The 115,343-nt window shown below is 40.3% G+C and carries 107 protein-coding genes and 3 riboswitches; of the genes, 62 read left to right on the forward strand and 45 right to left on the reverse strand.

What is annotated here, in order from left to right; all coding sequences use genetic code 11:
• The first annotated feature begins 401 nt into the window (after window positions 1–401).
• Both IF202_RS09330 and IF202_RS09335 read left to right on the forward strand, forming a co-directional pair.
• Entirely contained in the window at window positions 402–887 is a 486-nt protein-coding gene (locus IF202_RS09330; protein WP_191594642.1) for a DUF3015 domain-containing protein, read from the forward strand.
• 121 nt (window positions 888–1,008) lie between these two features.
• Window positions 1,009–2,889, forward strand: a complete 1,881-nt coding sequence (locus IF202_RS09335; protein WP_191594643.1) for an Lnb N-terminal periplasmic domain-containing protein — start codon at window positions 1,009–1,011, stop codon at window positions 2,887–2,889.
• Window positions 2,890–3,000: 111 nt separating this feature from the next.
• Here the strand turns inward: IF202_RS09335 and IF202_RS09340 are convergent, their stop codons facing one another.
• Window positions 3,001–3,933 carry a LysR substrate-binding domain-containing protein gene (locus IF202_RS09340; RefSeq protein WP_191594644.1) on the reverse strand — a complete coding sequence of 311 codons (933 nt, stop codon included), beginning with the start codon at window positions 3,931–3,933 and terminating at the stop codon, window positions 3,001–3,003.
• 106 nt (window positions 3,934–4,039) lie between these two features.
• Between IF202_RS09340 and IF202_RS09345 the strand changes: the two genes are divergently transcribed.
• Window positions 4,040–4,948 (forward strand): DMT family transporter, encoded by a 909-nt coding sequence (locus tag IF202_RS09345; protein WP_191594645.1) that lies wholly within the window; start codon window positions 4,040–4,042, stop codon window positions 4,946–4,948.
• Between the two features lie 37 nt (window positions 4,949–4,985).
• Here the strand turns inward: IF202_RS09345 and IF202_RS09350 are convergent, their stop codons facing one another.
• Window positions 4,986–5,513, reverse strand: a complete 528-nt coding sequence (locus tag IF202_RS09350; protein ID WP_191594646.1) for a hypothetical protein — start codon at window positions 5,511–5,513, stop codon at window positions 4,986–4,988.
• A 299-nt stretch (window positions 5,514–5,812) separates the two neighbouring features.
• On the opposite strand from IF202_RS09350, the gene iscR reads away from it, so the two are divergent.
• The 23 genes from iscR to IF202_RS09465 all read left to right on the forward strand — a co-directional run bounded on the left by iscR (window position 5,813) and on the right by IF202_RS09465 (window position 29,167).
• Window positions 5,813–6,301, forward strand: coding sequence for a Fe-S cluster assembly transcriptional regulator IscR (gene iscR / locus IF202_RS09355; protein ID WP_191594647.1), 489 nt, complete (start codon window positions 5,813–5,815; stop codon window positions 6,299–6,301).
• Window positions 6,302–6,375: 74 nt separating this feature from the next.
• A complete protein-coding gene (gene sufB / locus IF202_RS09360) occupies window positions 6,376–7,812 on the forward strand; it encodes a Fe-S cluster assembly protein SufB (protein ID WP_191594648.1) in 1,437 nt (478 codons plus the stop codon).
• Window positions 7,813–7,825: 13 nt separating this feature from the next.
• Complete coding sequence (sufC, locus tag IF202_RS09365; RefSeq protein ID WP_191594649.1) at window positions 7,826–8,611, forward strand: Fe-S cluster assembly ATPase SufC; 786 nt, start codon at window positions 7,826–7,828, stop codon at window positions 8,609–8,611.
• Between the two features lie 3 nt (window positions 8,612–8,614).
• Window positions 8,615–9,874, forward strand: coding sequence for a Fe-S cluster assembly protein SufD (sufD, locus tag IF202_RS09370; RefSeq protein WP_191594650.1), 1,260 nt, complete (start codon window positions 8,615–8,617; stop codon window positions 9,872–9,874).
• Window positions 9,875–9,885: 11 nt separating this feature from the next.
• Complete coding sequence (locus IF202_RS09375) at window positions 9,886–11,103, forward strand: aminotransferase class V-fold PLP-dependent enzyme (RefSeq protein WP_191594651.1); 1,218 nt, start codon at window positions 9,886–9,888, stop codon at window positions 11,101–11,103.
• A 9-nt stretch (window positions 11,104–11,112) separates the two neighbouring features.
• Window positions 11,113–11,463, forward strand: a complete 351-nt coding sequence (locus IF202_RS09380) for a HesB/IscA family protein (RefSeq protein ID WP_191594652.1) — start codon at window positions 11,113–11,115, stop codon at window positions 11,461–11,463.
• 6 nt (window positions 11,464–11,469) lie between these two features.
• Window positions 11,470–12,000: a putative Fe-S cluster assembly protein SufT gene (gene sufT, locus IF202_RS09385; protein WP_191594653.1), complete on the forward strand. Its 531-nt coding sequence runs from the start codon at window positions 11,470–11,472 to the stop codon at window positions 11,998–12,000.
• Window positions 12,001–12,103: 103 nt separating this feature from the next.
• A complete protein-coding gene (locus IF202_RS09390) occupies window positions 12,104–12,529 on the forward strand; it encodes a SufE family protein (protein WP_191594654.1) in 426 nt (141 codons plus the stop codon).
• Between the two features lie 54 nt (window positions 12,530–12,583).
• Complete coding sequence (locus IF202_RS09395; RefSeq protein ID WP_191594655.1) at window positions 12,584–13,732, forward strand: IscS subfamily cysteine desulfurase; 1,149 nt, start codon at window positions 12,584–12,586, stop codon at window positions 13,730–13,732.
• Window positions 13,733–13,968: 236 nt separating this feature from the next.
• A complete protein-coding gene (locus IF202_RS09400; RefSeq protein ID WP_191594656.1) occupies window positions 13,969–14,556 on the forward strand; it encodes a hypothetical protein in 588 nt (195 codons plus the stop codon).
• An 8-nt stretch (window positions 14,557–14,564) separates the two neighbouring features.
• A complete protein-coding gene (locus tag IF202_RS09405; RefSeq protein ID WP_191594657.1) occupies window positions 14,565–16,328 on the forward strand; it encodes an OmpA family protein in 1,764 nt (587 codons plus the stop codon).
• On the forward strand, window positions 16,329–16,829 hold the full coding sequence (locus tag IF202_RS09410) for a Rab family GTPase (RefSeq protein WP_191594658.1): 501 nt from the start codon (window positions 16,329–16,331) through the stop codon (window positions 16,827–16,829).
• A 1-nt stretch (window position 16,830) separates the two neighbouring features.
• Entirely contained in the window at window positions 16,831–18,930 is a 2,100-nt protein-coding gene (locus tag IF202_RS09415) for a putative bifunctional diguanylate cyclase/phosphodiesterase (RefSeq protein ID WP_191594659.1), read from the forward strand.
• A gap of 224 nt (window positions 18,931–19,154) precedes the next feature.
• Window positions 19,155–19,562, forward strand: coding sequence for a nucleoside-diphosphate kinase (gene ndk / locus IF202_RS09420; RefSeq protein ID WP_191594660.1), 408 nt, complete (start codon window positions 19,155–19,157; stop codon window positions 19,560–19,562).
• A 144-nt stretch (window positions 19,563–19,706) separates the two neighbouring features.
• Window positions 19,707–20,822, forward strand: a complete 1,116-nt coding sequence (gene rlmN / locus IF202_RS09425) for a 23S rRNA (adenine(2503)-C(2))-methyltransferase RlmN (protein ID WP_191594661.1) — start codon at window positions 19,707–19,709, stop codon at window positions 20,820–20,822.
• 42 nt (window positions 20,823–20,864) lie between these two features.
• Window positions 20,865–21,590, forward strand: a complete 726-nt coding sequence (locus IF202_RS09430; protein ID WP_191594662.1) for a tetratricopeptide repeat protein — start codon at window positions 20,865–20,867, stop codon at window positions 21,588–21,590.
• Window position 21,591: 1 nt separating this feature from the next.
• Window positions 21,592–22,587 carry a RodZ domain-containing protein gene (locus tag IF202_RS09435; protein WP_235963433.1) on the forward strand — a complete coding sequence of 332 codons (996 nt, stop codon included), beginning with the start codon at window positions 21,592–21,594 and terminating at the stop codon, window positions 22,585–22,587.
• 8 nt (window positions 22,588–22,595) lie between these two features.
• Window positions 22,596–23,708 carry a flavodoxin-dependent (E)-4-hydroxy-3-methylbut-2-enyl-diphosphate synthase gene (gene ispG / locus IF202_RS09440; RefSeq protein ID WP_191594664.1) on the forward strand — a complete coding sequence of 371 codons (1,113 nt, stop codon included), beginning with the start codon at window positions 22,596–22,598 and terminating at the stop codon, window positions 23,706–23,708.
• Window positions 23,709–23,717: 9 nt separating this feature from the next.
• Window positions 23,718–24,995, forward strand: coding sequence for a histidine--tRNA ligase (gene hisS / locus IF202_RS09445; RefSeq protein WP_191594665.1), 1,278 nt, complete (start codon window positions 23,718–23,720; stop codon window positions 24,993–24,995).
• A gap of 62 nt (window positions 24,996–25,057) precedes the next feature.
• Window positions 25,058–25,699: a YfgM family protein gene (locus IF202_RS09450; RefSeq protein ID WP_191594666.1), complete on the forward strand. Its 642-nt coding sequence runs from the start codon at window positions 25,058–25,060 to the stop codon at window positions 25,697–25,699.
• 2 nt (window positions 25,700–25,701) lie between these two features.
• Entirely contained in the window at window positions 25,702–26,835 is a 1,134-nt protein-coding gene (gene bamB / locus IF202_RS09455; protein ID WP_191594667.1) for an outer membrane protein assembly factor BamB, read from the forward strand.
• A gap of 89 nt (window positions 26,836–26,924) precedes the next feature.
• The gene (der, locus tag IF202_RS09460; RefSeq protein WP_191594668.1) at window positions 26,925–28,262 is read left to right on the forward strand and encodes a ribosome biogenesis GTPase Der; all 1,338 of its coding nucleotides are present in this window, start codon (window positions 26,925–26,927) and stop codon (window positions 28,260–28,262) included.
• 281 nt (window positions 28,263–28,543) lie between these two features.
• The gene (locus IF202_RS09465; RefSeq protein ID WP_191594669.1) at window positions 28,544–29,167 is read left to right on the forward strand and encodes a hypothetical protein; all 624 of its coding nucleotides are present in this window, start codon (window positions 28,544–28,546) and stop codon (window positions 29,165–29,167) included.
• Window positions 29,168–29,314: 147 nt separating this feature from the next.
• Here the strand turns inward: IF202_RS09465 and IF202_RS09470 are convergent, their stop codons facing one another.
• Together IF202_RS09470 and IF202_RS09475 are read right to left on the reverse strand one after the other, a co-directional pair.
• Window positions 29,315–31,597 carry a YgiQ family radical SAM protein gene (locus tag IF202_RS09470; RefSeq protein ID WP_191594670.1) on the reverse strand — a complete coding sequence of 761 codons (2,283 nt, stop codon included), beginning with the start codon at window positions 31,595–31,597 and terminating at the stop codon, window positions 29,315–29,317.
• Window positions 31,598–31,757: 160 nt separating this feature from the next.
• The gene (locus IF202_RS09475; RefSeq protein ID WP_191594671.1) at window positions 31,758–32,396 is read right to left on the reverse strand and encodes a class I SAM-dependent methyltransferase; all 639 of its coding nucleotides are present in this window, start codon (window positions 32,394–32,396) and stop codon (window positions 31,758–31,760) included.
• A gap of 143 nt (window positions 32,397–32,539) precedes the next feature.
• Here IF202_RS09475 and IF202_RS09480 point away from each other — a divergent pair, with 143 nt between their 5' ends.
• Complete coding sequence (locus IF202_RS09480) at window positions 32,540–32,689, forward strand: DUF2496 domain-containing protein (protein ID WP_191594672.1); 150 nt, start codon at window positions 32,540–32,542, stop codon at window positions 32,687–32,689.
• Window positions 32,690–32,824: 135 nt separating this feature from the next.
• On the opposite strand, the gene IF202_RS09485 is transcribed toward IF202_RS09480, so the two are convergent.
• The gene (locus IF202_RS09485; protein ID WP_191594673.1) at window positions 32,825–34,321 is read right to left on the reverse strand and encodes a methyl-accepting chemotaxis protein; all 1,497 of its coding nucleotides are present in this window, start codon (window positions 34,319–34,321) and stop codon (window positions 32,825–32,827) included.
• Between the two features lie 470 nt (window positions 34,322–34,791).
• Between IF202_RS09485 and IF202_RS09490 the strand changes: the two genes are divergently transcribed.
• Window positions 34,792–36,045, forward strand: coding sequence for a leucine-rich repeat-containing protein kinase family protein (locus tag IF202_RS09490; protein ID WP_235963435.1), 1,254 nt, complete (start codon window positions 34,792–34,794; stop codon window positions 36,043–36,045).
• Between the two features lie 102 nt (window positions 36,046–36,147).
• Here IF202_RS09490 and IF202_RS09495 read toward each other — a convergent pair whose 3' ends face one another.
• Window positions 36,148–36,636: a 6,7-dimethyl-8-ribityllumazine synthase gene (locus IF202_RS09495; RefSeq protein ID WP_191594674.1), complete on the reverse strand. Its 489-nt coding sequence runs from the start codon at window positions 36,634–36,636 to the stop codon at window positions 36,148–36,150.
• A gap of 119 nt (window positions 36,637–36,755) precedes the next feature.
• Window positions 36,756–36,929, reverse strand: a riboswitch (FMN riboswitch).
• Between the two features lie 294 nt (window positions 36,930–37,223).
• Here IF202_RS09495 and IF202_RS09500 point away from each other — a divergent pair.
• From IF202_RS09500 to IF202_RS09540, 9 genes are all read left to right on the forward strand, one after another.
• On the forward strand, window positions 37,224–37,562 hold the full coding sequence (locus IF202_RS09500; protein ID WP_191594675.1) for an MliC family protein: 339 nt from the start codon (window positions 37,224–37,226) through the stop codon (window positions 37,560–37,562).
• A gap of 157 nt (window positions 37,563–37,719) precedes the next feature.
• Window positions 37,720–38,496 carry a precorrin-3B C(17)-methyltransferase gene (cobJ, locus tag IF202_RS09505; RefSeq protein WP_191594676.1) on the forward strand — a complete coding sequence of 259 codons (777 nt, stop codon included), beginning with the start codon at window positions 37,720–37,722 and terminating at the stop codon, window positions 38,494–38,496.
• A 19-nt stretch (window positions 38,497–38,515) separates the two neighbouring features.
• Window positions 38,516–39,325, forward strand: coding sequence for a precorrin-4 C(11)-methyltransferase (gene cobM, locus IF202_RS09510; protein ID WP_191594677.1), 810 nt, complete (start codon window positions 38,516–38,518; stop codon window positions 39,323–39,325).
• A 2-nt stretch (window positions 39,326–39,327) separates the two neighbouring features.
• A complete protein-coding gene (gene cobW / locus IF202_RS09515; protein WP_191594678.1) occupies window positions 39,328–40,407 on the forward strand; it encodes a cobalamin biosynthesis protein CobW in 1,080 nt (359 codons plus the stop codon).
• A 14-nt stretch (window positions 40,408–40,421) separates the two neighbouring features.
• Complete coding sequence (gene cobN, locus IF202_RS09520) at window positions 40,422–44,318, forward strand: cobaltochelatase subunit CobN (protein ID WP_191594679.1); 3,897 nt, start codon at window positions 40,422–40,424, stop codon at window positions 44,316–44,318.
• Window positions 44,319–44,407: 89 nt separating this feature from the next.
• A complete protein-coding gene (locus IF202_RS09525; RefSeq protein ID WP_191594680.1) occupies window positions 44,408–45,643 on the forward strand; it encodes a sirohydrochlorin chelatase in 1,236 nt (411 codons plus the stop codon).
• Between the two features lie 779 nt (window positions 45,644–46,422).
• On the forward strand, window positions 46,423–46,902 hold the full coding sequence (locus tag IF202_RS09530) for a hypothetical protein (RefSeq protein ID WP_191594681.1): 480 nt from the start codon (window positions 46,423–46,425) through the stop codon (window positions 46,900–46,902).
• 375 nt (window positions 46,903–47,277) lie between these two features.
• On the forward strand, window positions 47,278–47,724 hold the full coding sequence (locus IF202_RS09535; protein WP_191594682.1) for a GNAT family N-acetyltransferase: 447 nt from the start codon (window positions 47,278–47,280) through the stop codon (window positions 47,722–47,724).
• A 129-nt stretch (window positions 47,725–47,853) separates the two neighbouring features.
• Window positions 47,854–48,279: a GNAT family N-acetyltransferase gene (locus tag IF202_RS09540; RefSeq protein ID WP_191594683.1), complete on the forward strand. Its 426-nt coding sequence runs from the start codon at window positions 47,854–47,856 to the stop codon at window positions 48,277–48,279.
• Window positions 48,280–48,386: 107 nt separating this feature from the next.
• Here the strand turns inward: IF202_RS09540 and IF202_RS09545 are convergent, their stop codons facing one another.
• The 6 genes from IF202_RS09545 to IF202_RS09570 all read right to left on the reverse strand — a co-directional run bounded on the left by IF202_RS09545 (window position 48,387) and on the right by IF202_RS09570 (window position 52,820).
• Window positions 48,387–48,683 carry a type II toxin-antitoxin system RelE/ParE family toxin gene (locus tag IF202_RS09545; RefSeq protein ID WP_191594684.1) on the reverse strand — a complete coding sequence of 99 codons (297 nt, stop codon included), beginning with the start codon at window positions 48,681–48,683 and terminating at the stop codon, window positions 48,387–48,389.
• Window positions 48,684–48,692: 9 nt separating this feature from the next.
• Window positions 48,693–48,935, reverse strand: a complete 243-nt coding sequence (locus IF202_RS09550) for a type II toxin-antitoxin system Phd/YefM family antitoxin (RefSeq protein WP_191594685.1) — start codon at window positions 48,933–48,935, stop codon at window positions 48,693–48,695.
• Window positions 48,936–49,124: 189 nt separating this feature from the next.
• Entirely contained in the window at window positions 49,125–49,994 is an 870-nt protein-coding gene (locus IF202_RS09555; RefSeq protein ID WP_191594686.1) for an SDR family NAD(P)-dependent oxidoreductase, read from the reverse strand.
• A gap of 534 nt (window positions 49,995–50,528) precedes the next feature.
• Complete coding sequence (locus IF202_RS09560) at window positions 50,529–51,491, reverse strand: aldo/keto reductase (protein ID WP_191594687.1); 963 nt, start codon at window positions 51,489–51,491, stop codon at window positions 50,529–50,531.
• Window positions 51,492–51,601: 110 nt separating this feature from the next.
• Window positions 51,602–52,000 (reverse strand): VF530 family protein, encoded by a 399-nt coding sequence (locus tag IF202_RS09565; protein WP_191594688.1) that lies wholly within the window; start codon window positions 51,998–52,000, stop codon window positions 51,602–51,604.
• 85 nt (window positions 52,001–52,085) lie between these two features.
• Entirely contained in the window at window positions 52,086–52,820 is a 735-nt protein-coding gene (locus IF202_RS09570; protein WP_191594689.1) for a lipoate--protein ligase family protein, read from the reverse strand.
• Between the two features lie 749 nt (window positions 52,821–53,569).
• Between IF202_RS09570 and IF202_RS09575 the strand changes: the two genes are divergently transcribed.
• The 5 genes from IF202_RS09575 (at window position 53,570) to IF202_RS09595 (ending at window position 58,568) form a co-directional block, all read left to right on the forward strand.
• Complete coding sequence (locus IF202_RS09575) at window positions 53,570–54,700, forward strand: ABC transporter ATP-binding protein (protein WP_191594690.1); 1,131 nt, start codon at window positions 53,570–53,572, stop codon at window positions 54,698–54,700.
• Window positions 54,701–54,702: 2 nt separating this feature from the next.
• On the forward strand, window positions 54,703–55,638 hold the full coding sequence (locus tag IF202_RS09580) for an ABC transporter permease (RefSeq protein WP_191594691.1): 936 nt from the start codon (window positions 54,703–54,705) through the stop codon (window positions 55,636–55,638).
• Entirely contained in the window at window positions 55,631–56,434 is an 804-nt protein-coding gene (locus tag IF202_RS09585; protein WP_191594692.1) for an ABC transporter permease, read from the forward strand. The genes IF202_RS09580 and IF202_RS09585 overlap by 8 nt, the downstream gene beginning before the upstream one ends.
• A 118-nt stretch (window positions 56,435–56,552) precedes the next feature.
• A complete protein-coding gene (locus IF202_RS09590) occupies window positions 56,553–57,590 on the forward strand; it encodes an extracellular solute-binding protein (RefSeq protein ID WP_191594693.1) in 1,038 nt (345 codons plus the stop codon).
• 81 nt (window positions 57,591–57,671) lie between these two features.
• Window positions 57,672–58,568, forward strand: coding sequence for a carbon-nitrogen hydrolase family protein (locus IF202_RS09595; RefSeq protein WP_191594694.1), 897 nt, complete (start codon window positions 57,672–57,674; stop codon window positions 58,566–58,568).
• 132 nt (window positions 58,569–58,700) lie between these two features.
• Here the strand turns inward: IF202_RS09595 and gloA are convergent, their stop codons facing one another.
• From gloA to IF202_RS09660, 13 genes are all read right to left on the reverse strand, one after another.
• Window positions 58,701–59,228, reverse strand: coding sequence for a lactoylglutathione lyase (gloA, locus tag IF202_RS09600; protein ID WP_191594695.1), 528 nt, complete (start codon window positions 59,226–59,228; stop codon window positions 58,701–58,703).
• A gap of 125 nt (window positions 59,229–59,353) precedes the next feature.
• On the reverse strand, window positions 59,354–60,115 hold the full coding sequence (locus IF202_RS09605; RefSeq protein ID WP_191594696.1) for an ABC transporter ATP-binding protein: 762 nt from the start codon (window positions 60,113–60,115) through the stop codon (window positions 59,354–59,356).
• Window positions 60,112–61,218 (reverse strand): FecCD family ABC transporter permease, encoded by a 1,107-nt coding sequence (locus tag IF202_RS09610; RefSeq protein WP_191594697.1) that lies wholly within the window; start codon window positions 61,216–61,218, stop codon window positions 60,112–60,114. The genes IF202_RS09605 and IF202_RS09610 overlap by 4 nt, the downstream gene beginning before the upstream one ends.
• Window positions 61,211–62,389, reverse strand: a complete 1,179-nt coding sequence (locus IF202_RS09615; protein ID WP_191594698.1) for an ABC transporter substrate-binding protein — start codon at window positions 62,387–62,389, stop codon at window positions 61,211–61,213. The genes IF202_RS09610 and IF202_RS09615 overlap by 8 nt, the downstream gene beginning before the upstream one ends.
• A gap of 76 nt (window positions 62,390–62,465) precedes the next feature.
• Window positions 62,466–64,433, reverse strand: a complete 1,968-nt coding sequence (locus IF202_RS09620) for a TonB-dependent receptor domain-containing protein (RefSeq protein WP_191594699.1) — start codon at window positions 64,431–64,433, stop codon at window positions 62,466–62,468.
• 128 nt (window positions 64,434–64,561) lie between these two features.
• A complete protein-coding gene (locus tag IF202_RS09625) occupies window positions 64,562–65,938 on the reverse strand; it encodes a sensor histidine kinase (RefSeq protein ID WP_191594700.1) in 1,377 nt (458 codons plus the stop codon).
• Window positions 65,935–66,621, reverse strand: coding sequence for a response regulator transcription factor (locus tag IF202_RS09630; protein ID WP_191594701.1), 687 nt, complete (start codon window positions 66,619–66,621; stop codon window positions 65,935–65,937). Before IF202_RS09630 ends, IF202_RS09625 begins: the two co-directional genes overlap by 4 nt.
• A 100-nt stretch (window positions 66,622–66,721) precedes the next feature.
• Window positions 66,722–68,836, reverse strand: coding sequence for a glucans biosynthesis glucosyltransferase MdoH (gene mdoH, locus IF202_RS09635; RefSeq protein WP_191594702.1), 2,115 nt, complete (start codon window positions 68,834–68,836; stop codon window positions 66,722–66,724).
• A 2-nt stretch (window positions 68,837–68,838) separates the two neighbouring features.
• Window positions 68,839–70,449, reverse strand: coding sequence for a glucan biosynthesis protein G (locus IF202_RS09640; RefSeq protein ID WP_235963439.1), 1,611 nt, complete (start codon window positions 70,447–70,449; stop codon window positions 68,839–68,841).
• 219 nt (window positions 70,450–70,668) lie between these two features.
• A complete protein-coding gene (locus tag IF202_RS09645; protein ID WP_191594703.1) occupies window positions 70,669–71,454 on the reverse strand; it encodes an SHOCT domain-containing protein in 786 nt (261 codons plus the stop codon).
• 276 nt (window positions 71,455–71,730) lie between these two features.
• Window positions 71,731–72,969: a saccharopine dehydrogenase family protein gene (locus IF202_RS09650; RefSeq protein WP_191594704.1), complete on the reverse strand. Its 1,239-nt coding sequence runs from the start codon at window positions 72,967–72,969 to the stop codon at window positions 71,731–71,733.
• A gap of 36 nt (window positions 72,970–73,005) precedes the next feature.
• Window positions 73,006–74,103, reverse strand: a complete 1,098-nt coding sequence (nspC, locus tag IF202_RS09655; protein WP_191594705.1) for a carboxynorspermidine decarboxylase — start codon at window positions 74,101–74,103, stop codon at window positions 73,006–73,008.
• Window positions 74,104–74,582: 479 nt separating this feature from the next.
• A complete protein-coding gene (locus tag IF202_RS09660) occupies window positions 74,583–76,427 on the reverse strand; it encodes a tetratricopeptide repeat-containing diguanylate cyclase (protein ID WP_191594706.1) in 1,845 nt (614 codons plus the stop codon).
• A 375-nt stretch (window positions 76,428–76,802) separates the two neighbouring features.
• Here IF202_RS09660 and IF202_RS09665 point away from each other — a divergent pair, with 375 nt between their 5' ends.
• Window positions 76,803–77,381, forward strand: coding sequence for an NnrU family protein (locus tag IF202_RS09665; RefSeq protein WP_191594707.1), 579 nt, complete (start codon window positions 76,803–76,805; stop codon window positions 77,379–77,381).
• A gap of 124 nt (window positions 77,382–77,505) precedes the next feature.
• The gene (yegD, locus tag IF202_RS09670; RefSeq protein WP_191594708.1) at window positions 77,506–78,870 is read left to right on the forward strand and encodes a molecular chaperone; all 1,365 of its coding nucleotides are present in this window, start codon (window positions 77,506–77,508) and stop codon (window positions 78,868–78,870) included.
• A gap of 58 nt (window positions 78,871–78,928) precedes the next feature.
• Here the strand turns inward: yegD and IF202_RS09675 are convergent, their stop codons facing one another.
• Window positions 78,929–80,299, reverse strand: coding sequence for an EAL domain-containing protein (locus IF202_RS09675; RefSeq protein WP_191594709.1), 1,371 nt, complete (start codon window positions 80,297–80,299; stop codon window positions 78,929–78,931).
• A gap of 264 nt (window positions 80,300–80,563) precedes the next feature.
• Window positions 80,564–80,727: riboswitch (cobalamin riboswitch) on the forward strand.
• Window positions 80,728–80,804: 77 nt separating this feature from the next.
• On the opposite strand from IF202_RS09675, the gene IF202_RS09680 reads away from it, so the two are divergent.
• Complete coding sequence (locus tag IF202_RS09680; RefSeq protein ID WP_191594710.1) at window positions 80,805–81,476, forward strand: energy-coupling factor ABC transporter permease; 672 nt, start codon at window positions 80,805–80,807, stop codon at window positions 81,474–81,476.
• Between the two features lie 74 nt (window positions 81,477–81,550).
• On the opposite strand, the gene phnP is transcribed toward IF202_RS09680, so the two are convergent.
• Window positions 81,551–82,309, reverse strand: coding sequence for a phosphonate metabolism protein PhnP (gene phnP, locus IF202_RS09685; RefSeq protein ID WP_235963440.1), 759 nt, complete (start codon window positions 82,307–82,309; stop codon window positions 81,551–81,553).
• Between the two features lie 417 nt (window positions 82,310–82,726).
• Between phnP and IF202_RS09690 the strand changes: the two genes are divergently transcribed.
• Genes IF202_RS09690 through IF202_RS09700 form a run of 3 tightly spaced genes read left to right on the forward strand, consistent with a single transcriptional unit; the run spans window position 82,727 to window position 85,629 of the window.
• A complete protein-coding gene (locus tag IF202_RS09690) occupies window positions 82,727–83,752 on the forward strand; it encodes a TRAP transporter substrate-binding protein (protein WP_191594711.1) in 1,026 nt (341 codons plus the stop codon).
• A 53-nt stretch (window positions 83,753–83,805) separates the two neighbouring features.
• On the forward strand, window positions 83,806–84,306 hold the full coding sequence (locus IF202_RS09695; protein WP_191594712.1) for a TRAP transporter small permease: 501 nt from the start codon (window positions 83,806–83,808) through the stop codon (window positions 84,304–84,306).
• 45 nt (window positions 84,307–84,351) lie between these two features.
• Window positions 84,352–85,629: a TRAP transporter large permease gene (locus IF202_RS09700; protein ID WP_191594713.1), complete on the forward strand. Its 1,278-nt coding sequence runs from the start codon at window positions 84,352–84,354 to the stop codon at window positions 85,627–85,629.
• Window positions 85,630–85,673: 44 nt separating this feature from the next.
• On the opposite strand, the gene phnN is transcribed toward IF202_RS09700, so the two are convergent.
• The 13 genes from phnN to IF202_RS09765 form a co-directional block, all read right to left on the reverse strand.
• Window positions 85,674–86,261 carry a ribose 1,5-bisphosphokinase gene (gene phnN, locus IF202_RS09705; protein WP_191594714.1) on the reverse strand — a complete coding sequence of 196 codons (588 nt, stop codon included), beginning with the start codon at window positions 86,259–86,261 and terminating at the stop codon, window positions 85,674–85,676.
• A 14-nt stretch (window positions 86,262–86,275) separates the two neighbouring features.
• Entirely contained in the window at window positions 86,276–87,514 is a 1,239-nt protein-coding gene (phnM, locus tag IF202_RS09710; RefSeq protein WP_328797215.1) for an alpha-D-ribose 1-methylphosphonate 5-triphosphate diphosphatase, read from the reverse strand.
• Window positions 87,429–88,142, reverse strand: a complete 714-nt coding sequence (gene phnL / locus IF202_RS09715; RefSeq protein ID WP_191594715.1) for a phosphonate C-P lyase system protein PhnL — start codon at window positions 88,140–88,142, stop codon at window positions 87,429–87,431. The genes phnM and phnL overlap by 86 nt, the downstream gene beginning before the upstream one ends.
• A 59-nt stretch (window positions 88,143–88,201) precedes the next feature.
• Window positions 88,202–89,023 carry a phosphonate C-P lyase system protein PhnK gene (gene phnK, locus IF202_RS09720; protein WP_235963444.1) on the reverse strand — a complete coding sequence of 274 codons (822 nt, stop codon included), beginning with the start codon at window positions 89,021–89,023 and terminating at the stop codon, window positions 88,202–88,204.
• The gene (locus IF202_RS09725) at window positions 89,016–89,948 is read right to left on the reverse strand and encodes an alpha-D-ribose 1-methylphosphonate 5-phosphate C-P-lyase PhnJ (RefSeq protein ID WP_191594716.1); all 933 of its coding nucleotides are present in this window, start codon (window positions 89,946–89,948) and stop codon (window positions 89,016–89,018) included. Before IF202_RS09725 ends, phnK begins: the two co-directional genes overlap by 8 nt.
• The gene (locus tag IF202_RS09730) at window positions 89,945–91,048 is read right to left on the reverse strand and encodes a carbon-phosphorus lyase complex subunit PhnI (RefSeq protein WP_191594717.1); all 1,104 of its coding nucleotides are present in this window, start codon (window positions 91,046–91,048) and stop codon (window positions 89,945–89,947) included. The genes IF202_RS09725 and IF202_RS09730 overlap by 4 nt, the downstream gene beginning before the upstream one ends.
• A gap of 1 nt (window position 91,049) precedes the next feature.
• Window positions 91,050–91,688, reverse strand: coding sequence for a phosphonate C-P lyase system protein PhnH (gene phnH, locus IF202_RS09735; protein ID WP_191594718.1), 639 nt, complete (start codon window positions 91,686–91,688; stop codon window positions 91,050–91,052).
• A 2-nt stretch (window positions 91,689–91,690) separates the two neighbouring features.
• Window positions 91,691–92,164, reverse strand: a complete 474-nt coding sequence (gene phnG / locus IF202_RS09740; protein WP_206705454.1) for a phosphonate C-P lyase system protein PhnG — start codon at window positions 92,162–92,164, stop codon at window positions 91,691–91,693.
• A 5-nt stretch (window positions 92,165–92,169) separates the two neighbouring features.
• Entirely contained in the window at window positions 92,170–92,862 is a 693-nt protein-coding gene (locus IF202_RS09745) for a GntR family transcriptional regulator (protein ID WP_191594719.1), read from the reverse strand.
• 104 nt (window positions 92,863–92,966) lie between these two features.
• Window positions 92,967–93,755: a phosphonate ABC transporter, permease protein PhnE gene (gene phnE, locus IF202_RS09750; protein WP_191594720.1), complete on the reverse strand. Its 789-nt coding sequence runs from the start codon at window positions 93,753–93,755 to the stop codon at window positions 92,967–92,969.
• Window positions 93,756–93,862: 107 nt separating this feature from the next.
• Window positions 93,863–94,879: a phosphonate ABC transporter substrate-binding protein gene (phnD, locus tag IF202_RS09755; RefSeq protein ID WP_191594721.1), complete on the reverse strand. Its 1,017-nt coding sequence runs from the start codon at window positions 94,877–94,879 to the stop codon at window positions 93,863–93,865.
• Window positions 94,880–94,908: 29 nt separating this feature from the next.
• A complete protein-coding gene (phnC, locus tag IF202_RS09760; RefSeq protein WP_191594722.1) occupies window positions 94,909–95,787 on the reverse strand; it encodes a phosphonate ABC transporter ATP-binding protein in 879 nt (292 codons plus the stop codon).
• A gap of 378 nt (window positions 95,788–96,165) precedes the next feature.
• On the reverse strand, window positions 96,166–97,044 hold the full coding sequence (locus IF202_RS09765) for a LysR family transcriptional regulator (RefSeq protein ID WP_191594723.1): 879 nt from the start codon (window positions 97,042–97,044) through the stop codon (window positions 96,166–96,168).
• Between the two features lie 113 nt (window positions 97,045–97,157).
• Between IF202_RS09765 and IF202_RS09770 the strand changes: the two genes are divergently transcribed.
• From IF202_RS09770 to IF202_RS09780, 3 genes are all read left to right on the forward strand, one after another.
• Window positions 97,158–98,369 carry an MFS transporter gene (locus tag IF202_RS09770; RefSeq protein WP_191595150.1) on the forward strand — a complete coding sequence of 404 codons (1,212 nt, stop codon included), beginning with the start codon at window positions 97,158–97,160 and terminating at the stop codon, window positions 98,367–98,369.
• Between the two features lie 77 nt (window positions 98,370–98,446).
• Window positions 98,447–98,548: riboswitch (TPP riboswitch) on the forward strand.
• A 72-nt stretch (window positions 98,549–98,620) separates the two neighbouring features.
• Window positions 98,621–99,472, forward strand: coding sequence for a bifunctional hydroxymethylpyrimidine kinase/phosphomethylpyrimidine kinase (thiD, locus tag IF202_RS09775; protein ID WP_191594724.1), 852 nt, complete (start codon window positions 98,621–98,623; stop codon window positions 99,470–99,472).
• Between the two features lie 140 nt (window positions 99,473–99,612).
• On the forward strand, window positions 99,613–100,263 hold the full coding sequence (locus tag IF202_RS09780) for a peroxiredoxin-like family protein (protein ID WP_191594725.1): 651 nt from the start codon (window positions 99,613–99,615) through the stop codon (window positions 100,261–100,263).
• A gap of 219 nt (window positions 100,264–100,482) precedes the next feature.
• Here the strand turns inward: IF202_RS09780 and IF202_RS17700 are convergent, their stop codons facing one another.
• The 3 genes from IF202_RS17700 to IF202_RS09795 form a co-directional block, all read right to left on the reverse strand.
• Window positions 100,483–100,692 (reverse strand): hypothetical protein, encoded by a 210-nt coding sequence (locus tag IF202_RS17700; protein WP_328797216.1) that lies wholly within the window; start codon window positions 100,690–100,692, stop codon window positions 100,483–100,485.
• Between the two features lie 105 nt (window positions 100,693–100,797).
• Window positions 100,798–101,463 carry a LysE family translocator gene (locus IF202_RS09790; protein WP_191594726.1) on the reverse strand — a complete coding sequence of 222 codons (666 nt, stop codon included), beginning with the start codon at window positions 101,461–101,463 and terminating at the stop codon, window positions 100,798–100,800.
• 49 nt (window positions 101,464–101,512) lie between these two features.
• The gene (locus tag IF202_RS09795) at window positions 101,513–102,085 is read right to left on the reverse strand and encodes a TetR/AcrR family transcriptional regulator (RefSeq protein ID WP_191594727.1); all 573 of its coding nucleotides are present in this window, start codon (window positions 102,083–102,085) and stop codon (window positions 101,513–101,515) included.
• Window positions 102,086–102,267: 182 nt separating this feature from the next.
• On the opposite strand from IF202_RS09795, the gene IF202_RS09800 reads away from it, so the two are divergent.
• Window positions 102,268–102,912 carry a peroxiredoxin-like family protein gene (locus IF202_RS09800; RefSeq protein WP_191594728.1) on the forward strand — a complete coding sequence of 215 codons (645 nt, stop codon included), beginning with the start codon at window positions 102,268–102,270 and terminating at the stop codon, window positions 102,910–102,912.
• A gap of 209 nt (window positions 102,913–103,121) precedes the next feature.
• Entirely contained in the window at window positions 103,122–103,541 is a 420-nt protein-coding gene (locus IF202_RS09805; RefSeq protein WP_191594729.1) for a tetratricopeptide repeat protein, read from the forward strand.
• Window positions 103,542–103,681: 140 nt separating this feature from the next.
• Here the strand turns inward: IF202_RS09805 and IF202_RS09810 are convergent, their stop codons facing one another.
• Entirely contained in the window at window positions 103,682–104,614 is a 933-nt protein-coding gene (locus IF202_RS09810; RefSeq protein ID WP_235963445.1) for a LysR family transcriptional regulator, read from the reverse strand.
• 107 nt (window positions 104,615–104,721) lie between these two features.
• Here IF202_RS09810 and IF202_RS09815 point away from each other — a divergent pair, with 107 nt between their 5' ends.
• The gene (locus tag IF202_RS09815) at window positions 104,722–105,621 is read left to right on the forward strand and encodes a DMT family transporter (protein WP_191594730.1); all 900 of its coding nucleotides are present in this window, start codon (window positions 104,722–104,724) and stop codon (window positions 105,619–105,621) included.
• Between the two features lie 20 nt (window positions 105,622–105,641).
• On the opposite strand, the gene IF202_RS09820 is transcribed toward IF202_RS09815, so the two are convergent.
• Window positions 105,642–106,547 (reverse strand): pseudouridine synthase, encoded by a 906-nt coding sequence (locus tag IF202_RS09820; protein WP_191594731.1) that lies wholly within the window; start codon window positions 106,545–106,547, stop codon window positions 105,642–105,644.
• Window positions 106,548–106,708: 161 nt separating this feature from the next.
• Between IF202_RS09820 and IF202_RS09825 the strand changes: the two genes are divergently transcribed.
• From IF202_RS09825 to dapF, 8 genes are all read left to right on the forward strand, one after another.
• On the forward strand, window positions 106,709–107,272 hold the full coding sequence (locus IF202_RS09825) for a 3'-5' exonuclease (RefSeq protein ID WP_235963447.1): 564 nt from the start codon (window positions 106,709–106,711) through the stop codon (window positions 107,270–107,272).
• A gap of 95 nt (window positions 107,273–107,367) precedes the next feature.
• Window positions 107,368–108,420 (forward strand): DUF2157 domain-containing protein, encoded by a 1,053-nt coding sequence (locus IF202_RS09830; RefSeq protein WP_191594733.1) that lies wholly within the window; start codon window positions 107,368–107,370, stop codon window positions 108,418–108,420.
• Window positions 108,417–108,731, forward strand: coding sequence for a N(4)-acetylcytidine aminohydrolase (gene yqfB, locus IF202_RS09835; RefSeq protein WP_235963448.1), 315 nt, complete (start codon window positions 108,417–108,419; stop codon window positions 108,729–108,731). The genes IF202_RS09830 and yqfB overlap by 4 nt, the downstream gene beginning before the upstream one ends.
• 157 nt (window positions 108,732–108,888) lie before the next feature.
• Window positions 108,889–110,484 (forward strand): ABC transporter substrate-binding protein, encoded by a 1,596-nt coding sequence (locus IF202_RS09840; RefSeq protein ID WP_191594734.1) that lies wholly within the window; start codon window positions 108,889–108,891, stop codon window positions 110,482–110,484.
• Window positions 110,485–110,674: 190 nt separating this feature from the next.
• Complete coding sequence (locus IF202_RS09845) at window positions 110,675–111,637, forward strand: ABC transporter permease (protein WP_191594735.1); 963 nt, start codon at window positions 110,675–110,677, stop codon at window positions 111,635–111,637.
• A 14-nt stretch (window positions 111,638–111,651) separates the two neighbouring features.
• Window positions 111,652–112,557, forward strand: a complete 906-nt coding sequence (locus IF202_RS09850) for an ABC transporter permease (RefSeq protein ID WP_191594736.1) — start codon at window positions 111,652–111,654, stop codon at window positions 112,555–112,557.
• A complete protein-coding gene (locus tag IF202_RS09855) occupies window positions 112,557–114,266 on the forward strand; it encodes a dipeptide ABC transporter ATP-binding protein (RefSeq protein ID WP_191594737.1) in 1,710 nt (569 codons plus the stop codon). The genes IF202_RS09850 and IF202_RS09855 overlap by 1 nt, the downstream gene beginning before the upstream one ends.
• Window positions 114,267–114,376: 110 nt before the next feature.
• The gene (dapF, locus tag IF202_RS09860; RefSeq protein WP_191594738.1) at window positions 114,377–115,207 is read left to right on the forward strand and encodes a diaminopimelate epimerase; all 831 of its coding nucleotides are present in this window, start codon (window positions 114,377–114,379) and stop codon (window positions 115,205–115,207) included.
• The last annotated feature ends 136 nt before the right edge of the window (window positions 115,208–115,343 follow it).

Below are 115,343 nucleotides of genomic sequence, written 5' to 3' on the forward strand. Positions count from 1 at the left end.
TCGTCGTCAAGCTTGAATTAAGAGAAGCCCCGTTCTGCTATGCAGGACGGGGTTTTTTCGTTCTGGGCTGAACGTAGATGAATTTTTTTGAATTCATTTACTCAAAAATAGAGATGTTTTTTGTCCTTGATTCGATAGGAAATTCACCTTTAAAAGGATCGGTAATTACATAAAATCCAGATGAGTTTTATGTTTTTTTATTTGATGTTTTTTACCGTAAAAAAACCAAAGATTTAGATAAAAATCATTTATTGTAAGGCTCAATAGTTCCGTGAATTTTTGTAAATTTTATCAAAAAAAAATTATTGATCTGTACATGCTTTTTTTCTGTCTCTATAATAAAATTTGTCTTAGTTGAGACAAGGTCACAATGATTTTCAAGTAATATAAGGGAAAAGTATATGAAAAAGTTAGCATTATCTATCGTATTGGCAACTGCCTCTGTTTCTTCTTTCGCTGCTGGCGGCCATAGTTCTGCTGGTTGTGGTCTAGGTACTGAATATGTGTTTCAAGATGCAGATGCTTGGTACGAAAACGTTTTAGCGGCAACAACAAATGCTTCTTCTGGTAGCCAGACCTTCGGTATGACTTCTGGAACTTCTGGTTGTGATGATAGTGCTGGTGAAACTGTAGGATCAGTTGCTGTTTTTATGAACGAAAATCTTGAACCATTAGCTGTTGATATGGCGAAAGGCGAAGGCGAAACACTTAATGCATTAGCTGAATTGATGGGCGTTGAAAATGCTGATAAAGCACTTTTTAACGAACAAATGAAACAAAACTTCGACCAAGTTTTCGCTACAGCTGAAACAACGCCAGTTACTGCTTATGAAGGCGTTATAGGTGTTATGTCAAACAATGCAGAACTTACTAAGTACTTAGGTTAATTTAACCCGTACTAAAAGTTAAATGAGAGTAGTGCTTTTCGAAGTGCTAATCTCATTTTTTTTATCTATAAAAAGGTAGCTTTTTCTATAGTAAGTAGCCTTCCTAAAAAGTAACTTTTTTATGCGTTTATTTTTCTTTTTTTCTTCGATTTTATTTTGTTATTCAGTATCTGGATCTGAAGTTAAAACTATCACTAATATAAGTGATAGTAAGCTATCATATTTAGCACAGGACTCTTCTTGGCTTGACCTGTTGCACTACCATCAAATAGGCATAGTTTCTCCAAATGAAAGTCAGGTTGACGATCCAGAGTTTTTTTTATCCCAAATTGGTAACTCAGACCCTAAGGCTGAGTTGATTGCTACATTAGAAGCATTTAGTTCGCCTTTTTTAGGTGAGGATATAAATAAAGCTCCCCAGTGTGTTTATCCTGCGCGATTTAGTTGGCTGAAAAACAAAAAAGTAGGTGATGATTTTATTGCGCTGGACTGTCCTGAATTTGACGATTGGTCTGGAAAAATAGACGGCGAAAGTGTTTATCTTGTTTTCCCCGCCTCTTATCTAAATAGCCCTTCTTCTATGTACGGGCACACTTTATTGCGAGTTAAAAGAAAAGGTAATGATATTCCTCTTTTAGATTACGCTGTTAATTATGCGGCTAATGCTGATCCAGAAGATAATGGATTAGTATTTAGTTATAAGGGATTAAGTGGGGGGTATCCTGGAGTTGTTTCAGTGACGCCTTATTACGAAAAAGTAAAAGAATATAGTTTTTTAGAGAATCGTGATATTTGGGAGTATAAATTAGATTTATCTCAAGAAGAGGTTGATCAGTTTATTCGTCATGTATGGGAAGTGCGTAATACCTATATGGACTATTACTTTTTTTCGGAAAACTGTTCATATCAACTGTTGGCGATGCTAGATGCTAGTAGTGACCGTTTTCAAACAACCAAAAATTTTAATCTTTGGGCTATTCCAGCAGATACGGTTAGAGAGCTAAAAGATGCTAATTTGTTGTTAGATGTTAGCTATCGACCATCTATTGCTAATCAAGTTGAACAGATGTTGACGGAGCTGAGTGATGAGCAAATAACTCAAGTTAAATTATTAGTAGATCAGGAAGAGTTGGTATTGACTGGGCTCTCTGATTTTACTGATGAGCAGCAAGCTCAAATACTAGAGGTAGCTTACCAATACAGTCGTTATTTATCTGCGAAAAAGAAATCAACGCTGTCTTACTTGAATACACGTTCTATAAAGTTACTTTCACTGCGTAGTAAATATTCAGTGTCAAAAGTGTTTAAGGAGACAAATGTCCCTGAGGTTAGAGATGATGAGGGCCATAAAACCCAACGTATTGCTTTAACCTTGGGTGAAACTGAAAATAAAGCATTTTCATTGTTGGAATATCGTCCTTCCTATCATGATTTACTTGATGCTAAAGGTGGGTACTTAGAAGGTGCAGAACTTTCTATGTTTAGTGGTAGTTTGAGTATTACTGAAGATGAAAGTCTTAAAGTCGAGAATATTACTCTTATAAATATACGCTCTTTGGCTCCGTCTAATGCGCTGGTGACACCTAAATCGTGGCAAATTAATGCATCGTTTATTCGGGACTCTGCAATTGATGATTCATTGGTTTTTCGTCTCAAAGGCGGAGCTGGTATTACTGAAAAACTTGGTAATAATTTATTTTCTATTCTGGTGAATGGGAGTGCTTCTGTTGGTGAAGGTTATGAGGACTTTTATCAAAGAAAATATAAAGTTCAAGTGGGGCCTCAATTGCAATGGCTTTATTCTGGAGAAACTCATCGTTTAATGGCGTCCTATGAATACTTAGATGATATAAATGAAAGTAAGGCTAATTATCAGGTAGCTGAGTTGGAATGGGCGTATTTAATTAATAAAGATTGGCAGGCTCGAGTTAAGGTTGCCCAAGAAAAATTGGATAGTATAGATGAGAATACAGTTCAGTTTAGTTTGCTGCATTACTTTTAGTTATAAGATATTAGAAAATAAAAAACGAGTCTTCTATGACTCGTTTTTTTGTTTTATTAATGTGTCAGAGGAGGTTTTCCGCCAGTTAAAAGGTGGGTATAAATTGGAGTATTACGATAAGGCTTTAGCTTCTTTTCTTAACCAATCTCTTAGAAATTTGATGGCGTCTTCGTTTCGACGGCTTTCTTTATAGGCTAGGTAGAAGTTTTCACCGGTTTTGACTGAATGGCAAGGAAGCTTTACTAAAGGTGTTTCTTCGTCTTTTTCATTTATCATGTAGTCGTTTACTAGTGCGATGCCAAGGGAGTGTTTGGCCGCTTCATAAGCTAACATAAGGTGACTAAAGCGATGGAATTGTATGGAGTCTGGTAGAGGTAGCTTCAAATTTGCAAACCAGCGTTTCCAATCTTCAGTGTGTCGATCATAAATGCTATACGAAGTGATGAGTGAAAAATCAGCGAGTGAACCTGGTTTTGTACTTAATTGATCCGCTAGTTCATTATTAGGTGTTATGTTTAACTCATTTTTAATTGTTTCCAAATAGCTCTGACTACAGACAGGGAAAAGCCGCTCTTGGTAAAGAGGTTCAAATAAGAAACCTCTTTTCTCTTTTTCAACAGTAATGAAAAAATCTGCGGTGCGATCAGAGAGATCAGGAGAGCCATGACTCATTTCAATGCTAAGCTCTAAATTCGGATATAAGCGTTTTAAGTCCGGTAGTCTCGGTATTAGCCAGTACACAGCAAATGAACTGTATACGGCCAGTCTAATACGTGTTGTTTGCTCCCCTTTTATTTGGTTTGTAGCTTGAGCTATCTGTAGTAAAGAGTTACTGATGACATCCAAATAATGGCGACCTTCTTTTGTTAGTTCTACATTACGACCCTGCCTGTAGAATAAACTCTCTCCAAGATGATTTTCCAAAATTTTGATTTGATGGGAAACAGCGCTTTGGCTAACGTTGAGTTCGTTAGCGGCTAATGAAAAACTGCTTAATCTAGCGACAGTTTCAAACACAGGAAGTGATTTTAGTGGTGGCAGCATAAATTATCTATCTAAAAAACTAATGACTTCTCTGAATATATCATTTTATCTAATGGATTTAACTCATTAAACTGCCAATATTAAATGCTATTTTATAGGAGACGTAATGTCTGGACGTACGGTTGCCAGTGCTATTTTTGTTTTAGTTCTGGGAAGTTTTTTTGCTACCTTATGTGATGTGTTTATTAAGTTGGCGGGTTCTGATGTTGCTGTCTTTCAGTTTACGTTTCTTCGTTCTGTTTTTATGTGTCTAATTTTATTTCCAATAGTGTATATAAGGTATTTATATCAACCTCAATCTGTTGTTTTTGTTGGATTAAAGCTTCACTTTATTCGCGGTAACCTGTGGGTGCTAGCTGGGATTCTCCTTACTTTATCTTTATCTGAGCTTTCTTTAGCAACCGCTAATTCTGTATTTTATACGGCGCCAATTTTTATTATGTTATTTGGTGCTTTTTTTTATAAAGAGCGTTTATCGTTTGAGGTTGTTTTTTCTGCTGTGTTTGGCTTTATTGGTATCTTAGTTATTTTAAGGCCTACTGAAATTAGTTCAGGAATGATAAGTGCTATTTTATTCGCTGTCGTATTAGCAACAAACAGCTTGTTGATTAAAAAATTACCACAGAGTCAAGATATGTTTTGTGGTTTATGTATTACTCAGCTTTTCGCTTTGCCTGTGGCTGCTGGGCTGGCGATTTGGGAAGGTGAGGCTTTTCAAGTTGATTTACTACTGTACTCTGCTTTGTCTTCGATCTGCTCTATTCTATATGGTGTATCCTGTTTGATCGGCTATCGATACATTGCGTCTAGTAAGGTGACTAGTGCTGAGTATTCAGGTCTTATTTTTGCCTTTTTAATTGGATGGTTAGTATTTGGAGAAGTGCCAGATTTAGGTTTATTTATTGGTTCTCTCTTTGTTATTTTGCCTTTGCTCTATCTAAGCCATCAAGATGTTAGAAGGTTGCGTAAAGAGCAGTCTCTTAATAATTCACGATCTAGTTTGGGCGCTGGTTAAGTTATTAATGAGAAGACATCTGCTTTTAGAGTCGATCTTATTCATTCCTTGTTTGAATCTTTTCGTTTGGTTCTCCAGTCTTTAATAGCTTCAATAAATCTTCTCTTTTTAGGCTGCCTTTTTGGGCAAGGTCTAATTGATATTGATATTCGTTATTCCAATCTGTTGTTCTTGGAACAATATCTGATAAGTCCTTCATGGCTAATTTCATCACTTTTAGATAAGCCTGAATATTTTGCTCTTGATTGATTAGAATGTTTTTTAATGCGGTAGCGCTACTGTGTCTAAGGTAAAGTTGTAAAACATCGTTCTGATCTTTCATTATTTTGAGTTTTATATCTTGCCTTGTAATAGATTCCTGAAAACTTATTAATAGAGCGTCCTGCTTATTACCTTTATCGACGTTTTGATCTTGTTCAGATGATTTCATAAGAAAGAAAGTAATGCCTGAAGATGCGGCGACACTAAACATAAAACATAAAACAAATGCGATCAAAAGACCCTTAGGTTTTTTCTTTGGAGTGTCTTCTTCAAGTGAATCTTCATTGTTGAAATCAGGCTTCATGTTAGCTCGCATTTATTTTATGTGTGTAACTATTAGTTTGCTTGTTTTTGCTAAAAGGACAAGTTTAGCTTTGTTTTGTTTTTGTGGGTGTTTTGTATTATCCGGTAGGGCGTTTTTTCTGTTCATGATGCTTTATGAAATCACATTCTACGGTTTAGTTTTTCCTTGTGTGCACGTAAAATATGGCCCGGCTATTAAAGAAGGTAATAACCTACTAAAATAGTCAGGTAAATACTTGATCAAAACAGTAGGTTTTGTGTACTATTTACTTTCAAAGAATAATTTTAATTGGATAGCTTATGCGCCTGACAACAAAAGGTCGTTATGCAGTCACTGCCATGCTTGATTTGGCATTGCATTCGGATCAAGGGCCAGTGTCTTTATCAGATATTTCGAACCGACAAGGAATATCACTCTCTTACCTTGAACAGTTGTTTTCTAAGCTTCGCAAGAAATCACTAGTAACTAGTGTGAGAGGGCCGGGTGGAGGATATCGCCTAAGTCGTTCAAATGACGATATTTTTGTTGCGCAGATAGTCGATGCGGTTAATGAGTCCGTCGATGCCACCGGATGTAAAGGTCGTAGTGATTGTCAGGGCGGTAATACTTGCCTGACTCATCATTTGTGGTGTGATTTAAGTGATCAGATACATGACTTCTTAAATAATATTAGTTTAGAGCAATTGGTTCGCCGAGAAGATGTTCGGCAAGTCGCTGAACGACAAAGTTTTGAAGGCCGACAAAGTCAGTTTGAACATGACAAAATTAGTGCGGCTATTGTTGATTAAGTAAAGAATAAATTTAGTAGAACAAATGCTCTGATGCTCAGCGTGTTTGTTCCTATCAAGAGTGGGTTTTTTATATGACTGAGCAGATAGATAAGGCGCTAGCAAGGGAATACGAGGCTGGTTTTGTGTCTGATGTAGAATCAGAGACGTTTGAGCCAGGTTTGGATGAGAGTGTTATCCAACGTATTTCTGAAATGAAAGGCGAACCTGAATGGATGCTTGAATGGCGTTTAAGTGCCTTTCGTGAATGGCTTGAAATGGAAGAGCCAGATTGGGCGTTGGTAGATTATCCTAAGATCGATTTTCAAGCGATTTCCTATTATTCCGCGCCAAAAAGTATGAAGGATAAGCCTAAGTCTTTAGACGAGGTAGATCCCGAGTTACTGCGTACCTATGAAAAGCTTGGTATACCTCTGATAGAGCAACAGATGTTGGCAGGTATTGCTGTTGATGCTGTATTTGATTCTGTTTCTGTTGTAACGACTTTTCGAGATAAGTTAGAAGAAGCTGGTGTTATTTTTTGCCCAATTTCTGAAGCAATAAAAAAACACCCGGAACTTGTTAAAAAGTATCTTGGTAGTGTTGTTGCAAAAAAAGACAATTATTACTCTGCTTTGAACTGTGCGGTATTTACTGATGGTTCATTTGTGTACATTCCAAAAGGCACTCGATGCCCAATGGAGCTGTCTACTTATTTCCGCATTAACGAACAGAATACAGGCCAATTTGAACGTACTCTGATTATTGCCGATGAAGGTAGTCATGTGAGTTATCTTGAAGGTTGTACAGCCCCTCAACGTGATGAAAACCAGTTACACGCAGCGGTTGTTGAATTGGTTGCTATGGATAATGCTGAGATCAAATACTCAACCGTTCAGAACTGGTATCCAGGTGATGAAAACGGTAAAGGCGGTATTTACAACTTTGTAACTAAACGAGGTATTTGTCATACCAGCGCTAAAATATCTTGGACTCAAGTGGAAACGGGTTCTGCAGTAACTTGGAAGTACCCTAGCTGTATTTTGAAAGGTGATAATAGTGTTGGTGAGTTTTATTCTGTTGCTTTGACGCGTGGACGTCAACAAGCTGATACGGGCACTAAGATGATCCACATTGGTAAAAATACTAAGTCGACTATCATCACTAAAGGTATTTCCGCTGGTAAGAGTAATAACAGTTATCGTGGCCTTGTGCGTATGAATCCGGGTGCCGATGGTGCACGTAACTTTACACAATGTGATTCGTTACTTATTGGCGATCAATGTGGTGCTCATACCTTTCCTTATGTAGAAAGCCGTAATCCATCAGCGATTATTGAGCATGAAGCAACAACCTCTAAGGTTAGTGATGAGCAAATGTTCTTATGTCGTCAACGAGGCTTAGACCCTGAAAAGGCCGTCTCGATGATTGTGAATGGCTTCTGTAAAGAAGTATTCAAAGAATTACCAATGGAATTTGCCGTTGAAGCGGGCAAGTTACTAGAAATAAGCCTCGAAGGCTCTGTAGGTTAAGGAAATATTTAAAATGTCGAACGCCAAAAATTTATTGACGATTAAAGATTTACACGCAAGCGTGGAAGAAAAACAGATTATTAAAGGGTTAAACTTAGACATTAAACCTGGTGAAGTACATGCGATTATGGGCCCAAATGGTGCGGGTAAAAGTACTTTGGGCTACGTTTTGTCTGGCCGTGATGGTTATACAGTCGACAGTGGTGCGGTAACACTAGACGGCAAAAATTTGTTTGAAATGGAAACTGAAGAGCGCGCTCGCGCTGGTTTATTTCTTGCTTTTCAATACCCAGTTGAAATCCCTGGTGTAAGTAACTTAGAGTTTCTAAAAGCTTCCGTTGATGCGCAGCGTGAAGCGCGTGGAGAAGACGCGATTACTTCTGCTGATTTTTTGAAAGAAGCAAAAGCAGCTTGTAAGCAAGTGAATTTACCGATTGCTTTTCTGAAGCGTGGTGTCAATGAAGGGTTCTCTGGCGGTGAAAAGAAACGTAATGAGCTCATGCAAATGTTATTGCTAAAGCCGAAGCTTTGCATTCTGGATGAAACTGATTCTGGTTTGGATATTGATGCACTGCAAGTTGTTGCTGAAGGTGTAAATAGCCAAAGGTCAGCTGATCGCAGCTTTATTGTAGTGACCCATTACCAGCGTCTGCTTGATTATATAAAACCAGATTTTGTTCATGTTTTATCTGACGGTAAAATTGTGAAAAGTGGCGATGCTTCTCTTGCTCATGAGTTAGAAGCTCAAGGTTATGCTTGGCTGCAGAAAGAGCCAGCTGAAGACGAACTTGAGGGGTAATGCATGAGCGAATGGTTAGAAAGCGCCATTACTCGAGCGCAAGGCATAAATGATTGGCTCTTGCCAAAGCGTGCCAATGCTATTGAGTTATTATCAAATACAAAATGGCCAACACGTAAAGCAGAAGCGTGGCGTTATACACCACTTCGTTCGGTTGAGCGTTCTGTGGCAAAGGCTATTAACGATGTAGTTGGTTTGTCTCCAGTTGATATTACTGACTTATCGGCAATTGAATTGGTGTTTGTGAACGGTAAGTTTGATGCTACCCAGTTAACTAAAGTATTACCAAAAGGCTTGTCTATTTCTCTTGGTAAAAACTTAGATAGCGCACAACAAAAAGGCGCCTTAGAAACATTTTCAAGTATTAAACCAGAGCGTCATTTATTTGGGTTAGTTAATGATGCACTAGCTCAAGATGTTGTTGTTGTTACTGTTGCTGATGGCGTTGATATCGCAGAGCCTATTCGTATTAGTTCTTTGTTAAGTCAAGGTGGTGAATCTCATACTCGCGTTCAGGTGACGCTTGGTGATGGTTCTCGTTTAGCCGTGATTGAAGATGTACAAGCCCAAGGAGATAGTCTAAATACAGCATTTGTTGAGTACCATGTTGCTTCAAATGCTCAATTAGAGCATTACCGTTTTGCGCTTCAAACGGGTTCGAATATTTCGATTGGCGGAAGTCATTTCAATTTGCTTGATCGTGCAAAAATGCATAGCACAATAGTCGCTTTTGGTAGCGATTTATCTCGTTTGGATACCGATATTATTCATGCTGGTGAATTCGCTGATGCCAAACTTAATGCTATGTACTTGCTTGATGGCAAAGAGTTGTTTGACCTTCATGCAACGGTTGAGCATGCAATGCCAAACGGTACCACAGAAGAAAACGTACGTTGTATTGCTGCAGATCGTTCACGTGCTGTTTTTAACGGGCGAATTCATATACATCGTGACGCACAAAAAACGTTGGCAGAGTTAAATAACCGCAACTTGTTAATGTCAAATACTGCTGAAATTAATACGAAACCTGAACTTGAGATTTATGCTGATGATGTGCGTTGTGCGCATGGTGCGACTGTTGCTCAAATCGATAAGCAAGCATTGTACTATTTGCAAACGCGTGGCATAAGCCGCTCAAAAGCACAGGTTATGCTCAACTTTGGTTTTATAAACGAGTTGATTGATTTAATGCCAAATGCGGCGCTAGCGGAATGGGTTCGTCCTATTATTCGCGAACGTTTTTCGCAAATGGAAGTGAAATAAGCGAGAATCGAATGAGTTTTGATGTGGCAGCTATTCGCGAACAATTTCCAATATTGAAACGTGAAATTGATGGTAATCCACTGGTTTATTTAGATAACGCTGCGACAACTCAAAAGCCGCAATGTGTTATTGATGCTTTGGTTGATTACTATACGACGTGTAACTCGAATGTACATCGTGGTGCGCATCGTCTTGCCGATGAAGCCACTCGCCGTTTTGAAGCGGCGCGCGACATCGTTAAAGAATTTATTAATGCACCAAATCGCGAAGAAGTCATTTGGACAACAGGTACAACAGAAGGCATTAACATTGTTGCCAATGGTTTGCGTTCATTACTGTCGCCTGGCGATGAAGTGATTGCAACAGGCATGGATCATCATGCTAATTTGGTGACATGGCAGCAAGCGTGTAAAGCGTCTGGTGCAACCTTTAAAACGGTTCCAGTGACAGATTCTGGTGAGCTTGACCAAGATGCTTATTCAGCGATGCTGAATGAAAATACCAAGTTTGTGGCTTTCTCTCATGTATCGAATGCATTGGGAACGATTAACCCAATTAAAGAGATGACTGCCAAAGCAAAGCAATTTGGCGCTTGGGTTTTGGTTGATGGCGCACAAGGTGCGGCTCACGGCTGGGCTGATGTGCAAGACATAGGTTGTGATTTTTATGTTTTCTCAGGTCATAAACTTTATGGTCCTATGGGGATTGGTGTTCTTTGGGGCCGTGAATCTGTTCTTGAAAATTGGCCAGTTTGGCGCACTGGTGGAGAGATGATTTCCACTGTTACGTTAGAAGACGCAACTTGGAATGTATTGCCTTATCGTTTTGAAGCTGGCACGCCAAATGTTGGTGATGCTATTGCAATGGGCGAGGCAATTCGTTGGTTTAGTTCATTGGATCAAGAAGCTGTTGCGGCACATGAAAAAGCCTTATTGGATCATGCTACTGAGTTAGCGGAAGCATTTGAAGGCCTGACTATTGTTGGTACAGCGAAAGAAAAAATTGGTGTTTTGAGTTTTGTGATGGATCACGGGCATCCAGCAGATATTGGTTTTCTATTAGACCGTCAGGGTATCGCGGTTCGTACTGGTGATCATTGCGCACAACCTTTGATGGATAGGTTTAACGTGCCAGGTACCGCCCGTGCATCTTTCGCAATTTACAATACTTTAGAAGAAGTTGACGCTTTGTTTGTTGCACTGAAAAAAGTGCGCACAATGTTGGCTTAGGAGGTTTCAATGACAGCAACAACATTTGATCCTGCCTCTAGCGTGTCTTTAACCGCTTCTGCGCAGAAATATTTTGCTTCAAAATTGGTTAAGCAGCCTGAAAAATTAATTCGATTGAGTACTAAGGCAAGTGGTTGTACTGGCTTTGCTTATGTATTGGATATCGTTGATGTGCCATCAGCAGAAGACACTGTGCTGGCGTTTGATGGTGTGACTTTGGCTGTGGATTCTCAGTCGATTGCTATGCTTTCCGGAACAGAGATTGACTTGGTTCGCGAAGGCGTTAATGAAGTCGTTAAGTTTAACAATCCTAACGTTGTGGCCGAATGTGGCTGTGGCGAAAGCTTTAGTGTGAGTTAATCTTTCATGCAAAAAATGGTAGTAACACAGCGTGCTTGTCCAGCACGTCGGGTTCCAAGTGGTGAACCTGTTAGTATTCCTGATGGACAATTTATTACGATTAATCAGAGTCTAGGTGGTAATTATACCGTTACGTGGCAAGGTAATATGTTACGTATAGATGGTACTGATGCAGAAGCTATTGGGCAAAAACCAGAAATTCTTGAATTAGAAGATTTGGGTGGAGAAGATATTAATGAAGATCAGGTGTGGAAGGCCATTGACACGGTTTTTGACCCTGAAATTCCAATCAGTTTAGTGTCTCTTGGCTTGGTGTATAAAGTCGCATTGGATCAAGAAACTAAAACAGTGTTGATTGATATGACACTGACAGCGCCAGGTTGTGGAATGGGCCCTGTTTTGGTGGGAGATGTAAAATACCGTGTGGCGAAAGTGCCGAAGGTTAAAGATGTTAAGGTCGAATTGGTATTTGATCCTCCTTGGTCGCGAGAAATGATGAGTGAAGAAGCTCAATTAGAAGCAGGGCTTTTCTTCTAATATCTTCGATCGTTAAGTAAAATCGAATACAATAAGAAACGGCCTTGGCGATGAGCGAAGAGCCGTTTTTATTTTTTAAAAACAGATGCACAAGAGGAAAGTCATGTCCTTACCTACCACAGAAGATATTGTTGACGATTTATCGTTTTTTGATGATTGGGAAGATAAATACAAATACATTATTGATTTAGGTAAATCTTTACCTGCGTTTGATGATGAGTGGCGTACGCCTGAACGTCTAGTTAAAGGTTGTCAGAGCAGTGTCTGGATTCAACCCGGTAGTCAGCAAGATGCCGTTAAAGGCGAAGTGCTGACTTTCTCGGTAGACAGTGACGCAATCATAGTTAGAGGTTTACTAGGCTTAGTTTTGTCTGCTTTGAACCATAAAACGCCCGAAGAAATACTGCTGTTTGATATCTCAGCATTTTTTGAATCACTAGACCTTGAGCGACACCTAAGTCCTACACGTGGCAATGGTTTACGCTCTATTGTGAATCGTATTAAAAATATTGCGCAGTCAGTTGCTTAATTTTGTGCCGTTGTTAGATGGGCTAAGAATTTTATTTTTTTGTTGGAGCGTTAAATGAACACCCCGGTTTATCTAGATAATTCAGCTACGACACCAGTCGACCCTAGAGTTGCTGAAAAAATGATGGCTTGTCTTACTCAGGATGGTAATTTTGGTAACCCTGCCTCCCGTTCACATCTTTTTGGTTGGCGGGCAGAAGAAGCTGTGGAAGAAGCTAGGTTACAAGTGGCAACTTTGATTGGTGCTGATTCTCGAGAGATTGTGTGGACGTCTGGTGCGACAGAGGCAAATAATTTGGCCTTGAAAGGTATTGCGCATAGTTATCGTCAGAAAGGTCGTCACATTATTACCTCTAAAATTGAACATAAAGCTGTATTAGACCCATGTAAGCAGCTTGAAAAAGAAGGCTTTGAAGTGACTTATCTTCAGCCTGATGTTCATGGTGTTATTTCACCAAGCCAGGTTGAAGGTGCCATTCGTGAAGACACAATCTTAGTATCCTTAATGCATGGTAATAATGAACTGGGTGTTTTGACCGACATTGCTGCGATTGGTGAAATGACCTCTTCACATCGTATTTTATTACATGTTGATGCTGCGCAAACAACCGGTAAAGTGGCTATTGATGTGAACGCTATGAAAGTCGATTTAATGTCTTTAACTGCACACAAAACCTACGGACCAAAAGGCATTGGTGCCTTATATGTTCGACGTTCTCCGAAAATAAAACTAGAAGCGCAAATTCATGGAGGCGGTCACGAACGAGGAATGCGCTCTGGTACTTTACCGACGCATCAAATTGTTGGAATGGGTGAGTCCTTTCGTTTAGCAGGTATAGATATGGCGCAAGATTGCGAAAGAATACAGTCATTGCGTGACCGTTTATGGTCGTCTTTGAATGAACTGTCAGGCGTTCATTTGAATGGTGATTCAAAAGAACGCGTCGCTGGCGTGATTAATGTTGGTTTCGATGATGTGGATGGTGAAGTGCTATTAATGTCTTTGAGTGATGTCGCAGTATCATCTGGGTCTGCTTGTACTTCAGCCAGTCTAGAGCCGTCTTATGTATTAAAAGAAATCGGTTTGGATGATGTTTTGGCTCATGCATCTTTAAGGCTTTCTATTGGTCGTTTTACGACTGAGGAAGAGGTAGATTTTGCTTCAAAAACAATTATTAAGTCGATATCAACCTTACGTATTTAAGTACATAACCGATCAAATAAAGTGGTGTAGCCATTATTATCGCTAATAATGGACCATTGTTAATGGCTTAGGCTTGTTTTTTGTAACGGCTTGTTATGTTAAGTGGTTGTATATTTACTTTCAAATTACTACATATAGTATTGTCTTTAATAATTAAACTATTTTCTAGTGACAAATTAACATTTTGATATTTAACTATCGTATGACTCACTTGGAAGCTTGAAAAGGAAATGAATATGCCTAAGTCTGAAAAGGTTTCTCTAGTTGAGAATGTTGATGCAGAGTTAATAAAGACCGATGAAGTTGATTTAACTAAACATGCTGCCAAAACGCTTAATTCGGAAATGGATCAACTAAGAAACATTGTTTTCGGCTCAGCTAAAGCGGATTTAGATGCGCGGATTTATGAGCTTCAACTTGAAATGCAGGCAGGATTTCAACAAGCTGCAGAAATGTTAAAGCATCAGATGTCGGAAATGCACTTAGCGCTTCAAGAAAGTACAAGCTCTCTTGAAGATCGTATTGGTCAAGTCGATAGTCACTATGACTATAAAACATCTGAAATAGAAAAAAATGCAGATCAACTATCTGAAACCATTGAATTGAATAATGCTAATGGCGGACAAGAAGTGGATGGTCTTAATAAACGTATAGATCGTGAGGTTTTAGATTTAACCGATACATTCACGCAGAAACACGATCAAACTATTGATTTACTTAATCAGATGAAGCGAGAGCTTAATTCATCTAAAACAGATAAAAAGACCTTGGCTAAACTATTGGCTACGGTGGCTAGTAATCTCGAAATTGAAGGCGACAATTGAGTGAAGCTATGAATAGCAACACAGGAAAAAAAGATGTAAAGCCTTCAGACGGCGAGCAAATGCAAGAATTACGAAAGCTAGTCTTAGGTGAAAACAATCAAGTTATCCGAGATGTTGTTGAAGAAGAGGCTCGTAAGTCTGTTGCTAGTGTTTTAACAGAAGCGCTTCATGATAGACAAAAATCGGACGGAAGTGTGTCTGCTGTATTAACGCCTTTAGTTGAAAAGTCAGTAGAGGCATCTGTTGTTGCTCGAAAAGAACAATTTGTAAGTTATTTATATCCGTTAGTTGGTAGTCTGGTTCGTAAATCGGTTAGCTCATTTCTTGCTGAATTAATTGAGCAAACCAACGAAATGCTTGAAAGTAGTTTAACTTATAAAGGCTTACGTTGGCGGTTTGAAGCAAGAAAAGCAGGTATTAGTTACTCTCAATATGTTGTACAGCAAACTTTCGTATTTCGAGTTGAACAAGTTTTATTAATTCATCGAGAAACAGGGCTCTTACTCAGAACAATTGTCTTAGATAAAACGCAAGCAACAGATGGTGACATGTTTTCCGCTATGCTTACGGCCATTAATGACTTCGTCGCGGATTCTTTTTCTAAGCAGCATGAAGGAAGTGAGCAAAGTCTTGATGAAATTAAAACAGATGATTTCACGCTTCTTATTAAACAAGGCCCTAAAGCGTTTTTAGTCGCGGCCATTACAGGTAATCCTCCAGCGAATATCGCTGATAAGTTGCAACAAGCTCTTGAAAATATCCATCAAATATACAATGACGAGCTGAATTCATTTGACGGTGATGCTGTTGTTTTTGAAAACACCGATCAACAACTGAATGGCTGTCTACTTACCCAGCAAAAAGAAGTAGAAGTAACCAAGAAAAAAATACCTTGGTTAACCATTATTCCATTATTAATCAGTATCGTTGTTTTGGGTTATTTTATTACTAAGCATTGGCAGTTAAATAATGTCGTCGAGAATATACAGGCTCTTCCTGATGAGCCTGGTATCGTTTTACTTAATGTAGCGTCTTGTGAGGATAAAATCTGTGTTGATGTATTAAGAGATCCTTTTGCAGAAGATACAATGTCTTGGATAGTGGGAGAGGGCGGTTCTGAGGATCTCATTCAAATTAACGAACGTGCTTATCGATCTCTAGACCCAAAATTGCTAACTAAAAGAATATTTAATTTACAAAAAGACTTTCCTGAACTTAGCTATAACGTAACCGAATCAAAATTTTATGGAGTTGTTAACGTTGAGCAATTTACTATTTTGAAAGCTCGCTTAACATCTATGCCTGATACGATTTCTGTGCAAGACTTGCTAAGTGGAATCACAATATCTCCTCAAGAAGTATCATCTGATTTGCTAAATAGGTTTATGTTAGAGAAAGAACTGACTGCAATAACAAGTACGACTTTAGATTTTAATATTAATGGAAATGAACTGTCAGAATCTGCGTTATCTGTTGTTAAACGGCTAAGTGAAAAAACCATCAAAGCGGCTAATTTTGCGAAAAATCTGAATGAAAAATTTTCACTTGTCATAATGGGTACAAGTACTAAAGGTGGTTCTGAATCTTACAATCAACAACTTAGTTTAGAGCGAGCAGAGACAGTTTACTGGGCGCTCATCAATAATGGTGTCATGCCTGAAATATTAAAAATAACGGGACTTGGTGCTTTAGATTCGAATGATGCTGAACCTCGTGCTATCTTTCATGTAATAAGATTACAGTCTGAAAAAATTAAAAAAGTGCAGAATTAGATGATTCAGAAAAAGATTTGCATGCTAGGCGCATCCGCTGTTGGAAAGACAAGCTTGGTGAAACAATACGTTGAAGGTATTTTTTCAGACCGCTACCTTACTAGTATCGGCGTGAAAATAGATAAAAAAATGGTGGAGGTTGACGCTACATCTGTTCAACTGATGTTATGGGATATTGAAGGCGTAGACCGTTACTGCGGATTCAATGCAAAGTATCTACGTGGTACCGCAGCGGCGATCATTGTCGTTGATCAGACGCGGCCCCAGTCTCTATTAGATGGACTGGAAATATGTAAGATGATTAAAGCTGAAAAAAATATACCTATTACTATAGTGACAAATAAAGGTGATTTGTCGAAAGCAGATGGTTGGGACGATATTTTTGGTGGTGATATACAGACTTTTATTTCTTCAGCATTTCAAACAAGTGCCAAAACTGGGGAAGGCGTAGAGGCTATGTTTACGACTGTCGCTAAGCTAACTTTAAATAAGGCTAATTAATATGAATGCATCGTTTTTTCAGGAGTTAGGGCTCTTTGATTGTGCTGTTTTACAGTGGATCGGAAGCGATAAATTTAAAGTACTCCATGATAACGATACCTGGTTCACTGATTTATTCTCAAATAAAACACAGGGTGATATATGCGTTCTTAATAATGAGCCTTTTTTCCTTGTCGACTTTCTTTATGACGCTAATGAATTTTGGACATTAAAAGCGGATGGTCGCATTAGTTCAGGTATTTGGAGTGAGCAAACAGAAGGCAATCTATTGAGATTAGAAGCCTCTGCTATTTTCAGTAAAGGGAATGCTTACTTAGTTCTTTTTAATATGGAAGGTGAATTTAATAAAAGACAAGGTACTCTTCAATCTGCTCGTGAATTATTACTATCAAACGATAAAGTTTTAGAACAACACGATCTTATTAGGGCTAGAGTTGAGTCATTAACGTCTGGCGCTGAAAGACAAGAGAGTTCACTCTTAAAGTTAAGGAATGTTGCAGATAATGCTGAATTTGGCATTGCAATATTCGATAAGGATATGTGCTCTCTTCATCAAAATCCTGCACTGTATAACCTTTTTGAAATGCAAGCTCCAGAAGAACCCTCTAATTTGCTACTGGATCTTTGTCGTGATCAATTTCCAGAGTTGCAGCGAATACTTCTAACAGGAAGTTTATGGAACGGTGAGCTTTATTGGCTGAAGCCTCCCGCACTTAGTCGTTGGTTGCAATTGACAATATGTCCTCTCAAAAATGAGATGGGCGATAATCTTTTTTGGCTGTTTTTAATAACCGATATCACACGTGAAAAATACCTTAAACAGAGTAATGAGAAATTAACCTATTTTGATTCTCTGACTAATTTACCCAATCGACAATATTTTTGGCAATACCTTGAACGTTTGGTTGGCATCAATCAAGATTTTTACGTGATGATATTGGATGTTAAACACTTAAAGCGTACTAACGAAGCGTTTGGGTTTGCTGCTGGCGATATCGTTCTGAAAGAAATTGTGTCTCGTATTGCACCATTATTAAATACAAATGATATATTTTCACGCATAGGTGGTAATGAGTTTGCTGTGATAATAAGAGATGTAAGTCAGCATAGGTGTAAGCTAATTGCTGATAATATGATATCAGTGGTTAGTGAGCCCTATTATGTTTTAGAGCAATGCCAATGTAATGTTGGCTTAAGTATTGGTGCGGCACATTATCCTGAGGATGGAGTTAGTGCAGAAGATTTAATGAAATATGCTGATTTAGCCTCTTTTTCAGCAAAGCAAAATATAAAGAGCTCTATTCAATTCTACTCAACAGACCTTAAAGATGACGCCCTCAAGCGAATGGATTTGGAGTCGGCTCTGCGTGAAGCAATAGAAAAAGAGCAGTTTGAGCTTTATTTACAGCCTATTCTCGACCTAGCTTCCGGTAGAATAGTGCAAGCTGAAGTCTTGCTTCGCTGGGATCGCCCTGGTGTAGGTATGGTGTCACCAGCAGAATTTATTCCGGTTGCTGAGCAAACTGGCCTTATTGTAACGATAGGGAAATGGGTTATTAAAGAAGCCATTAGTCTATTGATGGATCTCCATCGACAACACAAATATATTAAGCTATCGGTGAATTTGTCTCCTGCCCAAGTTAGTGATAATGGCCTACTGAATTTCATTAAAAAAAGTATTGTTTCTAGTGAAATTGATGCAAGTTATCTTGAGCTTGAATTGACAGAAGGTGTTCTGGTTAATGACTTCGATAGAATAAGCGAATTCCTAGTAGAGTTAAGAGCATTAGGGATTACAATTGCTATTGATGATTTTGGAACCGGGTATAGTTCTTTGTCTTATCTGCAAAAGCTACCGATAGATTTCTTGAAAATTGATCAGTCATTTATTTTTGAGTTAATCGGGAATGACAGCAACCAAGCTATCGTTCAAGCCATTATTGGTATGGCAAAAAGCTTAAAATTGAAAGTGATAGCCGAAGGCGTAGAGACAGAGGCCCAAAGGGACCTTTTGAAGGAGTATTGTTGTCAGTTTGTGCAAGGTTACTTGTTCAGTAAACCTTTAGAATATAAAGCATTTTGTGCATTACTGAATACTTGATTTTAAAATCAAAGGTACGGTTTTATGGTTAAGCATTCCATAATCTTATTTTAAGTGTTCAATGGGCATTTGAGCCACAATTCAAGTCATTCCATAAACAAGTAAAAAAAAACGTTTCGAGCATACAATTTTCATCAATTGATGCGTATAATCCACGCGCTGAACTTTTATGTCCTGGGCCATGCAAAAGCATCGCCTTTTAAAATTAATTTTGGAGTTATATCATGGCGTTAGAACGCACTCTATCTATCATCAAGCCTGATGCTGTTGCGAAAAACGTAATTGGCGAAATTTACACTCGTTTTGAACGTGCTGGTTTTAAAATAGTTGAATCAAAAATGATTCAACTAGACGACGCACTAGCTGGTGGTTTTTATGCTGAGCATAAAGAGCGTCCATTCTACAAAGATTTGGTTGCTTTCATGACGTCTGGTCCTGTTGTTGTTTCTGTTCTTGAAGGTGAAGGCGCTGTCCTTCGTCATCGTGAACTAATGGGTGCAACTAACCCTAAAGAAGCAACTGCTGGTACATTGCGTGCAGACTACGCAACGTCTATTGATGCAAATGCTGTACACGGTTCTGATTCTGTTGAATCTGCAACACGTGAGATTGCTTACTTCTTCGGTAAGTAATTGATCGATAGGACTTATTGTCCGTTCGATATGAAGAAAGCGGGCAATAGTCCGCTTTTTTTACAGAGGCTTCTGAAAAGGCTTTCCTTTTCAGAGGCTTTTTTCGTTTACACTTAATGCTATCCGTAGCAAGCGATTTTTATTATGACAGACATCAAAAAAGTAAACCTATTGGGTTTACCTCCTGAAAAACTGATTGAGTTTTTTGAATCCATTGGCGAAAAGAAATTTCGTGCGACTCAAGTGATGAAGTGGATTCATCAGAAGGGTGCTGAAAGCTTCGAAGAAATGACCGATGTAAGTAAAGCGTTGCGAGCAAAGCTGGAAGGAATTTGTGAAATTCGTGGACCTGAAGTGGTTTCTCAAGAAATATCGACAGATGGTACACGCAAATGGATTATTCGTACTGAAGGCGGTAACAACGACTGCGTAGAAACGGTGTTAATTCCTGATGGGAATCGTGCGACTTTGTGTGTGTCATCACAAGTAGGTTGTTCGTTGGATTGCAGCTTTTGTTCTACAGGTAAGCAAGGCTTTAATCGCAACTTAACCCCAGCAGAGATTATTGGTCAAGTATGGATTGCGATTAAGTCATTTGGTCCAATGGATCCAAATGGCCCTCGTCGGGTGACGAATGTTGTTATGATGGGGATGGGTGAGCCCTTGATGAACTTTGAGCCTGTAGTTGATGCAATGGTCCTTATGATGCATGACCATGCTTATGGTATGTCAAAGCGTCGAGTAACATTGAGTACCTCTGGTGTTGTGCCAAAAATATATGAGTTAGTGAAACGTACCGATGTTTCGTTAGCCATTTCATTACACGCACCAAATGATGCACTTCGAAATGAATTGGTTCCTATCAATAAAAAGTATCCAATTGCAGAGCTACTGGAAGCTTGTCAGCATTACTTGGCTAATTTGCCAGATAAGCGACACATTACTATTGAATACACCATGATGTCAGGTGTGAACGATAATGAAGAGCAGGCACATGAATTAGCGATATTGCTGAAAGATTTAGAATGTAAAATCAATTTGATTCCATTTAATCCTTTCCCAAATTCTGGTTATGAAAAGCCTTCTAATAATCGTACTCGTCGATTCCAAAAAATATTGGCGGATGCCGGTTATACCGTCACGGTTAGAACAACCCGCGGTGATGATATTGATGCGGCATGCGGTCAGTTAGTGGGTGACTTCCAAGATAAAACGCGCCGTAGTCAGAAATACATTGAATTGCGAGAAGTGAAAAGTTAATTTGTGTGATTGATTAATTTTATATAAGACAAGGATGTCTGTATGCAATTATTGCGATTCCCTTTTTTATTGTGCTGTTTGTTTTCTATTTCTTGCGCGTATCAAGTTGTATCTCCTGACCCTTCATTAATATCAGAAAGTAAAAAACTTTCTTTTATTCAGGCGCATCTATTGCTTGGGCAAACCACTCTGGCTAAACAGAAATTAGATCAGATTAGTGAACCTCATCAAGGAAGAGAGTATTGGCGGTTATTGAGCCTTTATTCACTGAGCTTAGATCGTTATGAAGAGGCACTGGCGCTACATGAAAATGCATTATCTAAATACCCAAATGATGGTTTTATTTTAAATAACTATGGCGTTCTCTTAGGGCAAAAAGCGCGTTGGGGTGATGCTTGTCTTGCCTTTAAAAAAGCAGATGAAAGAGACTCGCTAAAACGCCAATCTGTGCAAATTAACCTTGCCAGATGTTCAATACGTCAGGAAGACGTAAATTTAGCTGAAATCTACTTGAAACAGGCAAAAGAAATTGCGGATTTGCCTCTGATTGGTTTGATGACAGAGCTCAATCTTGTTTTAATACAGGGTAGTGATTACAAAGCTCGCATTATTCTTAATAATATCCAGGCTAGTAAAAAAATTGCCCAAGGATCGGTGCATTTTGATGAATACAACTGTCTGTCGCGGCAATTAAATGCACGCGAGACTGACCCTGCACTGTATTTATCTGCGAGTAACTTTACATGTCTGAATGGCTCAAGGTATTAAAATGACAACTGACGTTCGAATGAATGCTCCTGAAAGTGTAAGTAGTAATATCAATATCGGTGGTAGATTAAAGCAAAAGAGATTAGAGCTAGAGTTTGATGAGAGGCACGTTGCTACAGAATTAAAAATCGCCATTGATCAAGTACAGGCACTTGAAGCCAATAATTTTAATTATTTTCGTTCTGTTACTTTCGCTCGTGGTTTTCTTAAAAGCTATTGCCGACTTCTTGATATAGATTACGTTGAAGTACTAGGTGCATTCGAGAGTCAGCGGGCAGACGCAGAGTCGACAATCAAACCCGTCGATAAAATACACAAACAAACACATTTGGGCGATCCTATTGTTATTTTTATTTCAGTAGTAATTGTCGCTATCTTAGTGTTTTTAGTTTTTTGGTGGCCAACCAACTCCACAAACACTTCTTCTGATGATTTGAACGACGATATTAGTGAAAGTGCTGAGGCTCCTCAAGCGCAAGAAGTTAGTGCTCCAGTTGCTATTGCGTCAACTGAAGAGGAGCAGCTTTCAATTATAGAGGAGGAGCCACTTTTGACAGTGGATTCGGACTCTACCTCTACAGCGGTAGAGAGCAATAACTCTGTAGAATCAAACTCAACAGATTCAAATGTTGTTACAGGCTTATCAGCAGAAACTGTCGCTATTTTAAAAGAAGCTGGAGTGAGCCCAGACGAAGTTGTTAAAGCGACAAAAAAAGTTGAAGTGCAAGAGCCTATTGCACCACAAGAAGCGGATTACTTAGATGATATTGTTATCTCCTTTACTTCAGATTGCTGGACTGAGATACGCGATACTAGCGGTACAATTTTGTTTTCTGGTGTGAAGTCTGCAGGCAGTACATTAACATTAACTGGTAATGCACCATATCGAGTGGTTCTGGGTTACGCCAAAGGCGTTTCATCTTTGAAGTACAAAGGCGAAGCGTTTGATTTTTCTTCTTTCACAAACAAAGAACTGGCTCGTTTTGAGCTGAAATAGAGACTCTTATGCATTTTGAATCACCTATTAAACGCCGTCATTCACGCCAAATAATGGTCGGAAATGTACCTGTTGGCGGTGGTGCGCCAATTAGCGTTCAGAGTATGACAAACACAGAGACGTGTGATGTGGATGCAACCGTGGCGCAAATTCGTGCTATCGCAGATGCAGGCGCTGACATTGTTCGTGTTTCTATCCCTTCTATGGATGCTGCTGAAGCTTTTAAGAAAATACGCGAAGAGGTTTCAATTCCCTTGGTAGCAGACATTCATTTTGATTACAAAATCGCCTTAAAAGTAGCTGAATATGGCGTTGATTGTTTAAGGATTAATCCAGGTAATATTGGTAACAAAGATCGTATACGTGCCGTTGTAGATTGCGCTCGTGATAAAAATATTCCAATTCGTATCGGCGTAAATGCAGGCTCTTTAGAAAAAGACCTACAGAAGAAATACGGTGAGCCAACACCTGATGCATTGGTAGAATCGGCATTTCGTCAAATCCAATATTTTGATGAATTAGATTTCCATGAATATAAACTGAGTTTAAAAGCATCCGATATATTCATGACAGTAGAAGCATATCGAAAAATAGCCAGCCAGATTGATAATCCATTACATTTAGGAATTACTGAAGCGGGTGGTTTACGCTCAGGTACGGTAAAATCTTCAATTGGCCTTGGTTTATTGTTGATGGATGGTATTGGCGATACGTTACGAGTGTCACTTGCTGCTGATCCTGTACAAGAAATAAAAGTTGGTTGGGATATGTTGCGCAGTTTAAAATTGCGTAATCGTGGTATTAACTTTATTGCTTGCCCTAGCTGCTCTCGTCAGAATTTTGATGTTATCAAAACGATGAATGAACTAGAGGAACGTCTTGAGGATATCGTCGTTCCGATGGATGTCGCTGTAATAGGTTGTATAGTCAATGGACCAGGAGAAGCCAAAGAGGCAGACATAGGTCTTGCTGGAGGCTCTCCAAATAATTTGATTTATCAAGATGGTAAGCCAAACAGTAAAACGAAAAATGAAACACTTGTTGATGATTTAGAAAAAATGATTCGTGACAAAGCCTCCGTGAAAGAGCGGGAATTGGCCAATATTATTGTGAAAAGTTAAGGATCCATTGTGGCTCGAAAAATTCAAGCGATTAGAGGGATGAATGACATCTTACCTGATCAATCTTCTGTTTGGCTGTATCTTGAAAAAACAGTAGCGGATGTTGTTAAGTCTTATGGGTATCAGCAAATTCGTTTTCCTATTGTTGAAAATACAGATTTGTTTAAACGTGGTGTTGGTGAAACAACTGACATTGTAGAAAAAGAAATGTATACCTTTGAAGACCGTAATGGTGAATCATTAACCTTGCGACCAGAAGGAACGGCAAGCTGTGTACGTGCTGCTGACCAAGCGGGGTTGTTGTTTAACCAAACTCAACGATTATGGTACACCGGGCCAATGTTTCGTTATGAGCGCCCACAAAAAGGTCGCTACCGTCAGTTCCATCAGATAGGTGTGGAATCTTTTGGTATAGCATCTGCAGATATTGATGCTGAATTGATTATTCTGTCTGCTCGTATGTGGCAAAAGCTAGGGCTTTTAGAGCATGTTGAGCTGCAATTAAATACAATTGGTTTAGCGTCTGAACGTGAAGCTTATAAAGCCGCTTTAGTTGACTATTTAGTACAGTTTAAAGATCAACTTGATGAAGATAGTCAGCGTCGGTTAACGACGAATCCGTTGCGTATTTTGGACTCTAAAGACGAATCTACACAAGCAGTTTTGAAAGATGCCCCAAGTCTTGAAGAATTTATTGGCGAAGAGTCGCAAGCTCATTTTGAACGATTACGAGCGATTCTTGAAACCAACAATGTACCTTATGTCATTAATCGTCGTTTAGTGCGTGGATTAGATTACTACGGTAAAACAGTTTTTGAATGGGTTACATCACATCTTGGTTCACAAGCAACGGTTTGTGCTGGTGGACGCTACGATGGCCTTGTTGAGCAATTAGGTGGCAAAGCAACCCCTGGGGTTGGTTTTGCAATGGGTATTGAACGTTTAATTTTATTACTCGAAACCTTAGATCTTGTTCCTGATGCTGCAAAATTCTCTATTGATGTCTTTATTATCAGTATGGGTGACGACGCTGAACTAGCATCTTTCACACTTGCTGAATGCTTGCGAGAGAGTAATTCTGATCTTGTTGTGTTACGACATTGTGGTGGCGGTAACTTTAAAAACCAAATGAAAAAAGCAGATCGCTCAGATGCTCAATTCACAATTATTTTGGGCCAAGACGAAGTAGATCAAGGCATTTGCCAAGTCAAAAATATGTCAACAGGTCAGCAAACATCTTGTTCGCTAGATAACGTGACTGAACACATTATTGATAGAAAACTATAATTCGATTAAATAAAGTACCGTTTTATAAAAAATAAAGCGGCGACTTGGATGAGGAAGTAAAAGTGGCAGAGTTAAAAACTGAAGAAGAACAAATCGAAGCATTTAAAGCTTGGTGGAAGAAAAACGGTGTGATGTTAATTCTTGCCATCGCGGTTTCTGCAGGCGGCTATTTTGGTTTACAAGCATGGCAAACTAGCAAGGCAAACTATACGAGTGAAGCCTCTTCCTTGTATCAAAACCTTGTTCAAGCTGCGGCTGATTTAAGTGATGAAGACAATCAGAAGACAGTTACTTTTATTGCCAATCAACTAACTGATGATTATGGCGATACCGGTTATGCCATGTTTGGGCAATTATTTTTAGCTCGTGTTGATGCTGAGAATGGAAAATATGATGAAGCTATTAAAGCGTTAGATACGGCTATTGGAAAAACAGAAGATGTTGCTTTTGTTGCTATTGCGAACCTTCGAGTAGCACGTTTATTGCTTCAGCAAGAAAACTATGCAGAGGCGATTGTTCGTGCCGAAGACGTAGCAGAAGTTGAATTTATTGCACAGAAACAAGAGCTTCTTGGTGATATTTTCATCTCGCAAGGTAAGCGTGAAGATGCACGTGTTGCTTATGAAAAAGCAAGTGCAGCATTGGGTGCTGGTATTACTCATCCTCTGCTTGATATTAAACTCAGGGATCTGGTGAAGGGCTAACTATGAGTAAGTCTTTTTTTGTCGTTTTATTGTTTGCAGTTTTAAGTATTCAAGGCTGTTCCAATGCTAGACCTCCGCTAGCGGATCTGCCTAGCCTAGATGATAAGGTTAACCTGAAAACATCTTGGCGTACCGGTGTTGATGGTAATTTCGGAGAAACTAGCGAACGCTTTAATCTTGTTGCAGAAAATGATTCTTTATTCTTTGTTACTGATGAAGGCAATGTTTATGAGTTAGAGCAAGAAGATGGAGACAGAAAAAATCTTGTTCCAACAGCGTATAAACCAAGTGCAGGAGTAACTCGTCAGGGTGATGTATTGTACTTTGGAACCTATGATGCTCAACTGGTTGCCGTTTCTTTATCAAGTAAATCTGTCCTATGGGAAAAAACATTAAGTTCAGAAATGTTATCAGAAGTTTCTTATGCTGCTGGTAAGATAGCTGTTCAAACAGCCGATGGATGGTTAAGTCTGTTAGATGCAGAGACAGGTGATACACTTTGGCGTGCCAAAGAAGATTTGCCATCTTTAACTGTACGCGGTACAAGTGCTCCGGTTATCTCTGAAGGTAAAGTGATGGCTGGTTTTGCCAATGGCAAATTGAATGCCTATTCTCTTCAAGAAGGTAAATTACTTTGGTCTTATGAGATAGGTAAAGCAGAAGGGCGTTATGAGATAGAGCGATTAAGTGACTTAGACGGTCGTTTAGTTGTAAGGGATGGCGTTGTATATGCTGTCGCTTACAATGGCACGGTAGCTGCTATTTCTATTAATACAGGGCGTACTGTGTGGCAACGCAGTATTTCTAGTTCTGTGGGAGTTGCTCTTCAGGGAGAGTTACTTGCCGTGGTTGATATGGAGAGCAATGTTATTCTCTTGAATGCCAAAAATGGCACAGAAATATGGCAAAACGTGACCCTTGTTGAACGTGATTTAATTTCACCAGAGTTCTTCCGTGACTATGTTGCAGTCATGGATAGAGGTGGCTATGTTCATTTGCTTGATTTAACAACAGGCGAAGTGGTTGCACAAAAACGAGCGGATAATAATGACCCATCAGGAAGTCGTATGGTGGCGAGTGGCAAAAAATTATTTATTCTTACGCCGGACTCTAACGTGACGGCATTAAGCTATTGAAATCAGTTTTTGATTTCTGCTAGCGATTTTTAAGAGGCTGCCATTCCTTAAAAGGATGGTGGCCGCTTTGTATTTTTATAGGTAAAAAAATGATTCCAGTTATTGCATTGGTTGGTAGACCCAATGTTGGCAAGTCAACGCTTTTTAATCAGTTGACGAAATCCCGTGACGCCTTGGTAGCAGATTACCCAGGCCTTACTCGAGATCGTAAATATGGTGATGGAAAGATTGGTGAGCATGAATTTATTGTTATTGATACTGGTGGTATCAGTGGTGATGAACAGGGTATTGATGAAAAAATGGCGCGCCAATCTATGCTCGCTATTGAAGAAGCAGATGCTGTTTTATTCTTGGTTGATGGTCGTCATGGTCTAAACCCAGCAGACGAAATGATTTCTAATCATTTACGTAAATCTAATAAACCTATTTTTGTTGTTGTAAACAAAACAGACGGTATTAATGAAGACATAGCATTAGCTGATTTCTACTCATTGGGCCTTGGTGCATTGCATCCGATTGCTGCCTCACATGGTAAAGGTGTGCATGTCTTAATTGATGTTGTAATGGTGCCATTTGCAGAAAGAATCGAAGAAGCTAGAAACCAAATCAATTTAGAGTCTCGTGGTATTCGTATAGGAGTTGTCGGGCGTCCAAATGTCGGCAAATCGACCTTAGTGAATCGTATGCTAGGTGAAGATCGAGTCATTGTTTTTGATATGCCGGGAACAACTCGTGACAGTGTTTATATTCCTTATACACGTAACGAAAAAGAATACACTCTTATTGATACAGCGGGTGTTCGTCGTCGTAAGCATGTAAAAGAAGCGGTGGAGAAATTCTCAATCGTTAAAACCTTACAAGCGATTCAAGATGCTAACGTTGTGATTGTGGTTATTGATTCACATGAAGATTTAGTAGAACAAGATCTTCACATGATTGGTTATGTATTAGATGCTGGTCGTGGTGTTGTCTTGGCTATTAATAAATGGGATGGGCTTCAAAAAGATGAGCGCGAGCATATTAAGAGTGAAGTTGAGCGTCGTCTAGGCTTTGTTCCCTATGCGAAGGTCCATTACATCTCTGCATTACACGGTACAGGCGTTGGTGATCTATATGACACTATTGAAAGTACGTATGAATCTTGTTACTCAAAATGGTCTACAAACCGTTTAACGCGCATTCTAGAAGACTCAGTATCAGAGCATCAACCTCCAATGGTGAATAGCCGTCGAATCAAACTTCGATATGCACACCAAGGTGGGTCGAATCCTCCTAGAATCGTAGTTCATGGTAATCAGACAGACTCCATTCCAGGTAGCTATAAACGTTACTTAGAAAATAAATTTAGAACGGTACTTAACATTACTGGTACGCCAATTATTTTTGAGTTTAAGTCATCTGAAAATCCTTATGCACCAAAGAAATAAGCGTAGGTTTTAGTCCTAATTAAAAAATCTCTAAGTGCCTTTTCTATTGAAAATTGCTTAGAGATTTTTTTGTTTAAAACGCATCAAATTATTTTATTCGAACCTCTCTGGGCTCTGTTATAGGCATAATCAACTAACTGGTATGGTCTCTATTGGTAGCACTTTGTTAATAAATCGCATTATATGAGTAGTAAATAAGTAATGACGGTGTCATCTGTTCAGATAACATCGTTTTTTACTTTTTTTTCATTAAAATCCCAACTTCAATAGTTGAGGTTTTTATGTTTTTTCTTCGTAGTTTTATTTATCTTCTTTTTGTCGCAGGGGTTGCCCAGCTTATTTCTCTGGAGGGATTTCAGTTATTGTCTGGTGCTGAATACAGTGAGCATTCTCTTACTGAGTATATGCAAGATACTATGGCCTTTCTTAGCTGTATGTTATTTTTGTATGCAGCGCATTTGGATGAAAAATTAAGAGTTTCTTCGATACTGGCTGCTGCATTATTAGCGATGATGCTTGTTCGTGAGTCTGACTCTTTGTTGGATTTTTATGTGTTCGATGGTGCATGGCAGACGATTGTTGGTTTGATTATTGTGTTTGCTCTAGTATTTCTATGGGGGCGATTTTCTTCAGCTTATGCTTCATTAAAAGCATATTCTTCAGAAGCCAGCTTTGGGACTTTTCTTGCAGGTTTTTTCGCTATATTGGCTTTTTCTCGCTTAATGGGGCGAGGTGCATTTTGGCAAGCAGTAATGGGAGACTCTTACATGCGTATCGTCAAAAATATAGTGGAAGAAGGAATCGAAACCTTTGGTTATACTCTGATCTTTATCTCCGCCCTTGAGTTGGTATTTGTTTGTCTTAGAAGAAATCGACAATCGATTTTTCTAGTTCAACCAGCTTAACCTCAATTAACATTATCGAACGAATAGAGAATTTAAAAAGTGCCTTATGTTTTACCTTTGTATTTCTTTTAAAAAATTACAGAGATAAAACACAGGACGCTTTTTTATTGGTCATTGGGCGGTTTGTATTAATTGGTTGGTTCTTTTCTATTGACGAGATTTGACCTTCGACTTACGGCGTTTGACTTGGCCGCCATTATTCGCTGGTGTACCAGAAGAGCGACCTGTTGGCGTATCAGGTGACGAAGAGCCTTTGTTTACTTGTTTCTTACGTGCTTTATCCGTTGCTGCATTCTTAGCCATAGTCGGTCGATTTGACGTATGAGAGGCGCCTGTACCTTGTCCTGGTTGAGCTTTCTTCGGGCGCCGCGAGATTTGGTTGTCTTTATCCGCAGAAGGCACCAGTTTATTGTCACCATTACCAATAAGATCCGGACGACCCATTTGTATTAGTGTGTTGCGCAGATCTTGCCAGTTACTTGGGTCGTGATAGCGCAAAAAGCCTTTCTGAACAACGCGTTGTTTAGCGTCTTTCGGTGTATAAACGTCTTCGCTTTTATAGGTCACCGGCTTCAACGGGTTCTTACCTGAATGATACATAGCCGTGGCGATTGACATCGGCGATGGGTAAAAGGTTTGTACTTGGTCTGGCTTAAAGTCATTAGTCTTCAGCCAAAGTGCGAGATTCATCATGTCTTCGTCTGAGCTACCAGGGTGAGCAGCAATAAAATAAGGAATCAAATGCTGCTTTTTACCCGCTTCTTTTGAATATTTATCAAACATACGTTTGAAACGGTCATAAGATCCCATGCCTGGCTTCATCATTTTAGACAATGTGTCTGTCTCTGAGTGCTCAGGTGCGATTTTTAATAGGCCGCCAACATGGTGGGTAACAAGTTCTCGAACGTACTCAGGATCTTCTACCGCTAGGTCATAACGTAAACCTGATGCAATCGATACCGTATGAATTCCTTCAATCGCTCGAGTTTTACGATACAAGGATGTGGTCGGGCTGTGATCTGTGTTTAAGTTTGAACAGATGACAGGATAGACACAAGACAGTTTTCGACAGGATGCTTGAACTTCATCGTCATTACAATTCAAGGTGTACATATTGGAGGTTGGGCCACCAAGGTCTGAAATATGACCTGTAAATCCAGGTACTTTGGCCTTGATGTCTTCAATTTCGTTCAGAATTGATTCATGAGACCGAGATTGAATCACTCGGCCTTCATGCTCTGTTATTGAACAGAATGTACAGCCTCCAAAGCAGCCACGCATAATATTGATCGATGTTTTGATCATGTCATAAGCAGGAATACGTGCTTTTTGGTATTTAGGGTGGGGCACGCGAGCATAAGGTAAATCAAATACGCCATCCATTTCTGGTGTTTCTAATGGAATTGGTGGTGGATTTACCCAAATTTCTTTTTTGCCATGTTTTTGTATCAAGGCACGAGCATTATGTGGATTTGATTCAAGGTGTAAAATACGTGACGTGTGGGCGTATAAAACAGGGTCTTTAGAGACTTTTTCAAAAGAAGGAAGGCGAATGTAGGTCTTCTCAGGATCAAGCTTTTCGCCACGGCGCAATGGCGCTGGTATAACACGAATAGGCATGACATCTGGGTCTTCATCCTTAGTCTGACACTTGCCTTCAGGAATGTATTCGTATGGGCTGTAAACCTGATCAATCTTCCCCGGCCAATCTACACGAGTAGAGTCAATTTCTGTATAGCCACCCGGTGGTGTGTCACGAACAATAGTCGTACCACGAATGTTGGTTAGCTCATTAATGCTTTTACCTTGAGACATTTCATTTGTGACATCAATAATGGCACGTTCTGCGTTGCCATAAAGCAAAATGTCAGCAGTGGAATCAATTAAGACTGAACGACGAACTTCGTTGCTCCAATAATCATATTGAGCAATGCGGCGCAGGCTGGCTTCAATTCCACCAACCATAACAGGGACGTCTTGGAAGGCTTCTTTACAGCGCTGTGAATACACAATGACGGCGCGATCGGGGCGTTTTCCGCCAACACCGTAAGGTGTATAGGCATCATCATTACGTACTTTCAAATCAGCGGTGTAACGGTTTATTAAAGAATCCATGTTTCCGGCAGTAACGCCAAAATATAAGTTGGGGCGACCAAGGCGCATAAAGTCATTTGTGTTACGCCAATCTGGCTGATCAATAATACCAACACGATAGCCCTGAGCTTCCAATAAGCGTCCTAGTACTGCCATACCAAAGCTTGGGTGATCTACATACGCGTCGCCCGTCACAATAATGACATCACAACTGTCCCAGCCGAGAGCGTCCATCTCTTCACGAGTCGTAGGAAGAAAAGGTGAAACGCCGTAACACTCAGCCCAATATAATGGGTAAGAAAATAAGTGCTTGGCTGTTTTATGTCGTTTGATCATTATTTGCTCTTGGTATCGGTATAATATCAGCGTTAGTAAGCTTTTATTATGAGAATACATCGGTTAACGGTGAAAAATGGTGCCGTATTATCCCAGAAAAAGACAAGGGTAGACAGATCTTAATTTTGAGAGAAAATGAGATATACATTCGTTTTTGTTTTCATGCTTGTATGTGCCACACACTTTCTTCAAAAAAAGTATAGCCTCGTTCTTTGTATTGTGGGTTTGTTTGTACCAGATTTTCAGAGGCAATTTTTTGAATTTGATTTCCCCATAATGAAATTACAGAAGAATCTTCGAGTGAGAATGGAGGGCCACTATTTTCACCATCATATTTTAGAGAAATGACCAGAGCGAATGCACTAGAGGATAAACGATCAAGCGTGTGAGTGACATAACTTTGACGTTTGGAATCTGGCATAGCCACCATAGCGGCTCTGTCATAACAAGCATCAAAATTCTTTTCTTGGAAAGTAAAATAGTCGCCTTCTACAATACGTAAAGGTAACTCTTTTACCGTATGAACTTTAAGCTCACCTTCGTGATATGTTTCGTAAGATAATTCGTTGTCGCCTAAAAATTGCACGACAGCAAGGGGAGATAATTCAATACCGGTTACTTGATAGCCTTGTTCTGCTAGCCAAATCATGTCATTGGATTTGCCACATAAAGGAACTAATACACGACTGTTTTTTGGTAGTGTAGGCCAAAATTCAATGAGTTTAGGATCTATTCCTTCTTGATGGAATCCAATGCGTCCGTCTTTCCAACGGTCTAACCAAAAGTCATTTGTAATCACAGTAACCTCTATTAAAAAATACTAGATTGAATAAAGAGTATTCGAAGAAATTTTATCTCAGTATAGACTTAGATAACTATTTCTAAGATAGTTCAGAGACTATTTTTACACATCAATTGCTTCATTTTAAGTACGGAAATATTATGTCTTTAGATAATGCACCTAAGCACGTTCAGCTCGCAGTCGATCTTATTGAATTACTAGAAACGAATAATGTAAAGAGTCAAGTTGCCGTAGCTGCTTTAGAGTTAGTATTAGCAGATTTTCAGGCTAAGCTTAAAGCAGAGGAATAACGTGAAGATCTAAATTTAGATATATCAATAAAAAATCGACCATATTCCAAACTGATTATTGGAATATGGTCGACTATCTGTTTAAGCGTAACGCCTTAAGAGCTATGCGTTAGTTTTAAAGCAACGAAAGGGGCATTATATTTTGAAGGATGCTGCTTTTTCTTCGTACTCTTGAGTTACCTTGTAAATACTGTCACTGCTTTGCATTAGCTCTTCCATTAACTCAGACAAAAGCTGAATGGCTTGAGCATTGTCGCTTACTTTTTCACTTATTAAGGCAATGACTTTATCCTGTTCTAAAGTACTTTCAGCAACCGTTTGACTCGTTATTGCAATGTTGCCAACGTCTTCTGCTCTTTTACGTAAGCCATTAGAAATACTTAGTGTATGCTCAACATTCAAACTTGTTCTTTTCTGACCAGATTCCATTGAACTCACTGTTTTATCAACACTGATGTTTAGTCTTTCAAGCACTTTTTCAATGTCATCAGTGGATTCGCTAGAGCGTTGTGCAAGTGTTCTTACTTCATCAGCCACAACGGCAAAACCTCGTCCAGTTTCTCCAGCTCTTGCTGCTTCAATGGCCGCGTTTAAAGCAAGTAAATTTGTTTGCTCAGAAATACTGCGTATAGCTTGTAGCAGTTGAGTGATAGCGTCAACTTCAGATGTTAAGGCTTGAAGAGAATCAGATATAGAGGTGGTATCTTGTTCCAATAACTCCATATCTTGCATGATAGTAAGTGCCTGCTGCCTATCATTTATCGTATCTTTTTCTAACTCGCGGACAATGTGGGCCGATTGTGAGCTACTTTCTGATACTGATTTCATTGATTGTGACACTTCTTCAGTAGCCGATGCCGTATCTAAAGAACGATGTTTACTTTCTTCTACACTGGTACAAGCTTTATCTGTAATGCTGTTGATTTTATTGCTTGAACTTACAAGAACTTTTGCAATTTTTTGGTAATCACTAAACAAAGAAGACAGTTTCTCTAGTAAGTTATTTAATGAAACTTCAGCATTTGAAGATGGATTCTCAACGCGAATAGACAAATCATTTTTATTGGAGATTTGTTCGATTGCAGCGGCAATTTTTATGTTAGCTGAAGACTCTTTTGTCATCAGGTGAGCCATGTATATAAGTATACCGGCTTCCGCAATGGCGAATGCGCAATGGACAATCATAATAGCCATATTATGGTGTCCGGAAAATATCATAATCGGCATATCACCTATATGAACACCAGCCATTTGAACATACATGAAACCAACATGATAAAGTGCAGTGGTTACAAGTGCTGCAATAATAGGTTGCCACTTTTGATAGATAAGAAGAACAACCATCGAAGCAAATATATGGAAATGCATCTCAACGAGCCCTAATTGGCTTTGAATTAGGAAGGAAGAAACAAGCATCATTAAAATACCGGCAAAGATAGAAAATGCCAGTTGACCTTTAAATAAGCTGTAAACGGTTTGAGTTGCGACAATCAAAATTACGGCGGCAATTAAGGTAAAAGAAAAAAGTGCTTCTCCTATAAGGCCACTGAGTAGCAATACTGGCGCTTGAGCCATTAAAGCTTTGTATACAAATAAATCGTTTTTTAAAGTACGTTGTTTCGACGGTGTCATTATTATTTCCATTTTTATGGCCTTATAAAATTAATTGAAAATTTATAAGCTCACTTTTAATTTAAAGTTTATTAGATTAGCTAGAACCTTTTCATTCATAAGTATTGGTTAATTGAAGTAATTTTATTAACTAATTGGTTACTAGCCAAGATATTTCTTTTTTCTATATCCTATAAAAAATAAGGGTATTACTCTGAATGCTTCTAAGTAATTGACCAATCAGTTGAAAATATAGAATAAGAACTTTTTATTAATATAAGAGAATTCTGTTTTTTTTTGATTTGATAATGTAATAGATTGTGGAACCTGTTGGACTGATTCTCATTTGTATTACCTTGTCTTGTCTAGAGTTCTTATTAACGATTGCTCAATCGTATGGATAGTTAGGAAACAATAAAGAGTCTGAAAAATAACCGGTCGATTTATTCTTGATTGGACTGAATAAGGTATAATAATGAACTCTTGATACTATGAGCTTTATTTTGCAGACACTAGAAAAACTTAAAAAAGGAGAGCTACAAGGCATCACTCGCCTGCAGTTGTCCGAAAATCTAACCAACTTCCCTGACGCTATTTTTGACCTTGCTGATAGTTTAGAAATCTTGGATTTATCTAATAATCATCTAAGCCAATTGCCGGATGATCTTCATAGATTAACAGAGCTTCGTATCCTATTTTGTTCAAACAACCGTTTTACTGAATTACCAAGTATTTTAGGGCAATGTAAAAAACTCGAAATGATAGGCTTTAAAACCAATCAAATTAGGCATGTTTCATCAGCATCACTTCCAGACCAAACTCGGTGGTTGATTTTGACCGATAATCAAATTGAAGCATTGCCTGATGACTGTGGTCGATTAACCCGTTTGCAAAAGTTAGCATTGGCTGGAAACCGTTTGGTCTCTCTTCCTATGTCGATGGTTAATTGCCAGAAGCTAGAATTGATACGACTCTCTGCCAATCAATTTGCTGCGTTCCCAGACCAACTATTAAATCTACCTCGTTTAGCTTGGTTAGCGTTTTCGGGCAATCCATTTTGTATCAACCGTGATCCACATAATGAATTTAAAACCGTGTCATTCTGTGACCTCGCTTTGCATCAAGTATTAGGGCAGGGCGCATCCGGTGTTATTTCTCTAGCAACTTGGGAGCGTAATGCGTTCAACTTTCCTGAAGAGGTTGCTGTAAAGGTTTTCAAAGGCGAAGTCACCAGTGACGGTTATCCAGAGGATGAATTGGATGCTTGTCTAGCGGTTGGTCACCATGACAATTTAGTAAAGCCATTAGCAAAAGTGGTGGAGACAGATCGTTCTGCTTTGGTGATGGGGTTAATTCCAGCCCATTATACTAATCTAGGAATGCCGCCAAGTTTGGTGTCTTGCACACGAGATACTTTTTCAACGGAGCTGTTTTTTTCGATTGAAAAAATTGCCCATATTATTGAGCAAGTTGATAATTTGGTCGCGCATTTTTGTCTGCGAAAAGTCAGTCACGGTGATCTGTATGCACACAATATCTTGATTAGTGAAGAAGGCCGCGTTTTGTTCGGTGACTTTGGTGCTGCATCAAAATACGGAAATCTGTCGTTAGAACAACAGCAAGGTATTGAGAAGATAGAGCAACGAGCATTGGGGTTCTTTATCGATGACATGCTGAGTTTGTGCGTAGAAAAAGATAAAGTGAGCCCTGCTTATAAAGCCTTAGAGTCTCGTCGTCTAAGTTAAAAGTCAGTTGAAAAACGGTTAAAAGCTAGTCAAAAAAAATGCCCGTTCTTCGAAAGAGGAACGGGCATTTTTATTTCAAAACGCATTATCAAAAGATAAGGTTTACAACGCTTTTGCGCTTTCAGTCAAACGAATAGCTTGATCGCAGGCGTTTGCAAGTTCAGCACCTTTTTTAATGAAGTGGCGGCTAAAGTAATCTTTATGCTCATCATGTTCATGGAAATTATGTGGCGTCAGTACAGCAGTTAAAACTGGTACTTCCGTTTCCAATTGAACTTGCATGATTGCATTGCAGACAGTTTGAGCAACAAAATCATGACGATAAATACCGCCATCCACAACTAACGCGCTGCCAGCAATGGCAGAATACTTGCCACTTTTTGCTAATAGTTTTGCTTGTAGTGGAATTTCATAAGCGCCAGGTACAGGAATGATATCAATTAACGATGCATCGTAACCGCGAGAAATCAATTCGTTTTTAAAACTGTTAACACAATTTAATACAATCTCTTCATGCCACGTTGCGTGAAGAATCGCGATGCGTTTTGTTGCTGGTGTGAAATCAATGTGATTCGTTGAGCTCTGATTCATTTTAAAATCCTATAAATATAAGGTGAATCAGGGCGAACGGACAGGCAAATACGCCATATTTATATGGCATACCATGATACGGCGCCGTAAGAATACGACTCCGCTATAGGTCTTGTCTGACACGCTCTCTATCATCCGGACTGTAACCGTCGGCTCTGGAGTTACACCAGATCTGCTGACCCTAAAAGCACTTTAATATAAAAATGCTTAAAGGCGCTCGCGGGCTTAGACGTTACTTAATAAGTGCAGTCTTTACCGCCGGTGGGGAATTTCACCCCGCCCCGAGAACGAAATCGAAAAATTCGATGGGGCAAATATACTTTTTTTTACAGCCCGCTGTCAAAGCGTGTTTGGCATTCAAATGTGTCTATAATTAGGAAAGATGTAAAGAGTCAAAAAAAGTCGAAAAATGTGAGCAAATATAAGATGAAAATCATAACGAAAACTTTACGATTAGCAGGGCGTTTATAAAGGTTTGGTCGATATATAATAGAGCCCAAACCATTGGTGTATTTTGATACTGACCAGTGCTGAATATACAAATTTATTGCAATCAATCGTCTAATGTTTAAACGGAGCTTTACGTAATGAAAATGACGCCTTTACAACATGCAATTCTTGTTTTCGCTGTTGTTGGATTGACGGCGTGTAGTTCATTTAATAACGACGGTTTAACTGAAAGCAATATACAAACAAATGCTGCTGTATATTCCTGTAATGGGAAACCTTTAAGTGTTTTGTTTCATGCTGAGCAGGCCCAAGTTACTTGGGAGGGTAAAGAGTATTTACTTAATCATATCGTCAGTGCATCTGGTTCTTCTTACTTAGCAGATGACGCGTCTTTTTGGGTTCACCAAAAGGAAGCAAAATTAATTCTAGATGATATGGATGTGATCCAGTGTGACTTAGTGCGTATCGACGCTTAAAATACATATTAAACGTTTCTTATTTTGAATAGATTTACCTGAAGAATGCTCATCTTTAAAATTGGCGTTTTCATCACGTCAAATACCCAAACCGTGTACAATACTGCCATTCGCGTCAAAGACGCTCGACTTTATACAGACAGAAAATAGAGACAGAATGAGCAAGTTATTTGTAATGGGCATGGGTCCAGGTGATTTAGGTTTGGTTGCACCGAATGCAACACATGCGTTAGACGCTTGTACTGATTGGGTCGCCTACGGCTATTATTTAGATTTATTAGGTGAGTTGAGTGAAGGAAAAACTTTTCATGATTTACCGTTAGGAGAAGAGATAGGCCGCGCTCGTTTAGCGCTGTCTCTTGCTGCTGAAGGCAAAGCCACCGCGCTAATCTCCAGTGGAGACATCGGTATTTACGCCATGGCAACCTTAGTTTTCGAACTTTTAGATTTGCAGCTGCAAGGTAAAGAAAACCACCCAGAATGGCTTGATGTAGAAATTGAAGTAATCCCAGGTATTTCTGCGATGCAAGCAGGAGCAAGCCGCGTTGGTGCTATGTTAGGCCACGACTTCTGCACTATTTCATTATCCGATTTATTAACGCCTTGGGAAACTATCGACAAACGTTTACACGCCTGTGGCGCAGGCGACTTTGTGGTGTCTTTCTACAACCCCGTATCCAAAAAGCGTGATTGGCAATTGAATCACGCTCGTGATGTTTTATTACAATATCGCCCTGCAACTACCCCCGTTATGATAGGTCGACAATTAACGCGACCAGAAGAAGACATAACCTTCACAACGCTTGGCGAATTAGACGCAAAAGACGTGGACATGTTTACTATGGTAAGTGTGGGTAATTCCGATACCAAGCACATAGTAAATGGTGATAAACATTGGATTTATACGCCACGCGGTTATTCAAAGAAACTTTAATCATTAAGGGTGTGATCACATGACAGTTTATTTTATTGGTGCAGGCCCCGGCGATCCAGATTTGATGACCGTAAAAGCGGTCAAAATCATGGCGCGTTGTCCTGTTATTTTGTATGCAGGTTCTTTGATTCCAACACAAGTGATCGACAGCGTGCGTGATACCGCAGAAGCCATTTACGATACGGCCGAAATGAATCTAGACGAAACCACCGCCGTCATTGAAAAAGCCGCAAAAGAAGGCAAAGACGTGGCACGTTTGCAATGTGGTGACCCTGCATTGTACGGCGCAATTGGCGAACAAATTCGTCGCTTAGAAGCATTCGATATTGATTATGAAGTGATTCCTGGCGTCAGTGCCGTTGCTGCATCCGCAGCCATGTTGAAGAAAGAACTTACGCTGTCTGGCGTGTCACAAACAGTCATCATGACGCGCTACGAAGGTAAAACACCTTTCCCAGAGCGTGAGCGTTTGCCTGCGTTGGCACAAAGTGGCGCGACCTTAGCCATTCATCTTGGTATCACACGTATTCATAAGATAGTAGAAGAGCTATTGCCACATTATGGTGAAGATTGCCCTATAGCGGTTTGTTATCGAACCAGCTGGCCAGATCAAGACTATGTGATCGGTACCTTATCGGATATAGTCGCAAAAGTTAGGGAAAAAAAATTCACTCGCACCTGTTTAATATTGGTCGGGAAAGTTCTGGATACAGAAGATTTTGCGGATTCTTATTTATACGACAAAAGCCAAGCGCATATCTTTCGTCCAATACATAAACTGAAACAAGAGCATAAATCTAAAAACAAAAAGCCTACAGAGCAGGATTAATCATGCAACTTAATAAGATACCAACAACAATAGTAACGGGATTCTTAGGTAGTGGTAAAACCACTTTATTGTCTAATGTATTAAAACAAGCCGCAGGTAAACGCATTGCGGTTATTGTTAATGAATTTGGTGAGCTCGACATAGATTCTGATTTATTACGTTCTTGCCCATTGGACTGTCCAGAAGGCGAAGAAAGTAGTCAACGTAGTGACGATGGTTTCTACGAGCTAGCGAATGGTTGTATTTGCTGCACAGTAGAAGAAGAGTTTTTGCCTGTAATGGAACAATTGGTTGCGCGTCGTGCTGACATTGATCATATCTTGATTGAAACCAGCGGATTAGCGTTACCAAAGCCTTTAGTTCAAGCCTTTAACTGGCCAGGAATCAAAGAGTATTGCACGGTTGATGCGGTAATTACGGTTGTCGACGGCGAAGCTGTTGCAGCAGGACGCTTTGCCCATGACGAAGACCAAGTACAAGCACAACGCCAAGCAGATGAAAGTCTTGATCACGACCCAAGCTTACAAGAATTATTGGATGATCAATTAAGTGCGGCTGACTTAGTCGTCGTCAGCAAAAATGACTTATTAGATGAAGATGCTCGTGCTCGCGTTCAAAAAATCATTGCCCATGAAGTGCCAAATACAGTGAAAACCGTTTATATCGAGAATGGTGAGGCTGCATTAGATGTTTTATTAGGCATTGACGCTGCGACAGAAAGTCGTATTGATCATGTACATAATCATCACGATCATCACCACGCATACGGCGCACATCATGATCATGCACACGATCACTTTGATTCTTTTGTAGTGACCTTAGGCGAAGTGCAATCAGACCTTCTTCAAGAAACGTTAACTCAATTAGTAGAAGAACATAACATCTTCCGAGTAAAAGGTTTTGCTGCGGTTCATGGCAAACCAATGCGCCAAGTGTTTCAAGTGGTTGGAACGCGATTAGACCGTTACTTTGACCGTCTATGGGAAGCGGATGAAATTCGTCAAACTCAATTGGTCTTCATTGGTAAAGGCATCAAAAAAGAAGAAATTGAAAATATTTTGCATGATGCGTTAAGCGCCTAAGCGAGTAGAAAAAAGTGCATTTATTAGCGGCCAAACCGGGCGGATTCGTAGACGATGAAGGCATTGTCGATCTCGGACAATCACCAGCGGATTTGGTGATATTGGCCGCAGCGGATTCTGTATTGGGTGCACTCGGCAGTGCGCTTGATCAGGTCGGCTCTTTAAATAGTTCCTATGATGGATTGGAGGCATGCAGATTACCGAGTGTTCGTCTCGCCAATTGGATGCAGCTTGTTAAACCCGCTGCGTATGATTTGTATGAACACAAAGTTCTAGAACACGCAAAGGTCGTCGTGGTGTCCTTGTTGGGTGGCGAGCATTATTGGTCGTACGGTTTCCAACAGCTACAAATCTGGGCGAAAGCCAAACCAAACCGCACCTTGATTCTGGTGCCGGGTGACGACACGCCAGACCCTGCCTTGATGCAAGTGTCAACATGTTCAATGGAAGATGCTCATCGAGTGTGGCGTTATTTACGTGAAAGTGGGCAGAGCAACAGCGAGCAATTTTTCCATTTCCTAGCGGCACAGTATTTTGATGTTGTAACTCAATGGTTAGAGCCTGCGCCTTTACCCTCCGCCTTAATTTATCATAACGGCAAAGCGTCCAGCTTGATTGAGTGGCAAAGCCATTACACAGCATCTTTAGCAAACAAACCCGTGGCGCTGGTGGTATTTTATCGCTCCCATCTGCAAAGCGGTAACACGTCAATGTTTGATGACTTGTTGGCAATTATTGAGCAAGAAGGCCTCGTGCCGTTGGCGATTGCCGTCAGTTCGTTAAAAGACCAAGTATCGGTCGAACTGGTCGAAACTCTGGCAGAACAAACTCAAGCCAAAGTCATTTTGAACACCACAGGCTTTGCAGCGAACAGAGTCGGCAGTCCAGATTTGGCGTCTGAACCAACCGATTTTCAATCGGCGTTCACTTCTCCTATCCCTGTTTTACAACTTATTTTATCTGGTAGCACGCAAGAAGACTGGGAAGGTCAAATTCAAGGTTTACGCAGTCGTGATGTTGCCATGCAAGTCGTGTTGCCTGAAATGGACGGGCGCATCATTACCCGAGCGATGAGCTTTAAAGCTTTGAGTCATTACAACGACGCCGCACAAATAGACTTGATTCGTTACGAGCTTCATCCAGAGCGGGCGTGCTTTGTCGCTCAACTGGCAACGCGTTATGCGAATCTAGCCAACAAACCAAACGCCGAAAAACGCATTGCCTTTATATTGGCAAACTACCCAACCAAAGACGGGCGAATTGGCAACGGTGTGGGATTAGATACCCCCGCGTCGACCATTAATTTGCTGAATGCATTAGAAGACGCAGGTTATCCCATTGCGGATATTCCAGAACATGGCAACGCCTTGATAGAAGAATTGCTTGGCGCGGTAACAAACAACCCTAATACACTTCATGAACGTGGTTGCTGGCAGAGTTTGTCTTTAGAAGACTACTTAACTTACTTTTATCAGTTACCGTTAGAAAGCCAAAACGCAGTTTGGGATCGTTGGGGACCACCAGAAGAAGACCATAAATGCCGAGAACAAAACGGTGAACGACGACTCATGTTGGCGGGCATTCGGCTTGGTGAAACCTTTGTTGGCATTCAGCCAGCGCGAGGCTTTAATCTTGATTTATTAGCGAATTATCACGATCCAGACTTAATTCCACCTCACAGCTATTTGGCCTTTTATTTTTGGTTACGTCATGTGTATAAAGTGGACGCTTTTGTGCATGTCGGAAAACACGGCAACTTGGAATGGTTACCGGGAAAAGGTACTGCTTTGTCTGACATGTGCTGGCCAGATATTGCACTTGGGCCAATGCCAAATTTTTACCCTTTTATCGTGAATGATCCGGGCGAGGGCGCTCAAGCCAAACGTCGAACACAAGCCACCATTATTGACCATCTCATGCCGCCGATGACGCGCGCCGAAACCTACGGTGAAATGGCAGAATTAGAAAATCTTGTGGACGAATATTACCAAGCCATGGGCATGGATATTCGCCGAGAAACTTGGTTACGCGAACAGATTCTTAAAAAAGTCCAAGAAACGCATTTATTGGAAGAGCTGGCCATTACTCAAAATACGAATGATGACATCAGTAATGACGATTCGGTTTTGGAAGGCTTAGACACCTATCTATGTGAGATAAAAGAAGCGCAAATTCGCCACGGTTTGCATCGTCTTGGTGAATTACCAGAAGACGATAAACTCGCTGATACGCTGGTGGCGTTATTGCGTTTGCCTCGCGGTAGTGACATCACCAGCCAAGGGTTTCTTCATGCGCTCGTAAAAGACTTTGGTTTTAACCAAGACGAATTTGACCCAATGCAAAGCCTAAGTACGCCTTGGCTTGGGAACAAACCAGATGATTTATTAAACATCAGTAATGATGTTTGGCGAACGCACGCAGACACCAAAGAACGACTTGAATTATTTGCTAAAAAATTGGCACTCACTTACTTGATTGAAAACAATTCTACTGTGGACTTAATGCGCTCTTATCCACAAACAGCGCAACTTTTATCACACAGTAAAAAAACCTTAATGCTCGCCTTAGAAAAGAGTGCACAAGACGAAATTGCCGCTTTGATCACAGGTTTGGCGGGTGGCTTTATTCCACCGGGCCCAAGTGGTGCGCCAACAAGAGGGCGACTAGACACTTTACCGACAGGGCGTAATTTTTTCTCTGTGGACAATCGCGCGATTCCATCGCCAGCCGCGTGGGCAATTGGTCAGCAATCCGCAGAAGCCTTGGTTCAACGACACTTACAAGAACATGGCGATTACCCGAAAGACTTAGGCTTGTCCGTTTGGGGAACCGCAACCATGCGAACGGGCGGGGATGATATCGCACAGGCGTTTGCTCTGATGGGCGTTCGTCCTATTTGGGCGGCAGGGTCGAATCGTGTCACCGATTTTGAAATACTGTCTTGTATGCAATTAGGCCGTCCAAGAGTCGATGTCACCTTACGAGTATCAGGTTTTTTTCGCGATGCGTTTGCTAACGTGATGCGACTTTATGATGCGGCGGTACAAGCCATTGCAGACTATCCAGAACCGGGCACAGGCAATACGATTCGAGCCAATGTTCAAGCGCGAAAACAAACCCTACTTGACCAAGGAATGGACGAAGAACTGGCAAATCGCCAAGCGTCTTACCGAGTATTTGGCAGCAAACCGGGCGCGTATGGTGCAGGCTTACAGGGTTTAATAGACGAACGCTGTTGGGACACCAAAGCCGATTTAGCAGAAGCCTATGTAAACTGGGGCGGTTACGCTTATGACGGAAATACCTGCAATGGCAAGCAAGATGGTGTTGAAGCCAAATCCGCCTTTGTGGAACGTTTGTCACAGCTAGACACCGTGGTGCAAAACCAAGATAACCGCGAACACGATATTTTAGATTCAGACGATTACTATCAGTTCCAAGGTGGTATGACGAACGCGGTGACAGCGTTCGGCGGTCAAGCGCCAAGCGTGTATCACAATGATCATTCTAATCCGAGCTCGCCTAAAATTAGAACCTTGCAAGAAGAGTTAAATCGAGTGGTTCGATCACGGGTCTTGAATCCGAAATGGATCGAAGCCATGCAAACCCATGGCTACAAAGGCGCGTTTGAAATGACCGCCACGGTAGACTATTTATTTGCCTATGACGCGACCACAGATTTGGTGTCAGATTATCAATACGAAATGGTCACGGATCGTTTGTTACTCGACCCAGACAACCAAGCGTTTATGCGCGATAATAACCCGCATGCGTTAGAAGAAATGGGCGAACGCCTACTCGAAGCGATTCAGCGTGGCATGTGGCAAAATGCGGAACAACATCGCGAACAAATTCAATCTCTGTTGCTTGACCTAGATCAGCAACAGGAACAAGAAGATAAACGCCAGTAACCTTGGGCAGAGGCTTACTGGTAACCTTATGAGCATTCCATATTTGAACGCCATCAGAGTCGACAAAGAGAGAGGCAATGAGCAAGATAATGAGCAAGACAGAATCAGTCAAAAAACAAGGCATTATGATTTGTGGTCACGGCAGCCGTGATAAAGACGCAGAACGTGAATTCGGTTTAGTCGCCAAAGGACTAAAAGAACGTTTTCCACATTTGCCTGTTGAATACGGTTTTTTAGAGTTTTCCGCACCAAACATTCACATGGGACTCGACAGCTTATTGTCTCAAGGCGTGGAAGAAATTTACGCAGTGCCGGGCATGTTATTTGCCGCCACCCATGCGAAAAACGACATTCCATCTGTATTGACCACGTATGAAGAAAAGAACTCAGGTTTACAAGTCACTTATGGTCGTGAACTTGGCTTACAAGACGACATGATTGAGGCCTTCCAAGCGCGTATTTATGAGTCGCTTGGGCTTGATCCACAGAACCCACCAGAGAACCTATACGACACATTATTGGTCGTCGTCGGTCGTGGAACATCTGATACTTCCGCCAATGCGGAAGCCGCAAAACTGACTCGTATCGTTAATGAAAATATGGGCTTTGGTTGGTCAGACACGGTTTATTCTGGTGTGACTTATCCGTCTGTTGGTGTGGGTTTAGAAAACTTAATGAAGTTGGGTTATAAGCGTATCGTGGTCGCGCCTTACTTTTTATTCACAGGTCGATTGATCAAGCGTATTCAAGGTTATGTGGATAAAGTGGCACAAGCGAATCCAACGATCGAGTTTATCCAAACGCCTTATCTGAGCGACCACCCACGTGTTATCGATGCGTTTCAACACCGCGTAGAAGAAATCATGCAAGACACATTGCCAGCAGGTGAAGAAACCTTGATGAATTCCTTCAAGCGTCGCTTAGCGGCTGGCGAAGTAGATGTTCACCATCATCATGCTGAATTTGTTGATCCTCAAGATGACACGCAAGGCTTGTCTGATTTTGACGTGAAACACGCGCCTTTGTTGTCAGCGACTGAAGCGCATTCTTCAGTCTTAACAGCACACGCGCATTCACATGATCATAGCCACAGCCACGATCATTCACATGGGCATTCACACGATCACAGTCATGGACACTCGCATGGTCACGGCCATTCCCATGGCGTGTACAAACACATTGGTCACCCAATGGGGCCAAGAACCATGATAGGCGAAGGGATTTGTTGTTGTTTCATGGGACAGTTTACGGATGAGATCTTGGAAGAAGAGAAACACAAGATAGAAGGCGACTGTACTAAGACTGCGTTTGCTCATAAGAAGTAATTGGTTTGTTTTTAATTGAAATGCCCAGCAGATGTTGGGCATTTTGGTTTGTTCTTGTTCCTTCCCCTTTCTTCAAGGGGAAGGCTAGGATGGGGTTGTTTCTGTTTTGTTAGTTTCCATTCAAATGCTTTGTAGTTGGGTGCATTTTTCCGCCCTGCTGGGCGGGTAACTTTTTGCTAGCGCCCAAAAAGTAACCAAAAATTCGCTTGGTCAGAATCTTAACGCCTCGTTTTCTATTGTTATTTGTGTATCTCCTACGTGGTCTTTTACGTAAGGTATGTAGAACTTATGTGGATAGGTTAGGGTATATCGAACACGGTCACCCGACCATCGAGCTGTCGTGCAATGGCTTGCATCGAATCATTTTTTCAGTGACCTAAATTCAGATAATAAGTGTCATAAGTCCTTGTAAGAAGGGTTGTGAATAAGTCTTATCTTTTATGGTGATATATACAGTTTATTTTTTAAGTAGCCAAATTTTTGCGCGTTTTGTCTAAGAAATAATCATTGTTTTGCGCGTTTGTACTGGTAGATGAATAAAAAGTCTTTTAGTATCAATGGATAAGTATCTTCAGCGTAAGTATTTTTAGGAACGAACGCGCTGGGCTTTCCTAATAAAGAGATGTAATAACGCGCATGCGCGTTTATCTATTTTCTAATTTTTTGAATAGCTTTATAAAATACTGAAAATTCAGTTAGTTATAGGGATATTTAGACAGTTTTTAAAATATGTAAACGCGCATGCGTACTATTAAGCTGTTAGTTGCTTTGGAGTATCGATGAGTATTGAAGAGTCAATTATATTAGGTGTAGTGTCAGGTGTTCTAACTGCTACTTTTATTTTCTTACTAAAAGAGTTTTGGCTTAAAGTCTTACTACCATGGTATCAAGGGTTTAGGTATCAAGGTGCTGATATATCAGGAAGTTGGTTTGCAAACTATGACGATAAAGATGAATTAAACTCGAAATCAACTCATTCAGTCGTTTTAAAACAAACTGCTCATAGAGTATCTGGTTCAATGCAAGTCACTTTCACCTCAGACCAGAAAAAATTTAATATAGATTATGATTTAGTTGGTGAATATTGGGAAGGTTATCTAAATCTAACTTGTCGCAGTAAAGACCGAAAAATGTACGCTCATGGCTCCATGTTTTTAAAGTTAATAAATAATGGTAGTGGCTTGTTAGGGCAATTTAATTTTAGGCATGCTTCTGATGATGAGGTTGTTACAGTCCCATTAGGTATAGATCGCAACTAACAAGTCACTCAAAAGGACAAATAATAGTTGGTTTTTGCTCCTGCGTCGCTTATTTTAACCAACTATTATTTGCCTCTTAGTGAGTCGTTGAAACTGTAGAATTTCTCCAAAAAAACATTTTCATGTTCTTTTTTAATGCTATGTTATCTAATCTCTATTATTTGCTACAGTTGAACGTGATAGCTAATTACAAACCTGACTTATCCTGCCAGAATAAATTCATTCCGATTGATTTCGCACAACAAATTATCCCCAGTACATTTGAGTACGCGCTTTCCCACATAAAATTTGTGATTCATAAAGTTTGGGGTCAGATCAAAAACGATTCTTTCAAATGCACTTTTCTGACTCCAACTTTGAGGCATTCGCAATAACATGGAAATCCAAAAAGTAATCCCAACGGATTTAGATACGGTGACGGCTCTTGTGAAAGAGGTGTCAGAAGTCGATGTGCTTCCTTGGTTCAATTCACAAGGTCAGGAAGAATACAAAGGGCGAGTTTTACCTGATTTGGCGACGACGTTTGATGAGGGTAGATTCTTATCCATTAAGGCGGTTTCTGACGGTAAGTTGCTTGGTTTTGCAGCACTACGAGACGGAAATTATCTAACGCATTTGTTTGTTTCTCAGTCGTCGCAAGGTGTAGGGTTAGGTCGTGAGTTACTGCGCTTTTTATTGAACGCTACGGAGGCAAAGGAAGTCAGTTTACGTTCCTCTATTAATGCCGTGGGTTTCTACGAACGTAATGGTTTCATGGCGACAGGCGAAGAAGCTGAGTTTAATGGCATTCGGTTTGTGCCCATGACGTTAGTGCAAAGTTAGTCATTTAAATAATGGGTATCAGAGTTAAATTTTCTTAAAAAACCTTGTAAGATCAATGAATATAAAGACTCAGTAAGAAAAATGCACATGTGTGTTTTTCAATTTTTATGTTTATGAAAGGAGTGGGTTTTGATTTCAGGTTATAAGGTCAGTTCTGACACAAGTGATATGGATTTTTCGGTTATCCATGAATATGTTTCTCGATCTTATTGGGCTAAGAATATCCCATTAAGTACGATGGAAACGGCGATTAATAATTCACTGTGTTTTGGTGTGTTTACTGATGCAGGGAATCAGGTGGCGTTTGCTCGAATGATTACAGATACGGCGACGTTTGCGTATTTAGCGGATGTTTTTGTTCTAGAGGAGCATCGTGGTAAAGGCATTAGTAAGTTGATAATGGAAAACATTATGGCGCACCCTAAGCTGCAAGGTCTTCGCCGTATGGCGCTGGCGACCAGTGATGCCCATGGCCTTTATGAGCAGTTTGGTTTTAAAGCGTTAGCGTCACCAGAGTCATTCATGGAATTACATCAGCCAGCAGTCTATGAGTAAGTATAAAAAGAAAGCGAGTTTGGGGTCAGATCAAACACAATTTTTCAAGTGTAGAAATGCTTGAAAGGATAACTTCTTTTTCAACCTCCTAAGTAAATCGAGATCTATTACAAGTGCTTCTGTAGTAGTTGCGCTTGCCCTAGAACGGCAACAACTAGGATGAAGTCATTTTCTTTGGTGTAATACGCAGTGTGTTTGCCAATAGGGAAGTAAAAACCACCTAGGTATATTTCGTTGCAGTCTTTACCTAGTTTTGGGTTGTCCGCAAGCATTTGAAACCCTGATAAAAGTGTTTCTTTGTAGTTTCGCCATTGTTGCTCAGAAAAGTTGTCAATGGTGTAACGTTTGATTTTATGTAAGTGCTGCTGAGACAATGAACTCAGTTTGTATGATTTTTTCTGCATATCGGCATGCTACAACGAATTCAAAAAGCTTTGACCGTCCACCACATCATCTTTGGCTAGGTCTTTTTTAGCTGAGTCGAAACAGTGTTTTAGGTATTCTGTTTTCATTACTTCAAGTTCTTCGTAGTCTTTGATCGACATCACAACGACGGCGTCTTTGTTATTTTTGCTGATTTTCACAGGCTCTCGTTGAGCGTTCATCAATAATTCGCCGAAATTTCGTTTGGCATCATTCGCTGTAAGTGTGTTCATCTTTAAGATCCTATAGTTGAAAGCAATATAGATGTCGAATTATAGTGTTTCGTGTGAATAGATCAATACGATTAAATCGTGCGATTTTTATTGAGTGAAGCCAGAGTTAAATCAAACCAACTCTGTTCCCAAACTTCACCTAAAACAAGTCACTATGTGATCCAACAAATATTCTAAAGAATAGCCGCATTATTTACCCCATTTATCGATGTTGGGTAGGCAGCGATACAAGATCCAATGGTAGATTCGTTGTGGAACGAATGTTTTCATCAATTTAAAGAAAACCGCGTCTATGGTACCAGCCACTCGTAATGGTGGATTGTTGGCTTTCATCACTTTTAATACTTTACGGGCGACGGTATGGGAGGTTGATGGGGTTAGCCTCATGATTTTTTCAATGAAGTTTTCCATGTTAACGTAATGCTGGTAGTAGGGAGACTGTGTTTCTTCAGATGAAAGTTTGCTTAATTCTGTCTTTTTGACTTTTTCGAATCCTTTTGAATTGATAAAGCCTGGTTGAACCAATGTGACTTTAATGTTCCACGGTTTTAGTTCATACCACAAACTTTCTGTCGCGCCTTCAAGTGCATATTTAGACGCGCTGTAGACGGCCATTGTGGGCATGGCCATTTGCCCCCCCATTGACGATATATTAATAATTTTCCCTTTTCTTTTGTGTCTCATACTGGGTAAACACAATCTGGTTAGTTCCATAGGTGATCTGAAATTGGTGTTCATTTGCATTAGTCGATCTTCTTCTGAAACATCTTCGACGACGGCTCTAAATGTGAAACCTGCATTATTAATAAGAATATCTACGCCATCGTGATGTTCATTAATTTCGTTTATCAATTCGCATCGCATATCTGCAGAGGTGATATCAAGCGGGCGGAGTAAAATATCATCACTTTCAACAATGCCTTCGTCAGCAAAACGTTCTATTGAGTTCGGCCTTGCCGTTAACACCACACAGTATTTCTTACTCGCTATGACTTTTCGGGCAATCTCAAGGCCTAGGCCAGCCGAAGCACCTGTAATCAATACAACGTCTTTTTTCATTTTACTTTTCTACTCTCTAATACAATGCATCTAAAGAGTGTACACACATCAAATACCTAGTTCTAGGATCAAGGAATGAACAGGGCTGTCACGTTAAAAATTCAAGGTGAATTGGGCAGAGTCAAATTACTCTAAGTGGCGGATTGGGTTGAATAGGAATATGCTAAAAGCTCAGTGAACACTGGGCTTTTTTGTGCTTAAGCTGTGGTTAATAAAATCACTCTTTTCTGAGTGTTTTCTTATTTTAATTAACCTTTTTTGACCCACTCGATCTGGATGAATTAAGAGGTTGTACTGACATCTTTTTTGAGATGAGAGGGCTTATTATGAAGGCCTTGCTTGTTCTCTAGGTCTAATTCTATCCGCACTTAACTGTCTGAAACTGGTAATTGGCTTACTAGAGCTTTGTTCAATACAGACTGTCGCTAAGTGCAGAAAACCTGTTTTTTCCTGATGTTTCCATCGATCAAGAACAGGCTATTTATGTCAATAGACCTTGTAAAACCAGACCCTGTAGTGGACTGCTTTCGTAACTTACTCGTAAATTGGATGGAAGGTATTGAAGGCGGCTTCGCAGAAGTGACCAGGGTCATTAAAGCGGCGATTTATGTTCAACGCGCTGATGTTAGTCATTTCTTCATCATTCAATTCAAAGTCGAACAAGGCTGCGTTTTCAATCATTCTGTGAGACTTGGTTGTCTTAGGAATAATGGCTGTGCCGCGTTGCACTCCCCATCTTAGTACAACTTGTGCTGGCGTTTTACCGAGTCGTTCCGCAGCCGCTTTAACAACAGCTTGTTCCAAAACAGACTCTTCTTGTTGTGCCATGTCTAATTCTAAGTAAGACAATGCGCCAAGAGGCGAAAAGGCTGTCACTGGAATATCATTCATCTTACACAAGCGAATCAATCGTTCTTGAGTTAAATAAGGGTGTGATTCAATTTGTAACATCGCTGGTTTGATGCGTGCGTAACTTAATAAGTCATGCATTAGGCCTGTGTTGTAGTTGCATATGCCAATACGATGAACCAGTTTTTTATCAACCAATGATTCCATTGCTTTCCAGGTTTCGATGAGTGGCACTTTTGCTAGTTCCAAGCCTGGCTTCGCAGCATCTGGGTCAGCAAACCAACCTGCTGGGTAGCGTTCTTCAATTGGGACGTACTTCATGGCGATTGGAAAATGGATCAAGTACAGATCTAAGTAATCTAGCTGTAGGTCTTTTAAGGTTTTCTCTAACGCCAGCTGTACATGTTCTGCTGCGTGATGTGTGTTCCAAAGCTTCGATGTAACCCAAAGGTCTTCACGTTTGCAAAGCCTTGCATCAAATGCTTTTTTGAAGCCATGACCCACTTCAACTTCATTGCCATAGTCACTGGCACTATCGAAATGGCGATACCCAAGTTCAATTGCTTCATATACGCGGTCTGCGCAGTCTTCTTGTGCAATTTTCCATAGGCCAAAACCAACAGGAGGGATTTTATTTGCTTCGAACATATTTTTATTATCCTTGTAGTAGGTGTCTTTTTTTAGATTAATCCGCTGCTTGCTCATTCTAGATGTCTTATTACTTTCTGAAATACTCTCTACATTGACCGTCGGACTTACTATCTTCGATAGTTTTTCGTTTTGCCATATTCAGCCGCTTTTAACGCTTGTTTCTCTCGAACACGTTCAGCATCTTCCAGACTGAGTTCTGCTGGTTCGCGTGGCGTAAGGCCTTCAGGAATAATTCGGTATCGAGGTGACAGGGCAAACTGCTCAGATGAAGGTCTAGGTAAATTTTTAAATTTATACAGATAGAAAACTTCAACTTTTTCCCGCGCCCAGTCATTTTTCTTGAGAAATTTCACACTGGATTCAATGCTGGGATTCGTCTTGAAACAGTTGACGTTTAGGTAGGCGAAAAGGATGTCAAAGCCGTAATGGTCAACTATTTGTGTCAACAGATCTTGTAAACCCAGGCCGTGTAGTGGGTTGCTTTCGTAATTGATCTCATCCGTCATCGTCGCGTCCGTAAAAATCTAATAGGGTTTATGATGCGCTATCATACCTGTCACTGCACATACAAAATATAAATATCACTCACCTTTATTGTTTTGTTGCCTGTTCTGTTATTCGACTTTGATAGTCCATAAAGGCTTTTACTAATCCGCTATAAAGCTCTTCTGTTGTTGGCACTATTTTAAGGTGTTGCGCTAGGCAGGTGTGCACTTCTGGTTTTATGCGTCCATCATTCTGGTTTAATTCATAACATACATTAATAGGGTAAATGAGCTCTTCTATTACTACGTCAATTAATATACAGGCTTGGACTAAGACAATTTTTGTTTTGGATTGGGTGGTGAGTATCCGTTGTGCTGTCCCAATGATTTTTTTGCCTTGGATATTGACGTTGTAGCTCCCATCGCAATAGGAATAAGGCGTGGCGTGTATGTCGGCTGCTATGTTTAGTTGTTTAAAAAATAAAGTCAGGACATTACATAAGTCTTCATAACCCTGTTTTATGAGGTCTGGAGATTGCTGATCACAAAGATAAATGTGAGAGATATTAATTACGCCAGAGGTTTGTGGAACCGGTGCGCCGCCTGTTCGTCTGGGTAGAATTTTCCAACCATCTTTTTGTAGTTGAGCGACTAGTTCTGGATTGGCTTGCCACTTTTTACTAGCAGGTAATACGATGGTTTTGCCTTCGGCTTGCCAGAGCAGTAAGGCTTGTTTTAGGTTTCCTGTTTGAACTTGGTTGAGTAACTCTGCTTCTTTTTCGAAGGCGTTGCTTACTGTGGTATCAGTAAGACGTACTATCTTGTATTTGTTGGTTTGCATTACGACTCCGTCAAAGAAGAATAGGGCAAGATTGAGTCTACCTTGCTTCAATAAGCCTAATTTCAAAAATATTAATTGTCCCAATTAAGAGATTGAACTGTTTCAAAATTTCTTTACAGATAATACGTAAAGTAGGTGCAATCTGTCTGTGTTTTTCTGTCATTCATTATATCGTCCTCACAATGTTTTTCTCTCATAGTTTTGGCAAGAGTATTTAGACTTGATAGATACCTCTCCATTACTTGAAGTAAGTTTTGGAATGAACTTTTAGGTAGTATGATTTATTGTTTTGATCAAAATAATTTCAAATTCAACTAAATTCATAAAGCCAAAGTAATTTCAAAAAAATCAAGTTTCATCTATTGCTGTAAAAATGAAAAAAAATACTAAGATCTGATGCTAGATAAGGCCGTGTTTTATTGCGCATAATTATTTATGTTTTCGACTCTCTAGTATCTTCCTTTCTGATTTGTTTTAGGGTCTTTAAGCTATATGTGGCGTAGCTAATGAATCGAAAGCAGTCCAATAGTAACGTGCTTATTTTAGTTGGTTTTGGTTAATAAATAGAGTCACTAATCAGGGAGCGAAAAGAGGCTAATAGAAAGCAAAAAATGCTATTTCATCATAACAACTCATCTTTCACATTTCTTGAAATAAGTCTTGAAATAAGTATTTGGATAACATAAATTACAATTTGATCAAAAAAAATTAGATCGAAAAAATTTAAACAAATAAAGGAGTTTAGGAGAGTGCAGAGCCCGTCCATCGCTGTAGAGGCGAAAAATATAACCAAGGTTTTTGGTCATGGTAAACAACATTTTAGAGCGTTAAATGATGTATCTGTCTCCATCCGTGAAAACGAATTTTTCACTTTACTCGGGCCATCAGGCTGTGGCAAAACAACTCTTTTACGTATGTTTGCTGGTTTTGAACATCCAACTCAAGGTGCAATATTATTACATGGTAAAGACATTGCTCACCTTCCTCCATTCCAACGCCCGATAAATACCGTCTTCCAGAATTATGCTCTTTTTCCTCATATGACAGTGGCGAAAAATATTGCCTTTGGTCTAGAAATGCTCGGCAAGCCAAAAGCAGAAATCGAAGAAACTGTTGATCGCATGCTTGATCTAGTACAAATGCAAGCCATGCGTGATCGTGTTACCAGCCAAATTTCAGGTGGACAACAGCAAAGGGTAGCTTTGGCTCGCGCTCTTGCTCCTTCACCAAAGGTTCTTTTGCTGGATGAGCCATTATCTGCATTGGATTATAAGCTACGTAAGGAAATGCAGATTGAGCTGAAACGTTTACAGCATGAGACTGGTATCACCTTTATTTTCGTCACCCATGACCAAGAAGAAGCGCTTACCATGTCAGATCGTATCGCTGTTATGTCTGGCGGACGTATTTTACAAGTTGGTTCACCTCACGATATTTACGAACGCCCAGCAGAACGATTTGTGGCAGATTTCATTGGTGAAACAAACTTTTTGGAAGGTAAAGTTAGCGTATTGGAAGAAGGTGACCGACTTAGTGTCACATTGGATGCTGGTACCGAAGGAAAACAAATACAGGTAGCATTTGATCCACAGAACTCACCGGAAACGGTACAAGCTGGGCAACGCATTACGTTGACAGTTCGTCCAGAACACGCCCAAGTCTTTCCAATAGGGTCAACATCTGATGACCCAATCATATCTGGTAAATTAGAGAACATTGTTTACTTCGGGACTGATACGCATTATCACGTCAAATTAAGCGATAACAGTATATTTATTGTACGCCAGCAGAATAGCCAGATCCGTGGCGACGTACTGGTCCAAAATGAAATGGTTAATATTCATTTCTCAATGGATTCAGCACGAACTTTATGGGATTAGTTATGACGACCAAAACTGATGTTACTAATAATGAACTGCCACCTTATCGTAAGCGTGAAGCTTTAAATCGCTGGATAATATCACTTCCAGCTCTCAGTATTATTATGCTGGCGGCTATTGGTCCTATACTTATTATGCTGTTGTATTCATTCATGGTTAAAGGTGATTATGGCGGTGTGAAGTTATGGGAGTTTTCATTTGATGGCTGGATAAACGTCTTTTTTCAGCGAGATATCTTTGATGAAACTCTCGGCCTTGCCGATGCTCACCTTACTATTTTTTGGCGCTCACTTAAGCTTTCTATACTCACCACCTTAGCTGCTTTAGCCTTCGGACTTCCTACGGCTTATTTCATTGCTACTCGTCCTAAACATACGCGTGAAATTTGGGTGTTTCTGATTACCATTCCATTTTGGGCAAACCTTCTGATCCGTACTTTTGCAATTCAAGAAGTTATCCGTAATGAAGGTATTATCAATAATACATTACTAGCTATTGGTATTATTGATTCGCCTATTCAGATGCTATACACAGATGGTGCGATTTTGTTTGGCATGGTTTACGTCTATTTACCTCTCATGGTGTTGCCATTGTATGCCAGTATAGAAAAGCTTGATTTTCGTTTGGTTGAAGCAGGTTACGATTTATATGCGACACGTTTGAAAGTATTGAGGCGCATTATTCTACCTATGATAAAACCAGGCATGATCGCAGGCTGCATATTGGTATTTATTCCTTCATTAGGCGCCTATGTGACACCACGTTTATTAGGTGGTGGTAAAAATATGATGTTGGGTAATTTAATTGAATCGCAATTTGGTGCAGGGCGAAACTGGCCTTTAGGCTCAGCCATTTCAATAACGCTGATGCTGTTGGTTATGTTTGCCTTAATCTTCTATGTTCGAAATGCAACACGATCAGGAGCCAATCATGGGTAGTCGTCACTTTAATGTTCGTACCTTACCCGGCTTTGGGTTCATTGCTTTATTAACCTTTTTTCTGTTGTACCTGCCGATTTGTATGCTGGTGTTTTATGCTTTTAACAGTGGTGACTCTATCGTGCAATGGGAGGGGTTTTCATTACGTTGGTTTGAGGTCGCACTCAAAAATGATGCCGTACAGGAAGCAGCGGGACGCTCTATATTAATTGCAGTAATCGCTGCAACTGTTGCGACCATTTGCGCGACTATGGCAGCACTTGCTACGACCCGTGTAAAACCTTATCCAGGCTTAGTCTTTAAATACGCAGTGATTAATCAGCCGCTGATGGTTCCTGAAATTGTGACCGCTGTTGCGTTATTGATTGTGTTTTCAAAAATTAAAGTTTGGACTGGTTATTCTGGACTGACTTACTTGATACTGGCACATACTGCATTCTGTATTCCATTTGCCTATCTGCCGATTCGTGCTCGACTAGAGAGTATGGATTCCGGTCTCGAAGTTGCTGCTGGTGATCTATATGCCACGCCATGGAAAACGTTTCGTTTGATTACCTTGCCTTTATTACGTCCCGGTATTATTGCTGGATTTATGCTGGCCTTCGTTATTTCTCTGGATGATGTGGTGATTACTGAATTTGTTAAATCGGGTGGGCAAGAAACCTTACCAACTTATATGTTGGGGCAATTACGTCGAAGCATAACTCCGGAAGTTAATGCGATAGCTACCGTGTTTTTGGCGTTTTCTGTGTTACTTGTCACAGCCTTCTTCTTCTCCAGTCGTAAAAAGACCTGAATTAAGAATGAGTTAAATATCACATGTTCCTAACGGCTCTCATCCGTTATAGAAAAAACTGAGTTGTAAAATGTAAGATAACTTTTGTATGCGTACTTTTAATTTTTAAGGGGATACTATGAAAAAATGTAAGTTATTAACTACGGCAGTTGCTCTAGCTTTGTCTACAGGTATAAGTACTGCTCATGCCGAAGGTGAGCTAAATATTTTCAACTGGGGTGATTACACCAGTCCAGAAATGATTGAAAAATTTGAGAAAGCTTATGATGTGAAAGTCACAATCACAGATTTTGACTCAAATGACACTGCATTAACCAAGATCAAAGCGGGTGGTCATGGCTTTGACATCGTAGTCCCATCCGCCAATTATGTGCCGATTTTTGTTAAAGAAGGTTTGCTGTTAGAAGCACGTCCTGATCTGATGGAAAATTTTAAAAATGTTGATGAGCAATGGGTTAACGTACCTTGGGATCAAGGTCGTAAATATACTGTTCCTTGGTTATGGGGTTTGACAGGCGTTGTGGTTGATACGTCTGTTTATGATGGCGATATTAATACATCTTCGATTTTTCTTGATCCTCCTAAAGAACTAATAGGTAAAGTGAATGTTGCACCAGAAAAAAATGATGTGATGTATGCTGCTATTCGCTATATGGGTGGAGAGTGGTGTACCACTGATAAAGAAGTACTGAAAAAAGTACGTGACAAATTAGTTGAAGCGAAAGAAAAATGGATTGCGATGGATTACGGGACTATCGAAAAATTCGCCAGCCGTGATTATGCAGCCGCTTATTACTGGAACGGTGCAGCAATGCGCGCACGCGAGAAAAATGTAGATGTACGCCTTGGCTACCCAAAAGAAGGTTTTCCATTTTTTATGGATAGTGTAGGTATTATTAAGGATGCAAAAAACGTCGAAAATGCCAAATTATTTATGAACTTTATAATGGATCCAGAAAACGCAGCGATGATTTCTGAGTTCGCTAAGTATTCTAATGGTATTAAAGGTTCTGAAAAATTCATGTCGGAAGAGTTAAGAAACGCACCTGAATTGAGTGTTCCTGATGAATACAAAGCAGCAGGTGGCTTCCTTGATTCATGTTCACCAGAAACCAGTAATTTATACACACGTATCTGGACTGATATTAATAAATAATTAAATTAATAAAGGTACAGCAGGAGGTAAGGTTTGCATCTTTACCTCCTGTTTTTTTATAAGCTAAGGAGATATATCACAATGGCTACACCGCTTTCCACTCCCGATCAATGTCGGGTTGCAGTTGCCCAATATGCGGTAAGTTACTTTAACAATACAGCAGGTTTTATCGATAACCTACAAAGCTGGGTAAGCGACGCTGTTGCTAATGATGCACAACTTCTATTATTCCCAGAATACGCTGCGTTGGAATTATGTTCTTTGATGGATAAGCCTCTGCAAAGCGACATACACGGCCAATTACATGCTATACAGGAATATTTACCGCTGTTTCTTGAGGCTCACCAAAAACTGGCGCAGCAGCATCAGGTCACTATTGTGGCAGGTAGTTTTCCAGTGAAAATCACTCAAGCGGGTGAGGAAGTATTTGTAAACCGCAGCTATGTTTTCCATCCTAATGGTCTGTCTGATTTTCAAGATAAGCACATCATGACACGTGTCGAAGCAGAAGATTGGGACATACGTCCAAGCACTGAAATTAAAATCATAGACACTGCCATCGGAAAAATTGGTATTAGTATTTGCTATGATTCAGAATTTCCATTAATTGCCCGTCGACAAGTTGAAATGGGTGCTGACTTGATTCTAGTTCCCAGCGTCACAGAAACATTAGCTGGCTATCATCGAGTGCGTACTGGTAGTCAGGCTAGGGCAATGGAAAATCAATGCTATGTATTGCATGCTCCTTTGGTAGGTGAAGCTGCATGGTCACCAGCCATTGATATTAGTATTGGTTGTGCGGGTGTGTATACGCCAATGGATGAAGGTTTTCCTGCAAATGGGATTCTGGCTCAGGGTGAAATGAATCAATCTGCATGGGTCTATGCAACGTTAGATTTCGTGAAAATGCGTGCATTGCGGACTAATGGTGGCGTGCTAAATTATAAGGACTGGGACGCGCAATTAAAATTATTGTAGTGGTATTAACACTGTTTTGAATACTCAGTTTGATGCCAGAATCTGAATAAACACTGTGTTAATAAATAATACCAAGTGTCTTTCTCAAGGAAGAAAAATACACTTGGTATCAATCGCTTATTTTTTTTGATTTTACTGCGAAAGAATAATTTCAGTGATTCCTTCTGCAGAAAGTATTTCAATCCAATAGCCGTCTGGGTCTTTGATAAAGGCTAAACCTTTCATTGAGCCGTCATCTGGGTTTTTCACAAACTCCACATCGAATTTTGCGAATCGTTCACTGGCAGCATAGACGTCTGGAACACTGATGCCGATGTGACCAAACCCGCGTGGATCTTCATTGCCACTGTGGTAGCCTGCGAAGCTTTCATCTTTTTCACTGCCCCAGTTATGAGTCAACTCAATTAAGGCTGGGCGACGAAATACCCATTCTGTTTTGGTTTTATCATCGCCTTCAGGAATTTCTTGCTCGTAGCCAAGGAAGTAAAGAGTAAATTCCATTCCAGGGAAGTCGTATTTACCCAGTAGCTTCATGCCTAATACGTTTTGATAAAAGTCTAAAGATGGCTTTGGGTCTTTAATTCGCAACATCGTTTGTTGCATGACATAACCTTCTGTAGCTTTGGCAATTTTTTCTGGTGACTCGTTATAACTAGACATTCGATAGTCCTTAATGAAAATGATCAAAAACTAAGAGTAAAACACATCTGTGAATTTTTTAAGAAGAGCTATTGTTCATGAAATAGCATCAAATAGAAAGGTTTCAACGTATCTTTCAACTCAGTTTATAACGCGTTATCAATAAGAATTATTGGGTGCCCTTTTGAGCACGATTCTATTCTGGCATTGACGTTATACGCTTGAGCTAAATGGTCGACGGTTAAACTTTCTTTAGGCGGTCCTTCGGCTAAAATTTGACCTTGATTGAGTAGAACGACTTGATCGCTATAGCGCAGCGCTAAATTGATATCATGGCTTATTAATATTGCAATGGCATTCTGAGAGCTTACTTCTTCACGAATGGCTTTTAATACCTGCATCTGCCAATTGAGATCCAGTGCGCTGGTGGGTTCATCAAGTAAATACAGCTTGGGTTTACGTACAATGGCCTGAGCCAAACTGATCATTTGCCTTTGTCCACCTGATAGCTTATGCATAGGCCAAAGGGCTAAATGGGATATTTTCAACCGTTCAAATACGTCTTCTATGGTTTGTTCTTTAAACGTACTTTCTCCTTGTAGCGTGACAACACTTTTGACGACTTCATAAGCGAGTAGGCTACTCCCTTGCGGTAGTGTTTGTGGTACATAGCCGATGCTTTTCAATCGTTGATGCTGTGTCATATTTGCTAACTCAACACCATCTAAAGACGCTTCACCTTGATATGATTTAAGGCCAGCAAGCCCCTTGATTAGAGTCGATTTCCCCGCGCCATTTTTTCCTAATAACGCGACTAAAGTTCCTGGTTTAATCGCGTCTAAAGTAATGTCGGATAGGATCTTTTTGCTGCCATAAGCGATGCTGATATTTTGAAGAGTAAGGCTCATAATGAATGTCGCTTTTGATGTTGATAAATAAGAGTGATGAAGAAAGGGATACCAACAAGAGAAGTAACCATTCCAATAGGCAATACCAAGCCTGGGATGACGCTTTTACTCACAATGGACGCGAGCGACAACAATAATGCCCCGCACAAGGTACTACCAATCAAAAAAAAGCGATGGCTTTCACCAATCATCATGCGTGCAATGTGCGGAGCAACCAAACCAATGAAGCCAATTTCGCCAACAAAAGCCAGTGCGACAGCCGTGACTAGGCTAACTCGAACAAGTGTAGTCACTCTCAAACGTTTCACGTTAATCCCCATGCTTTGGGCTTGTTCTTCTCCGCTGCGAAGTAGGGTCATCGACCAAGAATTACGTAGACTGACGATCAAACACAGAATGAAAACCACAGCGACTATGGTGGCTTTTTCCAAATCTGCTCGCGCAAGGCTGCCCATGGTCCAAAAAACAATTTGCTGTAATTGACCTTCGTCCGCTACGAATTGAATCACGCCGACCATAGCGTTTAAACCAAACATTAACGCGATACCAAATAACAATACGCTTTGAATACTGCCTCCTAAACTGTTTGCGACACCAAGAATGATCAGTGATGTGAGGCAGGCAAAGGCAAAGGCAAAGATAGGCAGTAAATAGGTTTGGGTTATTCCAAATGAACTAAAGTCGAAGACGATTGCCAATGACGCGCCAAAGGTGGCTGCAGATCCTACGCCTAAGGTAAATGGGCTGGCCAATGGGTTGTTAAGCGCAGTTTGCATTTCAGCACCTGCCAAGCCAAGAGATGCACCGACAAGAATCGCCATGAGTGCGTAAGGTAGACGAATATCCCAAATGATAACTTGCTGAGAAATTGGCAAAGATGACGGCGACCAAAGGCCTTTTAGTAAATCACCATAACTCAAAGAGGAAGGGCCTTCAGACAAGTCATACAAGAGTGTGAATAAAATTACCATGGCCAAGACGGTCAAGAAAATAAACCGAGTGCTCATGTATTGGCGATATTGATCAGCCAAAGAATTGGCCGATCCTATCTGTGTTTTGTTACCTTGAAAAACACGGTGAAGTGATGAACATAGCTTACTCATATACTTCCTTAGAAAGCTGGGTCCAATAAACACCTGTGAGTGGAATCGCTTGGAAATTCTCGAAGAAATAATCCAATGTTGCTTCTGGATTTAATGTTTTAAATTCTTCTGGATACAACCATTTCGCAACTACTTGAACGGCTATCACATTAAGGGGGGAGTTATAGAAGCCATGCCATAATGCGTAGGCTTGATGGTTTTGAACCGCATTCAGTGAACTCAGATTAGAGCGAGCCAGAGCTTGATATAAAGACTTTTCTGCGAATTCATTTGGTACGCCAGCACCTAACATGACATAAGGAAGGACATCGTCTGGATTTTCTTTTGGCATGCCTTTAGAGCCAACGGCGGTGGCAATATAAGTGTCAGGTTGCTGTTCTAGTAAGTATTCTGGATTCATCATACCTGCAGCACCGGGAACGACGGATAACGCAATGTTATCACCACCTGCCGCGTCAATAAGATCCGCGATCATGCCTCGTGCCATTGCTTCACAACAGGCGCTAGAAACACCGACACGGCTATGGATGAACACGCGCTTTTTCTGTTCAGCAGACAGTCCGGTTATCTTAATCGTTACTTTTTCCAATTGTTCTTGGTAGAAATCTAAAAAGCGTTTTGCTTGCTGTTCTTTGCCTAAGATTTTGCCCAATAGTGTTAAGCTTTTTGATGTGTTGTTTAAAGGGTCTTTTCGAAAGTCTACAAACACAACATTAATGCCTGCTTTTTCAAGAATTTTAATAATATTGCTATGGCGAGCATTTGGGCCATGGCCATCTAAGCTAAAAATTGCCAAATCAGCGTTTAATTCAATGGCACTTTCGATGCTAAAACTGTCCGCAGAAGTTCGGCCAATAACAGGGATGTCAGCAATGCTTGGGTAAAGCTTTTGATACTCGATAAAGCTGCCGTAATCTACCCATTGTAGTTTTGACAACATAGCGGCCACGGATTTAATCGGGTCATCTTGGTTCAAGATAGAAAGAGCGTGTATATAGCGGCTGTCACCTAAAATAATGCGTTTTGGTTGCTCAGAGAAGGTGACCTTACGATCTGCAAGATCAGTGACGGTAAAAGACGTTTGAGCAGCTTGAATGGTAAAACTCATAGAGCCGAAAATTACGAACGCAAGACTTAACATTAGGCTTTTAAGAGAAGAAAAAGTATTCATAAAAAGCTTCCTTTTAATAACAAAAGCGCCAGTTCCTATAAAAATAAGAACTGGCGTAAAGGGGAATTGGTTATTGTTAGAATTTATAAGCGGCGCTTAAGCGAATGTCTCGACCCGCTTCATAAGAGCCGATAATTGCTTCATAGCCTGTATGATCAGTGTAGTCAGCAACACTGGCATGGCTTAAGTATTCCTTATCAAAAAGGTTATTTACCGTTAAGGTTAAGGTTAATGAATCGTCTTTTAAAGGAACCCATTGAGCATATATATCGTGTGTCGTATAGCCTGGTTTATCAATGTTGAGTTCCGTTCCACCAACGTCTAAGTCTATATCATGTATGCCTTTCACCATTTCAGCTGACCAACCTACTTTAAATTTTTTATTGAATTCATAATCCAGGCTTAGCGCTAAGGTATCACCGATCGAATTAGCCGTTGATCCATAGACATAGCGAGTAACAATGTCATCACCAGATACAGTATCTGCACTATGAAAATGAAGGCCAGCGATTAGACTATTTAAGCGATAAGTTACATCTAAGTAGTAGCCGTTTGTTTCAATAGGATCCTCTAAATTTGTATAAACTTTACCCCATGGTAAGGTAAGGCCAATAACGTCATTGATAGTGGATTGATAAACACCAAATCCAACTTCTAATCGGTTTGTATTGTAATTTATACCTAGCTCAATATTTTCCGATGTTTCTGCTGTTAAGTCACTTGAGTTGCTAGAGCTATCGAGTTTGAATGCATCTTTCGCTTCAGCACCTCTTAAGGCTTGTGCATAATTTGCCGTTACGTTTAACGTGTCATTGATATGGTATGTTGTGCCAATATTAGGAGACAAGCCACCGTCAGAAAGTTCTTGCCCGTTTACATCTGTTAACTCATATTGGTCATAGCGTAAACCTGTGGATAAAATAAGCTTATCTGATAAGTCTATTGTGTCTTGTATATAGAGCCCTGCGACATTACCTGTTTCAGAAAGGTCACTATTAATGTAGTAACTTGTGTCGTCTCTATAGTTAAGGCCATAGGTAAGTTGGTGGCTACTAATTAAGCTAGTATTTTCTAGCGTCAAACCTAAAGTTTCAAAGTAGCCGCTATAGCTTGTGCCACTGTATTCTCTTTCTTGTTGGTTTTTTGTTCGATAAACTGTGATGCTTGTATCAATTAGATCATTATCACGATTAGTAAAATCATAATTTAAAGTAGTCGTTTCACGATCAGCGGTGGTTGGCTCTGTAACATTTTTAGTGCTATGTGTTGCCCATTCTGGCTTATAGTTGACATCACCTTCTTCCGTTAAATTCTCGTGAGAAATAGACAAAGTTTGTTCGTCGGTTAGATGGGTTTTAACTTTTAGGAACCCCAATTCTTCTTCAGACTCACTACCACCGATCTCGTCACTATTACCATCTTCGTAATTATCATGTTGGCCACTTATGATACTTAACATGGCTTGCGTATTGCCAGAAGAGGTACGACCATAAATCGTGGCGCTGTTTTTTAGGCTGTTCCCATTGGTGCTATAAGTGGATTTAAGTAAGGCTCCGATGTTTTGATTGTCTTTTAATAAATCACTTGCGTCTTTAGTGATAAACCGAACAGAGCCGCCTAATGCACCAGGGCCTGCGGTTGCGTTGGCTGCACCGGCTTCAATCTCTACTCGTTTTAATAGCTCAGGTTCAACGGAAAGACGTCCCGCGTGATGAAATATAGCTCCTGCTTGTTCTGCGCCATCGACAGTAATGTTTAAAGAGTCTTCACCGATATTTCGAACATAGATCTTTTGACCCATTTTTACTGGGCCTCCGGCAGACACTTCGCTTTTGTTTTTGAATAATTCGGATAAGGTTGTTGCTTGGCTTTGGGATATTTCTGTATCGGATACTGCTTGGTCAAGTTCGGTAATAGCTCGACCTTCGATTTTTATTTCGTCAATAAGTACCGTAGTGTCTTCTGCAATAGCAACGCCTGAAAGTACTGTTTGAGAAATGGCAATCGCTAAAATAGATTTTGAAAATAAACGATAGGAAAGCATAAATACCTCTATAAATGAGAATTGTTTACATTTGATAGCGGCTATTATCTTGTTTATGTAAAGAAAGTGAATGACTTTTACATTTGTTACATTTCACCGATGTGAAAGTTATGTATTGATGTGCGTAATTACACAGGGTCATAAGGTAAGTGAATAGAAACAAGTAAGCCTGTTACGGGATTGTTGTCAATATTCTCTGAATGAATGCTGCCACCAAGTGCAGTGATTTGGCGCATCGCTAATGCGAGTCCTAATCCATAACCGCTTTTTTTGGAGCTGACACTGCGATCGTTGTTGTGATTACTTTGTTTTATACGGAAGAAAGGTTTAAAAATGTCTTCTAAATATTCGCTTGGTACACCGCACCCTTGATCTTTTATGTCGATCAGAAGGTTATGGTTTTCTTGTTTGAGTTCAATGGTTAATGTCTTGCCTTCTGGTGTATGAAAAAGTCCGTTTCGGATGATGTTTTCTAAAGCGGCGCTTAATGCTTGATGGGCACTGTTGATGACAATAACGTGGTCTGGTTGAAGTAAGGTGATTATGTGATGAGGGAATTCATATTGAGCATCGTCTACGATAACTTGTAGTAACGTCGTAATATCCAGCTTTTCTAGAGCCAGTTTGGGGGATTCTGTGTTAAACCAAGCCAGCGTCAATGCATCGTCTATCAAACCTTGCATATTGGAAGATTCATAACGCAGCCTTTCTAATGCATCTTGCGAATCTAAATCTTGCTCGACACAATCCACTGCGATATTAAGCCGTGTTAATGGTGTTCTTAATTCATGAGATAAGTCGGCCAATAGTTGTCGTTGATCTATGATCAATGTACTTATACGGTCAGCCATATGATCAAAGGTCGAAGACAATCGTGTTAATTCATCTTTACGCTGTGTTAATACTTCACTTGCACGAACATTAAAATCACCTTCACTAAAACGTCTAGTTGCTTTTTCTAACTTTTTTAATGGTTTCATCATGTAGCGATATAAAATATAGGTGATGAGACACAAAATAAGAAAGGGCAAAGCAATTTGTAACAATAAGTCGATAATGAATAAGTTAGCACCGGGTCTCATACGTTGAGGGAGCTGTATTAAAAAGTGAGTGATGCCGTCTTCAAATCGAATTTCCATCGTCGGGTTATGGACAAAATATAAATGTATTTTCCATTCTAAACTTCGACCTAGCCCAAAAGTGCTTAAGTAAGCATCGGAAAGTTGAGTGTCTGCGAGGTTTTGAATCTTCGGGCGCGATATGGCTATCCAAGTGTTTTCTTTTTCTTCTATTTCCTTAACCCATTTAGAAAGAGCACTTTCACCTTCTTTATAGAGGATACGTTCCGCTTCTTTTGCATAGGCTTGTAATTCGGCTCGATAATCTTGGTCAATGTAGCTCATGCTTTCTTCTGTATGACTGGCGACTAAATCGATCAACCAGAAAAACACCACGGTGCCAACGGCAATAATAAAAAACAATTTCCACAATAAGCTATTTTTCATCGGTAACAATAACCCTTTCCGTGAACAGTGGTGAGATATTCACTCGGCATGCCTGCTGCAATCAGAGTTTTTCTAATTCGACTGACGTGCATATCAAGGCTTCTATCGTATTGGTTGAAGGGTTTACCTAATGCCATTTGCGATAAAAATGCCTTGCTTAAGACACCGTTTTGATTTTCTATCAAGAGCCACAAAATGCGAAACTGGATCGAAGATAAATGTAGGGGGTGATGATTGTAATGCGCGTGTTGCTCTAAACGAGACAATACTAAGTGATCGTCTTTTAGGTTTAAGGCATTTTTTGATTCTTTATTTTGTGAGGAACGGCGAAGTAATGCGTCCACTCGCAACGCCATTTCGGTAAAATTAAAAGGCTTTGGTAAATAATCATCTGCACCAATACTGAGCCCTTTGATTCTGTCTTCTTCTGCGCCTAGGGCAGAAATCATCATGACGGGTGTTTGACGCTCTTTACGTAAAAGGTCTAATATTTTTAATCCGCCAATACTCGGCAGCATAATATCTAATAAAATCAAATCAAAAGACGACTTTAAAGCGGCAAGTAAGCCTGTTTCACCGTCATGAAATACTTCCGTGTTAAACCCTTTAGATTCCAAGAGCTGAGACATTTTTTGTCCTAAAAAAACGTCGTCTTCAATAATTAAAATTTTAGAGTTGATCATAATATAATAAGAATCGTTAATTGATAATGATTCTTATTATGCTTGTTTGGTTACATAAAGTCACTTAATGATAGGCAGTGGCTTTATTTATTCTTAAGAATTAAACCTTCACAACGTATTTCTCCATTGCTTCAAGCAGTGAGCGGTGTTGCAAAATACTCAAACACTCATCTTCTTGTAAGTGATTTAACAAACCTTGAATCTCTTGGTTATGGATAATTTGCCACTCTGCACAAATCCATGTTCTGCAGAACTCTTTTTGTGATTCTTCTGTTGCTGAATCGGCTAATTGAGCGAGGTGCCAATAAAACAGATCTGGATTAGAAGTCAGTCTTACTAAAGACGATATTTCTTCGTCTGAATGAAGCGGTTTTAGTTCAGCGTCGTATTTGTTAAGTGCGGTAATAATGGCATTAGTACGCTTTTCTTCAGGGGCCCGTAGTAAGCCAAGATGGCGAATAATGTTGCCCCTGTTTTTACCACCGCTCAACCAAGACAAAGGAATAGAAAAAGTTAAGCCAAAAGTAATGGGTAGAGACCAATAGAATAGTTCAGGACTCAGAAACAAAGCGCCACCAGCTAAGGCCAATCCTAATGCGGTATGGCTAAAATGAGCTCGGCAGACGACTTTCCAAGAGTTGGCGCCATCGTCACGTGGCTGAGGCTTCCAACCACTGTCTCGACCGCGCAGAATGTCATATACCACTTGGAACTGAGAAAGCATAAGAATCGGAGCGTATAACGCAGATAAAAGTGTTTCGACAATAATGCTTAGTGTCAGCAATATGGGACCACCAAACCCCAAGCAACGGCGGATATTCAATAGAGCCGCTAACCAGCCATAGATTTTTGGTGCTAATACCAACGACATAGATAAGACGAATAAAGAACGTGCTTTTTCGAAATCAAATACAGGCCAAGTTGGAAAAAGAGAAGGGTTGGCGAAATACTCAGGACGAACAAAATAGGCCTGTACAGCCAAAGCAAAACCGACAGCAATTAACAGAAGCCAAAATATTGCGCTTAGATAAGACATGATTCCAGTGACTAAATGCAATCTAGTGGCAAAGTGAAAACCTTTGGCGAAGACAAAGGCTTTATGTTGTAAGTTGCCCTGACACCAACGACGATCACGTACAATTACATCGATAAGTGATGGTGGTGCTTCTTCATAAGAAGCTTGTAAATCGGTATCAAATCGAACGCCCCAACCAGCACGACGTAACAATGCCGCTTCCATAAAATCATGGCTCATTACATGACCGCCGAAAGGTGCTTTTCCTTCAAGAATCGGTAAGCCAGAAGCTTGAGCAAATGCCTTGGTACGAATAATGGCGTTGTGTCCCCAAAAGTTAGACGCATTACCATGCCATGCGGCTAAACCAGAGGCGTAAACAGGGCCAAAACAGTGGTTCGCAAATTGTTGAATACGACCGTACAAAGTATTGGCTCGAATTAGTGTCGGCAAGGTTTGAATGAGGCCAAGAGATGCTTCTGCGCTCATTCTTCGAGTTAAACTTTGGAAGCAATCTGCACTCATCAAACTGTCTGCATCAAGAACAATCATGCATTCATACGCGCCACCAAATCGAGTCACCCAATCTGCTATGTTGCCTGCTTTACGTTCTTTGTTATTGTGACGACGGCGATAATAAATAGGGCAAATAGATTGGTTGTGATTTAGTAGTGGACTAAACGCTTCTTCTTCTTCGATCCAAGCGTCTGCTTTGTTGGTATCACTGAGAATGAAGAAGGCAAACTTCCCTGGCGCTTTTTTTGCAATGTCTTCATGCATTGCCTGAATGCTGGCGCGAATACGAAGAGGATCTTCATTATAAACGGGTAATAAAATGGCTGTAACAGCCTCTACTTCTTGCTCTTTTCGACGACGAGAGAAAGGAGATAGTTGACTAAATGACCCTAACGTCGCTTGGGAAAAAGCGAATGAAATCCAACTAAAGTTAATGCAAAACAGTAATAGAAATAACCACTGCAGTCCTGCGATACCATTGATGCTAAGTACTAAATACATCTCAGTTGCGCCATACCAAGATAGCGTGACCGTCATAAGAACAACAAAAAAGCGTGCTAAAAAGGTAGTCACGGCAAAGGTTTGAAACATTTTCCCTAGAGGTTTACTTGCCTCGTTAACAGAGTGACGAGGCATATCAAGAGGAGATTCTATTGGTAATGCAAGTTTGGCTTTAGTTAGCATCGTTATTCCTCTAACCAACGATACAACCAAGTCGGTGTGGCGGCTCCATCACCTTTTTTAAGCTGCACTCTGAGTTCAGATACGTTGGCGCCTTTAGGATCAAAAGTAAGGTACACACGAACCCCTTTGTTGTATGGATGCTTAACGATCAATGCTTCTAAGATCTCTCCTTCGCTGATGTTGGCATCGACACTTAAGTCGTCAACATTCACGTCTGTCATCTTATTAAAGTCAATTACCACTTCTGGATGCTGACCAAAGAGTTTCGTACCTTTTGCGCTGCGTATCGTACGAGGAGAGTCTAATGAAACAGGGGTGTCGTTTGACCATGTCATCAAGTATTGGAATGTATAAGATGAATCTTTTTTCAGACCACCTTTAGGCTGCCAATAAGTAACTATATTGTCATTTGATTCTGCATCAGAGGGAATCTCTACTAACTCAACCTGTCCATCACCCCAATCGTTCATGGGCTTTATCCAAGCAGAAGGACGAGTTTGATAATTAGCTTCTAGGTCTTCATAATCATCAAAAGCTCGACTACGTTGAATTAAGCCAAACCCTTTTGGAGATTGATCAGAAAATGCGCTTACCTGCAGGTTCTTAGGGTTATTCAAAGGGCGCCATAGCATTTCGCCTTTCCCCGTTAAAATCTGTAAGCCCTCTGAGTCATGCACGGCAGGTCGGTAATCTGGAATGTCTGATGCATCAAGCGAATTGTTGTGCATAAACATGGATGTCAAAGGAGCAATTCCAACGTGTTGTAAATCGACACGAGGAAATAGGGTTGATTTCACTTCAACACGAGTTGGTTTGCCTGGGTAAATCCCAAAACGATAGGCTCCTGTAATACTTTTACTGTCTAGTAAAGTGTGAACTACAATAGCGTCTTGGCTTGATGCTGGACGCTCAATCCAAAACTTAGTAAACATAGGGAACTCTTCTCCCTTTGGCTGCGCTACGTCAACGGCAAGGCCGCGAGCTGACAAACCGTATGTTTGACCTTTTGAAACTGCTCTAAAATAACTCGCACCTTGGAAAACGATAAACTCATCATTGTAATCTTCACGGTTAATCGGGTAATGCAAACGTAGTCCTGCGTACTTTCCTACCTCAGAAATCAATTTTCCAATCTCATCATTCGGAGTGGAAAATGAATCAGGTGACATGGTTAAAGGGAAGGAACGACCGTTCTCAACTACATCAATGGACACTAAATCTTTAAACAAAAAGCCAGGTGCGAACAATTGAACAGAAAACTTAGTGGGTGTATTACCCCAAACTGCTTGATTCTGCTGAAAGTTGATTTGACGATAGGTACTGTAATCCATATCTATCAAAGCCTGTGGTGCCTTTTCAATTGGTTGCATAGGTGATTGCGACAACTTTTTAGCCAGCTCAATCACAGTTTGATGTGAAAAGGGTGTCCCTATATTTTGTGACTCTTTCGCCGGTTTTGTATTCTCTGCTGGCTGAGTATTTGTTGATACATCAGAGTTGGATGATTTTGCATGGATTGATGTGCTGATCATGAAGAATGTAAGTACAGAAAAGCTCACAAAAAATAGTGACTTAATGGGATGACAGCTAGGTGGTGTAAGAAATAATTTCAAGATGAAGCCCTCTTCTTCCGTGTTTGATCTTCGCCCTTTTATTAGGCTACTTAATTGAAAGTTATCATATCTTAGCTATCTGTAAGGTTGGAGGCGGGGAGCTTCAGTTAATTGTAAAGAGTGAGCGTCTATGATGTATTTCTTGCTGTAGAGCTTAAAAAGCCCATGTTATCAAACAGATAACATAGGCTTTTTAAATAAGGTTACGGTTTTCTATGGTTAAATTCGGCTAAGTAATTCGGTTTTTTTCGTGTTGTATTCGTTTTCAGATATTGCCCCAGCATCCTTTAACTTAGACAGCTTTTCTATTAATTGAATCGTTTCATTAATAGAAGATGAATTAGGAATATGACTGTTTGTTTGTTGAGTATTATTGTTTTGCTGAGCTATATTGCTTCTCTCTGGAATAAAAGTATTTTGCACTGGTTCAGCGAAATTACGTTGTAGCTCAGGTGCAACGCCAGGCCCTGAGATAATAGGTAAACTACTTACTGCGATAGTACCGTATTGACTACTGAAGGTCAGTGATGTGTCGCCACCTTGCTGCTGGCTGACACCGCCAATATTGTTGTCTAGGGTATTATAAACCGTTACTTGACCATTAAGTTCAACCGCCAAGCGATTTGGAAACACAGCGTAGCGAATATTATTTTGTGCGCCACTGCTGAATGGTTGTCCTAGGTTTCCTGGCCACCATAGACTGCTACCTGGCGTTCCTTGCGGAATAGGAACGAATATTTCAAGGTTAGCAAGGCCGTTTGCTAAGTCGTTGCAAAGGTTGTCTACGGTATTTTTTAAACCATTATTAAACATATCGCCAACCATGGTCATCCCACTACGCATCCATTGACCACCACCACCTAATTCTTGGCAGTTAAATTGCGCCATGCTACCAGATCCGTTATTCACTGCGATTAGCATGTGCACGACAGCATCGTAACTAAGATTGTATTTGCAACAAAGGCTATTAACCAATTGTTGGCCGCTTTGAGTAAGGTTTTGCATACATTTCTCCCTAAATAAGTTAATTAACGGAGAGCTGTTCAGCTTCGTGTGTTGGCAGGTTCCGTGGTGTGTGCAGTCTATCATAATGATGATGAACTAAATGCGACTTAATTGTTTATTTTTCGAACAATCTAAATTGACTCTATAATCTCTAAATTAGAAGGGAATATGATGTTTATAAACATGAAAGAGAAGCGGACGGATAAAAAATAACCCCGGCACCTTTAGCTGGTGACGAGGCTATTTATTTGTCATTATCTTACTGTAAATAAAAACTTAAAGAGTGAAAAGGCGGTCGCCGTCTTCATCTTTAATACGAGTCGGTAGACCCATTTCGTTCAACAAACCTAAGAAAGGTTTTGGATCTAGTTGCTCTACGTTACGCATTTCTTTTGCGTCCCAAGTGCCATTAGCAACAAGGATTGCTGCTGCAACAGGTGGCACGCCAGCAGTATAAGAAATACCTTGGCTGCCCACTTCGTTATAAGCGTCTTTATGATCTGCCACGTTGTAGATAAATACTTCTTTGTCTTTGCCGTCTTTTTTACCTTTAACCACATCACCAATACAGGTTTTACCTGTGTAATTTGGTGCAAGTGAAGAAGGATCAGGAAGAACCGCTTTAACCACTTTCAATGGAATAACTTCTAAACCTTCAGCTGTTTTAACCGGTTGCTCAGATAGCAAACCTAGGCTTTTCAATACAGTGAAAACATTAATGTAATGTTCACCAAAGCCCATCCAGAAACGTACATTTGGCACATCTAAGTTCTGAGACAAAGAATGTACTTCGTCATGGCCAGTCATGTAAGTTGTTTGCGATCCGACAACAGGCAGTTCGTCTGTACGGCTAACTTCAAACATTTTATTTTCTTGCCATGCACTTTTTTGCCAAGAGTAAACGCGACCGGTGAATTCACGGAAGTTAATCTCTGGGTCAAAGTTAGTGGCGAAGTATTTACCATGGCTACCAGCGTTCACGTCGATAATGTCGATAGAATCAACGGAGTCTAAATAGTGGTTGTAAGCCAATGCTGCATAGGCATTTACAACGCCCGGATCAAAGCCCACACCTAATATAGCGGTAATGCCTTTTTCTTTGCAGGCGTCACGGCGTTTCCACTCATAGTTAGCGTACCACGGTGGGGTTTCGCAAATTTTGTTTGGATCTTCATGAATAGCGGTATCCAAATAAGCCGCACCTGTTTCCATACAGGCTTCTAATACAGACATGTTAACGAAGGCTGAACCGACGTTGATCACGATTTCTGACTCTGTTTCTTTAATCAATTTAATGGTTGCTGGCACATCAAGAGCGTTGAGGGAGAATGCCTGAATGCGTCCCTCAATTTTCATGCTGCCTTTGTCGAGGACACTGGCTACAATATCGTCGCATTTCGCTACGCTACGTGAAGCAATTGCAATATTGCCCAGTGTGTCGTTGTGTTGGGCGCATTTGTGGGCTACAACACGAGCCACGCCTCCGCCGCCAATGATTAATACATTTTTTTTCATCGTTAGGTTATCTCCAAAGTTTTAGTATGAGCAAAATCATGAAAGATTCTGCTCAAAGTCGTTATAATCAAATTCCCTTACAAGTTCAATATCGCCATTCAATTGGCGAACCGCAATAGACGGCATTTTCACACCGTTAAACCAGTTCTTTTTCACCATGGTGTAACCCGCTGCGTCCTGAAAAGACAAACGGTCACCCACTTTTAATGCTTTATCAAATTTAAACTCGCCAAAAATATCGCCAGCCAAACACGATTTACCACATACCATGTATTCATGGTCACCGTTAGACGGCAGCATTTTTGCATTTTCACGATAAATTAATAAATCTAACATGTGTGCTTCAATAGAGCTGTCTACCACGGCCAAGTTTTTACCGTTAAATAACGTGTCTAATACCGTTACTTCCAGAGTAGTACTGTTGGTGATCGACGCTTCACCTGGTTCTAAATACACCTGTATATCGTACTTTTCAGCGAAGGCTTTGAGGCGTTGGCAAAATTGATCAATAGGGTAGTCATCACCTGTAAAGTGAATACCACCACCAAGACTGATCCATTTTACTTGTTGAATAAGGTGGCCAAAGCGTTCCTCTATTAAGGTTAGCATCTCATCAAAACGATCAAAGTCACCATTTTCACAATTATTGTGAAACATGAAACCTGAAATATCATGGATGATGGTTGCTATTTTTTCTGGGTCCCATTCACCAAGGCGGCTAAAAGGACGCGCAGGATCGGCAATCAGAAATTCAGACGTACTCACTTGAGGGTTTACACGTAAGCCACGAGCTTTTCCTTCGCTAGTATTTTTAAAGCGAGTGAGCTGACCAATCGAGTTGAAAATGATTTTGTCGGAATGTTCTAGTACTTCCGCTATTTCATCATCCGAATAAGCTACACTGTACGCGTGAGTTTCTCCTTGGAACTTGGTTTTGCCTAGTTTTACTTCATACAAAGAAGAGGACGTTGTTCCGTCCATGTATTCCTGCATAAGGTCAAACACAGACCAAGTCGCAAAGCATTTAAGAGCGAGCAAAGACTTAGCGCCAGATTGTTCGCGTACATACGCAATCTTCTTTAAGTTCTTTAAAAGAGCTGCTTTGTCGATGAGATAATAAGGAGTCTTAATCATGGCAATTTGCCCGCTAGTGAAAACGCGTATTCTAGAGCAAAGAAGGGTGTTTTTTCTAGCTAAAATAAAGCCAGAACAGAAGAAACTGAACAACTTTACGACACTCGTAATAAGTTGACGTTTTGTTGATATCCTAATCCATGACTTTTAAGTCAATCGGTTATGGGTATATTGAATAAATTATGTATTTTAATAATGAGTCTTTTTGTATCTATAAATGGATTAGCGAAAGAAGCTCGCATATATGATGGAGAGTACTTATTCAAGCATCGCTTCGCAGAACAACCAAACATGGAGAATATTAACCTGATAGCGATTCTTTCAGAAATCACCTTTTTAAGCATTCCGATCATTTTTTATAAAGCTTTAAACCGTAAAAATAAAAAGTAGTCCGTTGCTAGAAAGTAACTTTTTTTGAATGCCTTAATCATTAGGTAGAAAATGAGTATTTCTAATAAAATGCACCATACAGCTATTTTTCAAGTGTTGCTTTTATTTGATTTTTTCATCTCATACATGCGCTGGTCTGCTACAGATATCCAGTCATAGTCAGTGCTGATTTCACTTCGTTTTGCGATACCGTAACTAGCGCCAATCTTACTAAAACCTTCATTTTTTGTTTGCTGTATGGCGTTATGCATCCATTGTTCTATTGTGTCTATTGGTACATCATGATCAATTAAAATAGCAAATTCATCACCGCCAATTCTAAACAGTTCTGCTTGCTGTGTGGATAATACGTTTTTCATTTGTTCGGCATAGTTTTTTATCAGTTCATCGCCTTTCTGATGTCCATAGTGGTCATTGTAGTGCTTTAAACTGTCTATATCGGCAATGATCAATAGAGTGTATGACGGATTATTCAATGCTTGTAAAAATGCATGACGATTGCCTAATTTTGTTAGTTGGTCACTAACGGCCATCTCGTGTAATTGATGACTTCTCCGGCGCAATTGCAAGAGCATGATAAAAATAGTCGTCACTATGATAAGCAGAATAAGAGCGGCCCACATAAAGACATGATTTTTTAGTTGTGTTCGGTTTTCGTTCGCTTTTGCTAAAGCCAGTTGTGCTTTGGACAAAATTTGCTGTTGTTCGAGTCGTAGATTTTCTTGGTGGAGCTCTAAATTAGCGATAGTAATTTGGTTGATCCGTTCATGCTCTTCAATATAAGCATTATGGTATAGGCGGAAATAATTGAGAGCAACTTGGTGCTTACCTAATTGTTCGAGTACTTCAGTATAATCCAAATAAGCATTTATAGGAGCTCCTTGGCGAATGTCTGAAGGAGAGTCCATAGCTTTTCTTAAGAGTGTTTCTGCACTTTCCATATTTCCAAAGTAAGCTTGTAAAAAACCAAGGTGTCGAGAAGCATCTTTTAAGTAATCTTTATTACCAATCTCTTGGGCGAGTGTGTAGGTGTCTTTTGCTAAGGTAAGAGCTTCTTTCAGTTTTCCTAAATCACGTAACACTTCAATGTGCACAAGGCAGAAGTATAAAAAATAGTCTTGTCTGGGGTCTACAGGATTTGCTAAATAGTTGGAAATTACTTTCATGGCGTCTTCTGGTCGCTGTTGCTGTTCTAGCGCAGATGCCAATATCGCGTTTAGGTAACTAATGGCGTCAACTCGCCCCTCAGGTATGGTATTAAGGGCTTTGTAAGCGTATTGCTCTGCTTTTACATAATCTCTAGCATGTAAAAAAGCTTCGCCTAAAATAATATTTATGACAAAAATAGAAGGATGGTTTTCATCTACTTCTTTGAACCATTTTTCTGCCTGATAAAAGTATGGTAAGGCTTCTGCCACAAGTTTTTGGCGTACTAATAGTTGACCATAAATGTGGTAAAGATTGGCTTGAGTTACTTTGCTGTCATTAGTCGTAGGTGTCCAAGTTTTTATTGCTTCGAGCTCTTGCTCGAGCATATTTTTTGCTATTAAAAATTCGGTAAAAAACATCAGGTCATAGCTTATGATCATCATCCATCTAAAGCGCACGTTTTTTTGCATGGCCTTAGCTACATCGCTGTTGAGCCACTTGGCCACATTTTGTGTCGCTGTTGTTTGTTTCGTTTCTCGTAATAATAGGCTGATTTTGGCACTGATCGGAGTGTAATCCGCTTCTGATAACGAGTCTGTATTCGCAATAAAAATAGATAACTTATTATTAATAGAGACGTTATCACCTGAATAGAGTGCCTCTTTAATGTGCTCAATAGACGGTTCTAAGCTCTCTGCATTTGCAATGGATGTAAAATGCCACAGCAAAAAAATGAAGCTGTAGCTTATAATGAATTTTGGCTTTTTTCTTTTAGTTGAGAGCATAAAGATAGAGTCACCTGAGAGTGATTTAATTTATTATGTACTTTAAGTAAACGTGTTTGAAAACGTATATAAATATTCTTGTATGCATTGGATTTGACTCTAACAAGCCAATATTAAAATACCCTAATAAATAAACCCTGTAAGATCAATGATCTTATTGTAAACAGTCTTAACCTATGTTCCATTTGAGCAATGTTGTTCTTCTCAATCGATTTTTTAGAACCTGTTTCAACTTATATGGTCATATAGAGAGATTTGCCATTATAGAAAAAGCGGAATAGGTTAACCTCTCGTCTGTTTCATTCTATAATCCGCGGCAATTACACAGCCCTTTTGGCTGTGAGTAGCTTTTTTAGATACAAGGAAAATCTTTGCATGTTGATTTTGGTAGTAGGGTTAGCTATTTTTTTTGCCGTACATTGTGTTCGCTTATTTATTCCTGACTGGCGGAAAATGGTAGTAACAAAAGCAGGTTTGATGAGTTGGCGTGTCCGTTTTGGCATGTTGTCTCTACTGTCTATTGGTTTTATTTTTATGGGCTACGGCCAAGCTCGGTTAGCGCCTGTTTGGTTGTGGTTTCCGCCTGTGTTTATGCCACATATCACCAGCTTAATTATGTTCGTTGCCTTATTTTTCTTTTGCTCAGCTGTGGTACCAAAAACTACATTAAGAAGAGTGACAGGTTATCCTTTATATCTTGCGGTTAAGTTGTGGGCTTTTGCCCATTTACTGAGTAACGGTAATTTAGCTGACGTACTTTTATTTGGTAGTTTCTTAATTTGGGCAATTGCTAGTTATGCTGTTTTTCGCCGCCGTGACAGAAAAGCAGGCGTGAAAGCCGAAGAATCTAATATTCGATTTGACCTTATCGCTCTTGGATTCACTTTCGTGTCTTGGTTTGCCATTGTTTTGTTTTTCCATAAAGCAGTGATTGGTGTGTCCCCTTTAGTTTAAGTATTAGAGTTGCTCTTTTTATAGCTTACATAACTGTTTGATACTGTTGGCTGACAGCAATATAAGTGGTGCGTTATTGCCCGTGCCCTTTGTTTATAAATTATTAATATAGGTACAGGATAAAATGATTTGCGGTTTCGATTATGGGACATCCAACTGTGCACTTGGTTTGTCACAAGGTGCTGATGTTCGCCTTATTCCCTTGGAAGGGCAGCATACTTTTTTACCTTCCACTTTATACGCGCTAGATCGAGATCTGATCACCGAATTCGTTGGTAAAAACATCGCAGTAGGAGACACGCGTCAAGCTTTTGTATCCTCTCGTCAGAATGTACTGGCTCGTGCACAGAGAGCACGAAGAGAAGAAGATATTGACGACAATGACCAAACGTTGTTTTTTGGACGGGCTGCGTTTGAAGAATACTTTCAATGGCCTGAAGATGGCTATTTCGTCAAATCCCCAAAATCCTTTTTAGGTGCAACAGGGCTCCGTGCAGAGCACATCAATTTCTTTGAAGATCTTGTCGCTGCGATGATGCAAAACATCAAACAGAGAGCAGAAAACCAGCTTGGAGTGGAAGTCACACACACTGTCATTGGTCGACCTGTGAACTTTCAAGGAATTGATTCAGAAACCAGTAATCGTCAAGCATTAGACATATTAACGGCGGCGGGTAAGCGTGCGGGCTTCAAAGAGATTGAATTTTTATACGAACCTATTGCTGCTGGTTTGGATTTTGAGACAAAGCTAACAGAAGATAAAACGGTATTGGTAGTTGATATCGGTGGTGGTACAACCGACTGCGCCATGGTACGAATGGGTCCAGATTACGTAGGTAAAGAAGATCGCTATGCGGACTTTTTAGGACACACAGGTGAGCGAGTCGGTGGTAATGATCTGGACATTCGTATTGCTGGTAAACACTTAATGCCTTTGTTCGGTATGGATGCATTGCTCAAAAATGGATTGCCAATGCCTACGCAAATGTATTGGAATGCTATTACCACAAATGATGTCTCGGCTATCGCTACGTTTAATGGAATGGAAACTAAGCGTCAGATAGATCAATTACGTTTGGACGCCGCTGAGCCCAAATTAGTCGACCGTTTTTTACGTATGCGCGCAGAAAAACATAACTATCATATTGTGCGAAATGCGGAAGAAGCTAAAATTGCCTTGTCAGATACCCTAAACCATAAAGTATTAATGGATTACATCGAAGCGGGGTTATCGCAAGATATTAGTCGTGACGGCCTAGCAAAATCTATCGAACCACCGTTGGAAAAAATGCTGAAATTAATGATGGATGCTATTGAGCAGGCAGGAGAGCAACCAGACTTAATTTACATGACCGGTGGTTCAGCAAAATCTCCAGTAATTCGTGATGCGATTCAAAAACGTATTGGTGATGTGCCAGTATTAGATGGAGACCATTTTGGAAGCGTAGCAGCAGGCTTGACCGTTTGGGCTGAGCGTATTTTTAGATAAATCGTTGTGCAAATACCTTATTTTATTGAATAAGGTACTTTGTTCAAAAATTGATAATTTATTCTGAAGGTGCTTTTTTAGGTTTTCCGTATAGCCAACCTTGGTGATACTGTATTTCGGTTTTATCCAATTTTAACTTATCAGCGTCATCTTCTACACCTTCTATAATGCAAGGTGTTTCTAACGTATTAAAAATCTTCACAAATGATTGAAAGAAGGCGTCATTTTTAAACCGTAAAACACTTTTATCAATTTTAATAAAATCAAACTCAAATTCAAAAATATAAGAAAAATTTGAAAAACCAGAACCAAAATCATCAAGTGCGAAACGATACTCAAGATTTCTTAACTGTCGTATAGAATCCTTTACTTTTTCTCGGTGTTTGAAGAGATCTTCATCTTCAGTAATTTCGATAATAATTTCTCTTCTAGATACGATCGCTATTTTAGATAAATAAGTGACCATTCTGTCATCTGTAAGATGTCTTGCAGATAAATTCACTTGAAAGTTTTGACAGTCGAAACGTTCTTTTTCTTCTTCTAATTTTTCAAATTGTCTTAATGTATGTTCAACATGAAGATTATAACGTTTTATGTCTTTTATGATGTTAATTGCGTTATCTTGTCCTTTGCACCGTGTGAAAATTTCGTATGAAAAAATAGTATTTTTTTCTGTGTCTATGATGGGTTGATACACATTGAAAAAAACATCCGTCAGTATTTTTCTTTTAAGACTTGCTTTGTTGAAGGAAAACACTAAATAAGGAATGATAATAAAATAGAATAGCGAAAAAGAAAGTAAGAAAATTGAGAAGTAAAAAAGGTTAGAAGCCTTGATGTATTCTTGAGATTGATAAGTATAAAAAATATTGGATACAAACTTTGATTGTATCTCGTTTTCATATGGTTTCAGTTTACCTTCACTTTTTGGCGAAGATGAAATCTGGATGTTTTGTAAAAGGTTTCTGACAGAAGATTGTTTGATTAACATGTTGAATTCGTAATCATCTGTCGTTTTCTTAATGACAGATATTCTTTCACCGTAGAAATTCGATGTGTGTGGCCCTGAGAGTAAAAAACCTTCATGAGACACTGGTTTTTTAACACTAAAATTCTTTTTCCCCCAAGAGGTACAAATGGCGTTTCCATTACGATCAATAATGCCTATCTCTATTGCACCATCAGTATTGAAGATCGACTTTCGCATAAAATTAAGCAGGGCATTTGAACATTTTCCATCATATAAAAAAGAGGTTTGTTCAAGAATTAAAGTCATGGAAGCAAACACATTTTCTATGAAAAAAAACTGTTTGTTATTTTGTTCTATTAACTGTTCTGATCTTTGATGTGATAGCCGGCCGCTCTCCGTTTCCCCTAGTAAAAAAGAAAATAAAAAAGCGCCTAATAGGCTTACAATAAAAACTTTCATTTTTCTAAAGAACATCATTCAATCCATAAGGAAAAGGCCTAGAAATTCTATACTAATAACAACTAAATAAAATTTTCTGTTTGTAAGAAAATGTATTTACGTAAAGGCATTTTTTTAAAGTAGACTAAATACATGGATCTATTATGCTTTTCTCAATTATATGAACTTAACTTATTAGCAGCACATGTCTAATACATCTTAGTTGCTTAAATATGGCTTTAAACGTACGATTCTACATTCTAATAATGGCGTATAACAATGCTGCTATTGAGTTCTTGTAAAGGTGCCAGTTTGACTGGTGAAACTGGGAAATAGGTGAGTTTTTAAAAATCGTAACAAAGCCTATGCTGCCCCCGCAACGGTGAATAAATGTGTCTATTAGCAGCATATTTATAAGTCCGGAGACCGGCCTTTATTAATCACGATTCTTCGTTACTAAACTAGGTAGAAGAACCGCTAATTTGAATCATACGGGTGAGTATGAATCCTATTTTGGAGATACATTATGCATATTGAACCAGGCCTCGTTGATGGCGCAAAAATTGTTTTGAGTTATGCAACAGCTTTAGGGGCTTTAGGGTTATCAGCAAAAGCGTCTATCGGTATGATCAAAAAAGACGGTTTACTGTCTTTAATCGGACGTAGCTCGTTAACTACCTTGTTGGTGTTTATTTTCTTTCAAGTGATGCCTCATCATGCTGTTGGCGTGTCGGAAGTTCACTTTATTCTAGGTTCAACTCTATTTCTAATGTTTGGGCCAGCCGCAGCTTCCATTGGTTTAATATCAGGGTTACTAATTCAAGGTGTGCTGTTTGCACCAATTGACCTTCCTCAATATGGTATGAACGTCACAACCTTACTATTACCTTTGTTTGCGATGTCAGCTTTGTCTCGCCGTATCATTGCGGAAAACACTGCCTATGTGGATATTACGTATCAGCAAGCATTAAAACTGTCTTTGACTTACCAAGGCGGAATTATTGCTTGGGTGGCGTTTTGGGTATTTTACGGACAAGGTTTCGGCGCCGAAAATATGAGCTCTGTTGCTACCTTTGGTTTGGCTTACTTGAGCGTTGTATTGATTGAGCCAGTTTTGGATCTTGCAGTGCTTGCCGGGGCAAAAAGCTTGAATCGTTTTAAGCATTCTTCATTACTTGAAACACGCTTATTTAATTGATCTAAAAATACGTTTTACTTTGTTTTATATGTTTAAAAAAACGGCAGAGTGGTTTGACCGCTTGGCCGTTTTTTTTATGCTACAGACATGCCATCTCTGGCAATGATAATACCATCAGGGAGGCTTGCTTCGTTTTCTATTAACCAACAATCCAGCCTGTGGCTAATGTGAGTCAGTATCATGCTTTTCGGTTTTAATGTGTTGTAGACCCATAAAGCGAGGTTGATGTCATTATGGTTTCTTGGCGCGGATGGCATAGGTGGTTCTGAGCAATCCAATATCAAACAGTCTAAGGCTCTGTTGGCTAAAAAAGTATGGGTGGTATCGGGCAATCCCACTGTGTCCGTGAGGTACGCCAAAGTGAAGTTGTTTTTTTCAATTAAGTAGCCTAACGTGATTTTGGAATGGAAAAGCGGCAATGGTGTAATCGAAAAATCGTCAAATTCAACCTTATTGAAAGGCACAAACGGTGTTTGAAAATCGAGCACGCCTGAATGCTTATAAAGATCATCTGTTCCTTTTTCGTCATCAGGGCGAAATACAGGGATCTTCTCTGGTCGTTCTGACCATCGTAAATGAAACAAGCCTTGAACGTGATCCATGTGAAAGTGAGTTAAAACAATACGTTGAATTTCATCAAACTCATAACGTTCTGCCAAGTCAGTAAAACCCGCATCGATGAGTGTCACACCTCGCTCCGTTCGAATTTCAAGACTGCAAGGTCCACGTCGAAATGACACATCTTGCTTTGCACGTTCACAAGCCACGCAATGGCAACCCCAAACAGGCACTTGTCCTGCGTTACCAGAGCCTAGAATTCGAATGTCCAACATATATTTGCCTTTTTATTAGATTGTCAATGGACGAATTAGAGCGTGGGATGAACATTTTAGAATGGCAGATTACATTATTATTATGACAGTTATTGTGTATTAAAATTCCCTTCTTATGCACCGTAATGGAAGAGTGCTTCTTTTTTGAGCTTTATATACTGAAATATAAACAGAATATACTTTCACCGATTATGCTTTATGTATTAAGAGGCACTGTAGTGCAGTAGTGTTTCCCCTTCATTTTCTAATAAATCTCTTTATTTATATAAACCTCATTATTTGATTTTATTGGCATCCATATTGCTATGACTCTTACTCTTAATGGCTCAAGGCGAAGAGTTGCAAGGTTGTTTACGGCCTGTAAATCTGATTTTGTATTTTCATGGTGTGTTTTAGTTAACGAAGAGGTGATCAGTAATGAATAACAGGGTATCTGGTGTATTTAAAAAGAGTGCTGCTTTGGCGATGCTTAGCTTTGGTTTATTTCCTTATCAAGCTTTCTCAGCTGAATTTGAAGCTCGTATAGGGCACTTAGAATCTGCTCAGCAACCTCGTCACCAAGCTCTATTAAAAGTGGCGTCTCTTGTTAGCGAAAGAACGTCTGGCGCTGTAGATCTAACCTTTTTTCCATCATCTCAATTAGGCACACAAAGGCAAATGACTGAGGGTACACAGTTGGGTGTTATTCAAGGTACTGTTTCACCTGCTGCTTTTTTAGGCGGGTTTAACAAAGTGGTATCTGTACTGGATATTCCTTATTTATATCCAACGAATCGAGAGCTTAGTACAAAAATACGCAGTAGTGAATTTGGCCAAGCGATTTTAGAAAGCTTTGAAGGAACTGGTACTAAAGCCATCGCACTATGGCCTAATGGACGTAAAAACTTCACTTCGAATGAGCCTTTAGAAAATGCAAAAGATTTTAATGATCAGCGCTTTAGAGTAATGAATTCAAAGGTACTGATTGCTCAGTTTAATGCGTTGGGCTCATCTGCTTTACCGCTCCCTTTTGGTGAGCTGTATACATCACTTCAAACGGGTGTTGTGGATGGTGAAGAAAATCCTTTAGATACTATTTTCCGAATGAAATTTCATGAAGTTCAAAAGTATTTAGTCATTTCAGAACATGGAGCAATGGAGGATATCGTTTTATTTAATAGCATGTGGTGGAATTCCTTACCTAAAAAATATCAAGAGGCCATTACCACAGCATTCAACGAAGTCATTCCTGAATTAGAGCGTAATAAAGATAGTTCAGTTGAAAATGCATTAGCGGAAATTAAAAAATCCGATATATCAATTAAGACGCTTAACGAAGCTGAACGTACTGAATTACGTGATATTATGTATCCAAAAGCGAAAGCGGCTTACCTATCTTTTGCAGGTGAAAAAGGTGAGGAACTATTAACACTTTATGAGAAGGCTTATCAATCTTATAAATAAATAATTTAAGAATGGCTTCAGTTTTTGAGGTCATTCTTAATCTTGGTGTAAGTATGGAAAATATCTCCATGATGATAGTGGATAAAGCAAAGAAAATAGAAAAATTTATAATAGTGTCGGTTTTTTTATTAATGATTTTTTTGTTTTCTTTCGGTGTTTTAGTAAGAGAGTTTCCAATTCAGGTAGTAAATTATTTTTCTTGGATTGAAGAGATAGTAAAAATAATGAATATTTTTCTTGTTTTTATTACTTTGGGTTTAGCGTTAGAAAAAGGAAAGCACGTTAAAATCCCTATTTTACTTAATAAGCTTAGTTTTAGAACCAGATTTATATTGATGAAAGTAATCGATTTTTCTGGCTTTTCTTTTACTCTATATTTGTTTTTTTTGAGTATAGAGCTAATGTCTTTGGTTTTAAAAAGTGGTCAGGTAAGTCCTGTACTTAATGTCTCTATGTCGATTATATATTTAGCTCCTACCATTGGTTTTCTTTCAATTTCCATTCGATATTTTATGAGTTTTTTTGGCTATTTAGATCGTTTTTCTAATAAGTAGATCTAGTTTGAAAAATAAAATTTCTGTTCTTAAAAAGGCTTATTCATGATTTTTTTAATCATTCTAGTTTCTGCTTTATTGATGATATTCAGCTTTGAAATGCTTTTAGTATTGGGTATACCTACTTTCTTAGCCAAAGAGGCTTTTTTTGGTGGTGTTCCAGATATTGCTCTTATTCAAAAATTAGTGGCTGGTATTGATCATACAACGTTATTGGCAATCCCATTTTTTATCTTTGCTGCTCACATTATGTCGTCAGGGAAAATAGCCTCAAAGCTTACGACTCTGGTGAAGCTTATCTTTGGTCATCGTCATGGAGGCATGGGACTCACGGCCGTTGGTAGCTCAATGGCTTTTGGGTCTGTTTCCGGCTCGGCTCCCGCAACCGTTGCGGCTCTTGGGAAATTGCTGTACCCAGAGTTACTTAAAGCGGGCTATCGCAAATCATTTAGCCTCGGGTTAATTGTTTCCAGTTCTGAAACAGCATTATTAATTCCACCTAGCATTACGCTCATCATTTACGGCTGGATGACGGGGACGTCTGTAACTGGACTGTTTGTTGGTGGTTTGTCTGTTGGTGTGGTGTTGGGTTTAGCTTTTGCACTTCTCGTTTTTTGGGAAGCGAAAGTGTCTAAAATAGTTAAACCACCAAAACCAGATCTTAGTGTTGTTCTTAATGAGCTCAAAGGTTCTATATGGGCTCTTGGTATGCCTGTGTTAATTTTAGGCGGTATTTACTCTGGCCTTTTTACGGCTACAGAAGCAGCCGCTGTTAGCGTTATTTATGCGATTTTTGTAGAAGGTGTTATATATCGTGGACTTACTTTTAAAAAGCTGTACGACATTGCTGAGCAGAGTGCGATAGCCACATCTATTATTTTTATTCTTTTAGCCTTCGGTGGAATGCTTTCTTTCTTTGTTACGCTTGCGCAAGTGCCCGATACCATTAGTCATTGGGTTGTCGATTTTGGCGCTGGTCCCATATTATTTTTGTTCATCGTGAATATTGTATTTCTTATTGCGGGAATGTTTATTGATCCTAATTCGGCATTACTGATTTTAGTCCCTCCGCTTTACCCTGTTGCTGTCGGTTTAGGCATTGACCCTATTCATTTTGGTTTAATCGTAACGTTAAATATTTGTATTGGAATGATCACTCCGCCATTTGGCTTAGATATATTTGTTGCTTCTTCTACTTTAGATGTTCCTGTTACTGACATTATTAAAGGTATCTGGCCTTTTATAGCGATTAATTTAGCGGTTTTGGCTCTGATTACTTATGTATCAGAGATTTCTATTTTTCTTCCCAATTTAATTTTGTAATGGTAATTGCTTGTCAGTTTTATGAGCAATCGTATTGCGAAGTCTTAATCTTTTTTACGCTTAACCAGTGAATTAATGAAGACAATAAGCTGTTGAATCACGTCATCAATTTGAGCGTTATTATGAATAACATGGCATTGATTCAATATAACGCTATTTGTGGTCAGGGAATCTCTAGTTCGTGCTAATCGTGCTTCAATATCAGCCAACGATTCACGACCTCTAGCGATCAGTCGCTGACGAAGTGTCACTTCATCAACATGGATCAAAACAGGCACCAAATTTTTACCGTAAAGGCTCATGGCTATCGGCAAATATTCTCGTGATCCATTAATGATGATGTTTTGACCTTCAGCGAGCCAAAGGTCTATTTCTCGGCCTATACCATAATACAAACCATTGGCTTGCCAATGTAGGGCAAATAGACCAATTTGTTGGCGATGCAGAAATTCCCCTTTGCTTAGTTCAATATGGTTTTCGTTGCCAGATTGCCAATCGCGACAGATATAGCGATGAGCAATTATAATGTCAGTCGACAATGACGATTCCGTATTTAGCCACAGGCGCAGACCTGACAAGATGGAATCCTTGCCACTGCCAGATGCGCCGATGAGATAAATGATTTTACCCATAGTATTTTCCTTAACTAGAATGCTCGTTGACCGTTTTTCCATACTTGCTCTATGTGAACATGGTCTTCTTCCAAGGTACTCCAAATTAAGTCAGCTTTTTTACCGACCGCTATTTCCCCACGATCATTTAAACCAACGGCTTTGGCTGGATTTAAGCTAACCAGCGCCATGGCTTTAGGAATATCGTAGTCGTTGCTTTCTAGTTGAGCGATTTTAAACGCAGCTTCTAATAAGCTAGCAGGGTAGTAATCACTGGATAATATGTCTAATACACCCGCCGCCGCTAATTCGTGTGCTGCAATGTTGCCTGAGTGAGAACCGCCGCGAACGACATTTGGCGCGCCCATTAATACGCTCATGCCTTTGCTATGTGCTGCGATTGCGGCTTCAGCTGTCGTTGGGAACTCTGCGATCACCATGCTGAAGTCATGAGATTCTTCCACATGCGCTAAAGTGGCATCATCATGGCTTGCCAATGGAATGTTTAATTTGTGGCAAGTATTGCTGATGGCTTCTCGAAAGGGGGCGCTGTAGAGCGCACTGGCGTCAGTTTGGCGAGTTATAAAAGCTTCCATTTCGTCATGAGAGAGTTTGTATTTACCTTGGTAATACTCGCGGTATTTGTCTATTTTTGCGAACTGACGTTGGCCTGGTGAGTGATCCATAATAGACACAAGTTGTACCGATGTTTGCTCAAGCAGTGAATGGAAGTTATTCAATGTGTCTTTGTGGCTTACTTCACAACGCAAATGCAAATAGTGATCGGCACGGGTTAAACCTCGGTCACGGGAATCATTTAATGCGTCAACCATGCGGCTTAAATTATTCAGGCGTTCGCTGCCTTCCACTACATCACCTACTGAAATAGCATCAAAAACAGACGTAATGCCCGCGCTGACCATTTGTGCATCATGGACTTTAAATGCCTGAATAGCAGGCCAAGTGACGCCAGGTCTTGGGGTGAAATGTTTTTCCATATTATCGGTATGAAGCTCTATCATACCCGCTGTGATATAGCCGTTTTGGCAATCAATGGCATTCGCTAAAGACACATTGCCATGGTCGATCTTTTCGATAACACCGTCCTTGATAACGAGAGTACCTTTGATTATTTCATCGGCTAAGACGATTTGTGCATTGGTTAAAATCATTACTACTTCCTCAAGCTTAGTTGATTGATGATGTTGGGTTGTTGGCAGTGGTATTAACAGAGAAAACATGGTCCGCGACGGCTTTACGGACTTGGGCATCATGGAAAATCCCTACAATAGCGGTGCCTTTTGCAAGCGCATCTTTGATGAGTTGAACAACCACGTCAGTGTTTTTTTGATCCAAAGAAGCCGTTGGCTCATCCAGTAGAAGAATTGGGTAATCTTGTATAAAACCACGGGCAATATTCACCCTTTGTTGTTCGCCACCGGAAAACGTACTTGGCGGTAATGACCACAAACGTTCTGGAATGTTGAGTTGTTGTAGTAAATGCGTTGCTTTTTCTGTAGCTACATCATCTGACACGCCACGTTCCTTCAGTGGTTGTTTCACCACGTCTAAAGTAGACACTCTTGGAATAACGCGTAGAAATTGGCTAACGTAGCCAATAGTGTGACGTCTTACATCGAGCAGCTGGTGACTGCTTGCTGTGGCTAAATCCAGCATGTTGTTTTGGTGATGAACATAAATCGAACCAGAACTTGGTAGATAGTTGGCGTATAAAGAACGTAATAACGTGCTTTTTCCTGAGCCGCTTTCACCGTGTAGAACTGTACATTGTCCGGCGAAAATTTTAAGATCAATCTTATTTAAAATAGGCAGCTGTATGCCTCCCTGATTGTGCAGGGTGAAGGTCTTACTCAGCTGTTCAACATGAATCATGGTAGTCATATTTCAATACCTTACTGTTTTGGTGGCCAACACATTACGAAAGCCAATTAGGTCGTAAATTAAGGTGTTAACACGGAAGACACGAGTAGCTGAGTGTAGGCGTGTTGAGGGTCATCGAGGACTTGGTCTGTTAAGCCTGTTTCGACGATTCTGCCGTGTCGCATGACAATTAAGCGTTGAGCCAGTAAGCGAGCCACAGCAAGGTCATGGGTGACGATGACCACAGCCAGATTCATCTCAGTAACCAAGGTTCGTAACAAATCTAACAAGCGCGCTTGAACCGATACATCTAATCCGCCTGTTGGTTCATCCATGAATACCACGCGCGGATGAGTCACCAAGTTACGGGCTATTTGTAGGCGTTGTTGCATACCACCGGAATAGGTAGAAGGTTTGTCATCAATGCGGCTAACGTCCAGTTCTACGTCTTCCATCCACTTCAAACCTTTATCGCGAATCTTGCCGTAATGACGTTCGCCAACAGCCATTAAACGTTCGCCAATATTGGCACCAGCAGATACACCCATACGTAAACCGTCGCGGGCGTGTTGATGCACAACCCCCCATTCGGTTCGAAGTAAATAACGACGTTCTGTTTCAGACAATTGGTAAAGGTTGAGCCAGTTATTTTCACGATTCAGGTATAGAATCTCGCCAGCATTCGGAGCGAGACGCGCAGATAAACTGGTCAATAATGTCGATTTACCAGACCCAGATTCACCCACAATACCTAAGACTTCACCTGGATAAAGTTCAAAGCTGATGTCTTCACAGCCTTTGCCGGGCGCGTACAGTTTTGTCAGCTTATTTACCTTTAATAGCGGTTCGTTTGAGTCCGTGTGATTTGACGGTTTGTGTTCAGACATTTTTTGATTAAGCATGAGGAACTCCTCCCGCTTGGGCTTCGTTTTTAGCAACCTGCTGTTGGCAGTAATCCGTATCAGAGCAGAGGTAACTGCGCGTGCCTTGGTCATCGATAATGACTTCATCTAAGAAACTATGGCGGGAACCACAAATGGCACAGCTTTCTTCCCATGTTTGAATTTCGAAAGGGTGATCTTCAAAGTCCAAGCTTTCTACTTTTGTAAAAGGTGGAATTGCATAGATACGTTTTTCTCGTCCTGCGCCAAACAGTTGTAGCGCAGGCATTTGATGCATTTTGGGATTGTCGAATTTAGGAATCGGTGACGGGTCCATAATGTATCTATCGTTAACACGAACAGGGTAAGCGTAGGTGGTCGCGATGTGGCCAAAATGGGCGATGTCTTCATAGAGTTTGACGTGCATGACACCATAATCTTCTAATGCGTGCATTTTTCGCGTTTCAACTTCGCTTGGTTCAATGAAGCGTAGAGGTTCAGGAATGGGCACCTGATAAATCAATATTTGATCGGCTTTTAACGCGGTTTCAGGAATACGGTGACGGGTTTGGATTAGGCTGGCTTCTACGGTTTTTTCCGTTGTTTGTACGCCAGTTAATTCTTTGAAAAACGCCCGAATGCTAACCGCGTTGGTGGTATCGTCTGCACCTTGATCAATGACTTTAAGCACATCACTTTCACCGATTACGGCTGCTGTGAGCTGAATGCCGCCCGTTCCCCAACCGTATGGCATGGGCATTTCGCGTCCACCAAAAGGCACTTGATAGCCCGGAATAGCGACGGCTTTGAGCAAGGCTCGACGAATCATGCGTTTGGTTTGTTCATCAAGATAAGCGAAGTTGTAACCGTCTTTGATTGGATCAAGTGTGGTTTCGTTTTTGATGCCTTGTGTTGTCTTAGTATTTTTTACAGAGAATAGGCTCATGCTTGCTCTCCTGATGTGTTTTGCTGTTCGGCTTGTTCTTTGCGAAGGCGACGTAAAAGCTCCAGTTCAGACTGGAAATCCACGTAATGGGGAAGTTTAAGATGAGACACAAAGCCAGCGGCTTCAACATTGTCACAATGGGAAAGAATAAATTCTTCTTGTTGAGCCGGTGATACCCGATCTTCGTCATATTTTTCCGCTTGCAAGGCTCGGTCGATTAGCGCCATCGACAAGGTTTTGCGCTCGTTCTGACCAAAGGCGAGACCATAACCGCGAGTAAACTTGATGTCATTATCTTCAAGCTTGCTGAAGCCGTTTATCATCTCGCACTCTGTGACTTGAATGGCGCCAATGTCGACACTGAAACCAAGCTCATCAGGCGTGATACTGACATCCACTTCGCCAGTACGAATTTCACCAGCGAAAGGGTGGTTACGACCGTAGCCACGTTGAGTTGAATAGCCCAGCGCCAGTAAAAAACCTTCATCGCCTCGTACTAAGGCTTGTAGGCGTGCACTGCGATTGCATGGATAGGAAGGCGCTTCCTGAGTGATATCGGCAGGTGTTGTTAAATCATCCGCTTCTTCAACCATGAGCTTTTCTCGTTCTAACATTTGCAGGACACGGGGCATGTGTTCTTCGTCTTGTTCCTCACTTGAACTGATTTTTTCAAGTTCAGCAGGTGTTCTGCCATCGGCTAACAAGGTGAAGTCCAACAAGCGATGAGTGTAGTCAAAGGTGGAACCTAAAAGCTGTCCACCGGGAAGATCTTTGAAGGTCGCTGAGATACGACGTTCGACTTGCATCTTTGTAGTATCGATTGGTTCACTGCTGTAAAAACGGCTTAACGTTGTGCGATAAGCCCTTAACAAAAAGATGGCTTCAACTAGATCGCCAGCAGATTGTTTGATTGCCAACGCGGCCAATTCAGGATCGTAAATAGAGCCCTCGGTCATTACTCGCGCAACCGCTAAAGGCAATTGTTCGCTGACTTGTGGAACAGAAAGTTCTGGAATCTGTAAATCACCACGTCGTGTTTTATCGAGTAACTTGTGTGCATTCTTGATGGCGGTTTCGCCGCCTTTTACTGCAACATACATCTTAAAGCACCTCTACTTGAGTGGTTCTTGGTAAACAAATTAACTGGTTTTGATCTATAAAAATAAAATCTAAACCCAATGGAAAAGACGTATTGCGCTCGCCTGTAGCGTTCGATAAATAATCAAGTAACGACGGAGAAAGGTCGCTAATAGAAACCAAATGTTCTTCTTCAATTCCAGGGCCGGTTAGGCGCAAATTGATGTCATCGGAGAGAAGGCTTTTGATGCTGTTTACTTGGATAATCAGGGTGCAGCCTGTTTCTGGGTATTCGTCCGTACCTTGAAAAAAGCCTTGAAAAAAGTCTTGAGAGACGGTTTGAAACAAACCTGTTTCCCTTGCATCCATAACAGCGAATAGGGCGTCTTTTGATTGTTCAACAACGGGCACACCAGTATGGAAATGGAGGTTGTGTTTGATGTTTTTTGTATCAAGTTGAGGCGATAACCAGACTGGCGTTTGTTGATCCATTAAGGCTTGGCAGACAGCAAAAGTACTCGCGTAGAGCGTTTCAATGGATTCTGGAGACGTAACAGAAACCAATGTGCCGGGTTCGCTCATGGCTTTGAGTAATTGACGAAAAATGCCTTGGCTATCATGGGTAGGGTTTTGAAATCCTGTGATTAAAGTTGGTGTGGTCATGATTAATCTTCCCCTCTGACTAGGGTGAAAAAGTTCACCTTGGTTTGCGCCACTGTGTCAGCTTTTTGCACCTTTTTGATTGCTAGGTCTTGTGCTAAAGGTTGAATGATTTTTTCCATCAAGAGGCTTTGATGAATTTGATCTTGAAGCATGGCGTCTAGCGTTGCTGCTCTAGTGGCGTGATCTTTGTTACGCCCCATAATGTAACTGTGGCCGTAATGGCCTTCAGGAGAACGAACCACACAGCGAGTGATGGTCATGTCGCCCACGTTGAACTGAGACCCCGTTCCACCCATACGGCCGCGTACTTGAGTAAGGCCGACTTCAGCGGCTCGGATGGTTTCAAAAGGATGTGAATTAACATACTTGTCCGATAAGGCTATTAGCGTTTCTGCGCTCGATTTTGCCATTACGGACATCCAATGTTGCCTTGTTGTTTGGTTTAGTATTTGGTCTTTGGTTTGATGCTGAGTCATGGTTTTTAAGGCTCCACGCTGTATTCAAAAATATCGCTACGGCTGACACTAATGGAGTACTCCATTAGTTCTCCGCTTTCGACTAGGTAATATTTGGAATGGATTTCCATTACGGGAATACCACGGCCTATTTTAAGTTGCTGGCATTCGTCAAAGGTTGGCATGCGAGCCTTGAGTCGGGTTTTTCCTCGTGTTGCTTGGAACTGATAACGTTCCTGCAAAAAGGTATGTAATGAACCTGACTGGTAGTCGCGCATGGTAGTTTTTGTGACACCAAATACATGATGTTTAATTAAGGTTGTGGCTTCTTCATTAATTGAACGACAGGTTTTAATGACGACGATTTTCTTGTCACAAGGAAACTTAAGTCGTTGAGCCAGCTCTTGAGGCAAGGTGTTTTCACAACAGCCGATGACCTTAGTTTCCAGTGTCATACCTGCTTTCGATAAGTTATAGGTAAAGCAAGATTGATTATCGAGAGAATAATCAATGGCTGGTTGTGTGACCTGATTGCCAAGACCTTGAAAACGTTTTATCAAACCGTCTTGTACTAGTTCATCAATGGCACGACGGACCGTGTGGCGATTTACCTGAAAACGGCTTGCAAGTTTTTGTTCCGCAGGCAAAAAATCTCCAGACTCGTATTGCTGGTGGATATCGTCTTTTAACTGTTGAGCAATTTTCAAATAAATGGCCATAGGTCTCAGATCTCTTTTTTTGTTTACTTTGTCTTTTGTTACTTATCTTTTTATTGATCTGTTGTTAGACAGTTTGTCTAGACAAGTTTTCAAGGCAAAAAAAATCAAATAAACGCTTTACGTAAACGCTGGGAAATCAAATCAATGATGGTGACGCAAACAATGATGACGATCATCACAGCAGAGGTTTGCTGGAAACTAAAACCACGCATGCTTTCCCAAAGAATCACACCAATACCACCCGCACCAACCATGCCGACTACCGTTGCAGAGCGTACATTGGATTCGAATCTATAGAGGGAATAGGAAATCCAAAGGGGTAAAACTTGTGGAATCACACCGTATAGAATTTCTTCTAATTTGTTTGCGCCTGTTGCTCTAACCGCTTCGGCTGGACGCGGATCGATGGCTTCAACCGCTTCAGAGAAAAGCTTAGCCAATACGCCTGTGGTATGAATAAACAACGCCATGACGCCGGCAAAAGGACCTAAGCCAACAGCAACGACAAACAGCATGGCGAAGACCATTTCGTTAATAGCACGTGATGCATCCATCAAGCGACGAACAGGTTGATAAAGCCAAGCGGGAGCCATGTTTTCTGCACTCATCAAACCAAAAGGAATGGCGAAAATAATCGCAAGAGCGGTTCCCCAAAGAGCGATGTGCAAGGTAATGATCATTTCGTCTACGTAGTAGGAAAAATCACGAAAATCTGGTGGAAAAAAATCGCCCGCAAACTCAATCATATTGCCGCTGTCTTTGATGAGAATAAGCGGGTTCATTTCTGTTGCACTCCAACCCCAGCTAAGCAGCATAAAAAGTACGGCCCAACTGATAGCAGAAACCCAATTAAATGGTTTTTTGATAAGCTGATTTGCTGTGATATCGCTCATATTCTTTCTCAACTTTTTATCTGAAAGTGAAGGTAAAGGCGTTAATAGAGGACGCCTTTACCTTTACGCTGCTTTTTTAATGCTTTTCGATAATAGATATCGAAGTATTAGTTTGTTTTTGCAGCTGAAATGGCATCCATAGCACGGTTTAAGACAGCCAATTGATCGTCAATTGTTTGAATTTTTTCCGCTTTTTCTTTGCTAGACATCTTTGAATCGTTGCTTAAGGTAATACGCTCTTTAAACAAAACAAGCTGACGAATAGGTAGTAATTGGTCATCGCTAGAGGCTTTGAATGGTGCCCACTGTAATTCTTCTAGCACTGCAAGCTCATGGGTGTCGTTAGTTTTACCGTAGCTCATCATGAAGTTGTAAACTTTGCCTTTAACGCTTTCAGGTAAGTTTTTACGCCATACAATTGGATCAGAAGGAATCAAAGGTGATTTCCAGATTATTTTTACTTTGTCATATTTGTCTGGGTGAGTGACCTTGATGCGAGCGACGTTTTCAGTGTTGTTTGTTGCTACATCAACTTGTCCAGAAGCAACCGCCAGGAAGTTACTTTCATGACCCGCATTCGTCATGCGTTTGAAAATTTTCTTTGGGTCTACTGCGTTTTTGGCAAATACGTAGTAACTAGGTACTAAGAAGCCAGAGGTGGAATTTGGATCACCATTACCAAAGGTTAATTCCTTGCTGTATTTCAGCATGTCATCAATAGAATTGATTTTGGTGTTATTTTTATTGACCAATAATAGGCTCCAATAACCTGGGTTGCCTGTTACATCTACAGTTTGTGCAAAGATCTCACCGCCAGAACGATCTACGGCTTCTAAAGCTGACTTATTTCCTAACCAAGCGATGTCTACTTTATCGAAGCGCATTGCTTGGATAATGCCCGCATAATCAGATGCAAAGAAGGGTTTCACTTCCATGCCTAATTTTTTAGACATGTCATCTAAAAATGGTACCCAAACGGTTTTCAAGTTCTGCGACGATTCAGTAGAAATGATACCGAAGTTCAAAGACTTCATATCCTCTGCTTGTGCTGTGAATGGGACAGACAGGAGTGTCGCGAACATAGTTGCAGACACTATTTTTGTGAATAACCTTTTCAATTTCATAACGTAAACTCCAACAATTAATTGATTATTTAGTGATGCATTGCATGATTTTCTTCGGTGGTTTTCAGTTTGTTTCTTGAGTGCTGTAATTCAGTTAGTCCAGTGTTATTTGAATCTTTTGTTTCAAAATCACTGATAGGTGACGGTCCTTGTTGAACGCCATAAAGTGCGGCAAGCTGCTCTTCGTCTAAGTGTTGTATTTTTTGATCAAAAAAGACTTCGCCATTTTGTAACGCTACGGCGCGTTGACAGTATTTTTGTGCGTAGTCCACTTGATGTAAGGTGACTACAACGGTTATGCCGTCTTTTTCGTTAATGTCTTTAAGAAGCTGCATAACGATACGAGAGGATTCAGGATCGAGAGAGGCGATAGGTTCGTCGGCTAAAATGACTTTTGCTTTCTGCATTAAGGCACGAGCAATGGCGACGCGTTGCTGTTGGCCGCCAGATAATTCTGAGGCACGTTGCAGAGCAACATTTTTCAGCCCTACTCGTTCAAGCGCTTCAAGGGCCATGTGCTTCTCTTCAGCTGTAAACCAACCTAATAAGCTGCGGTAGGTGGGAATACGGCTAAGTCCGCCAATCATCACATTGGTCAATACGCTTAAACGACTAACCAAGTTAAATTGCTGAAAGACATTGCCTATTTGAGCGCGAGAAGTACGAATATTTGAATCCAGCTTTCCTTTCTGCTGAATAGTATTGCCGAGCACCTTAATGCTTGAATCGCTGTGCTTGTCTGCAAGCGTTAACCCTGAAATGTGTCTCATTAGGGTCGACTTTCCAGAACCTGATGGACCAATAAGAGCGATCATCTCACCTTGTTCAACTGATAAGTCCACATGCTTTAATGCATGAATGTCTTTAGTGAAATGTTTTTTCACACCAGTGATTTCTATGATGCTCATTTAATAACCTCGAATTAATTGGATACGCGATAAAGCGTTTCTGATGAGGCGATATTAGGTAGGTTTTGTGACAGTTTCGTTATCTAGATAAGTCTAAAAAATGACCATTTTATGACGAAGTGATGACTTCTGGTGTACGGTGAAAAACGATTGAGATTTTGTTTCTAACTTGTCTAGTTAAGAGGTTGAAAGTAAAAAGCAGTGAGGGTAGCCGCTTAGCTTTTTAAAATGACTTCCTGTCTAGTGGTATGAGAGGCAATGTTTTTTGATAGATGGCATGAGCTTTAGAAAAATAAACGTCTTGAATTAACATAAATAATATTCAATTTATTTTAATTTAGTCAAAATGAGTTAGGAAAAATGAACAAAAGAACGTTTTTAACGGTTTTGTCCATGCTCGCTCACGAACTCTAAAAAGGCTTGGTTGGCTTTCGACAGGTAACTGTCTTTGCGCCATGCAATACACAGATCTAACCAGATAGGTGGATCAAAAGAGCGAGTAATAAGCTGGTCGTCTTCTTCTATGACCATAGCCAGCAGAGTAGAAATGCCGAAACCTTGTCGGATGATTGATTTAATTAAAGGGATGAGATTCGTTTCGAACCCTATTTTAGGTGTCATATTCGCTTCTTTTGCTAATTTATCCACAATGCGACGATGGAAGTAACCCTCTTTAAACATCACCAGTTCTTCTTCAAAAAACGCCTTAGGCGGAATTTTATCTAGTTCACTAAAGGGGTGATCATTGGCGATGGTTACTAACATTTCACCACGTACTAGAGTTTGAGTTTCTAAACTGTCTGGTAAGGTTTCAGCAACAATAACACTGAGGTCTAGCTCACCATTTTCGAGCATTTTTTGCAGCTCCCAAGTGCCACCTTCAATTACTTTTAAGGTAATGCTTGGGTAGTGATGTCGAAACGCCATTAATATGGATGGAAAGTAATAAGAGCCCAACATGCTGGAAATGCCTATGCGTACCTCACCTTGGTTTAGACCTTGTAATTCCATCATTTCTAACAAGGCTTCGTCGGTTGCTTGGATGATTTTTTCAGCGTGAATAAGGAGTTTTTTACCTTCATCTGTCAGGCCAACATTTCTATCCGCGCGATGAATTAAGATTAAGCCTAAATCGGTTTCCAGTTTTTTGATCGCCATACTAACAGCTGGTTGAGCAACGCCCAGTTGCTGAGCGGCCTTGGTAAAACTCTCTGTTTTTGCAATGGCGATAAAATAACGCAGTGGTTTAATATCCATCAATAATCCTTATGGATTGTATAAGCTAGATATATTTTATTGATAATTTAGCTCGGCGTATAGTAGGCGAATTATATTAGTTTGTTTTGGGTTTTATCCCTGTGGAGTTGACGTTGATAGAAGCTGGTAGTTCAGTATTTTGGCGAGGTACTTTTGCGTTAGTGATTGGCTCGTTTATGGTATTTGCTAATGTTTATGTGACGCAACCTTTATTGCCAATGATAGCGAATGAGTTTTCGATTAGTCCGCTTCAGGCCAGCGCCAGTTTTACGATCACGACATTAACCTTAGGTATTTCTCTGCTTTTCTATGGGCCAATCTCAGATGCCATTGGCCGCAAAGGCATTATGGTGATGACCATGGTCGGAATTACCATTACTACTTTTTGTCTTTCCTTGGTACAAAGTTATGAATTCTTGTTGGCATTGCGCGCCTTACAAGGTTTCTTCTTAGCTGGATTGCCTGCGATTGCTGTGGCTTACTTGGGGGATGAATACACGCCAGAAGCCTTAATGATGGCAGTTGGTTTGTATATTAGTGGTAACAGCCTAGGCGGCATCGGCGGTCGTCTGATTGGCGGTTTTGTTGGTGAATGGCTAGGACGGTCAGCCACTTTTGCTGTGATGAGCGGTATCAGCTTGATTTGTCTCTTAGTGTTTTTTTTCTTATTACCCGCTTCCCGCCATTTTGAACCCAAGCCGTTACGAGTCGGGCATATTTTAAACAATATGAAAGGCCACTTACGTAATCGTCGATTGCTGACCAGTTATCTGATTGGTGGTTTCAGTTTCTTTATTTTCGTCAATCAATACAGCTACATTACGTTTGTGTTGGAAGCCGCGCCTTATAATCTTTCTGCAAAGTACGTGGGTTTGCTCTTTTTGACTTATTTATCCGGCACACTGGGTTCGGCTATTTCTGGAAAATTAGCCAAACGTTGGGATCAGCCTAACATCATGGTATTGGGAACCTGTATTTTAATGGTTGGTTCATTTGTGACACTTGGCGACTCATTATTTGCCATCATAACGGGTTTATTGATCAACAGTTTTGGTTTCTTTTTAGGGCATTCTACAGCCAGCAGTTTTGTTAGCCGAAATGCAAAATACGCTAAAGCCAGCGCGTCGTCCTTGTATCTGATGTTTTACTACCTTGGTGCAAGTCTTGGTGGGTTTTATCTTGATCCATTTTGGCAAGCGGGTGGTTGGACTGGCGTGATCATTGGTTCTTGGTTGGTATTGATTCTAGTGGCTTTGGCTGGTGTGAGTTTGATTAAAGATAATAAGCGAATTTCACAGGTCGAAATGACCAGTGAAAGATTCTAGACGGTTAAATTTACCAAGCTGAGTATTTAACAGGAAACATCCTTTGTTGCTCTTTCGATCAATCTTGTTACTATTGGCGCATATAGTCGGGGGGCCGTAAGGCTGAGAGTGCATTTTTTTGCAGACCCGTTGAACCTGATTCAGTTAACACTGGCGTAGGGAACTATAAATCTTGTTATTGATGATTTGTGATCCTATTCCTATCTTAATGTAACTCGATCTAGTTCCAGAACGTCCGTTTTGGAGCTTTTATGTCGAGTCATACTGCAACCCCTTCTGCTACGTTTGTATCTACTCCCGTTGTTCTGACGATTGCAGGTTCCGATAGTGGCGGTGGCGCTGGCATTCAAGCCGATATCAAAGCCATGTCTGCAACGGGAAGTTATGCTTGTTCAGTCATTACGGCAATTACTGCCCAAAATACCCTTGGCGTTTCCGCCATTTTTCCAATTCCCTTAGAGCATGTCGAAAAACAGCTCGACGCTGTTTTCACGGATTTAAATGTCGTAGCCGTTAAAGTCGGGATGTTGGCCGACAGTGAGACGATCAAATTAGTGGCGGCTAAGCTCAAACAATATCATCCTGAATTTTTGGTTGTTGATCCTGTGATGGTCGCAACCAGTGGGGATTTGTTACTAAAAACATCTGCCATCGACACGTTGAAATCCGAACTTTTACCTCTCGCTGACTTAATTACACCCAACCTTCCAGAATCCGCGGCTTTGACAAATTCTCCGCTACCAACTGATGACTTATCAATGCGCGCTATGGTCGAGAAATTGCGTCAGCTTAATTTGAAAGCAGTGCTGCTTAAAGGTGGGCATTTAGAAAAAGAAGACAACAGCACGGATCTTCTTATCTTTGATGATCGAATCGAAGAATTTACAGCCAAGCGCATTCAGACTCTCAATACACATGGCACAGGTTGTACTTTATCTTCCGCTATTGCTTCCTATTTAGCGCAAGGGAATGACTTGTTGCGAGCGGTTAAGTTAGGCAAAAACTACATTTCACATGCCATTGCTCATGCTGATGAATTGCAGATAGGCCAAGGCTATGGTCCAGTTAATCACTTTTTTAAAGGTCATCGGGATATTGTTTGAAAAAAGGCTTAGAGTGGCAATCTTAATCCCTTCCTCATTCTTATCTCGTTTCTCGTTGGTATCCGCTGAAATTTGGCAGTACTGTATCTAGCAAGATAGCGCTATTGCTAGATATTATTGTATTGGTTGAGAGGAAAAGCATGAGAAGTCTAAAAGAACAAACGGATGCGAAAGTAGCAGAAGGTCGCGCCGCCAAACCAGACTTTATGAAAGGCGTAGATGACGTCATCGAGCAAGCCAAACGCTTTGAGCAAGGCGCTGATGCTATTGCATTAGGTGATCAAGCGCCAAATTTTGAACTGCCCAATCAAGAAAACCAAGCAACGTCTTTGGCGGATTTATTAGAAAAAGGCCCAGTGGTTGTCACTTTTTACCGTGGTAGCTGGTGTCCATACTGCAACCTACAGCTTAGAGCCTTACAAGCACGTTTAAATGACATCCATGACTTGGGTGCCGAACTTATTGCCATCAGTCCACAAGTACCAGATGACTCATTAAGCAAAGACGAAATCAGCCAAATGGGCTTTCAAGTATTGTCAGATCAAAGTGCAAGAGTTTCTGTGGGGTACGGCGTGGCATGGGAAGTACCTGAGTTTCTACTAGAACATATGCGAGTGGATCGTGGTCTTGATCTTGAAACAGTTAATAATGGCAACGGTAATGTGTTACCTATTCCTGCAACCTTTGTTATCGGCCAAGATGGAACGGTGGTGTGGCGTTTTGTCGATGTGGATTATCGTACTCGTTCAGAGCCAAGTGATATCATCGAAGCATTGCAGAAACTTGTTTAAATTTCTTTAGTAACTTCGATATACTAGGCTGGTTGCATGGCATCAAAATCTATTCTTATATTTGATGTCAAGTAACTGGCTGAATCCCATACTGCCATTTTTTCTTCTGATCGCCTGAACAATACCCAGTGCCAGAAATTCTTTCCACCTTCTTGATGGTGCTTAATCGATAGCAAAGCTAAATTGGGTAAGATAGACCATGATTCAAAAGGTATTTCATCAGGAGAAGTTTGATACTGCGAAAGCAGATAAAAGCTTTCTCACATAGCGCGTATCAGACCAAAGAGACTCATCAGACGCATAAATTCCCATATTGTTAGCAATGGTTTTCATTTCGGAGTAGTTTTTTCCAACAATGTTAGCCACGGATGCAATACCACAGCCAGTGGTTTCTTCTTGAATAACTGGTTTTGAAATATACCTTTCCATCTTTCATTCATCTTGTGTTGAAGTTTGAATCTTATTGCATTCTAAAACCAACAACCATGTTGATTTTATTAGATAAAAAACGGTGAGACTAGAATGATTAAGGCTTTAGTTAGAGCTTTTCATAAAGAATATGCTGGTTCCCATACCGACGAACAGCCCACCACTAATACGAGTAAACCATTTAATGTTGCTTGGCTTAGACAGGCTTCCTTTAGCTTTTCTAGCTAGAAAACCATAAGTGGTAAGAGATAAGAATGAAAACGCCATAAAGATGAAAGTCATCACAATAAATTGAAGTGAGATCGGTTGGCCAGTGTCTAAAAACTGTGGGAATAGAGCGGTAAAAAATAAGATAGGTTTAGGGTTAGTCGACGCAATAAAAAGACCTTCCTTAAAAAACGGAAAAAGCTTTAGAGGTTCTTTTGAATGAGGGCTTTCTGATTGATTGCCTTTAGATTCAGAAGTCGAAGGAAATAAAGAACTTCGAGAGTGACTACGAAACTGTTTTATTCCTAAATAGATTAAATAACACGCCCCAGTAATTTTTAACCCAGTAAACAAGGTTGAAGAAGCTAATAAAATAGCGCTTAAACCACTAATAGAAACAGTAGATAGAAAAAGCAGTCCAAGGCTGTTTCCTACAGCAGATACCATTACTGGTTTTATGCCATTAAGTGCTCCATTGTATATTGCCAAAAATACTGCTGGTCCTGGGCTAATAATGTAGAAAAAAGCCACAACAATATAGAGGGCCAACATATCGTAATTCATTTTTTCTATCCTTATTATGAAAAAAAGTAGTAGAAGGTTAATTTATTTTCTAATGATTAATAGGCCAAGACAACCAAGGTAAACCGAGGTGAAGGGCATCAATTAATTGATCTTTGGAATGGCTATGGTAGCCGTAAACACGTACGCCAAATATATGTAACATGATGCTGGCAGCTTTAGCTTTCGCTACATTTTCAGTGTTGTTCTTTAGAAAACTTGCAAAATAGAGCGATTCAACTTTCCGTAAGCGCTGCGAGACATGGTCTTTTAATTCCGTTTGCTGTTCACTTAACTCAAGTTGGCTTTTGACTAAAAAACAGCTGCAGTATTCAGACTGACAAGACTCTTCAACAAACGTCATTAGAATATGAGGCAGGGCCTCTTCTGCTGATTGGTACTTATCAAGGGTGGCTTCTAAGTTGTCTAAAGATTGCTGAGCATAATAATCCAATGATTCTTTGAATAAGCCTTCTTTGTTGCCAAATGCCAAATAAATACTGCCAGGCTTTAGACCCGTTAGTTCAACAAGAGTTTGCATAGATGTAGCAGTGTAACCCAAGTGCCAAAAAGCATTGGTCGCACTTTCTAATACCTTTTCCTTGTCAAATCGTACTCTAGCCATAAAAGTTTACTCTGCCGATTCTGTCATTTAATGCAAATTTTGTGAGTTTTTATGCAGTATAGCGGCTCGATTAAGGTATCTGCAACTTCTTGAATGAATGCTCAAAAAAGTACTTGAATCATTATTTCATAACTGTTTGAATGATCATTCAAGTTAATTCTATCGATTCATGAGGTTTTACCATGTCATTACAAGATAATATTGCAGAATACAAAGCAGCGTTTGTTCAGAAAGCGCCACAAAATGTTCAAGAGCTTATGAAGCAGGTAACACAAGAACTAGCAGATACTGGCATTGTTGATAAAGCGCCAAAAGTATCAGATAAAATTCTGCCATTTTCTCTATCAAATCAGCATGGCGAAACGGTTAACTTAGAAGCGCTATTGGCAAAAGGCCCAGTGGTTCTAACTTTCTACCGTGGTGGATGGTGCCCTTATTGCAATCTAGAACTAAAAGCTTTTCAAGATCAGTTAGCGAACATCAAAGGAGAAAACGGCACCTTGGTTGCTATTACACCTGAACTTCCTGACTCATCATTATCTACTGCAGAGAAAAATGCCTTAGAGTTTGAAGTATTGTCAGACGTGAATTCAGACTATGCGAGAAGCCTTGGTCTTGTATTCTCTCTTGCTGAAGAACTACGTCCAATCTATCTATCTTTCGGCATCGAAGTTGAAAAACACAATGGCGAAGGTCAGTTTGATCTACCGTTAGCGGCAACATTTGTGATTGCGCAAGATGGCACTGTTGCTAGTTCTTTTGTAACGGCTGACTACACTGCTCGACAAGAGCCAGCTGAGGTTGTTGCTGTCCTAAAAACGCTTTAATTAAGATAGCGCTTTTTTAAACATTAACTTTCATGGGTTTGAAAAACCAAGACAGTTCAAAAGCCAGTGTGGATAAGTTCCACATTGGCTTTTTTGTTATTTGTAATGATGTTTTTATACGGAGGGCAAGGTAAATGCTGTCATAAATGGTTTATTAAAATTAACATAGGCGGCATGAAACATAGAAACGTTTTAAAGTAGAGTAAATTATGAATACAAAAATCTATAAAGAAGTCCTTTTTTTAGCAAAAGAGCTAATGAGTTGTGCTCATAAAAAAGACCAAGTAAATTTCGATACTTATTATGAAGAATTAAAGCAAATTTGTGACGAGAATGACGGTACAGATAAAGATCACCCAGTACAGTGGGAAACACTTGCAGATTTTACCGATGACATAGAACTCGCCATTAGTATTTACGACACAGCTTTTAAAAAAGCGGAAGCAGTTAACTCAAAAGATTATTTGTCATCTATTTGCTTTTCAGCGGCACTATTGAAAATAGAGTTTGGAGATAGAGCAGGGGCTATTGAGTCTTTGGAAAAAGCCAAAATCCACAGTAATAAAATCATTGATAAAGAGCTAAAAGCTGAAATTCATGATTTGTTAAAAGAGCTGCAAGAATCGTAAGGTTTCACACTTTCTTTAAAACGCTATTTAGAGTGTGGCTTTAAGCAAAAAAACTTACAAGACAACTAGAATGTGATGTGGAAACTCGTAAAACAGCATGTTTTTTCTTTTCTAGTTGTTGGTTGCTGTGTGTGAAAGGGTTAAACGGTAAACCACTCTGCCAATCGTCTTGATACCAGTCTAGCAGCGGAAGAGTCCGCTTCAGACTCACGGATTAAGGCTGACCAACCTAGATCAAGCTTTTCTTCTCCTAAACTAATAGCCGATACGGTCTTATTTTTAATAGCTGATTGAACCGCCCATCGAGATAAGATACTGATACCAAAGTTTGATGCGATAAGTTCGATAACGGCATCAGTGACTTCCACGACAGTGACCATGTGAGGAACAACACCAGAAGGACGAATGAAGCGCTCGTATTCAAACCCAGGCTGTGCTGATTTACTGTAGGTCAAATAGTCTTCACTTTCTAAATCGATGGCTTCAATAAAAGGCTTGTTGGCTAGTTTGTGCTTAGGGTGCGTGATTAAAACAAGTTCATCCTGAAAAACAGGAATAGAGTCGATGCCGATAGTTGCCATATGCCCAGGTGCTAAAATTACATCTACATCGCTGTGTTGAAGGCTTTTAAGTGGATTTTGTGTAGCGGACGCGACCAATTCCAACTGAATATGAGGTTCTTTTTTTGACATGACGTTTAAAAAAGAGGGTAACCAGTGATAGCAGCTATAAGCTGCGATACCAAAACGCACCACGGTGGTTTTGTTATTTGTCATTTGTTGGAAATCAAATTCAGCTCGCTGTAACGCAGGAATAATCTGATTTGCTGTCTGTGTCATGGCACGGCCTGAGGGTGTTTTCCTAAGCCGACGGCCTTCGCGTTCAAACAGAAAACCTCCCAAGCGTCTTTCTGCTTCGGCAAGTCTATGACTTAATGCAGATTGAGTTATACCTAGAACATCCGCTGCCTGTCTTAAGGTTCCTGTTCTGTCTATCGCATTGAGCATTTCCCAATGTTTGATGTCTAGCCTCATAAATTTTGCCTTATCTTTAACTATTTTTGAGTTTTTCATTTGCCGTCTATATATGCATAGTATTAATCAATAAAGTTTATTATTCATTATTTTTTTAATCAGTGGTGCGTTACTGTTTTGTTTCAAATTAATGGAATGATATCGAGATGATTCGTAAATCTACACTGGACGGACAGTATTTGGTTTTAATGGCTGCTTGCTTTTATGGATTAAACCCGTTTTTTGCTCAACAGTTATTTAAAGACGGTTTAGGTGCTGAAATGGTCAGCCTGTATCGTTTTATTTTACCAGCGATGTTCTTCATTTTTTGTTTACGTGTGCCGAGAGCAAATAGAGCGGAAGTTTCTAGAAGTTTATTGTTAGGGTTGGCGAGTGGTGTTTCTATTTTTGGGTATTTTCATGCATTGGACACCATTCCTGCAGCGACTGCGATTCTTATTTATTACAGTTACCCCTTTTTTAGTGTCTTGATTGGTTGGCTGATTTTCAAAAGGACACCGTCGCAAAATACCTTGGTATCCGCAGCGCTAGTGCTTATTGCTGTGTCTTTAACGATACGACCTGAATCCTTACCTGAAGAGGCCTTATTCGCGGTTGTTGCTTGTTTTCTAGCACCTTTGGCGGTTGCGACCCAGGTCCAATACTTATCTAACCCCAAACAAAAAATACCAACTCGTAGCAGAATGGCATGGATTACCATTGGTCATGTTCTGGTGTTATTGCCGATTGCACTCTGGATTGGTCCCGTACAAATATTGCCAGTCTCTTTTGTAGGTATGCTTTCTGTATTAGGCATTGCTTTGTTAGCGGCTGTGATTCCTCAGTTGTTATTTATGTTGGGAGCGCCAAAATCATGTGCGGATAGGAATGCCTTAACGGGGTCTCTAGAGTTGGTAGTTGCATTAATAACGGGTGCTGTTTTATTGGGTGATCACTTAGACAGACTTGAAATGACGGCTATGGTATTAATTGTGTTGGCATTATTTATTAAACAAGTGAAAAGTAAGCCTATTGTAGAAACTGCGTTACGAAGCGGACATCAATAATTTCCAATAAGAAGCTATTGTCACAACGTAAGGTTGTTGTCACAACTGAAATGCTTTGGCTGTTGAGTAATTGGGTCTATAAATGACAGTTCTTTTGCCAGCAACTGCAACGGAGCTTCATAATTGTCTACTGACTCTGGCTGTAACTCGGCTCCTAGTGGTAAGTAGTATTTGTCATTTAATATAGGCCAGCCCAGTGTTTGCATATGGAGGCGCAGTTGGTGTGTTTTACCTGTTACTGGGAATAACGTAAATAGAGCTTTTTGATCTGTGTGTTGTTCACATCGAATTACCGAATGACTGTTGGCTTCCCCTTCTATCACTTTCATTAGAAAGCGTGGTTCAGATTGTACAATACGATTCTTAACCTCCCACTCTTTACTTACCAAATCCTTTTTTAAACTGTCGTCGATGCCCGCAATCGCTTGATACTTTTTGTGTATTTGTCGAGTCTCAAACAAATGATGATAATCATGGCGGGTGTCTAGATTAGTAGAGAACATAACTAAGCCTGCAGTCACTCTGTCTAAGCGATGCAAAGCTTGTAGGTTCTCGATACCAGTGTGGCGACGTAAACGGTTTTGCAGGCATTCATTCACATACATTCCACCAGGTGTAACAGGGAGGAAGTGAGGTTTATACGCCACTAAAATATGTTCATCCTGAAACAATACGATTTCTTCAAAAGGAATAAGAGGTTCATTTTGAACCTCTCTGTAATAATAGACACGTTGCTGAGGCTGAAAGAGGGTTTGTGCCGTTATTAATGAACCATCGTGCCAATGTACCTTACCGTCAGTCATGCGTTGCTGCCAAACCTGAATATCAATGTAGGGGAATTTAATGATCAGGTATTCCAGCACTGTGGCGACGCCGGGGTTCGTCTGAGGTAAACTTAACTTTGATGGTTTTTCTGACATTACCATGTAGCGACCCAAACCTTCGTCTATAACGTGTGATTAATGGTGACTATACCATGAGCTTGATTGTACGAGCTTGTGATAAGTGTTTCATGAAGAACTAAGTGTGTTTAATCAAGAGCCAAAATATGCAGCGTCCTACTAAGGAACAGATAAGAGAGTTACCCATGTATACGGGACTTGATCTATTAGATATTAAGATCATTGAAAATGAACAGGATGCTGCCGAGGCATTAAAAGCGTTAGAAAACGAAGTGTGTTTAGGGTTCGATACCGAAAGTAAACCAATTTTTCGCAAAGGCGAAGTGAGCCCAGGACCATCGTTAATTCAACTGGCGACCCAATCTAAGGCGTATTTATTCCCCACTCGATTTCCTGCCGCTGTAAATGCTGTCCGAGCCTTATTAAGCAATTCAAACATCAAAAAATTTGGTTTTGGACTGAAAGGCGACAATAAAGAACTGCGCAATAAGTTAGATATAGAAATAAACAATACGGAAGATTTATCTGTCACATTAAAAAATTTAGTAGATGAAAAAAATAGCATAGGGGCAAGAGCAGCTGTCGCTATGGTATTAAATACACGATTAGGGAAGGGCGCTCAAAAATCTAATTGGGGTGCGTATCCACTTAAAAATCATCAGGTTTTGTATGCAGCAAATGACGCTCACTGTGCGATTTGTATTGTCGCTGAGTTAAGAGCGAAAGGTCTTATTGTAAAAAATGATTAAGACGAATATTACATAGGATTTTATAATCCTTCGACACTAACAGATCATTTTTTAGTGTCTGATTGGTATATCAAAAAGATAAGGAAAAGAAGTTTATGCAAGTGTCGAAAAAGGAAGGCAAGGTTCTTGATGGCGCAATTAAAAACTGGCTTGAAACAGACATTATTTCTGAATCAGAAAGTGAGAAACTTCAATCTTCTTATGATGTCATCCCATTTGACTGGAAGCGAGTCGCCAAGTATTCATTTTGGGTTGCGATCATTTGTATTGTTATTTCTGTTGCCTCTGTTCTTGCTAATGAGTGGGTTATTGATTTGTTTATGTCTTTATTTGATATGAATGATTTTGTCAAAAGTCTCTTGTTTTTTGCTCTTTCTGGAGGCTTATATTTTCTTGGTATCAAAAGAAAATATAAATACCCTGAGAAAATTTACAGTAATGAAGCCATTTTCTTTTTAGGTATCCTTACGACAGCTGGCTCTATTGCTTTGCTAGGCAATGCAATGGACACAGGAACAGGTCATTTCTCTCTTCTTCTTTTGCTTGCCGCTCTTGTTTATGGGTTGTTAGGTTTGTGGTTTCCTTCAAAGCTGGTTTGGCTATTTTCGTTAATATCACTGGGCAGTTGGTTTGGTGCTGAGACAGGCTACTATTCTGGTTGGGGGGCTTATTATCTTGGAATGAATTATCCCCTGAGATTTATTCTTGTTGGTTTGGTGTTGATTTTTTGTGGCTCGTACATATTTAACCACTGGCAGAGTAGATGTGAATTTGTAAGACCAACAAGAGCGATTGGTTTGCTCTATTTGTTTATTGCGCTTTGGATTTTGTCTTTGTTTGGTAACACTGCATCATTTTGGCATAGAGCAGAGCATTTTGAGTTATTTGGTTGGTCACTCTTATTTGCTGTGGCGGCTTGTGCCTCTATTTATCATGGTGTGAAACATGACGATGGTATGACCAGAGGGTTTGGTTTGACCTTTCTCTTTATAAACCTCTATACCAAGTTCTTTGAATATTTTTGGGAAGACACTGATAAGGCGATATTCTTTACTATTTTGGCTTTAAGTTTCTGGTATTTAGGAGCAAGAGCAGAAAAAATATGGCAAATGAATGCGGTCAAAAGCAAAGTAAGGAAGGCACTTTGAGCCAGTCTAAAATAACATTTTTTGAACGTTTCGAAGCCGATATTATGTCTGGCAAAAAAACGATTACTATTCGAGATGAATCAGAAAAAGACTATGCACCAAACAGCATAGTGCAAGTCTCTACGTATGAAGATGATCGTTGGTTTTGCGAGCTAAAAATACAATCGGTTGAAACCGTAAATTTTAATGAATTGTCGGACTTTCATGCTAAACAAGAAAACATGACACTTCTCGAATTGAAAAACGTTATTCAAGAAATTTACCCAAATATAGAAAGGCTTTATGTGATTTCCTATGAACTGATTCGGTAGCTTCTTTTGCATTATTTCATTTGAAAGTTTTTTAAGTGTGGCTTTGAGGAATTTTACTTTTTATTTCAGTCTCTTGGGCATGGAATCTGCATATAGACTTTGTCAAAGAAGATGTTTATTCTCAATTTATTCGAAAATTGTTTTATAGGAAAATACTATGAAAAAACGTAGTTTACGCCATTCGGCTTTACTCTCCAGTGTTTTAGTTTCACTGGCAGCAGGAGTGTCTGCAACAGGTGCATCAGCAGAGACATTCCGTTGGGCTTCCAATACTGACCCACAAACTATGGACCCACACGCTGTAAACTCCGCCCCCGTATTGTCCTTTTTGAACAATGTCTATGAAGGTTTGGTACGACGTGGCGAAGCGATGGCCATAGAGCCATCATTAGCAACGTCTTGGGAACCGCTAGTTGGTCAAAATGGCTGGCGCTTTCATTTACGTGAAAATGTTACCTTTCAAAATGGTGCTGCTTTTACTGCGGAAGACGTATTATTTTCCTATCAACGCGCTTCTAGTGAAGCGGCTGACGTTCGTTCATGGTTTGCACCCGTTGCTGACGTCACAGTTGTTGACGACTACACGATTGATTTTGTGACGACGGCTCCGAATCCACTTTTCCCAGATTCTATCGCTAACTTTATGATATTGGATAAAGGTTGGGCTGAGAAAAACAACGCCGTTTTGCCAGCAAGTGATGCTGAAAACTTCGCTACTATGAATGTGAACGGCACAGGGCCTTTTGTTTTATCAAGCCGTGATCCAGGCGTTAAAACCGTTCTAAAACCGTATTCTGGCTGGTGGGACACTGCGACACATAATGTGACGGAAGCGGTCTTTACACCAATCGGTAATCCTGCAACAGGGATTGCAGCTTTACTTTCAGGCGAAATCGACTTTATCCAGCCAATTCCATTGCAAGACGCTAAACAAGTTGAAAGCCGTAAAGGCTTTAAAATCTTAGAAGGTGAAGAAACCCGTGTCATTATGTTTGGTTTCGGCCATGAACACGAAAAACTGCTTTATTCTTCTGATGTGAAAGACGCGAATCCATTTAAAGATCCTCGCGTTCGTTTAGCTGCATCTCATGCGATTAACATGGCTTCGATTGATCGAGTCTTGTTCCGTGGCAAAATTGAAGCGGCATCTCAATTGGTACCAGCTGGTATCTCAGGCTATTCTGAGAAAAACGCCGCTCGCCATGAATACGATCCAAAACGTGCGAAAGAGTTGCTAGCAGAAGCGGGTTACCCGAATGGCTTTAGCTTTGGCTTAAAATGTACGAATGACCGTTACATCAACGATGAAGCTTTATGTCGTGCCGCAGCGTCTATGCTGAGTGCCGTTGGTCTAAAAGCGAAATTAAGCACGGGCCCAGTTCGTGATTATTGGACTCAGTTACGCGCTGATGATTTCGATATGTACTTGCTAGGTTGGTCACCAGGTACCTTTGATATGGAACACCCAATTCGTTTCTTGTTGCATAGCCAAGACGATGCGAAAAAATTGGGTTCTTGGAACTTTGGTAATTACTCAAATGCACGTGTTGATGAGTTACTTCCATTGATTCAGCAAGAAATCAATCCTACCAATCGTCAGAACTTGATCGATGAAGTAGTGTCTATTACGCAGAAAGACGCTGCGTATATCCCGCTTTATACTCAACCATTAATTTGGGCAACAAAAGAAAATGTTGATATGACGCAACGTGCGGATAACTTCTTCTTATTGCGTTGGGTTACTGTGAATTAGTGAAGAAGCCTTTATAAGGTTAGGGTACGAGCTAATACCTTGTTGAGGATAGGTGTATTTCCTTCTTCAGTAGGGTATTAGCTTTACTTTTTTAGACGGCATTGTTTTTTAGACGCTATTAGTTTCGTTTGCTCTGTCATCTAAAACACCTTCTAACATAAAAAATTAACGGTTTAAAAGTTGAACATTGATGTTTTATTTTATTTATAAGCGACTCATACAATCTGTGTTTGTGATGCTCGCGGTGGCTTTTTTAGCCTTCTCTTTGTTCCGCTTTGTTGGGGACCCGATTACGCAAATGACGGGCGTAGAAACCTCCGTTGTCGATCAAGAAAGACTGCGTGAAGAATTGGGACTGAACGATCCCTTCATTAGCCAATTTGGCCGATTTACTGTCGATATGCTACAAGGCGACTTTGGTTACTCGTTTCGTACTCGTCAACCTGTTGCTGAAATGATCGCCAGTCGTATTCCTGCGACGCTTGAATTAGGTGTTGTTGCATTACTCATTTCACTGGTAGTTGGTATTCCCGCCGGTGTTTATACCGCGTTACGGCCAAGGGGCGTTATTACTCAAACCATTCTAATAACCACGCTTATTGGTATTTCTATACCGACCTTTGTTATCGGCATCATGCTTATTTTCTTATTTGGAGTACAGCTAGGGTGGTTGCCTACTTTTGGTCGAGGGGAAACCGTCAATATCGGTTTCTGGGAAAGTTCTTTCTTTTCTATTGATGGTTGGCGAGCGCTTATCTTACCTGCGGTTACTCTTGGTGTTTATCAACTGACATTGACGATGCGTTTGGTGCGAGCACAAATGATGGATGTGATGCGATCTGATTATATTCGTTTCGCCACTGCTCGCGGTGTACCCATGAGACAGCTTTATTTCCGACATGCGCTGGCGAATACCATGGTGCCTGTTATTACCATTATTGGTTTGCAGTTCGGCGGTGTTATCGCGTTTTCAATTGTCACCGAAAGTGTTTTCCAATGGCCGGGAATGGGCTTGTTGTTTCTGGAATCCATCCGCTTTGTTGATATCCCTGTGATGGGGGTTTATTTGGTTGTCATCGCTTTTTTCTTTGTGGTGGTGAACTTGCTTGTTGATCTTTTGTATGTGGCCATTGATCCACGTCTTCGAGTGTAGGTAGGGAGATGAATATGAAAGAATTTATTAAGCGTTCAGAAGGTCTTTGGCTGTTTACTCGTAGCCCTGCGGTTATGATTGCGGCGGTTATCGCTATTTTAATTTTCATTGGTGCCGCGTTTGCGCCTTGGATTGCGTCTGTTAATCCTTACGATTTAGGTTCGTTTAGCTTAATGGACGGATTACTTCCGCCTATTTGGCAAGAAGGCGGCATCTCACAATTTATGTTGGGTACCGATGATCAAGGACGAGACATGATCTCGTCGATTTTATACGGTGCACGTTTGTCTTTGCTGATTGGCTTGTCTGCCATGGCGATTGCTACTGTTCTTGGCGTTGGGCTTGGTCTTGCAGCAGGATTTTATGGTGGTCGTTTCGATGCCATCATTATGCGAATTGCTGATATTCAGCTCGCTTTGCCTGCCATCTTAACGGCTTTATTGATTGATGGTATTGCTCGCGGAATCTTACCGCCAGAGGTACAGCAAGATTTGCGTGTTGTGGTTTTAACCCTTGCGATTGCTTTATCCCTTTGGGTGAATTTTGCTCGTACTGCCCGTGCTTCTACTTTTGTGGAGATGAACAAAGAATACGTGCAAGCGGCCATCATCATGGGGCAAGGTCCCATTCGCATTATGTTTATTCATATCTTGCCGAATATTTTGGGGCCACTTTTGGTCATCATGACGGTTGATCTTGCTTCCGCGATTTTGCTCGAAGCGACCTTGTCATTCTTGGGCATTGGCCTTGCAGCGGACAGTCCATCATTAGGCACACTTATTCGTATTGGCATGCAGTTTATGTTGTCAGGTGAGTGGTGGATCTTGTGGATACCGACTTTATTTCTTGTGGCATTAGTTGTCTCTATTAATACGCTTGGTGATTTCATGCGTGATGTTTTTAATCCGGGGTTACGCTAATGCTCACAGTAGAAAACTTAACCGTACGTTTTCCCACTCGATTTGGTGATACGACGGCCATCGAGAATATTAATATAAATGTCCAAGCGGGTGAGATCCACGGTCTTGTTGGTGAAAGTGGTGCAGGGAAATCCACCGTTGGTGCCGCTGTTATCGGTTTGCTGCAAACACCGGGTTATATCGCTGAAGGCAGCATCATGTTGGGCGATACGGATTTGCGCGCCTTGGGTGTGAATCAAGCCCATGCGTTGCGTGGCAAACGTATTTCGATGATTTTCCAAGATCCTCAAACCAGTCTTAATCCTTTGATGACGGTTGAAGACCAGTTGGTTGAAACCATCTTGGCCCATGAAAAAATGTCAGCGGACGAGGCTCGTACTCGCGCCATCGACCTACTTGAAGAAATCGGTATTAAGAATGCAGCAGAGCGCATCAAATCTTGGCCGCATCAGTTTTCTGGTGGTATGCGTCAACGTGTGGTGATTGCATTGGCGCTTTGTACTAACCCTGAACTTATTATTGCTGACGAACCTACGACAGCACTGGACGTTGCTGTACAAAGCCAAGTGCTGGACTTAATTCGCTCATTGGCAGACAAACGCAAAATTGGTTTTATCCTGATCACTCATGATATTGGTGTTATTGCACAAATCGCAGATCGCGTGACTGTGATGCGCAATGGTCATGTCGTTGAGTCGGGCGAAACTGCACAAGTATTGGGTCGTCCTAAGCATGCTTATACACGAGCTTTAATGAGTGCTGTACCGCCAATGGATCATAAAATCGATCGATTCAGTGTACCGACTACAGAAGGTATTGAAGGTACTAGTGTTTCTACCGGTGATCTTGCTGAGCAATGGTTACTTGAAGAAAAAGGCTTGTCTGAAGGTGAGCAGAAAGAACTTTCAATCGGTTTATCAATTGAAGCACTAGACGTTCGTTTTTCTGGAACACGTAAATCATTGTGGCGTAAACCAGAGGACTTCATTGCACTCGATAAAATCAGCTTTAACGTCAAACCTGGCAGCATTATGGGGTTGGTTGGTGAAAGTGGTTCAGGTAAGTCTACTGTCGCTAAAACCATCACAGGACTGATTACACCTAACAGTGGCACCATGATGCTTGGTAATGAAGTATTACCAGCAGGAAAGTCTCGTAGCCGTAAACATCCTTCTCGTCGAATCATTCAAATGGTCTTTCAAGATCCTTACTCAAGTTTAAATTCGCGTCATAAGATTGGCTCGATTTTGACCGAACCGCTTTGGTTTTATGGTTTAGAAAAAGACCCAGCGAAACGTCAAGAGCTCGCGGCTTCTATGCTTGCTTTGGTTGGTATGGCACCAGATGCGATTGATAAATACCCACATCAATTTTCTGGTGGACAACGTCAACGTATTGCCGTGGCACGCGCGTTATTGGCTCGACCGCGATTCTTGATATGTGATGAACCGACTTCCGCATTGGATGTATCTATTCAAGCAGAGATTCTCAATCTTTTGAAAGATCTGCAATCGAAGTTTGGACTGACCATTCTATTTATTAGTCACAACCTCTCAGTGGTGCGACAAATGGCCGATGACATGGTTGTACTGCGTAATGGCGTGATCGAAGAAGCGGGTAAAACCGAAGATCTGTTTGAACGTCCACAAGCGGAATACACCAAAAAACTGCTGTCCTTGACGCCTGTGATGCCGAAAGATTGGGCATGATGGTTTCTCTGTTTTATTCTTTAAAAAGAAGGTAAGAAGCATACAGGAAGTTTGGGGTTTGGTGGAAAGCGCTGCAGATCAACCAGAAATTCGAACATCAGAGTAAATATATGAAATTCAGCAAATATCATGCTTTAGGCAATGATTACATAGTCATCGACCCTAAAGACCTGAATGAAAAATTATCAGAAGATAAGATCAAAGTAATATGTGATCGTCATTTTGGCATCGGTTCTGACGGTATTCTTTATGGGCCTGAAGAAAGTAAAAGCTGTGATTTTTCTCTCAGAATATTTAATCCCGATTCAAGCGAAGCAGAAAAAAGCGGTAATGGCTTACGGATTTTCTCAAGATATCTTTGGGACCAATCTCTCGTTTCTTATGATGAATTTACGATTCAAACAAAAGGCGGTGTTGTCACTTCCACCATTGGTGAAAAAGGTCTTTCAGTATCAGTAGGGATGGGAAAAGTACGTTTTACTCATGAGTCAATGGGAGAGCCTGAAGTTACATCAGCAATAATGAATGTGAAAGGCCTAGAGTTCACCTATTATTTGGCCAATGTTGGTAACCCTCATTGTGTTATTTTACTTGATGATATTAACCCAAATTTTGCAAAAGAATTCGGCAGTATTATTGAAAATGATTCTAGGTTTATTAACCGAACTAACATTCAATTTGTACAAATCATTGATAAATCATCAATTCAAATAGAAATATGGGAACGCGGTGCTGGTTATACTCTTGCTTCTGGTTCGAGTAGCACTGCTGCCGCTTCCGTTGCGTATGCTTTAGGGCTGTGTCATTCCAACATTAATGTTTATATGCCCGGTGGAATGATCAATATAAAACTGGATAAACAGTTCTTCGCAACTATGACTGGAGATGTTCGCAAAATTTGTGATGGGGAAATATCTAGAGAGGCACTTGTTTCATTTTAACAATGCATTCCTATAAGGTTCATGACCTTGTTAGTTATTTACTTTGTTTGATCTTTTTATCAACCATTATGGGGACTCTTCTTTAAGGTTCTGATGGGATTTTAGTTTAGTCGATTGCTAATGGCATTATAGGTTT

It is taken from the genome of Marinomonas colpomeniae, assembly GCF_014803385.1.
Taxonomy (GTDB): Bacteria; Pseudomonadota; Gammaproteobacteria; order Pseudomonadales; family Marinomonadaceae; genus Marinomonas; species Marinomonas colpomeniae.

Excerpts from the sequence above, each read along its gene's own strand:
- sufB (WP_191594648.1), top strand. The coding sequence starts at position 6,376 with ATGACTGAGCAGATAGATAAGGCGCTAGCAAGGGAATACGAGGCTGGT.
- IF202_RS09535 (WP_191594682.1), top strand. The coding sequence starts at position 47,278 with ATGGAAATCCAAAAAGTAATCCCAACGGATTTAGATACGGTGACGGCT.
- IF202_RS09840 (WP_191594734.1), top strand. The coding sequence starts at position 108,889 with ATGAAAAAACGTAGTTTACGCCATTCGGCTTTACTCTCCAGTGTTTTA.
- IF202_RS09700 (WP_191594713.1), top strand. The coding sequence starts at position 84,352 with ATGATTTTTTTAATCATTCTAGTTTCTGCTTTATTGATGATATTCAGC.
- IF202_RS09415 (WP_191594659.1), top strand. The coding sequence starts at position 16,831 with ATGAATGCATCGTTTTTTCAGGAGTTAGGGCTCTTTGATTGTGCTGTT.
- IF202_RS09815 (WP_191594730.1), top strand. The coding sequence starts at position 104,722 with ATGATTCGTAAATCTACACTGGACGGACAGTATTTGGTTTTAATGGCT.
- cobM (WP_191594677.1), top strand. The coding sequence starts at position 38,516 with ATGACAGTTTATTTTATTGGTGCAGGCCCCGGCGATCCAGATTTGATG.
- IF202_RS09470 (WP_191594670.1), bottom strand. The coding sequence starts at position 31,597 with ATGATCAAACGACATAAAACAGCCAAGCACTTATTTTCTTACCCATTA.
- IF202_RS09620 (WP_191594699.1), bottom strand. The coding sequence starts at position 64,433 with ATGCTTTCCTATCGTTTATTTTCAAAATCTATTTTAGCGATTGCCATT.
- IF202_RS09610 (WP_191594697.1), bottom strand. The coding sequence starts at position 61,218 with ATGAGTAAGCTATGTTCATCACTTCACCGTGTTTTTCAAGGTAACAAA.
- IF202_RS09810 (WP_235963445.1), bottom strand. The coding sequence starts at position 104,614 with ATGAAAAACTCAAAAATAGTTAAAGATAAGGCAAAATTTATGAGGCTA.
- phnG (WP_206705454.1), bottom strand. The coding sequence starts at position 92,164 with ATGACTCAGCATCAAACCAAAGACCAAATACTAAACCAAACAACAAGG.
- IF202_RS09615 (WP_191594698.1), bottom strand. The coding sequence starts at position 62,389 with ATGAATACTTTTTCTTCTCTTAAAAGCCTAATGTTAAGTCTTGCGTTC.
- phnP (WP_235963440.1), bottom strand. The coding sequence starts at position 82,309 with ATGTTGGACATTCGAATTCTAGGCTCTGGTAACGCAGGACAAGTGCCT.
- IF202_RS09805 (WP_191594729.1), top strand. The coding sequence starts at position 103,122 with ATGAATACAAAAATCTATAAAGAAGTCCTTTTTTTAGCAAAAGAGCTA.
- IF202_RS09590 (WP_191594693.1), top strand. The coding sequence starts at position 56,553 with ATGAAAAAATGTAAGTTATTAACTACGGCAGTTGCTCTAGCTTTGTCT.
- dapF (WP_191594738.1), top strand. The coding sequence starts at position 114,377 with ATGAAATTCAGCAAATATCATGCTTTAGGCAATGATTACATAGTCATC.
- IF202_RS09400 (WP_191594656.1), top strand. The coding sequence starts at position 13,969 with ATGCCTAAGTCTGAAAAGGTTTCTCTAGTTGAGAATGTTGATGCAGAG.
- mdoH (WP_191594702.1), bottom strand. The coding sequence starts at position 68,836 with ATGCTAACTAAAGCCAAACTTGCATTACCAATAGAATCTCCTCTTGAT.
- phnE (WP_191594720.1), bottom strand. The coding sequence starts at position 93,755 with ATGAGCGATATCACAGCAAATCAGCTTATCAAAAAACCATTTAATTGG.
- IF202_RS09605 (WP_191594696.1), bottom strand. The coding sequence starts at position 60,115 with ATGAGCCTTACTCTTCAAAATATCAGCATCGCTTATGGCAGCAAAAAG.
- IF202_RS09530 (WP_191594681.1), top strand. The coding sequence starts at position 46,423 with ATGAGTATTGAAGAGTCAATTATATTAGGTGTAGTGTCAGGTGTTCTA.
- phnD (WP_191594721.1), bottom strand. The coding sequence starts at position 94,879 with ATGAAATTGAAAAGGTTATTCACAAAAATAGTGTCTGCAACTATGTTC.
- IF202_RS09855 (WP_191594737.1), top strand. The coding sequence starts at position 112,557 with ATGCTCACAGTAGAAAACTTAACCGTACGTTTTCCCACTCGATTTGGT.
- sufC (WP_191594649.1), top strand. The coding sequence starts at position 7,826 with ATGTCGAACGCCAAAAATTTATTGACGATTAAAGATTTACACGCAAGC.
- bamB (WP_191594667.1), top strand. The coding sequence starts at position 25,702 with ATGAGTAAGTCTTTTTTTGTCGTTTTATTGTTTGCAGTTTTAAGTATT.
- IF202_RS09405 (WP_191594657.1), top strand. The coding sequence starts at position 14,565 with ATGAATAGCAACACAGGAAAAAAAGATGTAAAGCCTTCAGACGGCGAG.
- IF202_RS09645 (WP_191594703.1), bottom strand. The coding sequence starts at position 71,454 with ATGCAAAACCTTACTCAAAGCGGCCAACAATTGGTTAATAGCCTTTGT.
- cobJ (WP_191594676.1), top strand. The coding sequence starts at position 37,720 with ATGAGCAAGTTATTTGTAATGGGCATGGGTCCAGGTGATTTAGGTTTG.
- IF202_RS09675 (WP_191594709.1), bottom strand. The coding sequence starts at position 80,299 with ATGAAAGTTTTTATTGTAAGCCTATTAGGCGCTTTTTTATTTTCTTTT.
- IF202_RS09585 (WP_191594692.1), top strand. The coding sequence starts at position 55,631 with ATGGGTAGTCGTCACTTTAATGTTCGTACCTTACCCGGCTTTGGGTTC.
- IF202_RS09630 (WP_191594701.1), bottom strand. The coding sequence starts at position 66,621 with ATGATCAACTCTAAAATTTTAATTATTGAAGACGACGTTTTTTTAGGA.
- IF202_RS09580 (WP_191594691.1), top strand. The coding sequence starts at position 54,703 with ATGACGACCAAAACTGATGTTACTAATAATGAACTGCCACCTTATCGT.
- IF202_RS09745 (WP_191594719.1), bottom strand. The coding sequence starts at position 92,862 with ATGGCCATTTATTTGAAAATTGCTCAACAGTTAAAAGACGATATCCAC.
- IF202_RS09790 (WP_191594726.1), bottom strand. The coding sequence starts at position 101,463 with ATGAATTACGATATGTTGGCCCTCTATATTGTTGTGGCTTTTTTCTAC.
- IF202_RS09350 (WP_191594646.1), bottom strand. The coding sequence starts at position 5,513 with ATGAAGCCTGATTTCAACAATGAAGATTCACTTGAAGAAGACACTCCA.
- IF202_RS09650 (WP_191594704.1), bottom strand. The coding sequence starts at position 72,969 with ATGAAAAAAAATGTATTAATCATTGGCGGCGGAGGCGTGGCTCGTGTT.
- IF202_RS09695 (WP_191594712.1), top strand. The coding sequence starts at position 83,806 with ATGGAAAATATCTCCATGATGATAGTGGATAAAGCAAAGAAAATAGAA.
- sufD (WP_191594650.1), top strand. The coding sequence starts at position 8,615 with ATGAGCGAATGGTTAGAAAGCGCCATTACTCGAGCGCAAGGCATAAAT.
- IF202_RS09765 (WP_191594723.1), bottom strand. The coding sequence starts at position 97,044 with ATGGATATTAAACCACTGCGTTATTTTATCGCCATTGCAAAAACAGAG.
- IF202_RS09500 (WP_191594675.1), top strand. The coding sequence starts at position 37,224 with ATGAAAATGACGCCTTTACAACATGCAATTCTTGTTTTCGCTGTTGTT.
- IF202_RS09495 (WP_191594674.1), bottom strand. The coding sequence starts at position 36,636 with ATGAATCAGAGCTCAACGAATCACATTGATTTCACACCAGCAACAAAA.
- der (WP_191594668.1), top strand. The coding sequence starts at position 26,925 with ATGATTCCAGTTATTGCATTGGTTGGTAGACCCAATGTTGGCAAGTCA.
- IF202_RS09330 (WP_191594642.1), top strand. The coding sequence starts at position 402 with ATGAAAAAGTTAGCATTATCTATCGTATTGGCAACTGCCTCTGTTTCT.
- IF202_RS09725 (WP_191594716.1), bottom strand. The coding sequence starts at position 89,948 with ATGAGCCTATTCTCTGTAAAAAATACTAAGACAACACAAGGCATCAAA.
- IF202_RS09565 (WP_191594688.1), bottom strand. The coding sequence starts at position 52,000 with ATGACGGATGAGATCAATTACGAAAGCAACCCACTACACGGCCTGGGT.
- IF202_RS09625 (WP_191594700.1), bottom strand. The coding sequence starts at position 65,938 with ATGAAAAATAGCTTATTGTGGAAATTGTTTTTTATTATTGCCGTTGGC.
- IF202_RS09570 (WP_191594689.1), bottom strand. The coding sequence starts at position 52,820 with ATGCAAACCAACAAATACAAGATAGTACGTCTTACTGATACCACAGTA.
- sufT (WP_191594653.1), top strand. The coding sequence starts at position 11,470 with ATGCAAAAAATGGTAGTAACACAGCGTGCTTGTCCAGCACGTCGGGTT.
- phnL (WP_191594715.1), bottom strand. The coding sequence starts at position 88,142 with ATGACTACCATGATTCATGTTGAACAGCTGAGTAAGACCTTCACCCTG.
- nspC (WP_191594705.1), bottom strand. The coding sequence starts at position 74,103 with ATGATTAAGACTCCTTATTATCTCATCGACAAAGCAGCTCTTTTAAAG.
- IF202_RS09390 (WP_191594654.1), top strand. The coding sequence starts at position 12,104 with ATGTCCTTACCTACCACAGAAGATATTGTTGACGATTTATCGTTTTTT.
- IF202_RS17700 (WP_328797216.1), bottom strand. The coding sequence starts at position 100,692 with ATGGAAAGGTATATTTCAAAACCAGTTATTCAAGAAGAAACCACTGGC.
- IF202_RS09845 (WP_191594735.1), top strand. The coding sequence starts at position 110,675 with ATGTTTTATTTTATTTATAAGCGACTCATACAATCTGTGTTTGTGATG.
- ndk (WP_191594660.1), top strand. The coding sequence starts at position 19,155 with ATGGCGTTAGAACGCACTCTATCTATCATCAAGCCTGATGCTGTTGCG.
- yegD (WP_191594708.1), top strand. The coding sequence starts at position 77,506 with ATGATTTGCGGTTTCGATTATGGGACATCCAACTGTGCACTTGGTTTG.
- IF202_RS09375 (WP_191594651.1), top strand. The coding sequence starts at position 9,886 with ATGAGTTTTGATGTGGCAGCTATTCGCGAACAATTTCCAATATTGAAA.
- thiD (WP_191594724.1), top strand. The coding sequence starts at position 98,621 with ATGTCGAGTCATACTGCAACCCCTTCTGCTACGTTTGTATCTACTCCC.
- IF202_RS09660 (WP_191594706.1), bottom strand. The coding sequence starts at position 76,427 with ATGCTCTCAACTAAAAGAAAAAAGCCAAAATTCATTATAAGCTACAGC.
- IF202_RS09395 (WP_191594655.1), top strand. The coding sequence starts at position 12,584 with ATGAACACCCCGGTTTATCTAGATAATTCAGCTACGACACCAGTCGAC.
- IF202_RS09665 (WP_191594707.1), top strand. The coding sequence starts at position 76,803 with ATGTTGATTTTGGTAGTAGGGTTAGCTATTTTTTTTGCCGTACATTGT.
- gloA (WP_191594695.1), bottom strand. The coding sequence starts at position 59,228 with ATGTCTAGTTATAACGAGTCACCAGAAAAAATTGCCAAAGCTACAGAA.
- phnH (WP_191594718.1), bottom strand. The coding sequence starts at position 91,688 with ATGACCACACCAACTTTAATCACAGGATTTCAAAACCCTACCCATGAT.
- cobW (WP_191594678.1), top strand. The coding sequence starts at position 39,328 with ATGCAACTTAATAAGATACCAACAACAATAGTAACGGGATTCTTAGGT.
- IF202_RS09780 (WP_191594725.1), top strand. The coding sequence starts at position 99,613 with ATGAGAAGTCTAAAAGAACAAACGGATGCGAAAGTAGCAGAAGGTCGC.
- IF202_RS09335 (WP_191594643.1), top strand. The coding sequence starts at position 1,009 with ATGCGTTTATTTTTCTTTTTTTCTTCGATTTTATTTTGTTATTCAGTA.
- IF202_RS09340 (WP_191594644.1), bottom strand. The coding sequence starts at position 3,933 with ATGCTGCCACCACTAAAATCACTTCCTGTGTTTGAAACTGTCGCTAGA.
- IF202_RS09525 (WP_191594680.1), top strand. The coding sequence starts at position 44,408 with ATGAGCAAGACAGAATCAGTCAAAAAACAAGGCATTATGATTTGTGGT.
- IF202_RS09345 (WP_191594645.1), top strand. The coding sequence starts at position 4,040 with ATGTCTGGACGTACGGTTGCCAGTGCTATTTTTGTTTTAGTTCTGGGA.
- IF202_RS09550 (WP_191594685.1), bottom strand. The coding sequence starts at position 48,935 with ATGAACACACTTACAGCGAATGATGCCAAACGAAATTTCGGCGAATTA.
- IF202_RS09465 (WP_191594669.1), top strand. The coding sequence starts at position 28,544 with ATGTTTTTTCTTCGTAGTTTTATTTATCTTCTTTTTGTCGCAGGGGTT.
- IF202_RS09795 (WP_191594727.1), bottom strand. The coding sequence starts at position 102,085 with ATGGCTAGAGTACGATTTGACAAGGAAAAGGTATTAGAAAGTGCGACC.
- IF202_RS09490 (WP_235963435.1), top strand. The coding sequence starts at position 34,792 with ATGAGCTTTATTTTGCAGACACTAGAAAAACTTAAAAAAGGAGAGCTA.
- iscR (WP_191594647.1), top strand. The coding sequence starts at position 5,813 with ATGCGCCTGACAACAAAAGGTCGTTATGCAGTCACTGCCATGCTTGAT.
- rlmN (WP_191594661.1), top strand. The coding sequence starts at position 19,707 with ATGACAGACATCAAAAAAGTAAACCTATTGGGTTTACCTCCTGAAAAA.
- IF202_RS09380 (WP_191594652.1), top strand. The coding sequence starts at position 11,113 with ATGACAGCAACAACATTTGATCCTGCCTCTAGCGTGTCTTTAACCGCT.
- IF202_RS09435 (WP_235963433.1), top strand. The coding sequence starts at position 21,592 with ATGACAACTGACGTTCGAATGAATGCTCCTGAAAGTGTAAGTAGTAAT.
- IF202_RS09555 (WP_191594686.1), bottom strand. The coding sequence starts at position 49,994 with ATGAAAAAAGACGTTGTATTGATTACAGGTGCTTCGGCTGGCCTAGGC.
- IF202_RS09730 (WP_191594717.1), bottom strand. The coding sequence starts at position 91,048 with ATGTATGTTGCAGTAAAAGGCGGCGAAACCGCCATCAAGAATGCACAC.
- IF202_RS09680 (WP_191594710.1), top strand. The coding sequence starts at position 80,805 with ATGCATATTGAACCAGGCCTCGTTGATGGCGCAAAAATTGTTTTGAGT.
- IF202_RS09560 (WP_191594687.1), bottom strand. The coding sequence starts at position 51,491 with ATGTTCGAAGCAAATAAAATCCCTCCTGTTGGTTTTGGCCTATGGAAA.
- phnC (WP_191594722.1), bottom strand. The coding sequence starts at position 95,787 with ATGAGCATCATAGAAATCACTGGTGTGAAAAAACATTTCACTAAAGAC.
- IF202_RS09830 (WP_191594733.1), top strand. The coding sequence starts at position 107,368 with ATGCAAGTGTCGAAAAAGGAAGGCAAGGTTCTTGATGGCGCAATTAAA.
- IF202_RS09690 (WP_191594711.1), top strand. The coding sequence starts at position 82,727 with ATGAATAACAGGGTATCTGGTGTATTTAAAAAGAGTGCTGCTTTGGCG.
- IF202_RS09820 (WP_191594731.1), bottom strand. The coding sequence starts at position 106,547 with ATGGTAATGTCAGAAAAACCATCAAAGTTAAGTTTACCTCAGACGAAC.
- phnM (WP_328797215.1), bottom strand. The coding sequence starts at position 87,514 with ATGATGCCCAAGTCCGTAAAGCCGTCGCGGACCATGTTTTCTCTGTTA.
- ispG (WP_191594664.1), top strand. The coding sequence starts at position 22,596 with ATGCATTTTGAATCACCTATTAAACGCCGTCATTCACGCCAAATAATG.
- IF202_RS09800 (WP_191594728.1), top strand. The coding sequence starts at position 102,268 with ATGTCATTACAAGATAATATTGCAGAATACAAAGCAGCGTTTGTTCAG.
- phnK (WP_235963444.1), bottom strand. The coding sequence starts at position 89,023 with ATGCTTAATCAAAAAATGTCTGAACACAAACCGTCAAATCACACGGAC.
- phnN (WP_191594714.1), bottom strand. The coding sequence starts at position 86,261 with ATGGGTAAAATCATTTATCTCATCGGCGCATCTGGCAGTGGCAAGGAT.
- IF202_RS09825 (WP_235963447.1), top strand. The coding sequence starts at position 106,709 with ATGTATACGGGACTTGATCTATTAGATATTAAGATCATTGAAAATGAA.
- IF202_RS09480 (WP_191594672.1), top strand. The coding sequence starts at position 32,540 with ATGTCTTTAGATAATGCACCTAAGCACGTTCAGCTCGCAGTCGATCTT.
- IF202_RS09595 (WP_191594694.1), top strand. The coding sequence starts at position 57,672 with ATGGCTACACCGCTTTCCACTCCCGATCAATGTCGGGTTGCAGTTGCC.
- IF202_RS09545 (WP_191594684.1), bottom strand. The coding sequence starts at position 48,683 with ATGCAGAAAAAATCATACAAACTGAGTTCATTGTCTCAGCAGCACTTA.
- IF202_RS09850 (WP_191594736.1), top strand. The coding sequence starts at position 111,652 with ATGAAAGAATTTATTAAGCGTTCAGAAGGTCTTTGGCTGTTTACTCGT.
- IF202_RS09410 (WP_191594658.1), top strand. The coding sequence starts at position 16,329 with ATGATTCAGAAAAAGATTTGCATGCTAGGCGCATCCGCTGTTGGAAAG.
- IF202_RS09485 (WP_191594673.1), bottom strand. The coding sequence starts at position 34,321 with ATGACACCGTCGAAACAACGTACTTTAAAAAACGATTTATTTGTATAC.
- IF202_RS09430 (WP_191594662.1), top strand. The coding sequence starts at position 20,865 with ATGCAATTATTGCGATTCCCTTTTTTATTGTGCTGTTTGTTTTCTATT.